The organism is Rhodopseudomonas sp. (genome assembly GCF_013377015.1).
Taxonomy (GTDB): Bacteria; Pseudomonadota; Alphaproteobacteria; order Rhizobiales; family Xanthobacteraceae; genus JARJEH01.
This window is the reverse complement of record NZ_JACABA010000002.1, coordinates 57,672-172,181: the sequence shown is the minus strand read 5'-3', so window position 1 is coordinate 172,181 and position 114,510 is coordinate 57,672. Positions and strand designations below refer to the sequence as shown.

Annotated in this window: 104 protein-coding genes, 5 tRNA genes and 1 other RNA gene (2 of these 110 running past the window's edge); 45 read left to right on the top strand and 65 right to left on the bottom strand. The window is 64.1% G+C overall.

Translation table 11 applies throughout. The features are described 5' to 3' along the window. Positions 1-68, top strand: a tRNA-Asn gene (locus tag HXX15_RS09085) (it extends 7 nt beyond the left edge of the window). Between the two features lie 230 nt (positions 69-298). On the opposite strand, the gene HXX15_RS09080 is transcribed toward HXX15_RS09085, so the two are convergent. Further along, entirely contained in the window at positions 299-559 is a 261-nt protein-coding gene (locus HXX15_RS09080; RefSeq protein WP_296515241.1) for a hypothetical protein, read from the bottom strand. A gap of 228 nt (positions 560-787) precedes the next feature. On the opposite strand from HXX15_RS09080, the gene HXX15_RS09075 reads away from it, so the two are divergent. Further along, positions 788-979, top strand: coding sequence for a hypothetical protein (locus tag HXX15_RS09075; RefSeq protein ID WP_296515240.1), 192 nt, complete (start codon positions 788-790; stop codon positions 977-979). A gap of 107 nt (positions 980-1,086) precedes the next feature. On the opposite strand, the gene HXX15_RS09070 is transcribed toward HXX15_RS09075, so the two are convergent. The 7 genes from HXX15_RS09070 to HXX15_RS09040 form a co-directional block, all read right to left on the bottom strand. Then, positions 1,087-1,233, bottom strand: coding sequence for a hypothetical protein (locus tag HXX15_RS09070; protein ID WP_296515237.1), 147 nt, complete (start codon positions 1,231-1,233; stop codon positions 1,087-1,089). 169 nt (positions 1,234-1,402) lie between these two features. Then, positions 1,403-1,476: transfer RNA gene (locus HXX15_RS09065), tRNA-Cys, on the bottom strand. Positions 1,477-1,529: 53 nt separating this feature from the next. Further along, positions 1,530-2,258, bottom strand: a complete 729-nt coding sequence (locus HXX15_RS09060; protein WP_296515235.1) for a tRNA-uridine aminocarboxypropyltransferase — start codon at positions 2,256-2,258, stop codon at positions 1,530-1,532. A gap of 57 nt (positions 2,259-2,315) precedes the next feature. Then, positions 2,316-5,420 carry an efflux RND transporter permease subunit gene (locus tag HXX15_RS09055; protein ID WP_296515233.1) on the bottom strand — a complete coding sequence of 1,035 codons (3,105 nt, stop codon included), beginning with the start codon at positions 5,418-5,420 and terminating at the stop codon, positions 2,316-2,318. Beyond that, a complete protein-coding gene (locus tag HXX15_RS09050; protein WP_296515231.1) occupies positions 5,420-8,545 on the bottom strand; it encodes an efflux RND transporter permease subunit in 3,126 nt (1,041 codons plus the stop codon). Before HXX15_RS09050 ends, HXX15_RS09055 begins: the two co-directional genes overlap by 1 nt. Before the next feature lie 9 nt (positions 8,546-8,554). Next, positions 8,555-9,874, bottom strand: a complete 1,320-nt coding sequence (locus HXX15_RS09045) for an efflux RND transporter periplasmic adaptor subunit (protein ID WP_296515229.1) — start codon at positions 9,872-9,874, stop codon at positions 8,555-8,557. Then, positions 9,864-11,312 (bottom strand): efflux transporter outer membrane subunit, encoded by a 1,449-nt coding sequence (locus tag HXX15_RS09040; protein ID WP_296515227.1) that lies wholly within the window; start codon positions 11,310-11,312, stop codon positions 9,864-9,866. The genes HXX15_RS09045 and HXX15_RS09040 overlap by 11 nt, the downstream gene beginning before the upstream one ends. A 429-nt stretch (positions 11,313-11,741) precedes the next feature. On the opposite strand from HXX15_RS09040, the gene HXX15_RS09035 reads away from it, so the two are divergent. The 7 genes from HXX15_RS09035 (at position 11,742) to HXX15_RS09005 (ending at position 19,585) form a co-directional block, all read left to right on the top strand. Further along, positions 11,742-13,055, top strand: coding sequence for an FAD-dependent oxidoreductase (locus tag HXX15_RS09035; RefSeq protein ID WP_296515225.1), 1,314 nt, complete (start codon positions 11,742-11,744; stop codon positions 13,053-13,055). Positions 13,056-13,057: 2 nt separating this feature from the next. After that, entirely contained in the window at positions 13,058-13,957 is a 900-nt protein-coding gene (locus tag HXX15_RS09030; RefSeq protein ID WP_296515223.1) for a DUF1365 domain-containing protein, read from the top strand. A 53-nt stretch (positions 13,958-14,010) separates the two neighbouring features. Beyond that, positions 14,011-15,261 (top strand): cyclopropane-fatty-acyl-phospholipid synthase family protein, encoded by a 1,251-nt coding sequence (locus HXX15_RS09025; protein ID WP_296516888.1) that lies wholly within the window; start codon positions 14,011-14,013, stop codon positions 15,259-15,261. Positions 15,262-15,359: 98 nt separating this feature from the next. Then, a complete protein-coding gene (locus tag HXX15_RS09020; RefSeq protein ID WP_296515221.1) occupies positions 15,360-16,397 on the top strand; it encodes a cysteine synthase A in 1,038 nt (345 codons plus the stop codon). A gap of 189 nt (positions 16,398-16,586) precedes the next feature. After that, positions 16,587-17,675 (top strand): alpha/beta fold hydrolase, encoded by a 1,089-nt coding sequence (locus HXX15_RS09015; protein ID WP_296515217.1) that lies wholly within the window; start codon positions 16,587-16,589, stop codon positions 17,673-17,675. Next, positions 17,654-19,012: a hypothetical protein gene (locus HXX15_RS09010; RefSeq protein WP_296515214.1), complete on the top strand. Its 1,359-nt coding sequence runs from the start codon at positions 17,654-17,656 to the stop codon at positions 19,010-19,012. Before HXX15_RS09015 ends, HXX15_RS09010 begins: the two co-directional genes overlap by 22 nt. 111 nt (positions 19,013-19,123) lie before the next feature. Further along, complete coding sequence (locus tag HXX15_RS09005) at positions 19,124-19,585, top strand: hypothetical protein (RefSeq protein WP_296515212.1); 462 nt, start codon at positions 19,124-19,126, stop codon at positions 19,583-19,585. Positions 19,586-19,817: 232 nt separating this feature from the next. Here HXX15_RS09005 and HXX15_RS09000 read toward each other — a convergent pair whose 3' ends face one another. The 4 genes from HXX15_RS09000 to HXX15_RS08985 are packed head-to-tail and all read right to left on the bottom strand — an operon-like array spanning position 19,818 to position 24,309. After that, entirely contained in the window at positions 19,818-20,555 is a 738-nt protein-coding gene (locus HXX15_RS09000) for an amino acid ABC transporter ATP-binding protein (RefSeq protein WP_296515210.1), read from the bottom strand. Positions 20,556-20,567: 12 nt separating this feature from the next. Further along, positions 20,568-22,070, bottom strand: coding sequence for an amino acid ABC transporter permease (locus HXX15_RS08995; protein ID WP_296515208.1), 1,503 nt, complete (start codon positions 22,068-22,070; stop codon positions 20,568-20,570). After that, entirely contained in the window at positions 22,067-23,272 is a 1,206-nt protein-coding gene (locus HXX15_RS08990) for an amino acid ABC transporter permease (protein ID WP_296515206.1), read from the bottom strand. The genes HXX15_RS08995 and HXX15_RS08990 overlap by 4 nt, the downstream gene beginning before the upstream one ends. Before the next feature lie 20 nt (positions 23,273-23,292). Beyond that, positions 23,293-24,309 carry an amino acid ABC transporter substrate-binding protein gene (locus tag HXX15_RS08985; protein ID WP_296515204.1) on the bottom strand — a complete coding sequence of 339 codons (1,017 nt, stop codon included), beginning with the start codon at positions 24,307-24,309 and terminating at the stop codon, positions 23,293-23,295. Between the two features lie 346 nt (positions 24,310-24,655). On the opposite strand from HXX15_RS08985, the gene metC reads away from it, so the two are divergent. Beyond that, entirely contained in the window at positions 24,656-25,855 is a 1,200-nt protein-coding gene (gene metC / locus HXX15_RS08980; protein ID WP_296515201.1) for a cystathionine beta-lyase, read from the top strand. 12 nt (positions 25,856-25,867) lie between these two features. Here the strand turns inward: metC and HXX15_RS08975 are convergent, their stop codons facing one another. The 4 genes from HXX15_RS08975 to HXX15_RS08960 are packed head-to-tail and all read right to left on the bottom strand — an operon-like array spanning position 25,868 to position 29,608. Continuing rightward, positions 25,868-26,206, bottom strand: a complete 339-nt coding sequence (locus HXX15_RS08975; RefSeq protein WP_296515199.1) for a lipid-A-disaccharide synthase N-terminal domain-containing protein — start codon at positions 26,204-26,206, stop codon at positions 25,868-25,870. Continuing rightward, on the bottom strand, positions 26,203-26,958 hold the full coding sequence (locus HXX15_RS08970; RefSeq protein ID WP_296515197.1) for a glycosyltransferase family 2 protein: 756 nt from the start codon (positions 26,956-26,958) through the stop codon (positions 26,203-26,205). Before HXX15_RS08970 ends, HXX15_RS08975 begins: the two co-directional genes overlap by 4 nt. A 57-nt stretch (positions 26,959-27,015) precedes the next feature. Then, positions 27,016-27,861 (bottom strand): phosphatase PAP2 family protein, encoded by an 846-nt coding sequence (locus HXX15_RS08965; protein WP_296515195.1) that lies wholly within the window; start codon positions 27,859-27,861, stop codon positions 27,016-27,018. Between the two features lies 1 nt (position 27,862). Then, the gene (locus HXX15_RS08960; RefSeq protein WP_296515192.1) at positions 27,863-29,608 is read right to left on the bottom strand and encodes a glycosyltransferase family 39 protein; all 1,746 of its coding nucleotides are present in this window, start codon (positions 29,606-29,608) and stop codon (positions 27,863-27,865) included. Positions 29,609-29,847: 239 nt separating this feature from the next. Here HXX15_RS08960 and HXX15_RS08955 point away from each other — a divergent pair, with 239 nt between their 5' ends. Then, complete coding sequence (locus tag HXX15_RS08955) at positions 29,848-30,645, top strand: aspartyl/asparaginyl beta-hydroxylase domain-containing protein (protein ID WP_296515189.1); 798 nt, start codon at positions 29,848-29,850, stop codon at positions 30,643-30,645. 30 nt (positions 30,646-30,675) lie between these two features. Here HXX15_RS08955 and pbpC read toward each other — a convergent pair whose 3' ends face one another. Together pbpC and HXX15_RS08945 are read right to left on the bottom strand one after the other, a co-directional pair. After that, a complete protein-coding gene (pbpC, locus tag HXX15_RS08950; RefSeq protein WP_296515188.1) occupies positions 30,676-32,868 on the bottom strand; it encodes a penicillin-binding protein 1C in 2,193 nt (730 codons plus the stop codon). Beyond that, on the bottom strand, positions 32,865-38,078 hold the full coding sequence (locus HXX15_RS08945; protein WP_296515186.1) for an alpha-2-macroglobulin: 5,214 nt from the start codon (positions 38,076-38,078) through the stop codon (positions 32,865-32,867). The genes pbpC and HXX15_RS08945 overlap by 4 nt, the downstream gene beginning before the upstream one ends. 276 nt (positions 38,079-38,354) lie before the next feature. Between HXX15_RS08945 and HXX15_RS08940 the strand changes: the two genes are divergently transcribed. After that, positions 38,355-38,431 (top strand) — tRNA-Arg (locus tag HXX15_RS08940). Positions 38,432-38,999: 568 nt separating this feature from the next. On the opposite strand, the gene HXX15_RS08935 is transcribed toward HXX15_RS08940, so the two are convergent. Beyond that, a complete protein-coding gene (locus HXX15_RS08935; RefSeq protein WP_296515185.1) occupies positions 39,000-40,334 on the bottom strand; it encodes a methyl-accepting chemotaxis protein in 1,335 nt (444 codons plus the stop codon). Between the two features lie 375 nt (positions 40,335-40,709). Between HXX15_RS08935 and HXX15_RS08930 the strand changes: the two genes are divergently transcribed. Then, positions 40,710-40,925, top strand: a complete 216-nt coding sequence (locus tag HXX15_RS08930; protein ID WP_366558572.1) for a hypothetical protein — start codon at positions 40,710-40,712, stop codon at positions 40,923-40,925. Between the two features lie 173 nt (positions 40,926-41,098). On the opposite strand, the gene HXX15_RS08925 is transcribed toward HXX15_RS08930, so the two are convergent. Continuing rightward, positions 41,099-41,293, bottom strand: a complete 195-nt coding sequence (locus HXX15_RS08925) for a hypothetical protein (protein ID WP_296515181.1) — start codon at positions 41,291-41,293, stop codon at positions 41,099-41,101. Positions 41,294-41,589: 296 nt separating this feature from the next. Between HXX15_RS08925 and HXX15_RS08920 the strand changes: the two genes are divergently transcribed. Further along, the gene (locus HXX15_RS08920) at positions 41,590-41,778 is read left to right on the top strand and encodes a hypothetical protein (protein WP_296515179.1); all 189 of its coding nucleotides are present in this window, start codon (positions 41,590-41,592) and stop codon (positions 41,776-41,778) included. A gap of 129 nt (positions 41,779-41,907) precedes the next feature. Here HXX15_RS08920 and HXX15_RS08915 read toward each other — a convergent pair whose 3' ends face one another. Next, the gene (locus HXX15_RS08915) at positions 41,908-42,345 is read right to left on the bottom strand and encodes an FKBP-type peptidyl-prolyl cis-trans isomerase (protein WP_296516887.1); all 438 of its coding nucleotides are present in this window, start codon (positions 42,343-42,345) and stop codon (positions 41,908-41,910) included. Positions 42,346-42,760: 415 nt separating this feature from the next. Between HXX15_RS08915 and HXX15_RS08910 the strand changes: the two genes are divergently transcribed. Beyond that, positions 42,761-43,105, top strand: coding sequence for a DUF6481 family protein (locus HXX15_RS08910; RefSeq protein WP_296515177.1), 345 nt, complete (start codon positions 42,761-42,763; stop codon positions 43,103-43,105). 72 nt (positions 43,106-43,177) lie between these two features. On the opposite strand, the gene HXX15_RS08905 is transcribed toward HXX15_RS08910, so the two are convergent. Continuing rightward, positions 43,178-43,411 (bottom strand): pentapeptide MXKDX repeat protein, encoded by a 234-nt coding sequence (locus HXX15_RS08905; protein ID WP_296515175.1) that lies wholly within the window; start codon positions 43,409-43,411, stop codon positions 43,178-43,180. Between the two features lie 291 nt (positions 43,412-43,702). Here HXX15_RS08905 and dctP point away from each other — a divergent pair, with 291 nt between their 5' ends. From dctP to HXX15_RS08890, 3 genes are read left to right on the top strand one after another with little or no spacing between them, the layout of a single operon-like run. After that, positions 43,703-44,719, top strand: coding sequence for a TRAP transporter substrate-binding protein DctP (gene dctP / locus HXX15_RS08900; protein WP_296515173.1), 1,017 nt, complete (start codon positions 43,703-43,705; stop codon positions 44,717-44,719). Next, entirely contained in the window at positions 44,716-45,270 is a 555-nt protein-coding gene (locus HXX15_RS08895; RefSeq protein WP_296515171.1) for a TRAP transporter small permease, read from the top strand. The genes dctP and HXX15_RS08895 overlap by 4 nt, the downstream gene beginning before the upstream one ends. Beyond that, positions 45,267-46,625, top strand: coding sequence for a TRAP transporter large permease (locus HXX15_RS08890; protein WP_296515168.1), 1,359 nt, complete (start codon positions 45,267-45,269; stop codon positions 46,623-46,625). The genes HXX15_RS08895 and HXX15_RS08890 overlap by 4 nt, the downstream gene beginning before the upstream one ends. Positions 46,626-46,645: 20 nt before the next feature. On the opposite strand, the gene HXX15_RS08885 is transcribed toward HXX15_RS08890, so the two are convergent. The 4 genes from HXX15_RS08885 to HXX15_RS08870 all read right to left on the bottom strand — a co-directional run bounded on the left by HXX15_RS08885 (position 46,646) and on the right by HXX15_RS08870 (position 51,696). Continuing rightward, entirely contained in the window at positions 46,646-47,551 is a 906-nt protein-coding gene (locus HXX15_RS08885) for a hydroxymethylglutaryl-CoA lyase (protein ID WP_296515166.1), read from the bottom strand. A gap of 6 nt (positions 47,552-47,557) precedes the next feature. Continuing rightward, positions 47,558-49,570 carry an acetyl/propionyl/methylcrotonyl-CoA carboxylase subunit alpha gene (locus HXX15_RS08880; RefSeq protein WP_296515163.1) on the bottom strand — a complete coding sequence of 671 codons (2,013 nt, stop codon included), beginning with the start codon at positions 49,568-49,570 and terminating at the stop codon, positions 47,558-47,560. Positions 49,571-49,572: 2 nt separating this feature from the next. After that, positions 49,573-51,177, bottom strand: coding sequence for a carboxyl transferase domain-containing protein (locus HXX15_RS08875; protein ID WP_296515162.1), 1,605 nt, complete (start codon positions 51,175-51,177; stop codon positions 49,573-49,575). A gap of 213 nt (positions 51,178-51,390) precedes the next feature. After that, positions 51,391-51,696 carry an ETC complex I subunit gene (locus tag HXX15_RS08870; protein WP_296515160.1) on the bottom strand — a complete coding sequence of 102 codons (306 nt, stop codon included), beginning with the start codon at positions 51,694-51,696 and terminating at the stop codon, positions 51,391-51,393. 211 nt (positions 51,697-51,907) lie between these two features. On the opposite strand from HXX15_RS08870, the gene HXX15_RS08865 reads away from it, so the two are divergent. Beyond that, on the top strand, positions 51,908-53,086 hold the full coding sequence (locus HXX15_RS08865; RefSeq protein WP_296515158.1) for an OpgC domain-containing protein: 1,179 nt from the start codon (positions 51,908-51,910) through the stop codon (positions 53,084-53,086). Positions 53,087-53,133: 47 nt separating this feature from the next. Here HXX15_RS08865 and HXX15_RS08860 read toward each other — a convergent pair. From HXX15_RS08860 to HXX15_RS08840, 5 genes are all read right to left on the bottom strand, one after another. Next, positions 53,134-53,210 (bottom strand) — tRNA-Pro (locus HXX15_RS08860). 81 nt (positions 53,211-53,291) lie between these two features. Further along, positions 53,292-53,714 (bottom strand): DUF192 domain-containing protein, encoded by a 423-nt coding sequence (locus tag HXX15_RS08855; protein ID WP_296515156.1) that lies wholly within the window; start codon positions 53,712-53,714, stop codon positions 53,292-53,294. 258 nt (positions 53,715-53,972) lie between these two features. After that, complete coding sequence (locus HXX15_RS08850) at positions 53,973-54,638, bottom strand: cold-shock protein (RefSeq protein WP_296515154.1); 666 nt, start codon at positions 54,636-54,638, stop codon at positions 53,973-53,975. A 199-nt stretch (positions 54,639-54,837) separates the two neighbouring features. Continuing rightward, positions 54,838-55,599, bottom strand: coding sequence for a Sir2 family NAD-dependent protein deacetylase (locus HXX15_RS08845; RefSeq protein ID WP_296515153.1), 762 nt, complete (start codon positions 55,597-55,599; stop codon positions 54,838-54,840). Between the two features lie 382 nt (positions 55,600-55,981). After that, positions 55,982-56,311, bottom strand: coding sequence for a hypothetical protein (locus HXX15_RS08840; protein WP_296515150.1), 330 nt, complete (start codon positions 56,309-56,311; stop codon positions 55,982-55,984). A gap of 98 nt (positions 56,312-56,409) precedes the next feature. On the opposite strand from HXX15_RS08840, the gene HXX15_RS08835 reads away from it, so the two are divergent. After that, a complete protein-coding gene (locus tag HXX15_RS08835) occupies positions 56,410-56,859 on the top strand; it encodes a VOC family protein (protein ID WP_296515148.1) in 450 nt (149 codons plus the stop codon). 286 nt (positions 56,860-57,145) lie between these two features. Here the strand turns inward: HXX15_RS08835 and HXX15_RS08830 are convergent, their stop codons facing one another. Beyond that, positions 57,146-57,403, bottom strand: coding sequence for a PilZ domain-containing protein (locus HXX15_RS08830; protein WP_296515147.1), 258 nt, complete (start codon positions 57,401-57,403; stop codon positions 57,146-57,148). A 295-nt stretch (positions 57,404-57,698) separates the two neighbouring features. Between HXX15_RS08830 and HXX15_RS08825 the strand changes: the two genes are divergently transcribed. The 6 genes from HXX15_RS08825 to HXX15_RS08800 all read left to right on the top strand — a co-directional run bounded on the left by HXX15_RS08825 (position 57,699) and on the right by HXX15_RS08800 (position 61,433). Further along, positions 57,699-57,773 (top strand) — tRNA-Glu (locus HXX15_RS08825). A gap of 159 nt (positions 57,774-57,932) precedes the next feature. Beyond that, entirely contained in the window at positions 57,933-58,430 is a 498-nt protein-coding gene (locus tag HXX15_RS08820) for a hypothetical protein (RefSeq protein WP_296515145.1), read from the top strand. A 270-nt stretch (positions 58,431-58,700) separates the two neighbouring features. After that, a complete protein-coding gene (locus tag HXX15_RS08815) occupies positions 58,701-59,699 on the top strand; it encodes a hypothetical protein (RefSeq protein ID WP_296515143.1) in 999 nt (332 codons plus the stop codon). Between the two features lie 11 nt (positions 59,700-59,710). After that, positions 59,711-59,875, top strand: coding sequence for a hypothetical protein (locus HXX15_RS08810; RefSeq protein ID WP_296515140.1), 165 nt, complete (start codon positions 59,711-59,713; stop codon positions 59,873-59,875). Positions 59,876-59,911: 36 nt separating this feature from the next. After that, the gene (locus HXX15_RS08805; protein WP_366558588.1) at positions 59,912-60,532 is read left to right on the top strand and encodes a tyrosine-type recombinase/integrase; all 621 of its coding nucleotides are present in this window, start codon (positions 59,912-59,914) and stop codon (positions 60,530-60,532) included. Positions 60,533-60,860: 328 nt separating this feature from the next. Beyond that, positions 60,861-61,433 (top strand): HdeD family acid-resistance protein, encoded by a 573-nt coding sequence (locus HXX15_RS08800; protein ID WP_296515136.1) that lies wholly within the window; start codon positions 60,861-60,863, stop codon positions 61,431-61,433. Between the two features lie 26 nt (positions 61,434-61,459). Here the strand turns inward: HXX15_RS08800 and HXX15_RS08795 are convergent, their stop codons facing one another. From HXX15_RS08795 to HXX15_RS08770, 6 genes are all read right to left on the bottom strand, one after another. Then, complete coding sequence (locus HXX15_RS08795; protein ID WP_296515134.1) at positions 61,460-61,741, bottom strand: hypothetical protein; 282 nt, start codon at positions 61,739-61,741, stop codon at positions 61,460-61,462. A 137-nt stretch (positions 61,742-61,878) separates the two neighbouring features. Then, positions 61,879-62,076 carry a hypothetical protein gene (locus HXX15_RS08790; protein ID WP_296515133.1) on the bottom strand — a complete coding sequence of 66 codons (198 nt, stop codon included), beginning with the start codon at positions 62,074-62,076 and terminating at the stop codon, positions 61,879-61,881. Positions 62,077-62,083: 7 nt separating this feature from the next. Further along, complete coding sequence (locus tag HXX15_RS08785; protein ID WP_296515131.1) at positions 62,084-63,172, bottom strand: lysine-2,3-aminomutase-like protein; 1,089 nt, start codon at positions 63,170-63,172, stop codon at positions 62,084-62,086. Further along, complete coding sequence (epmA, locus tag HXX15_RS08780) at positions 63,169-64,215, bottom strand: EF-P lysine aminoacylase EpmA (RefSeq protein WP_296515129.1); 1,047 nt, start codon at positions 64,213-64,215, stop codon at positions 63,169-63,171. Before epmA ends, HXX15_RS08785 begins: the two co-directional genes overlap by 4 nt. Before the next feature lie 31 nt (positions 64,216-64,246). After that, positions 64,247-64,594 (bottom strand): hypothetical protein, encoded by a 348-nt coding sequence (locus HXX15_RS08775; RefSeq protein ID WP_296515126.1) that lies wholly within the window; start codon positions 64,592-64,594, stop codon positions 64,247-64,249. Further along, complete coding sequence (locus HXX15_RS08770; RefSeq protein ID WP_296515124.1) at positions 64,591-64,824, bottom strand: AbrB/MazE/SpoVT family DNA-binding domain-containing protein; 234 nt, start codon at positions 64,822-64,824, stop codon at positions 64,591-64,593. The genes HXX15_RS08775 and HXX15_RS08770 overlap by 4 nt, the downstream gene beginning before the upstream one ends. Before the next feature lie 384 nt (positions 64,825-65,208). On the opposite strand from HXX15_RS08770, the gene efp reads away from it, so the two are divergent. The 5 genes from efp to HXX15_RS08745 all read left to right on the top strand — a co-directional run bounded on the left by efp (position 65,209) and on the right by HXX15_RS08745 (position 70,324). Next, on the top strand, positions 65,209-65,775 hold the full coding sequence (efp, locus tag HXX15_RS08765) for an elongation factor P (protein WP_296515121.1): 567 nt from the start codon (positions 65,209-65,211) through the stop codon (positions 65,773-65,775). A 217-nt stretch (positions 65,776-65,992) separates the two neighbouring features. Next, entirely contained in the window at positions 65,993-67,579 is a 1,587-nt protein-coding gene (locus HXX15_RS08760) for a M23 family peptidase (RefSeq protein WP_296516886.1), read from the top strand. A gap of 73 nt (positions 67,580-67,652) precedes the next feature. Further along, a complete protein-coding gene (locus HXX15_RS08755) occupies positions 67,653-68,636 on the top strand; it encodes an ABC transporter substrate-binding protein (protein ID WP_296515120.1) in 984 nt (327 codons plus the stop codon). Between the two features lie 75 nt (positions 68,637-68,711). Beyond that, on the top strand, positions 68,712-69,941 hold the full coding sequence (locus HXX15_RS08750; protein ID WP_296515117.1) for a lytic murein transglycosylase: 1,230 nt from the start codon (positions 68,712-68,714) through the stop codon (positions 69,939-69,941). A gap of 92 nt (positions 69,942-70,033) precedes the next feature. After that, the gene (locus HXX15_RS08745) at positions 70,034-70,324 is read left to right on the top strand and encodes a hypothetical protein (protein WP_296515115.1); all 291 of its coding nucleotides are present in this window, start codon (positions 70,034-70,036) and stop codon (positions 70,322-70,324) included. A gap of 118 nt (positions 70,325-70,442) precedes the next feature. On the opposite strand, the gene HXX15_RS08740 is transcribed toward HXX15_RS08745, so the two are convergent. Together HXX15_RS08740 and HXX15_RS08735 are read right to left on the bottom strand one after the other, a co-directional pair. Next, complete coding sequence (locus tag HXX15_RS08740; RefSeq protein WP_296515112.1) at positions 70,443-71,216, bottom strand: acetoacetate decarboxylase; 774 nt, start codon at positions 71,214-71,216, stop codon at positions 70,443-70,445. 12 nt (positions 71,217-71,228) lie between these two features. Continuing rightward, positions 71,229-72,011 carry a 3-hydroxybutyrate dehydrogenase gene (locus HXX15_RS08735; RefSeq protein ID WP_296515109.1) on the bottom strand — a complete coding sequence of 261 codons (783 nt, stop codon included), beginning with the start codon at positions 72,009-72,011 and terminating at the stop codon, positions 71,229-71,231. A 254-nt stretch (positions 72,012-72,265) separates the two neighbouring features. Here HXX15_RS08735 and HXX15_RS08730 point away from each other — a divergent pair, with 254 nt between their 5' ends. After that, positions 72,266-73,426, top strand: a complete 1,161-nt coding sequence (locus HXX15_RS08730; protein ID WP_296515106.1) for a patatin-like phospholipase family protein — start codon at positions 72,266-72,268, stop codon at positions 73,424-73,426. Between the two features lie 132 nt (positions 73,427-73,558). Here HXX15_RS08730 and HXX15_RS08725 read toward each other — a convergent pair whose 3' ends face one another. From HXX15_RS08725 to HXX15_RS08690, 8 genes are all read right to left on the bottom strand, one after another. Beyond that, positions 73,559-75,187 carry an inorganic phosphate transporter gene (locus HXX15_RS08725; protein WP_296515104.1) on the bottom strand — a complete coding sequence of 543 codons (1,629 nt, stop codon included), beginning with the start codon at positions 75,185-75,187 and terminating at the stop codon, positions 73,559-73,561. Between the two features lie 141 nt (positions 75,188-75,328). Then, positions 75,329-77,170 (bottom strand): single-stranded-DNA-specific exonuclease RecJ, encoded by a 1,842-nt coding sequence (gene recJ / locus HXX15_RS08720; protein WP_296515101.1) that lies wholly within the window; start codon positions 77,168-77,170, stop codon positions 75,329-75,331. A 53-nt stretch (positions 77,171-77,223) separates the two neighbouring features. Beyond that, positions 77,224-77,937, bottom strand: a complete 714-nt coding sequence (locus tag HXX15_RS08715; protein WP_296516885.1) for a haloacid dehalogenase type II — start codon at positions 77,935-77,937, stop codon at positions 77,224-77,226. A gap of 169 nt (positions 77,938-78,106) precedes the next feature. Next, a complete protein-coding gene (locus HXX15_RS08710) occupies positions 78,107-78,556 on the bottom strand; it encodes a GNAT family N-acetyltransferase (RefSeq protein ID WP_296515098.1) in 450 nt (149 codons plus the stop codon). Positions 78,557-78,564: 8 nt separating this feature from the next. Then, on the bottom strand, positions 78,565-79,566 hold the full coding sequence (gene glpX, locus HXX15_RS08705; protein ID WP_296515096.1) for a class II fructose-bisphosphatase: 1,002 nt from the start codon (positions 79,564-79,566) through the stop codon (positions 78,565-78,567). 49 nt (positions 79,567-79,615) lie between these two features. Further along, entirely contained in the window at positions 79,616-80,938 is a 1,323-nt protein-coding gene (locus HXX15_RS08700; protein WP_296515094.1) for a homoserine dehydrogenase, read from the bottom strand. Between the two features lie 26 nt (positions 80,939-80,964). Continuing rightward, positions 80,965-82,185 carry an LL-diaminopimelate aminotransferase gene (locus tag HXX15_RS08695; RefSeq protein WP_296515091.1) on the bottom strand — a complete coding sequence of 407 codons (1,221 nt, stop codon included), beginning with the start codon at positions 82,183-82,185 and terminating at the stop codon, positions 80,965-80,967. Positions 82,186-82,379: 194 nt separating this feature from the next. Continuing rightward, entirely contained in the window at positions 82,380-82,694 is a 315-nt protein-coding gene (locus tag HXX15_RS08690; protein ID WP_296515089.1) for a hypothetical protein, read from the bottom strand. Positions 82,695-82,932: 238 nt separating this feature from the next. Between HXX15_RS08690 and phaC the strand changes: the two genes are divergently transcribed. The 3 genes from phaC to HXX15_RS08675 all read left to right on the top strand — a co-directional run bounded on the left by phaC (position 82,933) and on the right by HXX15_RS08675 (position 86,728). Beyond that, positions 82,933-84,738 (top strand): class I poly(R)-hydroxyalkanoic acid synthase, encoded by a 1,806-nt coding sequence (gene phaC / locus HXX15_RS08685; protein WP_296515087.1) that lies wholly within the window; start codon positions 82,933-82,935, stop codon positions 84,736-84,738. Between the two features lie 130 nt (positions 84,739-84,868). Then, positions 84,869-85,267 carry an MAPEG family protein gene (locus HXX15_RS08680; RefSeq protein ID WP_296515084.1) on the top strand — a complete coding sequence of 133 codons (399 nt, stop codon included), beginning with the start codon at positions 84,869-84,871 and terminating at the stop codon, positions 85,265-85,267. A 147-nt stretch (positions 85,268-85,414) separates the two neighbouring features. Continuing rightward, positions 85,415-86,728 (top strand): diguanylate cyclase, encoded by a 1,314-nt coding sequence (locus HXX15_RS08675; RefSeq protein WP_296515082.1) that lies wholly within the window; start codon positions 85,415-85,417, stop codon positions 86,726-86,728. 40 nt (positions 86,729-86,768) lie between these two features. On the opposite strand, the gene HXX15_RS08670 is transcribed toward HXX15_RS08675, so the two are convergent. From HXX15_RS08670 to HXX15_RS08655, 4 genes are all read right to left on the bottom strand, one after another. Further along, entirely contained in the window at positions 86,769-87,131 is a 363-nt protein-coding gene (locus HXX15_RS08670; RefSeq protein WP_296515080.1) for a hypothetical protein, read from the bottom strand. A 156-nt stretch (positions 87,132-87,287) separates the two neighbouring features. Further along, positions 87,288-87,899 (bottom strand): class I SAM-dependent methyltransferase, encoded by a 612-nt coding sequence (locus HXX15_RS08665; RefSeq protein ID WP_296515077.1) that lies wholly within the window; start codon positions 87,897-87,899, stop codon positions 87,288-87,290. 28 nt (positions 87,900-87,927) lie between these two features. Beyond that, entirely contained in the window at positions 87,928-88,929 is a 1,002-nt protein-coding gene (argC, locus tag HXX15_RS08660) for an N-acetyl-gamma-glutamyl-phosphate reductase (RefSeq protein ID WP_296515075.1), read from the bottom strand. A gap of 10 nt (positions 88,930-88,939) precedes the next feature. After that, on the bottom strand, positions 88,940-89,605 hold the full coding sequence (locus HXX15_RS08655) for an FMN-binding negative transcriptional regulator (RefSeq protein WP_296515074.1): 666 nt from the start codon (positions 89,603-89,605) through the stop codon (positions 88,940-88,942). A 306-nt stretch (positions 89,606-89,911) separates the two neighbouring features. Here HXX15_RS08655 and HXX15_RS08650 point away from each other — a divergent pair, with 306 nt between their 5' ends. Continuing rightward, entirely contained in the window at positions 89,912-90,736 is an 825-nt protein-coding gene (locus HXX15_RS08650; protein WP_296515071.1) for an N-acyl homoserine lactonase family protein, read from the top strand. A 20-nt stretch (positions 90,737-90,756) separates the two neighbouring features. Here the strand turns inward: HXX15_RS08650 and HXX15_RS08645 are convergent, their stop codons facing one another. After that, on the bottom strand, positions 90,757-91,287 hold the full coding sequence (locus tag HXX15_RS08645) for a DedA family protein (RefSeq protein WP_296515069.1): 531 nt from the start codon (positions 91,285-91,287) through the stop codon (positions 90,757-90,759). A 270-nt stretch (positions 91,288-91,557) separates the two neighbouring features. Here HXX15_RS08645 and parE point away from each other — a divergent pair, with 270 nt between their 5' ends. Then, positions 91,558-93,618 (top strand): DNA topoisomerase IV subunit B, encoded by a 2,061-nt coding sequence (gene parE / locus HXX15_RS08640; protein WP_296515066.1) that lies wholly within the window; start codon positions 91,558-91,560, stop codon positions 93,616-93,618. A 77-nt stretch (positions 93,619-93,695) separates the two neighbouring features. Then, the gene (locus HXX15_RS08635) at positions 93,696-93,881 is read left to right on the top strand and encodes a hypothetical protein (RefSeq protein ID WP_296515064.1); all 186 of its coding nucleotides are present in this window, start codon (positions 93,696-93,698) and stop codon (positions 93,879-93,881) included. A 5-nt stretch (positions 93,882-93,886) separates the two neighbouring features. Here the strand turns inward: HXX15_RS08635 and HXX15_RS08630 are convergent, their stop codons facing one another. Continuing rightward, positions 93,887-95,404 carry a caspase family protein gene (locus tag HXX15_RS08630; protein ID WP_296515061.1) on the bottom strand — a complete coding sequence of 506 codons (1,518 nt, stop codon included), beginning with the start codon at positions 95,402-95,404 and terminating at the stop codon, positions 93,887-93,889. 156 nt (positions 95,405-95,560) lie between these two features. After that, positions 95,561-95,873, bottom strand: a transfer-messenger RNA (tmRNA) gene (gene ssrA / locus HXX15_RS08625). A gap of 414 nt (positions 95,874-96,287) precedes the next feature. On the opposite strand from ssrA, the gene HXX15_RS08620 reads away from it, so the two are divergent. Together HXX15_RS08620 and HXX15_RS08615 are read left to right on the top strand one after the other, a co-directional pair. Next, positions 96,288-97,817 carry a DEAD/DEAH box helicase gene (locus tag HXX15_RS08620; RefSeq protein WP_296515059.1) on the top strand — a complete coding sequence of 510 codons (1,530 nt, stop codon included), beginning with the start codon at positions 96,288-96,290 and terminating at the stop codon, positions 97,815-97,817. 160 nt (positions 97,818-97,977) lie between these two features. Continuing rightward, positions 97,978-99,012 carry a GGDEF domain-containing protein gene (locus HXX15_RS08615; RefSeq protein WP_296516884.1) on the top strand — a complete coding sequence of 345 codons (1,035 nt, stop codon included), beginning with the start codon at positions 97,978-97,980 and terminating at the stop codon, positions 99,010-99,012. Here the strand turns inward: HXX15_RS08615 and HXX15_RS08610 are convergent. The 8 genes from HXX15_RS08610 to HXX15_RS08575 form a co-directional block, all read right to left on the bottom strand. Further along, a complete protein-coding gene (locus tag HXX15_RS08610) occupies positions 99,000-99,398 on the bottom strand; it encodes a TfoX/Sxy family protein (RefSeq protein ID WP_296516883.1) in 399 nt (132 codons plus the stop codon). The genes HXX15_RS08615 and HXX15_RS08610 overlap by 13 nt on opposite strands. A gap of 63 nt (positions 99,399-99,461) precedes the next feature. Then, positions 99,462-99,872, bottom strand: a complete 411-nt coding sequence (locus HXX15_RS08605) for an iron-sulfur cluster assembly accessory protein (RefSeq protein WP_296515056.1) — start codon at positions 99,870-99,872, stop codon at positions 99,462-99,464. An 81-nt stretch (positions 99,873-99,953) separates the two neighbouring features. Then, positions 99,954-100,346 (bottom strand): SUF system Fe-S cluster assembly protein, encoded by a 393-nt coding sequence (locus HXX15_RS08600; RefSeq protein WP_296515054.1) that lies wholly within the window; start codon positions 100,344-100,346, stop codon positions 99,954-99,956. Continuing rightward, entirely contained in the window at positions 100,343-101,590 is a 1,248-nt protein-coding gene (locus HXX15_RS08595) for a cysteine desulfurase (RefSeq protein WP_296515052.1), read from the bottom strand. Before HXX15_RS08595 ends, HXX15_RS08600 begins: the two co-directional genes overlap by 4 nt. Continuing rightward, complete coding sequence (sufD, locus tag HXX15_RS08590; RefSeq protein WP_296515049.1) at positions 101,587-102,915, bottom strand: Fe-S cluster assembly protein SufD; 1,329 nt, start codon at positions 102,913-102,915, stop codon at positions 101,587-101,589. The genes HXX15_RS08595 and sufD overlap by 4 nt, the downstream gene beginning before the upstream one ends. 26 nt (positions 102,916-102,941) lie before the next feature. Then, complete coding sequence (sufC, locus tag HXX15_RS08585; RefSeq protein WP_296515048.1) at positions 102,942-103,700, bottom strand: Fe-S cluster assembly ATPase SufC; 759 nt, start codon at positions 103,698-103,700, stop codon at positions 102,942-102,944. A 140-nt stretch (positions 103,701-103,840) separates the two neighbouring features. After that, positions 103,841-105,322, bottom strand: a complete 1,482-nt coding sequence (gene sufB / locus HXX15_RS08580) for a Fe-S cluster assembly protein SufB (protein ID WP_296515046.1) — start codon at positions 105,320-105,322, stop codon at positions 103,841-103,843. Positions 105,323-105,405: 83 nt separating this feature from the next. Further along, entirely contained in the window at positions 105,406-106,569 is a 1,164-nt protein-coding gene (locus HXX15_RS08575) for a cysteine desulfurase family protein (RefSeq protein WP_296515043.1), read from the bottom strand. 272 nt (positions 106,570-106,841) lie between these two features. On the opposite strand from HXX15_RS08575, the gene HXX15_RS08570 reads away from it, so the two are divergent. After that, a complete protein-coding gene (locus tag HXX15_RS08570) occupies positions 106,842-107,489 on the top strand; it encodes an alpha/beta hydrolase (RefSeq protein ID WP_011473287.1) in 648 nt (215 codons plus the stop codon). A 3-nt stretch (positions 107,490-107,492) separates the two neighbouring features. Here the strand turns inward: HXX15_RS08570 and HXX15_RS08565 are convergent, their stop codons facing one another. After that, complete coding sequence (locus tag HXX15_RS08565; RefSeq protein WP_296515036.1) at positions 107,493-108,194, bottom strand: glutathione S-transferase family protein; 702 nt, start codon at positions 108,192-108,194, stop codon at positions 107,493-107,495. Between the two features lie 212 nt (positions 108,195-108,406). Beyond that, positions 108,407-109,510, bottom strand: coding sequence for an anhydro-N-acetylmuramic acid kinase (locus tag HXX15_RS08560; RefSeq protein ID WP_296515034.1), 1,104 nt, complete (start codon positions 109,508-109,510; stop codon positions 108,407-108,409). A 164-nt stretch (positions 109,511-109,674) separates the two neighbouring features. Here HXX15_RS08560 and tyrS point away from each other — a divergent pair, with 164 nt between their 5' ends. From tyrS to HXX15_RS08540, 4 genes are all read left to right on the top strand, one after another. Beyond that, positions 109,675-110,931, top strand: coding sequence for a tyrosine--tRNA ligase (tyrS, locus tag HXX15_RS08555; protein WP_296515032.1), 1,257 nt, complete (start codon positions 109,675-109,677; stop codon positions 110,929-110,931). 78 nt (positions 110,932-111,009) lie between these two features. Continuing rightward, complete coding sequence (locus HXX15_RS08550) at positions 111,010-112,227, top strand: MFS transporter (protein WP_296515029.1); 1,218 nt, start codon at positions 111,010-111,012, stop codon at positions 112,225-112,227. Between the two features lie 84 nt (positions 112,228-112,311). Then, positions 112,312-114,009 carry a methyl-accepting chemotaxis protein gene (locus tag HXX15_RS08545; protein WP_296515026.1) on the top strand — a complete coding sequence of 566 codons (1,698 nt, stop codon included), beginning with the start codon at positions 112,312-112,314 and terminating at the stop codon, positions 114,007-114,009. Between the two features lie 291 nt (positions 114,010-114,300). Continuing rightward, positions 114,301-114,510: the 5' end (the start) of a cytochrome b/b6 domain-containing protein gene (locus tag HXX15_RS08540; RefSeq protein ID WP_296515024.1), read on the top strand. The gene runs 357 nt beyond the window's last position; only the first 210 of its 567 coding nucleotides appear in the window; the start codon lies at positions 114,301-114,303; the stop codon falls past the right edge of the window.

Sequence of the window (114,510 nt, the reverse complement as noted above, 5' to 3'; positions counted from 1 at the left end):
TAGCTCAGTGGTAGAGCAACCGGCTGTTAACCGGTTGGTCGCTGGTTCGAATCCGGCCCGGGGAGCCAACATTTCCAAGCCTATACTGCAAGCCTGCATTGATTGAGCCACCGCGCTCGCCTGGTTTGGCGGGTCGGGCGCTCGCCTTGTGCCAGCCGCGTGATTCGTCGTCGAGCACGCCATGCCACCCCAATCGGACCCGATCGCCTCCAAGCCCGCGATTCTGCAGCCGTGGTCGACCATCGTCGCGCCGATTCGGTTAACCGCGCAGCGACCATGATCGCAACGCGGCGCAGACTTATTGTTCGAACACGACGCGGCAGGCATCGCTGAGGCTGTCGCGCTTACGGCGCAGGCAGGCGGTGATCGCGGCGCGGTTCGGGATTTCGCCTGCGCACAATCGGTAGACGTCGGGGGTACACGCGCGCTTCTGTTCTGCGGTGGCGATCGGCTGCGCTTCGGCCAGGCCGACCAGCAGCGTCGCCAGCAAACCGCCCAGCAACGCGGCGCGATGGCCTCGCCGCGATGCGCCGCTAGACCGCAGGATCTTGGTTGTCATACCGCCGCCTCCTCCGCTCGATTGTCGTCCGCCTGAGGTCGAAGACTAGCCGACAGTGTGCGTGATTTCTGTGATTTGTCTCACAGAGTCAGGTGCGGGATTTCGTCTCATCCAGCGTTGCGCGACCGCGGCCGCCGCACCGCAGCCGCGATCGATAAAATTTTAGCGACCAATTCAACCGGCCCACAAAGTGTTTCTGGGACAGTCCCTGACAACAGGGAGCGGGCCATGACAGAAGCCGAATACGATCAGTTGCTGGACCTCGTCGCGGAAGCGATCGAGACCGGCCCACAGGACAATTTCCTGATCGGCGACCGGGGCGGCCAGAACGTCTTGAGATTCGTGCGGCGGGCAGCCAACGACAATCAACTCGAATGGCCCTTGGTGCCGTTTCCGGCGGGCTGGCACGCCTCGTGCTGAATCCGAGCGCGCAAGCGTCGTACTGAAGATCGACGAGGCGCCCGTCGCATTGCGGCCCGCGCTCGAACCATTAGGGCAAACAATCCACGCAGAGGTTTGCTGATCGGTCAGTCGAGCGGCTTGTCGTCGTCGGTTGAGGGCTCTGCTTCCAACGAGCAAATGTCGCCACCGCCCAAGTCTTCCTCCGGCGGCGGTTCGGAACGCTTGGGGGGTGGGGCCGGCTTATCGTGCGGCCGCTTTTTGCGGTTGGCCATGCTGCTCTCCGGTGTCGAACGCCTGTCAGCCATGGATGACGGCCTCGTGGCGGACGATGTTGATCTGCCCCATGACGGCTCGCCGCCCTGCCCTGACACTCAGCCGATGCTATGGAACCGGGATCGACCTCTCCACGAAGATCGCAACACAAGTTGTTGATTGTGTTGTTGGAGGCCACGTCGGGACTCGAACCCGAGTAAACGGTTTTGCAGACCGGCGCGTAACCACTCCGCCACGTGGCCCCATGAGTGGTTTCTATACGCCCGTCGGGCGATAGGCAACCGGAGCCGCCCGGTCAGGCCTTCTTGCGGCGGCGGTAGTCGCGCTTCTTCGGCTTCGGCGCCAGTTCGGGCATCTCGGCCTGGACCTCGCGATAGCGCGCCAGCATCCGGTCGAAGGCGCCCATCAGGGTGGCCTCGATATCCGGCCGCTTTTCCAGGCTGCCGAGCAGCATAGCGGCGGCCTCGATGGTCGACAGCCCGTCGCTGCGCGGCTCTTTCCGCAGCTTGCCGTAGCGCGACGGCGCCTTGGGGCCGAGAACCACCCGCTGGCATTTCAGCATCCAGGCGTTGCGCCACCAAAGGGCCTTGGCCTGGCTCCAAGTGCCGTCGAGCAGCACGATGCCCTGGATGTCCTTCAGAATGGCGCGCTGGTTCTCCAGCACTTCGCCCTTGCGGCCGATCGCCACGATGTCGCGGTCGGTGTCGAGATCGGCAACCTTCGCGGAGCCGAGATACAGCACCGCCCAGCGCGACGGATCGTCGACCTGGCGCCCCAGCGCCTTCGACAGGCTCGGCCAGGACAGCCCGATTCGCACCACCGCGTCTGGAAAATGCAGCGCGGCCAGCCGCGCGGTGCCGAGCGCGCGGTCCTGCTCCTGCGGATGCTGCAGGATCAGCAGATCGATCCGGTTTTCGATCGGTTCGATACTGTCGCAGATGCACAGCGGCAGCGGCTTGCCGCAATGCGGACATTCCGGGATCGGCTCTGGGGCCCCGGCTTCAGGTTGCGAAATCTTGGACATTGCTCGCTATACGCCGCGCCGCATTGGGCTTCAACCACGGCGATCAGCGGCCGGCTTCTATTCGGCCGGAACGGCGGCCGGCGCCCGCCGCCATTTCTGCCGCAGCCGGTCGATCAGCAGGTAGATCACCGGGGTCGTGTACAGCGTCAGGATCTGCGACACCACCAGCCCGCCGATGATGGTGATGCCGAGCGGCCGCCGCAGCTCGGTGCCCGGGCCGATCGCCACAACCAGCGGAATCCCGGCGAACAGCGCCGCCAGCGTCGTCATCAGGATCGGGCGAAACCGCACGATACAGGCCTCGAAGATCGCGTCGGCCGACGACAGGCCGCGGCTGCGTTCCGCCTCCAGCGCGAAATCCACCATCATGATGCCGTTCTTCTTGACGATGCCGATCAGCAGGATGATCCCCACAAAGGCGATCACCGTCAGCGGCGTGCCGGTGATCTGCAGCGCCAGCAACGCGCCGAGTCCGGCCGACGGCAGCGTCGAGATGATGGTCAAAGGATGCGCCAGGCTCTCGTACAGCACGCCGAGCACGATATACATCGCGATGAAGGCGGCGAGGATCAGCACCGGCTGCTTGCTGCTGGTCTTGCCGAGATCGCCGGCATTGCCGTCGAACGAGCCACGGATGCCTTCGGGCATGTGGAGTTCGTCGACCGCGCGCTGGATGTTGGCGGTCGCGATCTGCAATGGTAGGTCCGGAAGGGTGTTGAACGACACCGTGACCGAAGGCACCGATTGCGAGTGATACACCGCCAGCGCCGACAGGCCGCGTTGCGCCTGCACCACCGCCGACAGCGGAACCTGGGCGCCGCCCGCGCCGGCGACGAAGATCCGCTCCAGATCCGACGGATCGCTCTGGAATTTCGGATCAGTCTCCAGCACCACCTGGTACTGATTGCGCTGGGTGTAGATCGTCGAAATCTGCCGCTGCGAGAACGCATTGTTGAGCGCGTTGTCAATGTCCTGGACCCGGACCCCGAGCCGCGACGCGGTCTTGCGGTCGATCGACAGCGTCAGTTCCAACCCGCCCGGATCGCGGTCGCTGGAGACATCGGTGATACCCTCGACACTCTCCATCCGCTTGCTGACCAGCGGCGCCCATTTTTGCAATAGATCGAGATCGGTGCTGGCCAGGGTGTATTGGTAATTGGAATCGCTCTGCCGTCCGCCGGCGCGCAGATCTTGGGCTGCAAACATGAACAGCCTGATCCCCGCCACCGTACCGAGATTCTTGCGCATGCGGTCGATCACCTGCTCGGTGGTGACGCCGCCGCGCTGTTCCAGCGACTTCAGGTTGATGAACATGGTGCCGCGGTTGGAGCCGCCGCCGCCGGGACCGCCGCTGCCGCCCAGCACTGAGCCGACGCCGTCGACCGCGGGATCGACCATCACGATATCGGCTAGCTGCTCCTGCAATTGCCGCATTGCCTGGAACGAAATGTCCGCCGAGGCCCGCGTCGCTCCGATCACGAAGCCAGAATCGTCGGTCGGAAAATAGCCTTTCGGAATCTTCACGAACATCGTCACGGTGAGCGCGATGGTGGCGAAGAACACCACCATGGTCAGGCCCGGATAGCCCAGCACGGCGCGCAGCGTCCATTCGTAGAACCCGACGATGCGCGCCAGCCCGCCTTCGACGCCGCGGTCGAACCAGGTCTCCTTCGCCGAGACCGGCGCGCGGATGTAGTGCGCGCAGATCATCGGCGTCACTGTCAGCGACACCACGGTCGACACCGCGATGGCGAAGGTCAGCGTCAGCGAGAACTCCCGCAACAGCCGGCCGACGATGCCGTCCATGAAGATCAACGGCGCGAACGCCGCCACCAGCGACAGGCTGATCGACAGCACGGTGAAGCCGATCTGCTTGGCACCGTCGAGCGCGGCCTGCATCGGCGCCATGCCGCGTTCGAGGTTGCGGTACATGTTCTCGATCATGACGATGGCGTCGTCGACCACGAAGCCGACCGCGATCGCCAAGGCCATCAGCGACAAGTTGTTGATCGAAAATCCGGACAGCCACATCCCGGCGCAGGTTCCCGCCAGCGCCAGCGGCACCGACACCCCCGCCGCGATGGTTGGCGTCAGCCGCCGCAGAAACACGAACACCACCAGCATCACCAGGATCGCGGTCGCTAGCAGCGTCCACTGCATGTCGGCGACGCTGGCGCGGATGGTGCCGGTGCGGTCGGTCACCACCGAGATCTCCACCCCGGCGGGAATCCACTGCTTCAGTTCCGGCAGCAGCGCCTTGACCCGGTCGACGGTGTCGATGACGTTGGCGTCGCCCTGCTTGGTAATCTGGATCAGCACCGCCGGCTGTTTGTTGAACCAGGCGATGGTGCGGCTGCTCCGGGTCGCGTCCGATACTACGGCGACGTCGGACAACCGGACCGAATTGCCATTGATGCTCTTGATCACGATGTCGCGGAATTCAGCCGCGGTCCGCATCTGGCGGTTGGTCGACAGCGTCTCGCTCTGCTGCGCGCCGTTGAAGATCCCGACCGGACCCAGCGGGTTGGCGTTGACGATCGCGGTCCGAACAGCATCGGTTGAAATTCCGGCGGTCGACAGCGCCACCGGATTGAGCGCGATCCGCACCGCCGGCTGGTCGGCGCCGCTGACAGTGACGTCGCCGACGCCCGGCACCTGCGAGATGCGCTGCGCCAGCACGGTGTCGGCAACATCATAGACCGCGCTCGCCGCCATCGTCTTCGAGGTCAGCGCCAGGATGAACACCGGAGCTGCGGCGGAATTGAATTTTCGGAACTTGGGCAAGGTCGGCAGATCGCTCGGCAGGTCGCTGAGCGAGGCGTTGATCGCCGCCTGGACGTCGCGCGCGGCACGATCAAGTTGGCGGCCCATCGCAAATTGAAGCTGAATGTTGGTCGTGCCCAGCGAACTCGTCGATGTGATCTTGTCGATACCGGCGATTTCGCCGAGCCGCCGCTCCAGCGGCGCCGCCACCGTCGCCGCCATCACCGAGGGGTCTGCGCCCGGGCGCGACGCCGAGACCATGATCATCGGAAAATCGACATTCGGCAGCGCCGCCACCGGCAGAAACCCGTAGGCGACGAAGCCAAGTAGCAATAGCCCGATGGCCAGCAACGTGGTGCCAATCGGCCGCCGGATGAACGGCGCGGACAACGAGGCCATTACGGCGCCTCCCCGGCCGCGCCGCCGAGCGGCGGCGCCGGCTCGACCGGCGGCAGCGCCCTCTCGACCCGGCGATTGATGCGGTCGAGCGCCAGATAGATCACCGGCGTGGTGTACAGCGTCAACAGTTGGCTGAGCAACAGGCCGCCGACGATCGAGATGCCCAGCGGAAACCGCAATTCGGCGCCGGTGCCGCTTTCGACCGCCAGCGGCAGCGCGCCGAACAGCGCCGCCAGCGTCGTCATCATGATCGGGCGAAACCGCAGCAGGCAGGCCTGCACGATGGCGTCGTAGGGCGACAGCCCTTTGTGGCGCTCGGCCTCGAGCGCGAAGTCGATCATCATGATCGCGTTCTTCTTGACGATCCCCATCAACAGGATGATGCCGATCAGCCCGATCACCGACAGATCCTGCCCGAACAGCATCAGCGCCAGGATCGCGCCGACGCCAGCCGAAGGCAGCGTCGACAAGATCGTGATCGGATGGATGTAGCTCTCATACAGCACGCCGAGCACGATGTAGATCGTCACCAATGCGGCGAGGATCAGCCAGGGCTGGCCGGCCAGCGATTTGGCGAATTCGGCGGCGTCGCCGCTGTACTGGCCGACGATGCTGCCCGGCATGCCGATCCGTTGCTCGATCGCCGTTACCGCCTTTACAGCGTCGCCGAGCGCGGCGTCCGGCGCCAGATTGAAGCTCAGCGAAACCGAGGGAAACTGCGCCTGATGCGAGATCGCCAGCGGCGCGGTGGTCCGGGTCATCGTCGCCACCGCGGAGATCGGCACCTGCGCGCCGCCGGTACCGGGGACATAGAGCTTCGACAGCACCGACGGGTCGCGCTGATATTCCGGCATCGCCTCCAGCACCACGCGGTATTGGTTGGCCTGGCCGTAGATGGTCGAGATCTGCCGCTGCGCAAAGGCGTCGTTCAGCGTGTCGTTGACCGCCTGGATGCTGACGCCGAGTTGACCGGCACGCTGACGATTGATGTCCAGCGCGGCGCGCAGGCCGCCGTCCTGGGCTTCCGACGACACGTCGCGGAACAACGGATCGCGGCGCAATTCGCCGACCAGGCGGCTCGCCCACAGCCCCACTTGCGCGGTATCGGTGCCGGTCAGCGTGTATTGATACTGCGAGCGGCTGGACTGCGTGCTGATTTGGACGTCCTGCACCGCCTGGAAGTAAACTGTCATACCGGGGATCGCCGCGACCCGCTGTTTCAGCCGCGTGATCACCTCGGAGACATCTGCCTTGCGTTCGCCGCGCGGCTTTAAATTCATCACCAGCCGGCCGACATTGGTGGTGGGATTGACCGAGCCGGCGCCGATCACCGAGACCACGCCGGTGACGTCGGGGTCGGCCTTGATGGTGTCGGCGGTTTCGGTCTGCCGCGCCTGCATCTCGGCGAACGAGACGCCGGGGCCTGCCTCCGTCACCGCGGTGATCGAGGCGGTGTCCTGCAGCGGCAGAAAGCCCTTCGGCGCGACCACATAAAGGACCAGCGTCGCCGCGACGGTGACGAAGGTCAGCACCAGTGTGGCGCGCTGGCGCTGCAACACCCACAGCAGCGAGCGGTGATAGAATTCGGCGCCGCGGTCGATCCAGCCGCTCACCGTCGCGAGCCCCGGCAGCTGTCGCTCCTCGCCGGCGTGTTTCAGAAGCCGCGAGCACATCATCGGCGTCAGCGTCAGCGACACGATCGCCGAGGTCACCACCGCGATGGTCAGCGTCAGCGCGAATTCGCGAAACATCCGGCCGACCAGTCCGGACATGAAAAGCAGCGGGATGAACACCGCAATCAGCGACACCGTCAGCGAGATCACGGTGAAACCGATCTCGCTGGCGCCGGACAGCGCTGCCTGCATCGGGCTTTCGCCGTCCTCCATATGTCGAACGATGTTCTCGATCATCACGATGGCGTCGTCGACCACGAAGCCGGTGCCGATCGTGAGCGCCATCAGCGACAGATTGTCGAGGCTGAAGCCGGCGAAATACATGATGCCGAACGAGGTGATTAGCGACAGCGGCAGCGCCACGCCGGCGATGATGGTGGCGCGCAATGAGCGCAGGAACAGCAGCACCACCAGCGTCACCAGGACCACGCTCAAAATTAGCGTGAACTGCACGTCGCGGACCGAGGCCCGGATTGTAACGGTGCGGTCGCTAACCACGGTGAGCTTGACCCCGGCAGGGATCGCGCGCTGCACCTTGGGGATCTCGTCGCGGATCTGGCGCACCACCTCGATCACATTGGCGCCGGGCTGGCGCTGGATGTCGAGGATCACCGCCGGCGTGCCGTTGTACCAGCCTCCGGTGCGGTCGTTCTCCAGCCCGTCGACGATCACCGCGACGTCGCCGATCGTGACCGGCGCGCCATTGCGATAGGCGATAATGATTGGCTGGTAGGCCTCGGCCGCCGCGATCTGGTCGTTGGCGGCGATGGTGTAAGCCTGCTGGCTGCCGTCGAGCGATCCCTTTGGTCCGGAGACATTGGCGCCGGCGATCGCGGTGCGCAGATCCTCCATCGAGATGCCGTAGGCGGCCAGCCGCGACAGATCGGCCTGCACCCGCACCGCGGGCTTCAGCCCGCCGAGCACCGTCACCTTGCCGACTCCGGAGATCTGGCTCAGCCGCTGCGCCAGCAACGTATCGGCGATGTCGCTCATCGCCCGCAGCGAACTGGTTTCCGACGTCAGCGCCAGCGTCAGCACCGGCGCATCGGCCGGGTTTACCTTTGCGTAGGTCGGCGGGTACGGCAGATTCCTCGGCAGAATGCCGGCGGCGGCGTTGATCGCGGCCTGCACGTCCTGGGTGGCGCCGTCGATGTCGCGGTTGAGGTCGAATTGCAGCGAGACCTGGCTGACGCCGAACGAACTGGTCGAGGTCATCCCGCTCAGTGACGGGATCTGGCCGAGCTGGCGCTCCAGCGGCGCAGTGATCAAGGATGCGACCACGTCGGGGCTGGCGCCGGGCAGCTGGGTCGTGACCTGAACGGTGGGAAAGTCGACCTGCGGCAGCGCCGAGACCGGCAGCCCCCAATAGCCGAGCAGGCCGCCGAGCAGCAGCGCGATTCCCAGCAGCGAGGTCGCGACCGGGCGGCGAATGAACGGTTCCGAGACGCTCATGGTGGCGTCCTATCCGACGCTTGGAGGCGTCATTGCGGCGGCGCCTTCGCGCCACGGTCCTTCGTCGCCCTCGCCCTGGCCGGTATCGCCCTCGCCGCGCTTGGTTCGCTTGCGCGGCGCGAGATCCGGGGTCGGCGTCTGATCATTGTTGCCGATCGCCACCCTGGCGCCATCCGACAGATTGGCGAAGCCGGTGGTGACGACGCGATCGGTGGCCGCGAGACCGCTGGCGATCACCGCGTCGGTCTCATTCTGCTGCGTCACCTTGACGGCGCGCGCCGTCACCACGTCGCCCTCGCCGATCACGTAGCTGAAGGTGCCGGCGGGACCGCGCTGCACCGCCGAGGTCGGAACCACCAGCGCCTGCGGCAGCGTTTCCACTTTCAGCCGCACATTGACGAACTGCCCCGGCCAGAGCTGAAAGCTGGCGTTAGGGAACTCGGCCTTCAGCTTGACGGTGCCGGTGGTTTGATCGACCTGGTTGTCGATGCCCTTCAGGGTCCCGCGATCGACCACGGTGACGCCGTCATTGCCGAACACGTCGACGCTGAGCGGGCCTTTCGCCGCGGCGGCGTTGACCCGGACGATCTGCTGCTGCGGCAGGCTGAACTGGACGGCGATCGGCTGCAACTGGGTGATCACGACAAGGCCGGTGGCATCCGAGGCGCGGATGATGTTGCCCTGATCGACCTGCCGCAACCCGGCACGGCCCGAGATCGGCGCCACCACCTTGGTGTAGCCGAGCGTTGCGGCGGCGTTGTCGATCGCGGCCTGATCGGAGCGGACCTGCGCCTCGAGTTGCGCCACGCTCGCCCGCTGGGTATCGGCCTGCTGCTTGGAGCCGGCGTTGGACGCCGCGAGCTGCTGATAGCGCGTCAGATCGATCCGCGCATTGGCGAGTTGGGCTTCGTCCTGCGCCTTCTTGGCCATCGCCTGGTCGTATTGCGCCTTGTAGATCGCCGGATCGATCTCGGCGAGCACGTCGCCGGCCTTGACGTCCTGGCCCTCGATGAAATTGATCGCCGTCAGCTTGCCGTCGACCTGGGCGCGCACCGTGACGTTGTTCAAGGCGCGCACCGAGCCGACGCCATCGAGATAAACCGGCACGTCGGCGACCTTCGGGATCGCGGCGAGCACCGGCACCGTCAGATTCGGGCGCTCCCGGCTGGCGGTCTGCTTGTTCTGGAATGCCTGCCAGCCGAGATAGCCGAGGCCGCCGAGGATCACCGCCGTCACCGCCAGCGACACCGTCCTTCGCCGCACACGCGAAGCGACGCGGGCGACGCCGCCGGTGTTCGCGGCTTCATTCTTATCCGGCTTAAAGAGCATTGACCGGCTTCTCCATCCTCGGCTCCCAACCGCCCCCCAGCGCCTGATACAAACTAACGATCGCCAGAAGCCGCGACAGCTGGGTCTGGATCAACGAATCTTCGGCCTGAAACAGCGTCAATTGGGTGTTTAGCACAGTTACGATGTCGGCCGTTCCGGCGCGTAATTTCTGTTCGGCAAGATCGAACGCGCGCCGCGAGGACGACACCACGTCACGCTGCAGCCGCAGCCGCTCGGTGTTCTGGCGGATCGACTCCAGTGCGGTGTCGACGTCGGCAAAGGCGGACACCACCGTCTTGCGGTAGGTCTGCAGCAATTCGTCCTGCCGGGCCTTGTTGTATTCGAAGTTGCCGAGAATCCGGCCGCCGTCGAAAATCGGCTGGGTCAGGCCAGCGGCAAGGCTGTAAAACGCCGCATGCGGGGTAAACAGCGCGGCCAGTGCCGCGCTTTGATAGCCGCCCTGCCCGGTCAACTGGATGCTCGGAAAGAACTGTGCCCGGGCGCTGCCGACATTCGCCGTGGCGAGTGCAAGCTGTGCTTCCTGACGCCTGATGTCGGGACGCTGCGTCAACAGTTCCGACGGCAGCCCCGGGGTGACGCGCGGCGATGCGATCCGGTTCAGCGAACCGCCGAGAACGCGGACGCGCTCCGGCGGCCGCGCCACCAGCGTCGCCAGCGCGTTGAGGTTCTGCGCCAGCGTCTGGCGCAGCGGCGGCACCGCGGCGCGCTGATTGGCCAGCACGCTTTCCTGCTGCGCGACGTCGAGATCGCTGCCGGTGCCGGCGGCGAGCCGCTGCTTGATGGCGTCGAGGATCCGCCGCGCGCTGGCGATGTTGCGCTCCGCGGTCCGGATCCGGTCCTGCGCGGCCAGCACCTGGAAATAGGCGTTGGCGACGCTGGCCATGGCCGTCAGCGCCACGACGTCACGGTCGAACCGGTTGGCGGTAGACAGTTCCTCCGCGGCCTGCGCGGCGTCGCGATTCTTGCCCCAGAAGTCGATTTCATAGCTGGCGCTGAGCGACGACGAATAGGTGGTGAATTCGCGGCCGGAGCTGCTGGTGAGGCTACCGCTCGACCCAGAGCTTTTCGAGCGCGTCACCTGGTCGCCAGTGCTGAGACTGGGCAGCAACGCCGCGCCCGCGATCCGCGCCTGGGCGTCGGCCTGGATGATTCGCGCGGTCGCCGCCGCGATGTCGAGATTGACGGTCTGCGCCTCTTCCATCAGCGCAGTCAGCTCGGGGGAGCGGAAGCCGCGCCACCAGTCCAGCGTCGGCGGCGCCTCGGCCGCGGTCAGGCGCGCCGCCTTGTAGCCATCCGGGACATCGAGCGCGGGGTTTGGCAGGTCGCTGGTCAGAATGCAGCCGCCGGTCGCGGCGGCAACCGCGAGGGCAGCCACGATCCTGACCGAAGCTCCAAGGTAACGAAGTGTGGCGCTCATGCCCGCGGCATTCCGGCGCACCGCGCGACCAACCGCCGCACGGCTCTCGCCCCCGAGTTCCATGCCGCACGATATATTCCGCGAGTCAGTTGCGACACGTCCACAGCAGAGCGCTTTCTTGCAATCAGGCCCCTATTGTAGCGGCCGGAATGAGCGGCGCACAGGGGCATGTCGGGTTTGACAGCCTCCGCGGCCCCGCGTCAGAATTACCGAAGGTGCGCCGCGGACGGTGCGGATCGCCTTATTTGACAGGCGTTTCTCTGACTTGACGCGATCGGCGAATGCGACGAATCTTACCAAGATTTCATGTCGATTTTCGCCAACAGCGGATCGGCTTGGCCCGTTGTTCCGAAAAGCGCTGCTAGCCGTGCTGAAACTTCTCCGGCGGCGCCGCGTAACTCGGGAACCAATGGGGTACGGGGGCTGGGAATGCGCGTCGCAGTGATCGGAACGGGAATCGCAGGCAATGCCGCCGCTTGGGCTTTGTCGAAGCGTTATTCCGTAACGATCTATGAGCGCGAGCTGCGGCCCGGCGGCCACAGCCATACCGTCACAGTCGACTACGACGGCACCGCGGTCGCGGTCGATATCGGGTTTATCGTCTACAATGAGCACAATTATCCCGACCTGACCGCGCTGTTCGCGCATCTCGGCGTCGAAACCATCGAAAGCTGCATGAGCTTCGCAGTGTCCGCCGATGCCGGGCGATTCGAGTGGAAGGGCGGCGGATCGAACTGGTTCGAGACCGCGAGGGGGCTGTTTGCGCAGCCGCGCAACCTGTTCTCGCTGTCCTATCTGCGGATGCTGCGGGACATCCTCACCTTCAACGAGCGCAGCGTGGAGGACTTTGCCGCCGGGCGACTTGCCGGGCTGACGCTGGGCGACTATTTCGCCCAGCGCAAATTCGCCCCACGACTGCTGACCGACTATCTGGCGCCGATGGGCGCTGCGATCTGGTCGGCGCCTGCGGACCGGATTCTGGACTTTCCGGCCGAAAACTTCATCGCCTTCTTCAACAACCATCGCCTGCTGCATTACGAGCGCCCGGTGTGGCGGTCGGTCAAAGGTGGCAGTCAACGCTATGTCGAGAAGCTGATCGCCGACAACAAGGACCGGCTCCGGCTGGGTTGCGCGGTGACCGCGGTCGCGCGCTCCGCCGAGGGCGTGACGGTAAGCGACAGCCAGGGCCACCGCGACACTTACGATCACGTGGTGATCGCCGCGCACAGCGATCAGGCGCTGGCGATGCTGGCCGACCCCAGCGACACCGAACGCGCCATCCTTGGCGATATCGGCTACGCGCCGAACCTGGTCTATCTGCATCGCGATCCGCGCCTGATGCCGAAGCGCAAGCATGCCTGGGCGTCGTGGAATTTCCTGCGTTGGCGCCGCGACGGCGCGCCTATCAACGATGTCGCGGTCACCTATTGGATGAACCGGCTGCAGGGTATCGACAACGCCAAGCCGCTGTTCGTCAGCCTGAACCCGCCGTTTGCGCCGAACCCGGCGCTGACCTTCGGCCGCTATCACTTCGAGCATCCGCATTACACCGCCGCCGCCTTCGCCGCGCAGAAACGGCTCGGCGAGATCCAGGGCCAGCGCAACACCTGGTTCTGCGGCGCCTGGACCGGCTACGGCTTCCACGAGGACGGTTTGCGATCCGGACTGGCGGTCGCTGAATCGCTTGGCGCCCCGGTGCCGTGGCGCGGACCGCCGCCCGCCTTCGCTGAGGCCGCGGAGTAGCCATGCCACATCCCGTCGACATCGCGTCCGCGACGGCCGGCAACCCGGCCGCCGCCGCTTTGTATTTCGGCGACGTCATGCATGCGCGGCTCAAACCGATGGGCCATCGCTTCAGCTACCGGGTGATGAGCCTGCTGATCGATCTCGGCCGGCTCGACGACGCCGATCGGCTGTCGCCGCTGTTCGGCGTCGACCGCGCGGCGCTGTACAGCTTCCGCCAATCCGACCACGGACCGCGCGACGGCTCGTCGCTGCGCGACTACGCTCAGCGCTGCGCCGCCGCGCATGGCATCGATCTCGCCGGCGGCCGCGTACTGCTGCTGTGTTACCCACGACTGCTCGGCTACACCTTCAACCCGCTGTCGGCCTATTTCTGCTACATCGCCAACGGCGAACTGGCGTTGGTGATCTACGAGGTGCGCAACACCTTCGGCGATATCCACGCTTACGTGCTGCCGGTGCGACCGGATGAGAGCAGCGCTGCCGGCATCCGCCAGCAGCAGGACAAGCTGTTCTACGTGTCACCCTTCATCGAGATGGCAATGCGCTATCACTTCCGCGTTTCGCCGCCCGGCGATCACGTCAAGCTGCGGATTCTCGAAACCGACCGCGACGGCCCGCTGCTCGCCGCGACCTTCCACGGCCGCCGCGAAGCCCTGACCACCGCGGCGCTGTTGCGGTCGTTCCTGTCGCTGCCGCTGGTGACGCTGAAGATCATGGCGGCGATCCACTGGGAGGCGCTGCGGCTGTGGATCAAGGGCGCACGACTGGTGCCGCGCCCGCCGCCAAACTCCATGACCGATCGACAAGATGAGTATGCTAAGACTGAGCAGTCGAGTGAGACGACATTGTCGGCGGCGGGGCCGAAACCTGGTTCTCGGAAAGGTGTTCTAGTCCAATGAAGTTCGAACAACAGGCCATTCGACCGGCCTACCAACACGCCGCACAGGGAGACATGTTGTTCGACGGCTCAGTGAACCCGGCGCTCGTCGCATTGACGCCTGAAAACGTCGACGCCGAACTGGCGGATCTGCCGCGCATCGTGCGGCTGGCGTTCTCATTCGGCTCGCGGCTGCGCCGCGGCACGCTCGACGTCACTTTGCCCGATGGCCGCAGGGTCAGGCTCGGCGGTCAGGAGCCCGGCCCGTCGGCGGCGATGACGCTGTACGGCTACGGCTTCGCCTCGCGCCTGCTCAATGGCGGCGATATCGGCATCGCCGAGGCCTATCTGCACGGCGAATGGGACACGCCCAACCTGACCCAGTTCCTCTATCTTTTCTGCGTCAATCACGAACTGATCCAGGCGATGCTCGGCGACAATCCGCTGATGCGCTTCGTCCAGATCGTGCGGCACTGGTTCAACCGCAACACCAAGAGTCAGGCTCGTCGCAACATCTACGCGCATTACGACATCGGCAATGCGTTCTATTCGGCCTGGCTCGACCCGAGCATGACCTATTCCTCCGCGCTGTTCGAGGATCACACCAACGACCTCACGGCTGCGCAGACCAACAAGTATCGGCGATTGGCCGAAGCGATCGACCTGCGTCCGGGGCACAAGCTGCTGGAGATCGGCTGCGGCTGGGGCGGCTTCGCCGAATACGCCGCCACGCATTGCGGCGCCAGCGTGGTCGGCCTCACCATCAGCACCGAGCAGCGCGACTTCGCGCAGAAGCGCGTGCAGGAGGCCGGTCTCGCCGACAGGGTCCAGATCAAGTTTCAGGACTACCGCGACGAGCGCGGGCAATACGACCGCATCGCCTCGATCGAGATGATCGAGGCGGTCGGAGAGGAGTTCTGGCCGACCTATTTCTCACAGCTGCGCGACCGGCTGCTGCCCGGCGGGCTGGTGGGAATTCAGGCCATCACCATCCAGGACAAGTTCTTTCAGGCCTATCGCCGCGAGGTCGATTTCATCCAGCGCTACGTGTTCCCGGGCGGCATGCTGCCTTCGCCGACGGTGTTGAAATCGCTCGGCGCGAAATTCGGCGTTCCTGTCATTCGCGAGCACATTTTCGGACAAGATTATGCCAAGACGCTGGCAACCTGGAGAGATAATTTCCGCGCCGCCTGGCCGACGCTGACGCCGCTCGGCTTCGACGATCGCTTCCGGCGACTGTGGGAATATTACCTGGCCTATTGCGAGGCGGGATTCCTGTCCGGCAACATCGACGTCCGCCAGGTGGTGTTCGCCAAGGTCGGATGAGACGGCTTGGCGTGCGCCGGTCGCGCTGCCTTGTGCGGTCAAACGCCCTCCACTAGGGTCCGGCTTGCATTCCGCAACAAGCCGGCAGAACCCACAGCATGACCATCCATCACGACGTCGTCGCGGCCATCGGCAATACCCCTCTGATCAAATTGCGGCACGCTTCCGAGGCGACCGGCTGCAGCATTCTCGGCAAGGCCGAGTTCATGAATCCCGGCCAATCGGTGAAGGATCGCGCGGCGCTGTTCATCATTCGTGATGCGGTCAAGCGCGGCGCGTTGCGGCCCGGCGGCGTGGTGGTCGAAGGCACCGCCGGCAATACCGGGATTGGCCTCGCGCTGGTCGCCAACGCGCTAGGCTTTCGCACCGTGATCGTGATTCCGAATACCCAGAGCCAAGAAAAGAAAGACATGCTGCGGCTGTGCGGCGCCGAGCTGATCGAAGTGCCGGCGGTGCCCTATTCCAATCCCAACAACTACGTCAAGCTGTCGGGCCGGCTTGCCGCGCAACTGGCGCAAAGCGACCCGAACGGCGCGATCTGGGCCAACCAGTTCGACAACGTCGCCAACCGCCAGGCTCACATCGACACCACGGCGCCGGAAATTCTGGCGCAGACCGGCGGCAAGCTCGACGGCTTCGTCTGCGCGGTCGGCACTGGCGGCACGCTGGCGGGGGTTTCGCTCGGCCTTAAGGCCAAGAACAACAAGATCCGCGTCGCGCTGTCCGACCCGATGGGATCGGCGCTCTACAACTACTACAAGAACGGCGCGCTGAAGGCTGAAGGCTCCTCGATCACCGAGGGCATCGGCCAGGGCCGCATCACCGCCAACCTCGAGGGCGCGGTGATCGATGACGCCTATCAGATCCAGGACGATGAAGCGGTGCCGATCATCTACGACCTGCTGCTGCACGAAGGCCTTTGCCTCGGCGGCTCCAGCGGCATCAACGTCGCCGGCGCAATCCGCATGGCCAAGGACCTCGGCCCCGGCGCCACCATCGTGACCATCCTGTGCGACTATGGCAGCCGCTACCAGTCGAAACTGTTCAACCCGGACTTCATGCGCAGCAAGAACCTGCCGGTGCCGGATTGGCTGGAAGCGAAAAGCGCCATCAGCGTGCCGTTCGAAGCGGTGTGAGACGGTGTGAAACGCTGCGATGCGCCCGACCACATGCACTGACCTCATCCTGAGGAGCTCGACGACGCCCGCAGGGCGGCGACGGGCGTCTCGAAGGATGAGCGCCGAACAGCTCATGGTTCGAGACGCGCGCAAGATGCGCGCTCCTCACCATGAGGTCGCCCTGCGCGGAGCGAGGTTGCTCTCGCCATGACCACGCCCTGGACCTATCGCGCGCCGGTTTGGCTACCCGGCGGCAATCTGCAGACGATCTGGGCGGCGATCGGCTGTCGTCCCTATCGCTCCGAGTCCCCGGCCTATCAGCGTGAACGCTGGCGCGCGCCGGACGGCGACTTCATCGACGTCGATCATTTTTCCGGCGCGCCAGGCGCGCCGTGGCTGGTGCTATTCCACGGCCTCGAAGGCAGTTCGCTGAGCCACTATGCGGTGGCCTTCGCGCTGGCGGCGCAGGCGCGTGGCTGGTCGTTCAGCGTGCCGCATTTCCGCGGTTGCTCCGGCGAGCCAAATCTGGCGCCGCGCTCCTATCACTCCGGCGATTTCGAGGAGATCGGCTGGATACTAGGCCGCATTCGCGAGCGCGCCAACGCCCCGGTGTTGGCCGCCGGCATTTCGCTCGGTGGCAACGGACTGCTGCGTTGGGCCGAGGAAGCGGGCAGCACCGCGGCATCCAGGGTGCGCGCCGTGGCGGCGATCTCCGCGCCACTCGATCTCGCCGCCTGCGGCGCCGCGATCGATCGCGGCTTTAACTGGCTCGTCTACACCCAGCGCTTTCTGCGCACCATGAAGCCAAACGCGCTGGCGAAGTGGCAACTGCATCCCGGCCTGTTCGACCTCGACCGGCTGCTTGCTGCCCATACGCTGCGCGATTTCGACGATTGTTTCACCGCGCCTTTGCACGGCTTCGCCGGTGTCGACGATTACTGGCGCCGCGCCTCCGCCAAGCCGCACCTCGCCGCGATCCGCGTGCCAGCGTTGGTACTTAACGCCCGCAACGATCCGTTCGTGCCCGGCTCGTCGCTGCCGGGGCCGCAGGAGGCCGGCTCCCACGTCACGCTGTGGCAGCCCGACGACGGCGGCCACGCCGGCTTTCCGGCGGGACGCTTTCCGGGTCATGTCCATGCGATGCCGAACGCGGTGTGCGACTGGCTCGGCGCGGGGGGTAAGCACAGCGCGAGGTATCTCTATCCTCCCGCAAGCCTTCGCCACGTAATTCCCCGACGTTGCAAAATCGGCGTGCCTCACCCACTTGATAACCGATGGAAGCTCTGCCGAGCCTAGCGAAGACGCTCCTCGCCGCGTTTGATCGTGGCGGCTTCGCAGCGCTCAGCTCGGGCGCGCGATCGATGGCGCTGGTTTGGGGATTGTGCTGTTTGCTCATCAGCGGAAGTGTCGCTGCCGAGCCTCAGGACCTCAGCTTTGCGAGTCTGCGCGAGATCCTGTTGCACGACCAGCCGACGTCGATTGCCGCCACGCTGCAACTGATCAGCCAGCAGTTCCCGTCCTATCTGGCGCATCACACGCTGGCGTATCACAGCATCAGCCTGCACGCATCGAGCGCCGCCAATCCCCGGGCCATTGTGTTCGGTCGCCAAGCCGAATTTATCATCAGCTTCAACGGAGATCCGGCGCAGCGAGGTTTTGGCGCCCTCGAGGTGATGGAGTTCTCGCCCGAGCGCGGATATGCGTTCCGCGAGATCTCCTTTCTGCGAGAGGCGAAGAATGGCGCAGATCTGATCGATGGCGACGAGATCGAATTGAAGACCGCCGATCTTCTCATCTCGAAACCGAACCCGAGCATCTGCACCGGCTGTCATGGCATAGCCGGACCGCGACCGATCTGGGAACCGTTCGCCATCTGGCCCGGCCTCTACGGCAGCGTCGACGACCGGTTGTACCGCTACGTCTTCGACCAGCAAGGGCGAGCGCAACCCGGCGATCAAACGTCGGTCCCTGACCTTGACGGAATCGATTTCGAGAAGGACGGATACGCCAAATATCTTATCAACAGGCAGCGACATCCCCGCTACAGCCTTCTGCCGCTGCCGCTGGGCCTCGATCGCGTCGCCTTCGAGAGCAAGCCGGCCCCCGATGGCAGGCGCCGGCCCAATCTGGCGCTGACAAGGCTGTTCTCAATTCAAGCGGCGAAGCTGCTCGCGCGCGACGCCGGTGCGGGCCCGAACGGTCCAGCCAACCTGCTGGCGCTGGCGGCGGTCGAATGCGTGCGCGGCAATTCGAGTGAAGCGGTGCCTGCGGCCCTGATGCCGATCATCGAGAAGGCAACGGCCTGGAGGGACCGGTTCAAGCTCGAAATCGCCGGAATGACCCGGCGCGACATCGATCGCATGCAAGACTATTTCGAACGCAACCTTCGACTGGGGACCGACGATTCCGAACTCGCAAGGCAGGCTGCGTCGCAGCCGTATCTGCTTGCAACGGCGCTTGATCGAATCGGGATGAATATTCGGAATTACGCTTTCAACGCAAACAGGGTAGCCAGTCTTCAGGACGGGGCGAACGGACTTTTTGCCCTCAACGAGCTGTTGCGCGACGCCTTGCAAAGGCAATGGCGGTGGGACCACCCGCCGACCTGCGCGGAAATCTACGCGGCGCTCTAATCGCGACGTGACGCGCGGGTTGGCGGGGGGCGAACCCATAAGTTCACGGCTCGACGCATCGTCGCCTGCCGTGATAATGTCAACCCGCGGCAGCACGGCGGATCAGTTGCGATGTGGAAGCAGCTTTGGAGGGAGTGGACAATCGATAGGCCAGCGGCCTTTGGTGATTGGCTCTGGCAGGTTTGCGTCGTCGAGTTCGCTGCTTTTCTGAGTCGGCTGACTCTCAGACAGATCATCGCGTTCATCCCCGTCGTCATTCTCATCGTCGCCTACGCGCACAGAATCCCGATTCCACCCGAGTTGATCCTGGTCGGCGACGTGCTGGCCTACATCGACATTTTTTCGATGATCCTGCTGCTCAGCCTCGTCGGGCGGGCATCAACAATTCTTTATGTCGTGCGGCAGGCCACCGGCCATCTGCTCAAGCTCGTCAACGACGCGCGCGTTCGTTTCCGCCGGCCGCATTCCCGTCAGCCGCGCGCCAGAGGCGCGAGCCATCGACGGCGCTTGACCGGCAGAGCGAGCAACGAGGACGACGGGCCTGTGCCGATCTACGGCATCGCCTGGGCGTGAGGGATTGACAGACTTTCCAGACTGGACCCAATTCCTACGATCCTGTCCGTGCGAGCGCTTCTCGATGACGCTTTTGAAGCGGGACAGAGCGGAGACCTGGGCAACCAAGTCTCTCGCTGAAAGCGAAGCAATCCAGGGGCGCCAGGCAAAGACTGGTTTGCTTCGTCGCAAGAGCTCCTCGCGAGGCGCGCAGCTTCGCTGCGCTCATCACCATGAAGCGTCTCGCCTGGCACTAACGTAGAATTTGCCCCAGAAACAGCTTGGTCCGCGCGTGCTGCGGATTGGAGAAGAACTCTTCCGGCTCGTTGGCCTCGATGATCTGGCCGGCGTCCATGAACACCACGCGATTGGCGACCTGCTTGGCGAAGCCCATTTCGTGGGTCACCACCAGCATGGTCATGCCCTCATGGGCGAGATCGACCATGGTGTCGAGCACCTCCTTGACCATTTCCGGGTCGAGCGCCGAGGTCGGCTCGTCGAACAGCATCACCTTCGGACTCATCGTCAGCGCGCGCGCGATCGCGACGCGCTGCTGCTGGCCGCCGGAGATCTGCCCCGGATATTTGCCGGCCTTGTCGGGAATCCGCACCCGCTCCAGATATTTCATCGCCTGGGCCTCGGCGTCTTTCTTCGGGATGTTGCGGACCCAGATCGGCGCCAGCGTGCAGTTCTCCAGCACGGTGAGATGCGGAAACAGGTTGAAGCTCTGGAACACCATGCCGACTTCGCGGCGGATCTGGTCGACATGTTTCAGGCTCGGCCCGAGCTCGATGCCGTCGACCACGATCTCGCCTTCCTGGAATTCCTCCAGCGCATTGACGCAGCGGATCAGCGTCGACTTGCCGGAGCCCGACGGGCCGCAGATCACGATCCGCTCGCCCTTGGCGACGTTCAGGCTGATGTCGCGCAGCACGTGGAAATCGCCATACCACTTGTTCAGTCCAGCGACGGAGACGATCGGATTTGCCATCAACTCATTCTCTCAGCTGCGCCGGTGGGCATTGAGCCGGTGCTCGACGAACAACGAATATCGCGACATGCCGAAGCAGAACACGAAGTAGATGATCCCGGTGAAGGCGAAGCCGGTGAACAGCGTGGTCGGGGTCGACCACACCGGATCGGCGAAGGCGGCGCGGAGCTGGCCGAGCAGATCGAACAGCGCCACGATCGATACCAGCGAGGTGTCCTTGAACAGCGCGATGAAGCTGTTGACCAGCCCCGGAATGACGTGGCGCAACGCCTGCGGCATCACCACCAGACCGGTGGTCTTCCAGTACGACAGCCCGAGCGCGCTGGCCGCTTCCGCCTGCCCGCGCGGAATTGCCTGCAGCCCGCCGCGGATCACCTCGGCATTGTAGGCGCCGGCGAACAGCGCGATGCCGATCAGCACCCGCACCAGTCCGTCGACGGTGAAATTGCCGGGCAGGAACAGCGGCAGCATATAGGTGGCGAAGAACAGCACGGTGATCAGCGGCACGCCGCGCCAGAATTCGATGAAGCCGACCGAGAACACCCGGATCAGCGGAATCGTCGAGCGCCGCCCCAGCGCCAGCGCGATCCCGACCGGCATCGAACTGACGATGCCGGTGACCGACACCACGAGAGTCACCAACAGGCCGCCCCACAGCCTTGTGTCGACGATCGGCAGGCCACCGCGATCAAGCCGCAGCAACGCCGCCACGACCGCGATGCCGGCGAACATTGCCAGCGACAGCATCAGCGCCCGCCAGCCGTTGCGGAACGCGCCGTTGATGACGAACAGCAGCAGCGAGACGATTGCCGCGGTGGCAGCGAGATCGGCCCACAGCGGTGCGCCGGAGGCATGGAGCAGATCGCGCAGCGCGGTCAACGGCCAGATCAGCAACGCGAGCATGGTCGCCAACCAGACAATCGTCTTGCCGGCGATGGCCGCGGCGGCGCCGTGTGCGGCGAGCTTGCGGCCGGCGGCACCGATACTGCTGACCAGGCCCGACAGCAGATCGGCAATCCAGCTCACCGCAAAACTATCCAGGCCGCCACCATGCAGCAGGAAATAGGCAACAACCGGAAACGCGATGAAAAACAGTCCCGCGTTGAGACCCTTGGCCGGCGCCGGCGGAATCAGCAATGGCAGCAGCAGCAGCGCCGCCAGACCGAACGTCAGGTTGACCCGCCAGCGCTCCGGCTCGGGGTAGAACCCATAGATGAATTGCGAGAATTTCGCCTGCACAAATGGCCAGCAGGCGCCAACCTCATGGCCGCCGCTGCCGACCAGGCAGGCGTCGCGGCTACTGCCGGTCCACACCGCGTCGATCAGCAGGAACTTCACCGTCGGGACCACGGTGAAGTACAGCAGCAGGATACCGAGGATGGTCAGGATGATGTTGGTCGGCGAATTCAACAGCCGGGTCCGCACCAGTCCGACAAAGCCGGTAGTCTTGACCGGCGCCTGGCGCTGCGGGACCAGTTCGGCGCGAACGAAGGACGATGTGGCGAACTCGCTCATGCGCCCATGCTCCGGCCGATCCGCCATCCGTAGAAGCTCATCAGCGCGCTGGTGACCAGTGAGATCAGCAGATACACCCCCATGGTGATGGCGATGATCTCGATCGCCTGCCCGGTCTGGCTCAGCGTGGTGCCGGCAAACACCGAGAACAGATCCGGATAGCCGATCGCCACCGCCAGCGAGGAGTTCTTGGTCAGGTTCAGATATTGATTGGTCAGCGGCGGCAGGATCACCCGCAGCGCCTGCGGTACCACCACGAGCCGCAACGTCGACCCGCGCGACAGCCCAAGCGAGGCGCCGGCTTCCATCTGTCCCTTGTGCACCGATTGAATGCCGGCGCGCACGATCTCGGCAATGAAGGCGGCGGTGTAGGTCGACAGTGCCAGCGTCAGCGCGACGAACTCCGGCGCGACCCGCGAGCCACCGGCGAAGTTAAAGCCCTTCAGTACCGGGATCTCGAAATGCACCGGCTTGCCGAAGATCAGCACCGCGATCAGCGGCAGCCCGATCAGCAGACCAACCACATAGGGCCACACCGTCAGAGGTTTTCCGGTCTGAAACAATCTGCGGCGGGCATAGGCCGGAAGCAACAGCGATGCGATCACGGCGACCACCACGGCGATCAGGAACGCGCCCAATCCCGCTTGACCAATCGGACTGGGCACCACGATGCCGCGATTGCTGAGAAAAAAACTGTCGAACAGCGACACGCTTTGCCGTGGATTCGGCAAGCTGCCGAGCACCGCCAGGTACCAAAACAGGATCTGGAACAACAGCGGCAGATTGCGCACCAGTTCGACATAGCCGCCGGCGATCCGCGACAGCAGCCAGTTTGGTGACAGCCGCCCCAGCGCAACCATAAACCCGATCACGGTGGCGAAGAAGATGCCGATGACCGACACCACCAGCGTGTTGACCAGGCCGACCAGAAACACCCGGGTATAGCTGTCCGACTCCGAATACGGGATCAGCGTCTGGCTTACGCCGAAGCCTGCGGTCTGCGACATGAAGCCGAAGCCCGAGGCAATGCGCTGGTTCTGCAGATTGTCGCGGGCGTTGTCGACGATTGCATAACTGATCCAGGCCAGCGCGGCCACGAACAGCAGCTGGACAATAAGCCCTTTCCATCCGGACTGCCCGCCCAGCATCCGGCGCAGTCTTGCGACAAACTGCGCTGGCGGTGGGCGGGCCTCAATTGCCATTTGCGCTTTCGATCAGCGCGTCAGCGAATCGGCGGGGCGTACTGGATGCCGCCCTTGTTCCAGAGCTGGTTGAGCCCGCGCGCGATGCCGAGCTTGGAGCCGGCGCCAACATTGCGGTCGAACGATTCGCCGTAATTGCCGACCGCCTTGACGATGCGCGTCACCCAATCCTTGGTCAGGCCAAGTTGCTCACCGAGATTACCATCGGTGCCGAACACGCGCTTGAGTTCCGGCTTGTCGGACTTGCCCATCTCCAGCACGTTGCTCTGGTTGATGCCGAGTTCCTCGGCATTGAGCATCGCGAACAGCGTCCACTTCACGATGTCGAACCATTGGTCGTCGCCGTGCCTAACCAACGGGCCGAGCGGCTCCTTGGAGATCACTTCCGGCAGCACGCCGTGATCGGCCGGCGTCGCCAGCTTCAGGCGCTGCGCATAGAGCTGCGAGACGTCTGAGGTGAACACATCGCAACGGCCGGATTCATAGGCCTTGATCGCCTCGTCGGCGGTGCCGAATGCGATCACTTCGTACTTCATGTTGTTGCCCTTGAAGTAGTCTGCAACATTCTGTTCGTTGGTGGTTCCAGTCTGGACGCAGATCGAGGCGCTGTTCAGTTCCAGTGCGGAATTGACCTTCAGTGATTTCTTAACAAGAAAGCCCTGCCCATCATAATACGTCACGCCGGTAAAATTTGCGCCGAGCGAGGTGTCCCGCGATACCGTCCAGGTGGTGTTGCGCGACAACACATCGATTTCGCCAGATTGCAGCGCGGTGAACCGATCCTTGGCCGACAGCGGCACGAACTTCACCTTGGTTGCATCGTCGAACACTGCGGCCGCGATCGCGCGGCAAATATCGACGTCGAGGCCGGTCCAGTTGCCCTTGTCGTCTGGCGCCGAGAAGCCGGGAAGGCCCTGGCTCACGCCGCAGGACAGGATTCCCCGGTCTTTGACTGTCTTTAGGGTCTGCGCGTTCACAGCCTGGGTCGTAAACCCGGCAACGATGGCGAGAGAAAGAACGAGAGATACGCGTTTCATGGCGAAGCCTTTCAAGGGATATCCTGGCCGCTTACATCGGCATTCGCTGTCGTGGCGCTTCCGATACGAGACTGGCCGGTCGATCGCACTCGCGGGCTCGCCCCGTCAGCCTCAAAGGCGGTCCGGGTCGCGCAGACGTTCGATCGAGATTCGCGACAAGCCCCTCAACGCACGGCAACAAGACAGCTGCCATGCATCACAGAACGAGTTGAGGGCCGGGTCAAGGGGTTGACGAGCGTGTTCTGTGACCTGCTATTGGGCAGCCCGCCGGGCAGCCGCCTTGCGCGGCATTTCTCCAGGCTCGCCGCGCAAACCGGCGGACCGCCTTTTGGCTAGCGACGAACCCATGAATTCTTCCGACGAAAACCGGACGCATCAGCAACTCAGCACCCAGACCACCCTCGTCACCGCCGGCCGCGACACCAAGGCGCAGAAGGGTTTTGTCAATCCGCCGGTGGTCCGTGGCTCGACCGTGCTGTATCCGACCGCCGACGACCTGCACGCCCATCGCGGTGAGTATCAATATGGCCGTCACGGTACCCCAACCACACGTGCGCTGCAGCAGGCCCTGATCGCGCTGGAAGGACCGATGTGCGCCGGCGTCGGACTGGCACCGTCGGGCGTTGCCGCGATTTCGACCACGCTGCTGGCTATATTGAAGGCAGGCGACCATCTGCTGGTCTGCGACAACGCCTACCGGCCGACGCGAATCTTCTGTGACACGCTGCTGACGCGGTTCGGTGTCGAGACCAGCTATTTCGATCCATTGATCGGCTCGGGCATCGCGGCGCTGTTGCGGCCCAATACCCGCGCCGTCGTGGTCGAGGCGCCCGGCTCGCAATCGTTCGAAATGCCCGATATCCCGGCGATCGCCGCCGTCGCTCATGCCCACGACGCGCTGGTGATCGACGACAACACCTGGGCCACCCCGCTGTTTCACCGCTCGCTGGACCAGGGCGTCGATATCAGTATCCAGGCCGCGACCAAATATATCGGCGGCCATTCCGACATCATGTTCGGCACCATCTCGGCCAACGCCAAAGCGTGGCCGCAGGTCGCCGAGGCGATCCGGCTTCTCGGGGTCTGCGCCGGTCCGGACGACGTGTTCCTGGCGCTGCGCGGGCTGCGCACGCTGGCCGTGCGACTGGCGCATCATCAGCAATCCGCGATCGAGATGGCGCGCTGGCTGCAGGCCAGGCCCGAAGTACTTCGGGTGCTGCACCCGGCGCTCGAGACCGATCCCGGCCACGCGATCTGGAAACGCGACTTCACCGGCGCGTCGGGCCTGTTCAGCATCGTGCTGAAACCGGCCCCGCAACAGGCGGTCGACGCGCTGCTCGACACCGTGCAGCTGTTCGGGATGGGCTATTCCTGGGGCGGTTTTGAAAGCCTGGTGATCCCGTTCGATTGCACCACCTATCGTACGGTCACCAAATGGGAGCCCGGCGGGCCAGCACTGCGATTCCATATCGGGCTCGAAAGCGTCGATGACCTCAAGGCCGATCTGGAACGCGGCTTCGCAGCTCTCAACGCCGCATCGCTCTGACGCGGCGCCTGTTCAACTGTCCAGGGTCTTCGATCCGCTGGCGTGATTCTTCACGATCAGCATGATGTTGCGGACATAAATCAACGTCGCCGCCGCCTGGCCGACGATGATCACCGGCTCGCGTTTCACGATGCCGTAGACCAGTGTCATCAGGCCGCCCGCGATCGAGAAGAACCAGAACGCCATCGGCACCACGCTCTGACCGGCGCGTTCGCTGGAAATCCACTGCACCAGAAATCGTGCGGTGAACAACAACTGCGCCACCAGGCCGAAGGCGAGCCAGAAATCGAACTTGGCGACGAACACCTCGTAGACGTAGTCGCCGAGTGCTTGGCCGTATTGAATGATCATGATGCAATCTCGGTCGCGACGGGCGTCGACTTCTTGCGACGGATCAGCCACCACACCCCGGCGAGATCCATCAGACCGATCCATAGCCGATCGAAGAAGCCATAATTCGAAACGCCGGAGTGGCGCGGCCGGTCGGTGACGTCGACATAGGCGATCTCGAAGCCCTCGCGCCGCACCAGCGCCGGCAGGAACCGGTGCAACCCGTCGAAATAGGGCAACAACAGGAACACGTCGCGGCGAAACGCTTTGAGGCCGCAACCGGAGTCGCGGGTGCCGTCGCGCAGGATCGCGTTGCGCACCCGATTGGCGACGCGCGATTGAAACTTCTTGAAGCCGGTATCCTTGCGCCCGACCCGTTGCCCGGCTGCTAGGCCGACCCGGTCGCCGCCGGTCTCGATCGCCGCGATCAATAGCGGCAGGAATGCCGGATTGTTCTGGCCGTCGCCGTCGAGCGTGGCCACGATCGCGCCGCGCGCGGCGCGCACGCCCGAGCGCACCGCAGCTGACTGGCCGGCGGATCTGGCGTGCCGGATCTGGCGCAGATTGTCCCGCTGCTTCATGATTGCGGAAAGCCGCTGCGGCGTGGCGTCGGACGAACCGTCGTCGACATAGACGATCTCGTAAGCCCAGCGGCCCTCGAGCGCGGCGGTGATCTCCGCAATCAAGGGCGTCAGATTGTCGGCTTCGTTGCGCACCGGCACCACGATCGACACTGCGGGCGTTGTGCCGGAGTTCGTCAAAGCATCATCCATATTGGAACAAACCGCCGCCATCGGGAACTCGCGGAGCGCGTTCACAGCGTCCGCTTCTTATGGGGCGATCGCCTTGCCGGCAACCTTTTTGAGCTGGTCCCAGGACGCGCCCGGCAGCGGATCGATGTGGCCGTCGCGGCGGATACTGAAGGCCAGACGGCGGGCGGCGAACCAGTAGCGCACCGCCATCGCGCCGATCACCCCCATCAACGCTCCCGCCACCACGTCGCTGGGGTGGTGCGCCAGCAGAACCAGGCGGCTGCCGGCGATCAGCAGCGCATAGACGATCATCGCGGTTCGGGCGCGCGGCCAGACCACCGAGACCGCGAAAGCCAGAGCAAAAGCGGTCGTGGCGTGGCCCGACGGAAAGCTGGAATAGGCTTCCTTCCAGGAAAACAGCGAAAAGTTGAACGGATCGGCGACGCCGCCGACGAACGGCCGACCGCGTCCGATCATCCCCTTGATGACTTCGCCCGCGAGGACCGGCAGCAGCACCGCGAGGAACACGAACTGCACGCGGGTGCCGAGGCCGATCAGGACGGATCGCCGGACGCCACGCAGACGCGGCAGCATCAATGCGAACGCAATCAGGATCGCCGCCAATGTCCACAACACATAGGTCGATTTTCCAAAATCCGTCAGGATCCGAACCGGCCACAGACCGGCGGTGCCGCGCGGCGGCATCAGGCCGATTTCGAACGCGTCCAGCACATACATCAGCGCGACGATCGCGGCCGCCAGGATCGCGGTCAGCAACAACGAGCGCCGCGCCCAGTGGCGCGACGCCTCGGCACGGCGCGAATGCGATGGCCGACGCACGATCCGCAGCAGCGAATGCCAGACCAACGAGATCACTTCAAACGGATAGCTGTGTGGCGCGACGGCGCCTTCGCGTGACGCCATTCTATTCGGTGCCCTCGGAGCGGAACACCGCCACCGAAATTGCCCGGCCTTGCGAGAAATTATAGCCGTCGATCCGCGTCGCTACATTGTAGCGCAGCCCGATCGCCTGAGCACGCGCCGCGAAGGCCCGCTCGGTGCGGCTCTCGATCAGCGCGAACCGGCAACTGCCCTGCCCGAGAAAATCCGCGGCGCCGGAGCCGTCCGTCAACAGTGTCGAAGTTCCGGTCATGAAAACCAGACTCGCCTCCTGAAATCCGGCGGCGGCGGCCTTTGGCCCGACGCAGATGACGTTTCGCAATGCTCGGGCGATTTCGACGCTGGGAAACAGCGGCTTCAGCGTCGGTAGGACAATGCCGTAAACCGCGGCGCCGAGGAACAGCGACGCCGCCACCGCATTCAGCACCGAGCCCTCGGCGCGGTTGTCATCGAACAGCCGCCACGCAAACAGACCGAAGATCAAAGAGGCAGCCGCGAACGGCCAGGCCAGAAACACCGGCTGGCGTGTCAGCGCAATGGCGCCGATGATGACCACCGTGAGCATGATGGTGGGGATCGCAAACCACCACGCGGCGCCGCGGGTCAGCCAGGAGCGCGACAGCACCCGGCGCTCCAGCGCGCCCGCGGTCAGGATCGCGATCGCCGGATACAGCGGCAGCACGTAATTGGGAAGTTTGGTAACGACCAGCTCGAACACGATCCACGAGGGAACTAGCCACGCCAGCAGATATTGCGCGCCCGGCTCACGTCGCGCCCGCCAAACCGCGGGCGCGGCCATCGCCGCGAGAGGCGCACCCGGCCAGAATGCGACCCAGAACAGCAGGAAATAAACGCCCGGCGGCGCGCCGTGGGACTCCTGCCCGCTCGTAATCTTGCTCAGCATATCGCCGCCGATCGAGTCCACGAAGAACGCGTTCCCTGCGCGCTGGAAGATCGCCACGAACCACGGCAGCACCAATAGCAACAGCCATGGTACGCCCACGAGCGGCCGCAATTTCCACAGCCAAGCCGCCGACCGGTCGACAATAACCAGCGTAACGACCGTCAGCCCCACCAACATCAGAATCAGCGGCCCCTTGAGCAGAATGCCGGCGGCCAGCGCGGTCCAGAAGATCGCCGGTATTGTCCAGGATGGGGTCTGCGGATCTTCGCCGCGTTGCCAGGTCAGATAGGTCCGCGCCATTGCCCCCATCGCTGCAACCACGGTCAGCAGCAGCATCGCGTCGGTCTTTGCGAGCCGGGCTTCAGCGCCGAGCAGAACCGAGCTGCAAAGGATCAGTCCGGCCAGCACCGCGCCGCGCCGCGTGACGAACGCCAGCGCCGTCCAATAGGTCAATAGCACCGCGCCGATCGCACCGAGCGTCGAGGGAACCCGGTAAAGCCAGATTCGAACCTCGGCATGCGGCAGTCCCAGACCGGACGCGGTTTCGACCACGAGGGCCTGAAGCCAGTAGATCCCGACCGGCTTTTTGTAGCGCACCTCGTCCTGGAAACGGATGTCGACAAAATCACCAGTTTCGACCATCTGCTTGGTCGCCTGGGCGAACCGCGCTTCGTCGCGATCGATCGGCGGAATGGTGAAAAAGCCCGGAAGAAAGAACAAAGTACCGCAAAGCAGCAAGAAAGCGATCGCCCGGGCGTGGCTATGGGTGACCGCGTCGAGGACCGCTACAAGGCCACGACCCGCCATGGCACGGCGCGGCGGCTCGCGGCCGCTCCCAAATTTGCGTTGTTCCAAGGCATCCATCATGGGTTCGCATACGATGAAACCGGCACCGGGACAACCATTGCGGCGCACAACTTGGCCGAAAAGGTGATGCTGCGTCTGCCTCCTGGAACAAGGGATTTTTGCTAGCCGGCAAGTCGGGAACTTCGCCAATTCGGCTTGATGGGTCGTTGTAAATGAGACATCAAGGTGGCTCCGAAAAAGACGGCGCTCGCCCGACATAGAAAAGGCCACCAGATCATGATGTCGATATGAACCGGATCATGATCAAGCGTGCGCGCCGTATCATACTCTTGAGTCTGGTAGCGGCGATCGGACTGTATTTCGTACCCTATATCATGCTGTTCTATTTCATCTGCGGGGCAATCGACGTCGGCCGTCACCATAAGATTAGCTATCAGCTGATCGAAAAATACTTCATGGGCAACGGCATCCTGACCTGGTTTTTATCACCGCTGAATCTGCTGGCCGACCTGCTGGCGCAACGAAACAAAGGGATATACCGGCTTGAGGATTTGCCCCCTCAACATCGCGCGGAAATCGAGGAATGCGTCAATGCGTTCCGCCGGAACGGCGACCTGATCAAGGATCGCGTCGCCAAGACGCTGGGCAAGAGCACCCGCGGAATGCTGACCTTCAAATGGTTCAACGCGCAGCAAGCGACCGAATTGAAAATCCCGGAATTCGAGCGCGACTATCGCTATATCAAGACCATCGCCGTATCGGTCTTCAACACCCGTGAGCAAACATCGTGGCACTTCGGCCCGCTACGCCTGACGTTCCGCGTGCTCTGCAATCTCGAACCGGTCAACAGTCGCGACGTCAATATTGAGGTCGACGACAAGGTCCATTACTGGATCGACGATCCGCTGTTCATTTTCGACGATACGTTTTTTCATCGCTCGACCAACGCCGTCGATGCGGTCCGATGCTGTCTGTTCATGGACATCGTGCGGCCAAATCACGCCCAGCTCGCATTCGACCGCGCGCTCGATTGCGTGTCGTTCATATCGGGTTCGATGAAGACGCTGTTCTACAAGAACTGGTCGTTCATCCGCTGAGACATCGCCGGGCTCGCCATCCGGGCGGCTCTACTGGATTCTGACGACGACGGTGTCGGCGGCGCCCGACGCATCCATGACGGTCAGCCTGACAAAGCCCAGTCCGGGCGGTTCGACCAGCCGCTGGCGGCGGCTGCCGATTTCGCCGACCGACACGCCGTTGACCAGCATTGTCAGCGGCAATACCCCGCCGGCTACCTTGACCGGAAGCGCACCGGCCGCAGCCGGGCCGGTCGCATCGATGCGCGCGCCGTTCGGCGGAAACTGGATGTGCAGCGCCTGTTCGCCGCCGCTGCGGACCAGCTCCCCCGCCGACCGGAACCGCCGCAGCGGCAACGGCAATTTGGCATTGCTGGCGATCAGGGCGCCGCGCGGCGCGCGGGGCAGCGCCGTCGGCAATTTACCGGTGCGGGCGAAGGCATCGAACAGAATCGGCGCCGCTGCGGTGCGCCCGACCAACCCCGGCACCGGGGCACCGTCAGGACGGCCAACCCAGACACCGATCGTCATCCGCCCGTCGAACCCTACCGACCAGGCGTCGCGATAGCCGTAGCTGGTGCCGGTCTTGAACGCGATGCGGTTATGCGCGGCGTTCTCCGGCGGCGGAGTGCCGATCAGCACGTTGCCGACTTGCCAGGCAGCAACCTGATCCATTAGGCGCAGAGACTCCCGCTTGGCGTTGTTTTCACTCGCAATTTCACGAATCGGCACCGCCGTGCCAAGACGCGCCATTGCGGTGTAGAGCTGCACCAGATCGGTCAGCCGAATACCGACGCCGCCAAGCCCCATCGCCAGCCCCGGCGCCTCTTGCTTCGGCAGCACCGGATCGGCGCCGGCCTGCTTCAACCGCGACGCCAGCCGACTGGCGCCGACCCGGTCCAGCAACTCGATCGCCGGCACGTTGAGCGACAATTGCAGCGCGCGGCGGATCGACACCGTGCCCTGGAACGTCATGTCGAAATTTTCCGGCGCGTAAGTGCCGAACCGGATCGGCCGATCCTCGATCAGGCTTTCCGGGTGGACGAAGCCGTCCTCGAAGGCGAGGCCATAGATGAACGGCTTCAGCGTTGAGCCGGGAGAGCGGATCGCCCTTGTCATGTCGACCTGCCCGGCGCGGCGGTCGTCGAAATAGTTAGGCGAGCCGACATGGGCCAGCACCTCGCCGCTGGCATTGTCGACCGCGATCACCGCGACCGAAATGTCGGGCCCGAGTGCTGCGGCGCGATCGCGTGCCAGCGCTTCGAGCGCGCGCTGAATACCGGCATCCAGCGTCAGCCGGATCACCGCTGAATCCTTCACCGTGGCGATGGCCTGGTCTGAGGAATGCGGCGCCAGGATCGGCATCGGCTTGCGTTGACCCACCACCGGCGCCGCCCTCGCCTGCGTCGCGTCCTCGGCGCTGACCTGGCCATCCTGCACCATCCGGTCGAGCACGCGGTCGCGCGCCGCAGCGGCGGCTTCCGGATGGCGATCGAGCCGCCGTGTTTCCGGCGATTGCGGCAATGCCACCAGCAATGCCGCCTCCGCCAGCGACAACCGCTTCGGCTCCTTGCCGAAATAGGCGATCGAGGCGGCGCGGACGCCTTCCAGATTGCCGCCGAACGGCGCCAGCGCAAGATAGAGATCGAGGATCTCGTCCTTGCTGAGCTGCCGCTCCAGTTCGATGGCGCGGACCATTTGCCGCAATTTCGCGGCCACCGACCGCTCCCGCCGCGGCTCCAGCAGCCGGGCCAATTGCATGGTGATGGTGGAGCCGCCGGAGACGATATGCCCCTGCGTCACCAGTTGCAGCGCGGCGCGTCCGATCGCCAGCGGGTCGACGCCGTGGTGAGCGCGGAAGCGCTTGTCCTCATAGACCAGCAGCAGCTTGAGGTAGCCGGGATCAACATCGGTCTTCGAATCCACAGGCAACCGCCAGCGCCCGTCGGTCATCGCATAGGCCCGCAGCAGCTTGCCGTTGCGGTCGACCACAGTGGTCGAGACCTGCCGCGCCTCGGCCAGCGGCAGCGGCCCGAGCGAGGCCACCCAGGCGGCAAAGCCGCCGATCAGGGCGACCACCAACACCGCAACGGAGAGCGCTGCGATTGTCCACCAGCGCCTGCCCCGCGGGTCATGGCCGGGCTTGTCCCGGCCATCCACGGCCTTGTCTGGGAGACCGTCAGCCGTGGATGCCCGGGACAAGCCCGGGCATGACGGCACTGGCGTGATCGGCTTGTCGCTCATTTCGCCGGACGCACCTCGATCGCGCCGGTACCAGTGCGGCCATATCGCGAGGGGTTATACATGTCCTCGACATAGGCCTGCGGCAGCACGTATTTGCCCGGCGACACCGCGCGCACCACATAGGCCACCGTGAACACTGCCTTGTCGTTGCTGGCGCGGTCGATCGCGGCGGTGAAGCGGTCGTCACGGAACTCAGTGTTGGCGGCGTCCTTGCCGTCCTCGATCCAGTCCAGCTTCCCGGTATCGCCGGACGAGACCAGATGCGGATTGTCGATCTCCAGACCGGCCGGCAGATAGTCGGCCACCATGATGTGGCCGTATTCCGGGCTGGCCTCGGTGATCTTCAGCACCACCGCGAAGCGGTCGTTCTGCTTCGCCTTCGCCGGGTCGGCCGGCTCGCCGTCGAGCGTGAAGTAGTTGCGCTCGATCTTGAAGCCGTTCGAGGCCGCGGGCTCCGGGGTCACCGGCGCGCCGGTGACCGAGACCACCGCCTGCACCGGCGTATCGCCGGTGTTGGTGATCTTGATCGGTTGGCCCGCCATTTCGGCGGCCTTGTAGCTACGATACAAAGCGGTCTTCACCGCGCCGCCATTGACGTCGAGGGACATCGTCTCCTTCGCCAGCGCCCGTGACGCCAGCACCAACCAGGCGTTTTCCTGCGTCGAGGTGTAGGGCGTCAGACCGCGCGCCGCCTCGACCCGCTCGACTGCGTTGATCAGGGTCGCCTTCGGCGCGTTGCCTTCGCTGGCGAGCGAAACCAGCGCGGCGGCGTCGCGCAGCGCCGAGCCGTAGTCGACCCGCCCGAACTGCAGCACCGGCTTCGGCTTTAGGCTTTCGAGCGCGGCGGCATAGACCCGCTCTGCCCTGCTGCGATCGCCGACCAGCGCCAGCGCCGCCGCCAGTTGCGACTTGGCGATCGGCGTTGCCAGCTTGTCGAGCTTGGTATCGGCGAGATAGCGCAGATCGCCAATCGGCGCGCTGCCATTGCGGGCCAGCACATAGAGTCCATAGGCGAGATCGCGACCGCCGTCCTTTTCGGGTTCGTCGGCATTGACCACCGAATTGCGAATCCGGTCGAGCGCATTGCGGAACAGCAGGTCGGGCACCGCGAAACCCTTTTCGCGGGCGCGGGTCAGGAAGTCAGCCACATAGGCGTTGAGCCAGGCGTCATCGCCGCCGGCGGACCACAGGCCGAACGACCCGTTCGAGCCCTGCCGTGCCAGCAGCCGTTCGATCGCGTCCTTGATGCGCTGGTCGATCGCGGTATCCATCGCCAGATGCGCGCCGGCGGCGAGATCGTTGACATAAAGCAGCGGCATCGCGCGGCTGGTGATCTGTTCGGAGCAGCCGAACGGATAGCGATCCAGCGCCTTCAAGATGGTGGCGGCGTCGAGCGCGGTGGACATGCTGACCGACAGCGAGACACCGCCGGTGCCCGAGACCAGGTCGGAGAACATGTCCGAGGTCAGCGTCAGGCTTTCACCCTTCGCCAGCGTGCGGATCGAGCGGCGCGCCAGAATCTGCGTTGCCGGTTTGACCTCAAGCGCGTAGTGCCGCGCCAGCGTCAACCCGTTCGGCCCCTTGATGTCGACGTCGAGTTGCGCGCTGCCGGCGCCGCCGACCGCGTCGAGCGCCAGCGCGAGCGACACGCGCTGCTTGGCGGCGAGCTTCACCGTCGTGGTCGGATTGCCAGTGACTTTCACCGGACCGGAGGGTCTCACGCTGATGCTGTAATCGCCCGGTGCGCCTTCGACATTGTCGAGGTCGAAGCTCATGGTGCCGTGATCGCCGTTGAGCAGGAAGCGCGGCAACGTCGCGGTCAGCACCACCGGATCGCGCACCGTGACGTCGATATTGGCGCGGCCGACCTTGGTGGCGGTCCACGCCACCGCCATCACCCGCGCGGTGCCGGCGAATTCCGGAATCTCGAACGCGATCGTCGCGGTGCCATCGGCGGCCACGGTGACGATACCGGAATAGAGCGCCAGCGGCTTTTGCGTCGGCGGGCTGCCCTGCAGCTCGGCGCCGGCGGAATCGCCGCCCGAGCGGATCTGGCCACGGGTCCCCTGCATGCCGTCGATCAGCTGCCCATAGAGGTCGCGGATTTCCGAGGTCATGCGGCGCTGGCCGAGATAGTAGTCGTCTGGCGCCGGCGGCTTGTAATTGGTCAAATTGAGGATGCCGACATCGACCGCCGCGACCACGATCTTGGCGTCCTCGCCGGGATTGAGGCCGCCGAGTTTGACCGGCAGTCTGAGCGTGGTCGAGGGCCGGATCAAAGCCGGCGGCGACAGCTCGACCGACAGCGTGCGGGATTTCTTGTCGATACCGAACCACTTTAGGCCGATGGCGCGGCCGGGCATTCGAAGTGCTGCGGCATCGAGCGGCCGGCGTAGCGTCGCCACCATATAGGCGCCGCTGCCCCAATCCTTGCCGACCGGAATCCTGACCTGCGTGCTGCCTTCCTTGACGTCGCTGCTCTGGGTGGTGAGCAGCCGGTCGCCCAGCACGTTGATGGTCAGCTTGCCGGCGGAACGCGCATTGACCGTCACCACCATGGCATCGCCGGAGGCATATTCCGGCTTGTCGATCGAGGTTTCCAAAAGGTCGGGCGTGTCGGCGCTGCCGTCGGAATACCAGCCGACGTCGAATTGCACCGAGGTCAAGGGACCCGCCGCATCGGCGGTCTTAACGTCGAGCCGATAGCGGCCCGGCTGCGGGGTGAATTGAATTGGCGTCGGCTTGTCGGCGGCGACCGCGAGATCGCCGTCGGCAACACGCGAGGTGGATTTCACCGGCTCGTATTCCCACGACGAATTCTGCCGATACCACTGATAGCGGGATTCGATCTTCAGCAGCTCGTAGCGCAGCCCGTCGCGCGCCAGCTGCTTGCCGTCCGGCGCGACGAAAACTACGTCGAATTTGGCGTTGTCGCCCTCGCCGACATTGTTGCCCTTGAACAGCGGCTTGACGCCGATCATCGCAGCACCCGGCGCGACCGGCAGCACCAGCTTGCGCTCCACCGCGCGACCGCCGGCTTCCGCCATGCGGATGAAGATCTGGGCTTCCTGCGGCCGGGTGGAGGACGGCGGCTTGGCGAGGCTGACCGGGAAGGTGGCGACGCCATTGGCGTCGGCGTCGGGCAGATTCTCGATCGGGGTGCGTTCGTTGCTGGTGGTTTCCTCGTCGGCGACGCCGAACTGGTAGCCGTCGAATCCGGGCCGGCCCGCGGCCGGCGCGACCAGAAGGTCGCCTTCCAGCTTCAGGCCGGATGCCGGCGCGCCATAGAGGAAATGGCCGTCGACTTTCAGTTCCACTGGAACGTCAGCCTTGATCTGCTTGTCCTTGCTTGAAATGTCGAATTCGATCCGATCCGGGATGTAATCCTCGACCATGAAGGTGGTCTCGCCGACCGGCGCCGCCTTCGGGTCGGTGAAGGCCCGCGCCCGCCAGGTCCCTGTCGGGACCGCGGAATTCAGCGGCAAGGTCAGGCTGTGACCGCCGGCGCCCTGATCGGCGACCACGGCGCGGCGGTATTCGACCCCGTCGGGGCGTTCGACCACCAGCGTCAGCGGCGCGCCGGCGACGGCATTGCCCTGGCCGTCGCGCAACAGCGCGGTCAGGTAGACCGTCTCGCCGGAGCGGTAGACGCCGCGCTCGGCATAGACGAAGGCGTCCGCACCCGCCGGTACCGCCCGCCCGGCGACGCCGCGGTCGCTGAGGTCGAAGGCGTTGGATTTCAGGCTGAGAAAGGCGTAGTCGGCCTTCTCGCCGCTGACCGTCAGCAGCGCCGGCGACAACCCGCCCTCGCCGCGCGCTAGCCCGGCCTCGAACAGCACATGGCCGGACTCGTCGGTCTTGCGGGTGGCTAGGATCTCGTTATTGCGGGCGACCAGCCGCACCTCGGCCTTGCCGACCGCGTCGGTCGAGGCCAGCGAGTTGACGAAGACGTGGATGCCGTCATTGCCCGAGAAGGCGGTGAGCCCGAGGTCGGAGACGATGAACCATTGCGTCGCCAGCGAACCGGATTCGTCGCCGCCGGAGCCGGGGCCCTTGGCGGCGGCGGTCATCACATAGACGCCCGGCTGCAGATCGCCGAGTACCTGATCGACCGGGAACGCGGTGGTGACGTCGGCGTTCAGCGTGGCGGCGGTTTCCAATTCGCCCGACCACACCTTCATGCCACGCTCATCGCCGAGATCGGACAGTTCGTACGAGCTCAAGCTACGCTGAAAATCGCTGCCTATCACGGTGTTGATCAAATTGCGGTCGCCGATCCGGAACACCTGCACCGACACCGATTTGGTGTTGACGCTGACCAGCGGAATCCCGCGCTGGCCGGTGCGCGGCAGCACATAGGCCCGCCCGGTGAAACGCACGAAGGGCTTGCGGTCGCGGACATAGATGTTGAACTCAGCCGACTTCGGCAGGCTTTCCTTGACCGTCGACGGCAGCCCGGCGCGCAGATTGATGTTGTAGCGTTCGCCGTGCTTGAGGCCCTCGACGCAGAGCTGCTTGTCCTCCGAGGTCAGCGCCGGCTTGTCGCTGCCCGCCAGCGCCAGGAACGGGGCAAAATCGGTGCGCTTGGCAAGATCCTCGGAGAATTGGAAGCAGGCTCGCGGCGAGGCGGAATCCGAGTCGACGGTGTAATCCAGTAGTCGGAAGCCGTAGTCGTCGCGCAGCCTTTCATACTGTCCGCGCACCTCGGCGACCTCACGCAGGTCGAGCGACAGCCGCAACGCATCCAGCGCCGGACGCCACAGCTTGCGGTCGGACATCGCGCGGCCGAGTACCGCCAGCGCATCAGCTTCCTCGCCGGCATTGCCGGCGCGTTGGTAGGCCAGATAGGCCGCAGTCGAGGCCCGCTCCAGCAGGAAGGTATGCTCGGAGCTGGTCGGGGCGTGGATCTGGAAGATGGTCTTCGCCAGCCGCAGCCAATTGCCGGCGTCGTCGGGGGTTACCGCGACGATCTGCCCCATGATCTGCAGACCGCTACGGTAATCGCCGCGCTTGAATGCGGCGTCCGCATCGGTTCGCAGCGTCGCCGCCGACTTGTTGACCGCCCCGGCCTCGGTCTTGATCTGGGCTTCGAGCTTGATCGCCGAATCGGCGAGATCGTCGCGCTTGAACGCCTTGTCCGTCGCCTGCGCGCAAACCAGCCCGAATGCGAGCGTGGCGCAAAGCGTGACGGCGCGAACCAAACCGATCATGGTGAACTCCCTGCGCGGACGAATGCCGCTTGCCGAAAACAAATCCGCGAAAGATGACGGGCTGATGGCCTCTGCCGACCCAGACGGAAAAAGCCGTGCGCAGTTGACCGTGACGGTCACGCCAGTTGCCGACCCAGGCCTCAGCCATCTTCGCGTGCGGGCGCGCCGAACACAACGCCGCCCCTTCGGTTGGACGCCGGGTCATGCCAAATGGTTCGGAAAAGTTCGGACCGGGGGGCGGATTTTTTGTTTCGGCGATGATATGAAGGCGCCAACGGTCCCATAGCTCAACTGGATAGAGTAACGGATTTCTACTCCGTGGGTTGCAGGTTCGAATCCTGCTGGGATCGCCAATTATTTCAACGGCTTAAAAGAATCAATCAGAGCGGGGCCACGTCCCAGCAGGTCGCAATCGTTCCTGCGATGGTTCAATGGTTTAAAGACATGAGTGGCATCTCCATGCGACGCGAATGCGCAAGAAAGGACTTGCCGTCCTATTGCCGGCTCCGATCGAAGTTTTTAGGCACGAGTATTTGGCGATTGTGACGGGGTTGTCTTTCAGGTCGCGGCATGGTCGCGACGATTGCATTAAGCACCTGCATCCAACGTCAGCTTCCCCTCCCCGATAGCCTTCGACCGGGCATGCCGCCAGTGATGCCGCACGACCGAACCGGCAACTGGCGTTGCCAGCACAGCCGCTTCTTCCGGCTGCGCGAGAAACAACCACCCTGACCTGAGCCCCGCAAATTCCGCCAAGAATGGCTAGAATCTATCACCTCGGAAGGGATGGGCCCATGAAGCCAATCCGGTTCACGGAAGAGCCGCCAAAATGATGAGAGACCAAAGGCCATCCACATTGCATCCTGCGATCAGAATCATTCTGCTCGCAGACAGTTACCAGCCGGCCTTCTGCCAGCGGTATTAAGCCGCAAGTATCTTGGCAAGGAAATGGTCTACGTTGGCACGCAAGGTCTCCGCCTGCCCCCCCAGATCTTCGGCCAATGCCAGAACCTGACCCGCCGCCGTGCCCGCTTCGCCTGCCGCACGGGTGACCCCGAGGATAGAGCTTGACATCTGGCTGGTGCCTGATGCCGTCGCCTGGACGTTGCGGGCAATCTCCTGCGTCGCCGAACCTTGCTCCTCGACCGCGGAAGCAATCGTCGTCGCGATCTGATCCATTGCCCCGATCGTTCCGCCGATGTTCTTGATCGCATCGACGACCTCGCTGGTGGCCGTTTGCATCGCGGCGACTTGCGCCGAGATGTCCTCGGTTGCCTTTCCTGTCTGGCTGGCGAGCGACTTGACTTCACTTGCCACGACCGCAAAGCCCCTTCCGGCTTCGCCGGCGCGCGCCGCTTCAATCGTTGCATTCAAGGCCAGGAGATTGGTCTGGCTGGCGATGTCGCTGATCAGTTTGACGACGTCGCCGATCTTCTGCGCGGCAGCGGAAAGGCCCTCCACCGTCACATTGGTCCGGGTCGCCTCTTCGACCGCCTGGCCGGCGATCTGGGTCGACTGGTTCACCTGACGCCCGATTTCGGAGACCGAAGAGGACAGCTCTTCGGTTGCGGCGGCCACCAATTGAACATTGCCTGAAGCCTCCTCAACCGCGGCGAGAACACGGGTGGCCTGCGTGGTGGTATCCTCAGCGGTTATCGACATCCCGTGCGACGTGGTCCGCATCTCGGCGGCGGTGGAGGCCAGCGATTTCACGAGGCCGCCAATCGTGGTCTCGAAATCCCGGGCAATTTGCTGGGTTTGCTCCCGAGCTTCCGCAGAGATACGCATCCGATCGCTTACCTCTACGATATAGCAGAGGATCGCATCGCCGCCGCGATACTTCGCCGGTACCCAATATGCATCGATGTGGACCGGTCTTTTCGAATCGAGAGTCTTGCCCTCGAATCCTTGATAATGAAACATCTTGCCTTGCTTGAGTGTTTCTGCGCACTCCTTGAAGATATCAGTGGTCAAGCGGCCATTCTGCTGACGCTCAGCCACGACCTTGGCCGGTCCGGCTTCCAGCACCTGGCTTTTGTCCTTCACGCCCAGAATTTGAACAGAGGCATCGTTGCAATGGACATACACGCCATTCTGCCGAATGAGCATGGCAATCGGGCTTGAATCGAACGCCACCCGCCAGATCTCGACGAGGTCGGCGTCGGTTCGGTTCAATTTGTCGCGACGGAAAAGGATCACAACAAGCGTCGCCATTGCCACGAGCGCAACAAGTCCCGCTATTTCAAGAGCATTCATCTGAGAGGTTTCCATGACGCGAAAAGATCAGGAGGAATAGGCCGTTGAATGAGTTAAGAGTTCATTAGGTAAATTTATCCGCTGGTGATCGCACGAGGGCGGGAATGGTGCTCCGCAGCGCTGCATTGGCGCCTTGCCGGCATGTAAGAAATTCGCTGCGCAAACGGCGGACATCGTCGGCGAAACACGAGATCGTTGCGGCCGATCCAACTGATTGGACGGCTGACTGGATCTGAGCGTCAATTGACGTTGCCCCCGCGGCCTGGTCCAGGTTGAAGTTCGTTCTGGCCCAAGACGAGGACCAGAGCATGAAGCGCATTCGCTTTTCGGAAGAGCAGATCAGCGGGATGCAGGAAGCGAAGTTCGGCAGGATGGATGTCTTGGAGGCCAAACGGCCGCGCTCGCTGCAAGAGGTCGAGCTGGTCTCGATCAACAACAACTATGCGGTTCAGGCCAGCCTCAATCCCGCCACGGCTGAAGGCGGTCACCGGCGTTTCCGCCAAGATCACCGTTCTACCGCCCGACACCCTGCCCCGCGCCACTCATAAGGCCAAACGGGTGGAGGATCGCCGCACCAGTGTGTGGAACTGAGCTTGCCGTCACTGCTTACAGATCGGCAACCACGGCGTCCTGATCCCCGCGCAGATGCATCGTTGATTCGCTGCAATTACTTCGTATCCAGGTCGTGACCTCGGATCTCGACCACTTTTCGCCGCGCAGGTTCGAATCCTGCTGAGATCGCAACTCCGGTTTGGCCGCCAAACCTATTTCTTTTCGAGCGCGTCGCGCTGCGCGATCAGCTTGTCGAGTTCCTCGGTTTGCTGGGCGATCCTGTCGGCGGTGCGTTCCTCGTCCTGACCGCCCGACGAGCCGGTGGCCTGCTCCACCAACTGCCGGATGTTATTGCGCAGGATGGCAATGCGATCCTGAAGTTCTGGCAAGGAATAGTCTCCGGACATCGTCAAGGCTCCAATTGGGTTTGGTCAGAGGTATAAGAAACAACGATCCCAGATGCGGTGAAAAACCCTGCCACTCCACCCGCACAGCAGAGAATCGCTAATACGCGATTCCAAGCATGATGCAGCAATGCCAGCCCGCATCCGAGCTCAACTTCGGTTCTGGTGAAAGTAGGTAGACTTTCTGCCGCTTGGCTGGCCGTCCGGTAGCGACGACCGTGGGACGGTACCAGTAATAAGTCGTCGGTGCCGCCGGAATTGGACCGTCGAATCGCACCAGTCCGGGATGATTCTGACGAATGACCCTCATTCTGGCCCGGGTCTGCTTCACTGCCGCCTGCTTGATATCCGACCTCGCGAAACCACCGATCGCACCATCGGCCACCGGGGCGGCCGAGCTGTCTGTGCTGGGGATTAACAATGTGAAGGCCGTCGTTGCGGCCAACATGAACTGGACAATAGATCGACGTTTCATGACTGCTCCCTGAGCCTTTGGGACCTTGGCGCTTCGCCGAGGCCCCACAGATTTACCTTCAGTTGAAAACGGACGGTACAGGGCGCGCGGGACGCATTCTTGACCCTTGTCAAGGATGCGTGCCCCTCAAACCCCGCACTCATCACTTCACGCCAAGCAATTCGACCTCGAACATCAGCGTCGCGTTCGGCGGAATCACGCCGCCGGCGCCGCGCGCGCCATAGCCGAGCGCGGGTGGGATGATCAAGGTGCGCTTGCCGCCGACCTTCATCGTCGAGACGCCTTCGTCCCAGCCGGCGATCACCCTGCCCTGGCCGATCGGAAATTCGAACGGCTCGTTGCGGTCGACCGAAGAGTCGAATTTCTTGCCCTTGACGCCGTTCTCGTAGAGCCAGCCGGTATAATGCATCACGCAGGTCTGGCCCTTGGTCGGCGAAACGCCGGTGCCAACCGTGCTGTCTTCGATCTTGAGGCCTGAAGCTGTGGTCATGATCTTCTTTCCTGCGGCCTGAGCCATTGCGGTGGAGACCGGCGCGGTCACCGCGACGGCCGAACATGCGAAAACCAGGGCAAACACCATCACGGCGCCGGCACGGTGAACAACGGGCATTGAGTCTCCCTCGGGATGGTTGGCTTTGGGGATCGCAAGCGGCGTTGTTCTAGCGCATTGCGATGGGGCTCCACAACTGCGGCCCCGGGCCGACCAGGCCGCGATTTTGGCTGTCCGATCATGGGGATCGCCTTGCGCGACCGGTTCCCGGAGCTGCATTGGATGGGCTTGCCGCGGCAATCATGGGGCACGGATTCGGACCGCACCGGGGGCGGCCGCGGCGGGCGGTTTTCGCGCGGCATCGGCAAAACCGTGCAGATAATTGATGCGTTGCCGTGCAGTCGGCTGTAAACCGCTCTGCACGATCCAACTGTGCCAGCGCCCCCGATTTGCAGCGGCAGATGCGCGGCTCGCCACCAACAAAGAAAGCGACAAGGCCGGTAATATGAGCGGATTCAAGGAACCAAGCTTCGCGGACCGGCAGAAAGCGGCGATGGAAGCCCGCAAGAGCATTTTGGAGAAGTTCAAGGCGAAGCCCGGCCCCGACGATCCGTCGGTGCTGCAGCGGCAGGCCGAGCGCGAAGCTCAAGCCGCCACCCGCGCCGCGGCCAAGCTCGCGCGTGACGCCGCAAAGGCCGAGCAGATCCAGCGCGAAGCCGAACTGGCGGCAGCGGCCGCGGCCGAGAAAGTCCGACTCGAGGCCGAACAAGCCGCCCAGGAACTCGCGCTCCAGGCCGAACAAAAGGCAGCCCGCGACGCGCGCTATGCCGCGCGCAAGAAGCGCAAGTAGCGCAATCGCGCGTAATAGAGGCCGGAAACAGGCCCGTCCGATCCGGACGAGCCTGCGACCCGCTGGTGCCGCTTACTTCTTCATGCCGTCCTTGTGCATGCCGTCGTCCTTCTTCATGCCATCCTTCGACATGGTATCTTTCTTCATGCCGTCGTCCTTCTTCATGCCGTCCTTCGACATGGTGTCCTTCTTCATGCCGTCATCCTTGCCCATCTTGTCCTGAGCGAAGGCGGCGGGCGCCAGCGCGAGGCTGAGCGAGATCGCGACGGCGGAGATTCCGAGGGCGATGCGGGTGCTGATCGTCATAGCTATGTCATCCTGTTGGTGCGGTTGAAGTGCGGCGTCAGTCGCCATAGTGATGACGCAGGGAACCGCCGGATGTTACATCGCGCGGCAAACCTTTTTTAGACCACTGACTCGCCGAGCGTGTGCATCGCAACATGTGGGACCGGATCAGTTGCGGCCGGCGCGCATTCTTGCGACTTCATCCATCCGCAATTTCCCGCCGCGACAGGCGACCCTTCGGCTAATTGCACCGATAATGCATTTGGTCTAGCAACGAGCGCTATAAACAAGAACGGCCCCAGGGAGAGCTAGATGATCACACGTCGCCACCTTCTCGGGACGGCTCTTGCCGCCCCCGCCATTTTGCACTTCGGTCCCGCTCAGGCTGCGACCACCCTGAAAATCTCGCATCAGTTCCCCGGCGGTACGATCGACAAGGGCGATTTCCGCGACCGGCTGTGCCGCAAATTCGCCGAGGAGATCGGCAAGCGCAGCGGCGGCGAACTGGTCGGCGAGGTTTATCCGGGGTCGTCGCTGATCAAGACCACCGCGCAATTCTCCGCGATGCGCAAGGGCGCGCTCGATCTCAGCCTGTATCCGATGCCCTATGCCGGCGGCGAATTGCCCGAAACTAATATCGGCCTGATGCCCGGCCTGGTCTCGACCTATGAGCAGGGCCTGAGCTGGAAGACCAAGCCGGTCGGTAAGGCGCTCGCGGACTTCTTGGCCGACAAGGGTATCATGCTGATCACCTGGGTCTGGCAGGCCGGCGGCGTCGCCTCAAGGACGCGGCCGCTGGTCGCGCCGGAAGATGCCAAGGGCCTCAAGGTGCGCGGCGGATCGCGCGAGATGGACATGGTGCTGCAGACCGCCGGCGCCGCGGTGCTGTCGGTTCCCTCCAATGAAATCTACGCGGCGATGCAGACCGGCGCCTGCGACGCCGGCATCACCTCCTCCACCAGCCTGATCTCGTTCCGGCTCGAGGAAGTCGCCAAGCACCTGACCTCCGGCGCCGGAACCTCGTACTGGTTCATGCTGGAGCCGCTGATGATGTCGAAGGCGATCTTCGACAAGCTGCCGCAAAAGCATCAGGACATCATCCTCACCGTCGGCAGCGAGCTCGAAGCCTTCGGCAAGGAAGGCGCGCAGGCCGACGATATCGAAGTCACCAAAGTCTACGAGAAAGCCGGCGCTAAGATCAGCGTGCTCGACGAGCCGACCGTCGCCAAATGGCGTGACATCGCGCGCGATACCGCGTGGAAGGACTATGGCGCCAAGACCGAGATGACGGCCAAATTACTCAAGCTCGCTACCGACTCCGCCGCATGATGCATGGTCCGTTGCAGGATCATGGCGATGCCTCCGGCACCGCCGCCAGCCAAGGCATGGCGGCGGCGCTCGAGCGATCACTGGCGTTGCTGAACAACATCATCGTGGTGGTCGCGGCGATCGCGCTGGTCGCCGCCTGCGGCATTCTCAGTTACAGCGTGCTGACCCGGAGCCTGTTCCACACCGCTACCTACTGGCAGGACGAAGCGGCGGTATTCCTGCTGGTCGGCGCCACCTTCCTGACCGCCGCCTATGTGCAGGGCCAGCGCGGCCACATCGGCATCGAAGCCTTCGTCGGACTGCTGCCGCCGCTGGCGAACCGCATCCGGCTGTTGCTGGTCGATGTCGCGAGCCTGGCGTTCTGCGCGTTCTTCGCCTGGAAGTCCTGGACGCTGACCCACGAGGCCTTCGTCGACGGCCAGGTCTCCAATTCGATGTGGTCGCCGCCGCTGGCGATTCCCTACGGTCTGATGGCGGGCGGCATGACGCTGCTATGCCTGCAGATCCTGTTGCAGATTGCGATTTCGTTGAGCCGGACCCACCGCCCGTGACCGTCCTCGGAATCGGCATCAGCTATGGCGCAGCCACCCTGTTCGCGATGTTCTCCGGCATGCCGATCGCCTTTGCGCTCGGCGCGGTCGCCGTCGTGTTCATGGCGATCTTCATGCCGGCGGCCTCGCTCGATACCGTCACGCAGAACGTCTACGAAGAAATGGCCTCGATCACGCTGCTGTCGATCCCGCTGTTCATCCTGAAGGGCGCGGCGATCGGCAAGTCGCGCGCCGGCCAGGATCTGTATTCGGCGCTGCACGCCTGGCTGCACCGGGTGCCGGGCGGCCTCGGCGTCGCCAACGTGTTCGCCTGCGCGCTGTTCGCCGCGATGGCGGGATCGTCGCCCGCGACCTGTTCGGCGATCGGCTCGGCCGGGATTCCGGAAATGCGCAAGCGCGGCTATTCTGGCGGCTTTGCCGCCGGAATCATCGCCGCCGGCGGCACGCTCGGGATCCTGCTGCCGCCATCGATCACGATGATATTGTTTGCCGTCGCGGCGGAAAAATCGCTCGGCCGGCTGTTCCTCGCCGGGATCGGACCGGGCCTGCTGTTGGTGTCGCTGTTCGGCATCTACGCCGTGGTGCGATTCCGCAAGGAATACGCCACCGCCAAGGCGGTGTACGAGACGACCGGACAGGATTCGGCGATCCTCAAGCGCGACGACTTCACCATGGCGGAGCGCTTCGGCGTGCTGCCCCGGGTGCTGCCGTTCGTGATCCTGCTGACCGGGGTGATGATCGCGCTGTATGGCGGCTACGCCACGCCGTCGGAAACCGCCGGGCTCGGCGGGTTGTTGGCGCTGGTGCTGATCGCGCTGATCTACGGCGTGTGGCGGCCGGGCGATCTCGCTCCGATCCTGAAATCGACGATCCGGGAGTCCACCATGCTGATGATGATCATCGGCATGTCGCTGCTCTACTCCTACGTGATGAGCTATCTGCACATCTCGCAGTCGGCTGCGGAAGCGATCGTGGCGATGCAGCTGCCGCGCTGGGAATTGCTCGCTGCGATTCTGGTCATGGTGGTGATCCTCGGCTTCTTCCTGCCGCCGGTATCGATCATCCTGATGACCGCGCCGATCATCCTGCCGCCGCTGCGCGCCGCCGGCTTCGACATCATCTGGTTCGGCGTGGTGATGACCATCGTGATGGAAATGGGGCTGATCCATCCGCCAGTCGGCCTCAACATCTTCGTGATCCGCAACGTCGCGCCCGACATTCCGCTCAGCGACGTGATCTGGGGCACGCTGCCGTTCGTGCTGCTGATGATGGCCGCGGTGGTGCTGTTGTGCTTCGTGCCGGGGATCTCGACCTGGCTGCCGGATCTGGTGATGGGGCCGGACGGCGGACGATGAGCCGACGCCTGACGTGCGCGCTACTTTGCCGCCCGCCGCTTCGCATTGAGCGCCGACGCCACCCGGCTGACCGGCGGTCGGCCAAGCAGACCGGCGATGTCATTCGTCGCGGCCACCAGCTTTTGCATGTCAACGCCGGTTTTGATCCCCATGCCTTCCAGCATGTAGATCACGTCCTCGGTGGCGACATTTCCGGTGGCGCCGGGCGCATAGGGACAGCCGCCGAGCCCGCCGGCGGCGCTGTCGATCACGCGGGCGCCCTCTTCGAGGCCGGCATAAAGGTTGGCCAGCGCCTGGCCGTAGGTGTCGTGGAAATGCATCGCCAGCGACTGCATCGGCACCGCCTCGGCGCAGGCCCGGAGCAACGCCCGCACCTTATTCGGCGTGCCGACGCCGATGGTGTCGCCCAATGACACCTCGTAGCAGCCGAGGTCCCACAGCATGGTGGTGACGTCGACCACCGCCTGCGGATCGACCTCGCCGTCGAACGGGCAGCCGAGCACGCAGGAGACGTAGCCGCGGACCTTGATGCCGTCAGCAGTAGCGCGGGCGATCACCGGCTTGAAGCGCTCGATCGATTCCGCGACCGAGCAATTGATATTGGCGCGGGAAAACCCTTCCGACGCCGAGGCGAACACCGCGATGACTTGGGCCCCGGCGTCGCGCGCGGCCTCATAGCCCTTTTCGTTCGGCACCAGCACGTGGAATTCGCCATCGCGCCCGCCGACCGCGCGCAGCACCTCGGCGGAACCGACCATCTGCGGAATCGCCTTCGGCGACACGAAGGCGCCGACCTCGACGGTATGCAAGCCGGCGCCGAGCAGCGCTTCAATGAAGGCGATCCGGTCCGCGACGCTGACCGCGGTCTTTTCGTTCTGCAGCCCGTCGCGCGGGCCGACCTCGACGATGCGGACGGTCTCGCTCATGTGGCCTCACGCGGCGTCGGGTTCGATCTCGGCAAGTTCGACGCCTTCCTGGACGATGTCGCCGACCTTGCATTTCAACGCCTTCAGCACGCCGGCGAACGGCGCCCGCAGGGTCTGCTCCATCTTCATGACTTCGAGCGTCAGGATCGCCGCGCCCTTCGCCAGATGCGCGCCCTGCTCGGCCAGCAGCGCCACCACGGTGCCGGGCAGCGGCGCCACGATCTTGTCCTCGCCGACCTGCTCCTCGTCCTCGCCGCCGAACGGATCGACCCAATGCAGGTCGAAGCGGCCATTGCGGGTCCGCAGATAGAGTTCATGGCCCTCGATGACGGCCACCACATGCGAGCGCGCGCCGTCGAGCGTGATGTCGAGGCCTGCGCCGCTCGCGGCGGATTCGAATGCCAGTTCGCGCTCGCCGATGGTCAGCGTCGATGGCCCACCGCCATAATGCAGCGTCACCCGGGTGTCGACATGGTCGGCGCCCTGGCCGCGCCGGAACACGAATACGCGCTTGCGGCGGCCGACCGGCATCCAACCCGAGCTGCGCCACGGCGAATGCGCGTCCGCCCGCGCCGCCTCGGCTTCCGCCTGTAGGATCGCCGCGACCGCGCCGCACAGTTCGAGATCGCTGGCGATCGGCGCCGCCGGCGTCAGCGCCTTCAACTCGCGTTCAATGAAGCTGGTATCGATATTGTTGGCGCGCACCTGCGGATGGGTGATCAGCGCCGACAGAAACGGCAGATTGGTGGTGACGCCGCGAACGTCGGTGTCTTCCAACCCGCGGTTGAGCCGGTCGATCGCGGCGTCGCGGGTCGGCGCCCAGGCGATCACCTTGGCGAGCATCGCATCGTAATAGGGGGACACCGCGTCGCCGGTCCGGTAGCCGGCGTCGATCCGCAAGCCGTTGGTTTCCGGCGGCGTCCGCCAGGTCTTGATCGCGCCGACCGACGGCATGAAATTCTTGTGAGGATTTTCCGCATAGACCCTCGCTTCGATGGCGTGGCCATTCAGCGTGATCTGGTCCTGCTTCAGCGGTAGTTTCTCGCCGAATGCCACCCGCAACTGCCATTCGACCAGATCGATCCCGGTGATCAGTTCGGTGACCGGATGCTCGACCTGCAGCCGCGTGTTCATCTCGATGAAGAACACGTCCTTGCCGTCGGAGACAAATTCGATGGTGCCGGCGCCGACATAGTTCACCGCTCCGGCCGCCTTGCGCGCGGCGGCGCACACCGTCTCCCGCTGCGCCGCATTGAGTGTCGGCGACGGCGCTTCCTCGATCACCTTCTGGTGCCGGCGCTGCAGGGTGCATTCGCGCTCAAACAGCGACAGCAGATTGCCGTGGCTGTCGCCGACGATCTGCACCTCGATATGGCGCGGGTTCTGCACGAATTTCTCGATCAGCATGCGATCGTCGCCGAACGCCGCCTTGGCCTCGCGCTTGGCGCTGACGATCGCCGCAGCCAATTCGCCGGCCGAACGCACGATCCGCATGCCGCGGCCGCCGCCGCCGGCCGAGGCCTTCACCAGTACCGGAAAGCCGATCTTGTCGGCCGCTGCCGCCAGCGTCGTCTCGTCCTGCGCCTCGCCGTGGAAGCCCGGCACCAGCGGCACGCCGGCCTTCTCCATCAACTCCTTGGAGCCGGATTTCGAGCCCATCGCGGTGATCATCGCCGCGGTCGGACCGACGAACACGATGCCGGCGTCGGCGCAGGCCTGGGCGAATTCGGCGCTCTCCGACAGAAAGCCGTAGCCGGGATGGATCGCTTCGGCGCCGCTCTGCTTGGCCGCCGCGATGATGCGCTCGATGTTGAGATAGGAATCGCGGGCGCGCGCCGGGCCGATCAGCACCGCCTCGTCGGCCAGCCCGACATGCAGCGCGTCGCGGTCGGCCTCGGAATAGACCGCGACGGTGCGCAGCCCCATGGCGCGGGCGGAGCGGATCACCCGGCAGGCGATCTCGCCGCGGTTGGCGATCAGCAGGGTACGGAATCGCCGATAAAGTGCAGACGGTGCCATCATCACATCCTGAACAGGCCGAACTTCGTCGGCTCGATCGGCGCGTTGGCCGAGGCCGACAGGCCGAGGCCGAGCACCAGCCGCGTATCGGCGGGATCGATCACGCCGTCGTCCCACAGCCGCGCCGTGGCGTAATACGGACTGCCCTGGGTCTCGAACTGCTCGCGGGTGGGCGCGCGGAACGCCTCCTCCTCCTCGGTCGACCAGCTGCCGCCCTTGGCCTCGATATTGTCGCGCCGCAGGCTGCTCAGCACCATCGCGGCCTGCTCGCCGCCCATCACCGAGATCCGCGCATTCGGCCACATCCAGAGGAATCGCGGACTGTAGGCGCGGCCGCACATGCCGTAATTGCCGGCGCCATAGGAGCCGCCGATCACGATCGTGAATTTCGGCACGTTGGCGGTGGCCACCGCCGTCACCAGCTTGGCGCCGTCGCGGGCGATCCCGCCCGCTTCATACTTCTTGCCGACCATGAAGCCGGTGATGTTCTGCAGGAACACCAGCGGAATATTGCGCTGGCAGCACAGCTCGATGAAATGCGCGCCCTTCAGCGAGCTTTCGCTGAACAGGATGCCGTTGTTGGCGATGATCCCGACGGGGTAGCCCCAGATATGGGCGAAGCCGCAGATCAGGGTCTGGCCATACAGCTTCTTGAACTCGTCGAATTCCGAGCCGTCGACCACGCGGGCGATGATGTCGCGGACGTCGAACGGTTTGCGCGCCTCGGCCGGCACGATGCCGTAGAGCTGCTCGGCCGGATACAGCGGCTCGCGCGGCTCGCGCATGTTCAGCGCGGCGCGGGCCGGCTGCTTCAGCGTGGCGACGATCTTGCGGGCAATGCCGATGGCGTGGGCGTCGTTCTGCGCATAATGGTCGGTGACGCCGGATTGCCGCGAATGCACGTCGGCGCCGCCGAGTTCCTCGGCTGTCACCACCTCGCCGGTGGCGGCCTTTACCAGCGGCGGTCCGCCGAGGAAGATGGTGCCCTGATTGCGCACGATGATGCTCTCGTCCGACATCGCCGGCACATAGGCGCCGCCGGCGGTACAGGAGCCCATCACGATCGCGATCTGCGGAATCCCGAGTGCCGACATCTGCGCCTGGTTGTAGAAGATCCGGCCGAAATGCCGTTCGTCGGGAAAGATCTCGTCCTGCTGCGGCAGGAAGGCACCGCCCGAATCGACCATGTAGATGCAGGGCAGATTGTTCTGCCGTGCGATGTCCTGCGCCCGCAGATGCTTCTTCACCGTCATCGGATAATAGGTGCCGCCCTTGATGGTGGCATCGTTGGCGACGATCATGCACTCGCGGCCCGAGACCCGGCCGATCCCGGTGACGACGCTGGCCGAATGCACGTCACCGCCGTACAGGCCATGCGCCGCCAGCGGCGACAATTCCAGGAACGCGGTACCGGGATCGGTCAGCAGATCGACGCGATCGCGCGCCAGCATCTTGCCGCGCGAAGTATGTCGGGCGCGAGAGACCTCGCCGCCGGCGCCGGCGACGCTGCCGAGCTTGTCGCGCAATTCGGCGACCAGCCCGCGCATCGCCTCGGCGTTGCGGGCAAATTCGGTGGAGCCGGGATCGATGATGGAATGGAGCGACATGGCTGTCCGGTCTTTTGCGCTGCAGCGTTGCAGCAATTGGCCAATGGTGACACTGCGCGGCGGTCGGAGGCAACCTGACTTGGCGAAATCTCAGATTGCGGCTGCGAGACGGAAACCGGCTTGCGCTAAGGCGTCGACCGGATCAGGACGGCGGTCAGTCAGCCGACACCGACGAAGCCAGGACCGGTCGGACCAAGCCCAGCGGGTTCAAGCCTAGTGGGTCCACGGCTCGTCGCGACGGAACGCAAAATTGTCCGAATAGGCTGCTCGGCGACGCACCGGCACCTTTGGCTCAATCACCTGATAGGGAATGCCTTCGCGCTCGCAGTAGGCGACCGCATCTTCCCGCGTGTGGAAGCGCAGCGTCAGCTGCTGGCGCATGTCGCCGGACGAGGTCCAGCCCATCAGCGGCTCAATCACTCGTGGCTGCTCCGGCTCATAGTCGAGCTGCCATTCCCTGGTCTTGGCGGTGCCGGATTGCATGGCGTTCTTGGCGGGCTTGAAGATCCGTGCGGTCATGGAATGATGAGCCTGTTGACGATGCGACATTGCGGCGGTTTGGCGAAAACGGCAGGCATATTATATCGTGATCTGTCAGGATGTTTTTGTGATTCCGGCGCCGAGCAGTTTCGTTTCCGAGTTTGGTATATTCCGTCTATAGCGTCGTGACAATCGCGACCGAACGCCGGCCGACGCCGGTCTCCGGCCAACCCACGGACCAACGGATCCCATGGAAATTCAGGCCATCCTCCCCTCCAAGGGACGCGACCTCCGGCTCGACCTGTTTCGCGGGATCGCCAACTGGGCGATCTTTCTGGATCATATCCCGGACAATGTGGTGAACTGGATCACCACCCGAAACTACGGCTTTTCCGACGCCGCCGACCTGTTCGTCTTCATCTCCGGCTACACCGCGTCGTTCGTCTACGCCAAGATGATGCTGGAGCGCGGCTTCATCGTCGGCGCGACGAGGCTGACCAAGCGGGTCTGGCAGCTCTATGTCGCCCATATCATCCTGTTCGTGATCTACATTGTGTCGATCGGTTACGTCGCGCAACGCTACAGCGACCCGGACATCATCCATGAATTCAACGTCGCCGGTCTGGTCGACAATCCGATCGAAACGCTGCGCCAGGGATTGCTGCTGAAGTTCAAGCCGCTCAATCTCGACGTGCTGCCGCTCTATATCGTGCTGATGGGGCTGTTTCCGCCGGTGCTGTGGTTCATGCTGCGCCGGCCCGGCTTCACCATGCTGGCGTCGCTGGGACTGTATTTCGCCGCGCGGTTTTTCGACTGGAATCTCGCCGGCTATCCCTCCGGCAGCTGGTACTTCAATCCGTTCTGCTGGCAGCTGCTGTTCGTGTTCGGCGCCTGGTGCGCGCTCGGCGGCGCGGTGAAGTCGCGAGCGATCATCAATTCGCCGATCACCTTGTGGTTCTGCCTCTTCTATCTGGTGTTCGCCCTGATAATGACCATGGCGGGCCGGTTCCCGGCGTTCGGCGAGATGTTTCCGTCCTGGCTGTTCGACGTCTTCAATCCCAACGAAAAGACCAATCTGCCGCCGTACCGCTTCCTGCACTTCGCCGTGATCGTCGTGATGGTGATCCGGTTCGTGCCGAAGGAATGGCCGGGATTGGAGTGGCGAGGGTTCGATCCGGTGATCAAATGCGGCCAGCAATCGCTCGCGGTGTTCTGCGTCGGCGTGTTTCTGTCGTTCGTCGGCCATTTCGAACTGATGATGAGTTCGGGCTCGCTAGCGGCGCAGGTGTTCGTCAGCGTCACCGGAATCGCGATCATGACGCTGGTGGCCTACTACATCTCCTGGTCGAAGCGGCAGGACAAGCCGCCGCCGAAGCCGGTGAAGAAGCCCGAGCCGGCGCCAGAACGGATCGGGGTCAGGCAGTCCTGAGGCGATGCGATCGGGACCAGGCACGGCGGCAGCGCCACGGGCGGTGATGGTCGGGGCACAAGGATTCGAACCTTGGACCTGCAGTACCCAAAACTGCCGCGCTACCAGGCTGCGCTATACCCCGATGTCTTGACGTGTCGCTGGGAGCGTTGTCGATACACGCTTAAGTCTCCCCCAGCAAGCCGCGGTTTCGACACCCGTTCAATCAGCGGCCGTTGAACAAGGGATGCGCGACCCGGTCGCCAGGCACGATGCCGTATTTCCTGGCGGTGCCGGCGATCACCTCGAGCACGCCCTTAGCCGGCGGCCCCGACGGAATGGTTTTCAGCGATTGCGGGACGGTGTCCTCCGCGATCCGCGAGATCCGGCCATCGGCGCGGATGAAGATCATGTCGAGCGGGATGAAGGTGTTCTTCATCCACATCGTCACCGGCTGCTCCGGGCTGAAATCGAACAGCATGCCGTGACCGTCGGCAAGCTCCTTACGGTACATCAGACCGGTCTCTTTTTCCTGTTCGGTGGTCGCCATTTCGACCGAGAAGATCTGCACCCCGGACTTGGTGACGATCTCCAGCGTCTGGATATCGGCGGCGCGGGCACCGTTTCCGGCAATGGCGAGAACCAACATCGTCGCTGCCAGCGCTGCCCATAGAAGCCCCCGGCCGGCACGCAAAACTCCACGGCTCCGCATCAAATCAACCCGTCCGTTAGCCACAAACCATGCATAGTGAAATCTTTGCCTGAGGATCGTGGCAAAGGCCAGACCTTCGGCATGGGCTAATCCGGCGATTTCGAGCTGAGCGTTACGGCAGGATTCACAAAAACGCGATGAGCAAAATTGCTCACTCCAGCAACGATGGCCACGGCACCATCCCGCACGACGGGGCTAGTGCGACGACAACCCGGGCGCGCCGGCTTCCGGCTGAATCTCGGCCGCCATCATCCCCTTGGAGCCGGGTCCGAACCGGACCAGCACGAACTGGCCGGGCCGCAACTCGGTCATGCCGTAGCGGCGCAGCGTTTCCATGTGCACGAAGATGTCCGGCGTGCCCTCGCCGCAAGTCAGAAAGCCGAATCCGCGCAGACGGTTGAACCACTTCACCTGCGCCCGTTCGAGGCCGCTGGTCGGCGTGATGTTGACATGGGTGCGTGGCGGCAACATTTGCGCCGGGTGGATCGCGGTGGACTCATCCATCGAAACGATCCGGAAAGCCTGATAGCCCTTGGCGCGCTGAACGCACTCGACCACCAGCCGGGCGCCCTCATAGGCCGTCTGATAGCCGTCGCGCCGCAGCACCGTGACATGCAGCAAGACGTCGGGCCAGCCATTGTCCGGCACGATGAAGCCATAGCCCTTTGAGGCGTCGAACCATTTGATGATGCCGCTGATTTCCACCAGGTTGGCCGCAGCATCGCCGAGCCCGGCGAACGGGTCAGCCATGCTGTCGCGATCAGGGCTTCCCGAAAATTCGCCGGCCCCGTGCCTAGCTATACCGGTGCCGCTCAATGGCAGTGCGCCCGGCCTTTTGGACTCAAACCCGTCCGACCCCATGAACCCGGACCCCACACATCAATTACAACCCGCTGTCGGTGTGACAACGGCGTCTAGCGGGTCCTTCCCTAAACAACTCAGGATAGCGCCGCCGCGAATCTCATGTGCAAAGATAACACCGTCGTCCGCGTCGCAAAGACAAAAAACGAACACTTCTGTAACTATGAACAGACTTGAGTACCTGCGAATCATACGAGGATCAGTTGCCGACAAACGGCCCCAGCGTCTCGCCGATGTCGTAGCGGATCACCAGATCGGCGATCTCGTCCTGCTCGGTGGGCTCGTTGTTGATGATCACCAGCTTCGCACCGCACTCCTTGGCGAGCATCGGAAACCCGGCCGCGGGCCACACCACCAACGATGAGCCGATCGCCAGAAATAGATCGCATTGCTGCGCCAGTTCGGTGGCCCGCCGCATCGCATCCTGTGGCATCGCCTGCCCGAACGAAATTGTCGCGGTCTTCACCGGTTCGTCGCACGCTGTACAATGCGGCGCGTAGCCGGTCCGCGCGAGCCATTCTTTGACCCAGGCGAGTTCATGGCGTTTGCCGCAACCGATGCAGCGCGCGTAAGTGGTGTTACCATGTAGTTCGACCACATGGTCGCCGGCCACGCCGGAGGCCTGGTGCAGATTGTCGATGTTCTGGGTGACGATCGCCGGAATCTTGCCGGCCTTGTAGAGCGACGCCAGCGCGCGGTGGCCGCGTCCGGGGCGCGCTGCGGCGAAGGTCGGCTCCATCGCGAAGCGCCGTCGCCATGCCTCGTCGCGGGCATCCTGTCGGGCGACGAATTCGTCGAAGGGAATCGGCCGGTTGCGGGTCCACAGCCCGCCCGGCGAGCGAAAATCCGGGATTCCTGATTCGGTCGAGATCCCGGCCCCGGTGAAGGGAACGATCACCGATGCCTGCGCGATCATGTCACCGAGCAGATTCACCCCGCTGCGAAGATCCGGCGCGATCATTGATTCAAGACCCGAAACTGTACGCGAGCCATCGCAGTTTGAGGCGCGCGCCGCAAGACCGACCAAAGCATCACCGGTAACGGAATCCGCATGGCACCCGACGTGCCGACTTTGCGAGCGAAATTGTCTCGACCAAGGCGGATTGCATAAAAACGCAGCCACAGTTTCTTGAATTGCACGCGGCCGTCAACGCGACGATATTGGCCGCCTCTGCGGAAGACCTCCTCCCAAAAGAGCCCTTTGCCCTCCAAGGCGGGGCTCTTTTTCGTTGTCGGGGCTGTGGTCGATGCGGCGTGCCGTCGCGTCCCATGCAAGGCCAGCCGCAACGAAGCGGGCCTTCGTTCGGCCTGGAGCCCAATCCGCACCCGTTCGTTCGATTTCGTTAAGCATCATCGAGCGCGATCTCGAGCCACGCCGCAACGCAGCCGGAACCCTCGCGCCCTGAGATGCTTGATCCGTGCCTGCTGTCGCGGGCGAGGAACAGTTCATGAATCCATGGAGTGAATATCTCAGAGCTCAGGCCGTGCTGGCCGAGCGCATTTCGAAGACCATGTCCACACAGGACATGATGCGCGAGTTCGAGGGTTACGCCGAAAGTTTCCGGCGCGATGCCGATGCCGAAGACAAGATGCCCTGCCACCTTCGATCCAAGCCGATCGACTGAGCGGTTGCGCGCAACGCCACGGCAAGAGCCAAATTCCTTGCCTGCCATCCGCAGCCTCGCCCTGCCCCAAGCCCAATTTTCCTGCTATTCAGCGCGCCGGCACGTCTCGGAAAAATCAGATCGTGCCGGTCAGGGAGACAGGAAACATGCGTTATCTGCACACCATGCTGCGCGTCCGCAATCTCGACGCGGCGCTGAAATTCTACGCCGATGCGCTCGGCCTCAAGGAAGTTCGCCGCATCGACAACGACAAGGCGAAATTCACGCTGGTGTTTCTGTGCGCCGCCGAGGACGAGGCCCTGCTGAAGCAGGTCAAGGGACGCGGCGCGCCGCTGGTCGAACTGACCTACAATTGGGACGAGGAGAAATACGGCGAGGACCGCTATTTCGGCCACCTCGCCTATGAGGTCGACGACATTTACGCCACCTGCGACCGGCTGATGAAGCTCGGCATCACCATCAACCGCCCGCCGCGCGACGGCCAGATGGCGTTCGTCCGCTCGCCGGATCTGCATTCGATCGAATTGCTGCAGAAGGGCGATGCGCTGCCGCCGCAGGAGCCGTGGTCGTCGATGCCGAACACCGGTCACTGGTGAGCGTTTCGTTCCACAACCAATTTCGGTCGTCGCACTCACTCCAGAAACTGTCAGTCGCTATGGAACGACCCGCCAAACCTGGCGTTCCATTGCGATAAGGTCGTTGTGACCAGGTTATTGGAGGTGAAATATGGGACGCGGACTTCTGCTCTGGCTGCTAGGCGTGCCAATTCCGGTGATCATTCTGCTCTGGCTGTTCTTCGGCCGCTGATCAGAATTCGCCGTCCTGCAATGGGCTTCGCCGCGTGGCGGAGCCCGTTTGCATCTGTGCGCACAAGCGCGACAATTAGCGAACGAACTTGACGCCAAGCGTCTTGCCGCGTCGCCACACCACCTCGCAATTGCGCCCGGTCCGCGCGTCACGCGAGAACGCCAGTCGCAACTTAGGGCCAAGCGATTGCGCCTCATCGACGGTGACCTTGGCGCCGGCGGTCGACAGATCGACCACGACGCAGGGCCGGGCCGCGAATCCCCCCTCGAGGGTGATCCAGCCGCTCTGGCGCACCGACTTGCGCGCTTCACGCTTTTTGCCTGCGACTGCCATTGGATTCTCCGTTCCGTCCCTGTCCTATCGCCCCGGCATTGAAAAAGCGTTGCATCCGGCTGCGAAACAGCGAGAGCCGGCTCCGGCTTTTTGCCGTCGACCGGAATGGCCCAGATGACTTGCCCGGCCGGACAAACGCCACTATACGTTCGCGCGCTGTCGTCGGTTGGGATCGCAAGATTCCGCTTCGGCAGCCGTCGGATAAACGTAACACGTTGATTCGACTTGGATAGTTTGTACGGCCGTGCGAAACGCCGCCCGCGACCCGGTTTGGTCGCGCCTGGGCTGGCGTCTTGCTCCCTTCGTCTATCGGTTAGGACGCCACCCTTTCACGGTGGAGAGAGCGGTTCGATTCCGCTAGGGAGCGCCAAAAAATGCGCAAAATCAAATACTTGAGTGATAGTGGGCCACGGTAAGCGACCGCTGGAATACAGGCTTTTCCGCATGCCTGTGACCCACTCTTTCGATGATCGACCATTAATGCCAGTTGTGCATTGAGGCGGCGCAATGCTCAGTTGCGTTTCGTTCGTTGTACTACGTCATCAATCCAGCGGAGGGTCATGGGGTGGTTGGATTTGGTGCGCTTGGCGAGTATGCGCTTGGCGAAGCGCCTCCTCTTGATGAGCGTGATTTGCGCCCAAGGAAGGTTTTACTGTCCGCCGTTCTGGACGACGTTGCGGACCAGCTCACGCAGCTGACCGAATTCGGCCACAACGGGCCGCCTGTCGACAAGCCTCTGCCGCTTACGGTCGAGGAGATAGATGAACTCCGCGGCGCTATTGCAACGCTCAAAGCCCATTCGATCCAAGCTCCGCACGACCAAGCAGCGATCGCCAGTCTTGGACTGCTCAAAACAGTCGGAAAGAAGCTCGGAGACTATGTCGATTCCCTTCTCGGCAGCATGGCCAAGACGGCTGGCGAGGAGCTGGTCAAATGGGGGGTTAGGTGCGGAGCGTTCAAGCTGATGATCGATTGGGCTGCTCAACTGGCTCAAACCTGCCTGCAGTTGCCTGGGCCACCAAGCTAACGCTTTTGCAAACCGAAGGTCGGGAGTTAAATCCTCTCAACCGGCACCACAAAATCCCAAACAATCAAAGCGTTCTACGAGTTCTCCGATCTTATGTAGCTATCTCTCGTGCATTTGCTACCTAAGGCCGGAGTTTTCAGGGTAGGCAAAGTCGGCGAAATCGGCGGCAGAATACGGTTTCGCCAGGACCGAAAAAGATCATCTGTTCCCGTCGCGTTCCGGAAGGCTCTGCGGGCGACGCATAACAAGAGCCGGGGTTGGTTTTTGCAGATGACTGATTTCAACAAGATGGGGGAAACCTACGAGCTATACGCCGAAGCCCCACAGTGGGATGGCTATGGAGTGCTCAAGCCAGGGGCAGTCGCTTTGCTGAATGGACTCCGCGCGGAGATCCAGGAACGACAGAAACTCGGTTCGAACGATGCGAAGTTCAAGAGAATACTACGTTTGATAGCGCGGCTCGACGGGACACTTCACCATAGCAGACAAGCCCTAATTCATCTCCATGATATCGTCATCGCGCCGAGATCCGGACCCTACGCAAGGCCAGCGGTGACCCCTCCGGTGATGATGTGCTTGCGACCGCGCGAACTCGCGATAGAGCTCGAATCAATCCTGTTTCATGCCGCCGCGGCGCTGGACAGCGCAGCCAAAGTCATTGAAGCGACGATCGTCGGCTATCGCTTTGTTGACAGCAAGGGAAAGTCGAAGACGACCTATTTCTCCAACGTGCAGCATGGAGTTAAACAGGCTCTCAAGTCGGATGCCAGAGCTCAGCTTATTATTTCGCTCCTCGATGAGTGCTCGCCGCACCTCTCCGACGTCCTACTCTCTGTAGGGCGTAAGACGATGCGAAATTTCATTGCTCACGAAGGAAGCGCTCAGGAATTGATCGACACTGAATTCACCATCCACTGGCTGCAGAACGGAGCAATACTCCGCTTCGATCAGGAACTCTACGGAAGGCCGATGATGAGCGGCCTGAGATCGGTTGTTTGGACAGCCACCTATTTCGTGGCCAAGGCAAGTGCGATTCTTCTGACCTGGGATAAAGAAAAGCCCAGCGGCGCCAATTCGGAAGACTATTGGAAGGTTGGACGCGAAACGTTCGAGCCAACGTGGGCGAGTCCCTTCATCAATTGGCGTGACTATTTGTCGACCTCGCCCGAAGACCAAGTGTTTACTGTTACCAGTGCTAACGAGTCAGATGTCACGCTCAAGGAGGTTCGGCTAAATAAATCGGTACTTGAGAAGGCGACGTTTTTCTAACGGGATAGGAAATGCCCGAAGAGGCGATCGAGGTCATGAGAGATCGCAAGGCGGAAAACTCCATCGACGCTGCAAATATGCGCGTTAAGGCGATCCGCCAGCTGTACAAATGGGCAGTGTCCGTGAAGCCGGGCAAGCTCGTCGCGCGCAACACCGCCAAAAACGTCGAGCTGTAGCAGCGCGTCGATTCCGGCGGTCACCACACCTGGACAATCGAGAAGATTGAGCGCTTCAAGCTGCGCCACCGGATCGGCACCAAGGCGCATCTGGCGTTGATGCTGTTCCTGCTGCTAGGCCAGCGGATCTCGGACATCGCCAAGCTCGGCAAGCAGCATATCCGCAAGCCCGAGCACGTCAGCCCTGAACTGCGCCGGACCCACCCGGGCCGCTGGCTGGCCTTCCAACAGCACAAGAACCGCAACAAGAGCCCGGTCGACCTTGTAATCCTGATCCTACCTGAGTTGGAGGCGGTGCTGGCCGGGTCGCCGTGCGGCACCCTGACCTTCCTCGAAACCGAGTTCGGCCAGCCCTACACGACCAAGGGGCTTGGCAACTGGAGGGCCGACAGGTGTATCGAGGCGAAGGTGCCCGGCCGCGCCCACGGGCTCCGCAAGGCTGGCGCGACCATGGCTGCAGAACGTGGTGCAACCCCGCATCAGTTGGTGGCGACCTTCGGTTGGAAGACCCTGCAGCAGGCCGAGCTATACACCAAGAAGGCGAACCAGCAGCGCATGGCAGCCTGCGCCATGAACTTGGTCTCGTTGGGCCAGATCGTGAACGGATGTGACCCACTTTCCTCCCCGGTGGGAAAAGTTGGGTCACCCAGCAGCTAAAAGCGCAACGAAACCAACGCGCGTTTTTGCTGGTGTCGCTCCGCTAGGGAGCGCCACCACTCAACCGAAATTCAGAGCAGTTGGTTTCCGCCATTTTAGCACTCCGACCGGCTCGCCAATGCGCCCGATCGAAAGACCCTTGTTTGGATCGATGTCGATCGGATTCGCCGTGTCATGTTTTCCGGCTAAGATCGAATGTGGCTCTACCGGCTGGACCCGCTAGGTCGCCGTCATCGAGCGATATGGTTCCGATGCTGGCGAACAATTTGGACACTGCCGCGTTTGCGCAGATGATGCCGCGATCAATTGACGGCACAGGAGAATTTCGATGACGCTTCCCGACGATCCCGCAAAAATCCAGGCCCAATTGGACGCCGCCATTCAGGGCCATTGGAAGGCCTTCTTGTTCGAGGGCATTCTGCTGGTGGTTTTCGGCCTCGCCGCGATCGTGCTGCCGCTGCTGGCGAGCCTCGCCATCACCATCCTGCTGGGCTGGATGTTCCTGATCAGTGGCGTCGCCGGGCTAGCATTCAGCTATTGGGCGCGCCAGGCGCCGGGGTTCTGGTGGTCGCTGGCCTCCGCCGTGCTGGCGCTCGGTGCCGGCTTCGTGCTGCTGGCGCGGCCGCTGGAAGCCACGCTGACACTCACCATCGTGGTCGGTGCTTATTTCATCGCCGAAGGCATTGCCACCATCATGTACGCGCTGGATCATCGCCGCGAACTGTCGGAGCGCTGGGGCTGGATGCTCGTTGCCGGTTTGATGGACCTGGTGGTGGCATTCATCATCATCACCGGCCTGCCCGGATCGGCAGCCTGGGCGATCGGCCTGTTGGTCGGCATCAACCTGCTCTTCGGCGGCACCACGCTGATCGGCCTCGCGCTCGCCGCGCGCAAGGCCTGACCGACAAGCGCCGGACTGCCGTGGCGTCAGCAGCCACGGCAGATGCCTTTGATCTTGCGATCGAGCAAAGCGTCTTCCGCATCGAGCTTGTTCAGGGCCTTGGCATCCGCAGTCTCAGCCGCAGTCGGCCGCGGCTGCCGGTGACCGACCGGGGCGGCGGGAATCACCGTTCGGCCCTGGGTCGAAGACGGCTTGATTGGCGGATTCGAAGGCTCGCTGTTGGGCCAGTTCATGGTACCGCTCTGCGCGATCGCCGCGGCGCCGCCCAACAGGATCAAAACGCCCGCCGCTCCGATCAACCTCTTCATCTCATTCTCCCAGTCCAAAGATAACCTTGCCGCGCATTCCGTGGATTTGCGGCGGTCGGGACGATCGGAATCGGCTCAAGCTATCTTCTGCCGCACGTTGTTTCAACAAACCGGATCTCGGTTTGCAACCAAATCATCTATCGGGCGCGATCCGGCAGCTCGATCGTCGCGCAGTTGCGGCGGCCTTGCGCCGTGCAATCCTGCACCCTGCGCACCTCAGCCATGCTGCTCAGCAGCCAGATACCCGCCCCCACCAGCAGCACGAAGAATCCGAGCAACACTACATTCTCGGTGGTCCGGTTGCCGTCGTCCTGCGGTGGCTCTGAGTCGGACATCCGGTTGTCACGTCTGCGGCGGATAGAGATGAACATCGCCACAATAGTCCATCACACGATAGCGCGACTCCGTCGGCGATTCCTGGTCCCGCATCAAATAATTCGGACCCACCGGGGCCTTGCCGTAGCCGCCGGGAATGTCGAGCACATATTCCGGCTGGCACAGCCCAGACACCCGTCCGCGCAGTTCCCGCATTAGGGCCTGCCCCGCGGCCAGCGTGGTGCGCAGATGCGCGGTGCCGGGTGCCAAATCGCCATGGTGCAAATAGTAAGGTTTGATCCGGCATTCGACGAACGCCCGCATCAAAGCTTCCAGCGTCGCCGCGTCGTCATTGACGCCGCGCAGCAGCACCGACTGGCTGACCATCGGAATTCCGGCATCGATCAGAAGCGCGCAGGCGGCGCGCGCGGCAACCGTCAGTTCGCGCGGATGGTTGGCATGCAGGGCCACCCAAACAGTGGCGCCCTTGACCGACAGCGCGGCGACCATCGCGGCACTGATCCGCGCCGGATCGGCCACCGGAAGCCGTGTATGAATCCGGATGATCTTCACCTGCGGGATCGCCGCCAGTTCGACCATGATCTCGGCCAGCCGCCGCGGCGACAGCATTAACGGATCGCCGCCGGTCAGGATCACTTCCCAGATCTCCGGATGCGCGCGAATGTAGTCCAGCGCTCCCGCGGTCGCTTCGCCCGACAACGCGCTGTCCTTGCCCGGCCCGACCATTTCGCGGCGAAAGCAGAACCGGCAATACACCGCGCAGACATGCACCAGCTTGAACAGCACCCGGTCCGGGTGCCGGTGCACGATGCCCTCGACCGGCGAATGCGCGGCGTCGCCGATCGGATCGGCGCGCTCGATCGGTTCAGCCACCAATTCGGCGGCAGTCGGGATGTATTGCCGCGCGATCGGATCGGCGGGATCGTTCGGATCGATCAGGGCCGCGACGGCGGGCGTCACCGCCACCGCGTAGCGCGCCGCGACCAGCTCCAGCGCGGCGAGATCCTGCGCCGACACCAGGCCACGCGCGACCAGTTCCGCCGGCTGCCGCAACGTCGCTGCGGCGGCACTCTCCAGTTTCTTCACAATGCTCATGCGCGATCGCCCGCCGGCGGCGTCCACACCACCTGATCGATCCTTGTAGCACCCGCCGCCAGCATCACCAGCCGGTCGAAGCCGAGCGCCACGCCGCTGGCTTCGGGCATCGCCGCCACCGCGGCGAGAAATTCCTCGTCGAGCGGATAGCGCTCGCCGTAGCGGCGCTGCTTTTCGTCCATCGCCGCGGTGAAACGCGCGCGCTGTTCGACCGCGTCGGTGAGTTCGCCAAAGCCGTTGGCGAGTTCGACGCCGCACGCATAGACCTCGAAGCGCTCGGCGACGCGTGGATCGTCCGCTTTGGCGCGTGCCAGCGCCGCTTCCGGCGCCGGATAGTCGTGCAACACGGTGAGCCTGCCCTGCCCGAGATTGGGCTCGATATGCTCGACCAGAACCTTGCTGAAGATATCCGACCAGGTGTCGTCGTCGGTCACCCGGACCCAGCGCCGCGCCGCCGCCGCCAGCGCGGCGCGGTCGGGCTGGCTGCCGTCGATCGTGGCCAACAGATCGATCGCGGTGAAGCGATCGAACGCCGCCGCCACCGAGAGCATCTCGGGATCGGCGAGCGGATCGGCGATCCTGCCGCGAAACGAAAACGTCCGGGTCCCCGCGGTCCGCGCCGCCAGCGCGATCACGGCGATGCCATCGGCGATCACCGTCCGGTACGGCGTATGCGCGCGATACCATTCCAGCATGGTGAATTCCGGCAGATGCAGATCGCCGCGCTCGCGATCCCGGAACACCCTCGCGAATTCCACGATCCTGTCCTCTCCGGCGGCGAGTAGCTTCTTGCAGGCGAATTCCGGCGAGGTCCGCAGATAGCGGGTCAGGCGCTCGCCCTCGGCGCTGACGATTTCGGTGCGCGGCGCGTGCAGATGAGTCTCGTTGCCGGGGGAGACCTGCAGGATGCCGGTTTCCACCTCGCAAAACCCCTTGCTCTCGAACCACAGCCGGACGGCGCGGGTGATCCGGCCTCGGACCTGCAGGAATGGCTGCCGATCGAGGTGCTTCGAGGGGTCCCACCAGGGCCGTTGCGCGTTCACGGAGCACTTTCAAGAAACGGATTGCGGATTGTCAGCCCGCCGATGGCGCGGCCATGCGGCAGGTCCTCGCTGTAGAGCGTGTCGCAGCCGGCTTCAATCGCTGGAACGACAGGCTATGATATTCAGCAAGCGATCGCGCGGCGTTGTGCAGGTCGAGCGTAATCGGTTGCGGTGGGTCGACCAGCGATAGCGCGTCGGCAATCGCTTCGGCGATCTCGCGCCAATCCTTGCCGTGCTTGCGTCGCGATACGGAGGTGAATTCGTTAAGCACCTGGACGCTGAGTTTGCCCCCGGTCGCGAACAGCGCGCGCGCCCGGTCGGCCTTCTCGCCAGCCTGCTGGGCATAGACCAGGATGTTGGTGTCGAAGAACGCGCTCACCGTTCGTTAGCTTCGTCGCGATCGAACTTATAGCCCTCGGACAGCTTCCAGTTCCGCGCAGCCATATTGTCGAGCGCCCGCTGACGGCGCTGCTCCCTCGTCTCGACCTCGATGGCGCCGTTGCTCGCCGCAACGACGTTCAGCTCGTCGCCTTCCTTGAGGCCGAGTTGATCGACCAGCGCCTTGGGCAGCCGCACCGCGAGGCTGTTGCCCCATTTGGAAACCAGCATCGACGTCTCCATGATATCCTGAAATTGAATGTATATCATATTACGGATATCATGGCGATTCAACTCCGGCGATCCGGCAGAGTGTCGGCCGGACGACTCATTTGAGGCGCCGGAGGCGTTCCGACTTGGCAAGCGGGGCGTTCCCTTGGTATGTCGGGCCGGATGCCGGAACGGGTCGATGGATTCCACCACCCGTCCAGGCACGATGAGGCTGCGGAGGCGTTTTCATCTCCTGCAGACTGACCGAAAGAAACCTCAGTGGCTGCAACCAACGATATTTCCGGAATGATCCGGAAATGAGTATGTTGCGGCCCGAAACCGCTTCGCAGGCCTCGGGACATATGTCCGGATCGGGCCCGGGCCTGAACGCTAGGAAATCATCCGTTGAAAGTCATCGCCAGTTCTATCCGCAAGGGCAACGTCATCGAGCAGGACGGCAAGCTGTATGTGGTCCTCACCGCCGAGAACATCCATCCCGGCAAGGGCACCCCGGTCAGCCAGATCGAAATGCGCCGTATCAGCGACGGAGTGAAGATCTCCGAGCGCTACAAGACCACCGATCAGGTGGAAAAGGCGACCATCGAGGACCACAATTTCAACTACCTCTATGAGGACGCCGACGGCTTCCACTTCATGAACAACGACAATTACGACCAGGTCCAGGTGCCGAAGGACGTGGTCGGCAATGCCGCGCCGTATCTGCAGGAAAACATGACCGTGAAACTGTCGCTGCACGGCGTGATTCCGGTGGCGATCACGATGCCGCAGCGCGCGACCCTCGAAGTGGTCGAGACCGAGCCGGTGACCAAGGGCCAGACCGCGTCGTCCTCCTACAAGCCGGCGATTCTGTCCAACGGCGTGCGCACGCTGGTGCCGCCGCATATCAACGTCGGAACCCGGATCGTGATCATGACCGAGGACGGTTCCTACGTCGAACGCGCCAAGGACTGACACGACCCTGCTCTGTTGCTTGGCCCGGGCCGGTTGCACCGTCCCGGGCCAAGCCTTGTCAAGCCAAGCCTTGTCGAGAACCTGGCCTGAAGCGGCCTGACGAATGGGCTTGTCGCGCGCAGGAAAACCTCGGTACATTTTCACGCTGACCCTGAGAACGGAGGCGTGACGCAAATTGACCCCGACGACGATCCGCGCGTGGTGTTTTCGGGCCGTTCTGGGCGTTTCATGGATCGCCGGCCTGCTCATCGCCGGCACCGCGCGGCTTGCCGCCGATGAATTCCGCACCCCCGCGGTCTCGGTACTGCGCGTCGACTGGCGCGCCGCGCTCGACCAGCTTCGGAGCGAAATCAACACCCAGCCGGCGATCGCCTCCGCATTCACCTTCACCGGCAAGCGCCGGCTGCGACCGTTCGATCCGCGGCTGATGCCGGCGCTGGTGCAGCTCAACGCGATCACCTCGGCATTCTTCACCGGCATCGGACAAAGCGCGGTGCCGGTGCTGCTGCCGTTCGACACCGCAGCGTTGCTGGAGGCGCGCCGCAGCGGCGCACCGGAGAGCCTGACGCTGGCGCGCTATCAGGCCGGCTTTCGCCCCGCCGAGATGTTCGATGCCGGCCCGGCCGGTTACGACGCGGTGTTCGCGCTGGAGCCCGCAGCCGGCGACGGCATGCCGGCGCGGGTGTTCGCGCAGCCGGTCGAAGTACAGATCACCGGCTCGCTGCTCACTTACGACATCAAGGATCCGCTCGCAGACAAGAGCGAGCCGGCCAAGGCGCTGGCGTCGCAGTTCCCCGATCTGCGCCGCTTCATCCGCGAAGGCTATGTACGCTATGCCTTCACCCGCTTCGGTGCGGCCTATGTGCTCTCGATCCAGTGCCTGGATTCGACGCCGCGGCCGAAGCGAATGGCCTGCCGCGAGGCCTATCCGGTCGCCGAGCGGTTCCTCAAGGCGCTGCGCGTGACCGGCGGCCTGCCGACGCGGCCGCCGATGGATTTGCCCGCGACATTCGCCGAACGGCCGGAGGCGCCGTCGCCCGATTTCAGCTATCGGCCGAGCGGCGATATCATTGCCAATTCGGGCTTTCGCAAGCAGGGCGGCCGCCCCGATCCCACCGCCTATTCGCAGATCCGGTTTCCGCTGGCGAAAGCGCCGGCCTACGCCCATTCGCAGTCGAGCCGGCTGCGCCGCTCCGAACAACCGATGCCGGCCGCGGTCGATGCGGCGCGCGGTGCCGCCGCTTATCCGTGGCAGGACAATTTCTGCGAAAGCCGCAATTTCGGCGTCGGCCAATGCGCCGCCGGGTTCGGCCATCAGGGCCAGGATATCACCGGCTGCCTGCCGGGTAGCGACGGCTGCGACCCAAGCCGGCAGGCGGTGGTCGCGGTGCGCGACGGCGTGCTGATCCGCTCGCCCAAACAGCAGGCCGCGACCTTACAGGTCAACAGCCGGACCGAGCACATCCGGTTTCGCTATATGCACATGGATCCCCGCCGCATGGACGACGACGGCGTGCTCAACGGCCGCCGGGTGTTCGAGGGCGAACAGATCGGCGTGGTGTCGAACTATCTCGACCGCCCCAACGGCACCAGCCGGCATCTGCATTTCGACGTCCAAGTGTTCACGCCCGACGGCTGGCTCTGGGTCAACCCTTACGTCACGCTGGTGTCGGCCTATGAGCGATTGCTTGGCGGCCGCGGCCGCGAATTTGGACGGGCGGCGCCCGACCAGCCGGCGGTGGCTCATGCGGCGCCCACTGAGCCGCCGCCACCGGTCGATCCGGGCGAAGGCAGCGAGAATTAGGCGCGAGTCGATGCGGGCTGCCATCACACGCATCGCTCGGCATTCGCGGTAGGTTGAATGTCCCGGAGGCCGCATGCGACGACGAGACTTCATCATCCTGGTTGGTGGCGCGGCAATCGGCTGGCGGTCGGCCGCTGGTGCCCAACCGAGCGATAGGATCTATCGGATCGGGTATCTCAGTCTCGGCGATCCAGCCGCGGAGGCCACGCGCTTCGACGCGTTTCGGGCGGCACTGGCCGCTCAGGGCTACGCCGAAGGCAAGAACATCGTCATCGAGACGCGCTGGCTCCAGGGACGCAACTATGACCAGCTCGCAGCTCTGGCCATTCAGCTTGTCGATCAGAAGGCGGACGTGATCGTCACCTATTCGACACCCGGCGTTGCTGCCGCCAAGCGCGCGACCACCACTATCCCGATCGTGTTTGCATCGCTGGGCGATGCCGTGGCGGTCGGTCTGGTGTCAAGCCTGGCCCGACCGGGTGGCAATGTCACCGGAACGAGCTATTTCATTCCGGAGCTTGTCGCGAAAAGGCTGGAGTTGCTGAAGGAGGCGATGCCCACGCTGACCAAGGCAGGGGTGCTGTTCAATCCGGCGAACGCCGCAACCGAACCCGTGCTCTCGGCGATGCGCTCGACGGCCCGGTCGCTCGGCATCGAACTGGCGGAATTCGGTGCGCGCGACGTGAACGAATTGGAGCCGGTGATCGCGGCGATGACTGCCGGCTCGGTGCGCGCCTTCGTGGTCGCGGAAGATCCGATGCTGATCTACAATTCGAAACCGATCGCCAAATTGGCGCTGGCCAATCGGCTCGCTTGTTGCGGCTTTCCGGAACTCGCGCAGGCCGGAGGCTTTGCCGCCTACGGCATTGACTTCGTCGAATTGTGGCGTCGCGCGGCGACCTTTGTGGGCAAGCTTCTCAAGGGTGCGAGAGCCGAAGACCTGCCGGTCGAACGGGCCACGAAGTTTATCACCATGATCAACGCGAACGCCGCGAAGACAATAGGCATCGAGGTGCCGACGTCGCTGCTGCTTCGCGCCGACGACGTGGTCGACTGAGGGCATCGCCCATTCCAGGTTCCCACGACGCATTGACCTTTGCCGCCACCCTGCCCTGCCCGCTACACTGCGGCCATGACCGAGATTGATTCCCACTTCCTTCCGACCCGCCGTGCCGTGCTGCAATCCGCGCTCGGCGCCGCACTGCTGCTGCCGTCGGCCGCACTCGCCGCGCCGCCCGGTTTCGACCAATGGCGCGATCAGTTTCGCGCCCGCGCGCTGGCCAAGGGCATCTCGGACGCCACCTACACACGCGTGATGGGCCGGATCGAGCCGGACATGTCCGTGTTCAAACAGATGCAGAAGCAGCCGGAGTTTCACGAGCAGATCTGGCAATACATCAACCGCCGGGTCTCGGACTGGCGCATCATCGCCGGCCGCGAAGCGCTGCGGAACAACGAAGCTTTGTTCACCCGGATCGAGCGCGATTTCGGCGTCGAGCGCGGCACGCTGCTGGCGCTGTGGGGCGTCGAATCCGCATTCGGCGATCCGCTGGTGCAGCAGAATCATATGCGGCCGGTGTTTCCCTCACTCGCCGCGCTGGCCTGGAACGAGCCGCGCCGCCGCGCCTACTGGGAAACCGAACTGATCAATGCGCTGAAGATCGTCGATCGCGGCTGGAGCACGCCGGAAGAGATGCGCGGCTCCTGGGCCGGCGCGATGGGCCATACCCAATGGATGCCGGAAGTCTGGCTCAATGTCGGGATCGACTACGACCGCGACGGCAAGGTGTCGCCGTTCGGCAGGCCCGACGACGCGCTCGGCTCCAGTGCGAAATTCCTGCTCAACCGCGGCAAGTATCCGCGCGGCGAACATTGGGGCTATGAGGTCCGCCCCGCTGGCGCCGCCTCTTCTAGTGGCGGCAAGACCTACGCGGCGTGGTCCGCCGCCGGCGTCAGTCGCGCCGACGGCCAGCCGTTTCCGCAGCCGAACGCCAGCGCCAAATTGTGGGTGCCGGTGCCGGGTGGCCCGGTCTTCCTGATCGGTCAGGCGTTCTACGCGGTGAAGAGCTACAACCCGTCAATGAACTACGCGCTCGCGATCTGCCATCTCGGCGACCGGATTCTCGGCGCGCCGCCATTCCTGCAGCCGTTCCCTGGCTCGGAGCGCGCGCTGACGCTGGCTGAAGTGCAGGAGATGCAGACCCGCCTGACCCGGGCCGGGTTCGATACCGGCGGCACCGATGGCCGGGTCGGCAATGACACCATGAAGGCGGTGAAGGACTATCAGACCAAAATGGGCCTGTTGCCGGCAGACGGCTATGGCGGGCTGACGGTGCTGGCGCGGCTGCGGCAGGGGTCATAATACCGACGAAAAGTCAGGATGCGGAGCACGGGGCCGCGTGGGATAATGCCCCGCCTTGTCGCCGTCCCATCGCCATCGCGGGAATCGAAATCGTGACCGACGTCCCCAAACAAGCCGAGACCTTCGAGGCACCGCTCGACGAGATCGTCTGGAACGCCGCGTTCCGCCGCGGCTTCGCCGAGGTCCGCTCCGGACGCCATCCGCGCTTCGACGACGAAGTCGTGTTCCAGGACGGGCTGGCCTGGGTCTATGAATGGGGTCGGCAATTCGCGATCCTGGCGCCGCCCGATCTGCCGCTGGTGCTGCCCGACGAAGGCGCGCTCAATCCGCAGGCGGTCGAACTGTTCAAGAGCTTCGTCAACCAGGGTGAGATCTGCCGATAGCATAATCTCATGGTGCCGCGCTCGCCGACCACGTCGCCGGGCGGCGACGTCATGCCGGTGAACAGCCGGTTGTGGCATCGCCGATGCCACCGCATCAGATCGCAAATCGCGCCGTCCGTTATTCGGCGGCCTCGGCCACGTCCTTGCCCTGCTTGTTGTAATCGAACACGACGCGGCCATAGGGCAAGGTCAGATCGGCGAGGAAATGGTGGGCGCTGATCATGCGACGGACCGGGAAATCCGCCACCGGCGCATTGACGTGGGGCACGAGATGGAGCCGGCCGGGTCCGATCCAAGATCCCTTGACGACGATGTCTGTGACGTTGATGGCCACCAGTTGGCAAACCTCGGCCCGGCCGTCGACGCCGGGAATCAATTTCAGGTTGACCTGGGTTTTCGACAGTATCGCGCGGGTCAGATCGCCATTGCCGGCCATCGAGGCGTGTTTGTAACCCATCGTTCCCATCGCGACCTGCTGGCCGGAATATTCCAGCGTGCCGATCAGCGTGTCCTTCACGACCTCGAGCTTCGGGTGGGCGTATTTCTTCGGAAAACCCCAGATCTCCCGGCCGGCCGCGATCGGCGGATCGTCGTCGAGATACATTTGTGAAACGAAATTGACCTCTTCGCCCTGAAAACGGGCTGGAATCACAAGTCCGGATTCCGTGTAGCTACCAAAGCCGGAACTGTCCGGCATATTGATCCACTCATAATGCACGATCGGATTTTCGGAGGGTTCGAGCGGTTCCGGCAGGCCGGCGCGGATCAGGTCCGAATCGGTCTCGTAGGTGAGCACCAGGAATTCGCGATCGACGAAATGATACGGGCCCGCCGGATAGCTCGGCCCGGCCATCGGCATCGACGGAATCTTCAAGACCTCGCTTTGGCGCACCAGGAAATCCTTTCAGTGAGCGGTCCAGCCGCCATCGACAGGCAACGTGGTTCCGGTGATCGATCGCGCATTGTCGGTGCAGAGGAAGTTCACCAGCGCGGAGAGTTCCTCGACGGTGACGAAGTGCTTGGTCGGCTGCGCCGCGAGCAGCACGTCGGAGATCACCTGCTGCTCGGTGATGCCGCGGGCCTTCGCCTGTTCGGGGATCTGCTTCTCGACCAGCGGGGTCATGACATAGCCGGGGCACACCGCATTGACGGTGATGCCGTGTTCGGCGAATTCCAGCGCCGCGGTCTTGGTCAGGCCGGCGATTCCGTGTTTCGCGGCGACATAGGCCGATTTGAAAGGCGATGCGACCAGCGCGTGGGCGGATGCGACGTTGACGATGCGGCCCCAGTTGCGCGATTTCATCCCGCTCGCCGCGGCCCGCATGGTGTGGAAGGCGCTGGACAGGTTGATCGCCAGAATGGCGTCCCATTTTTCGACCGGGAATTCCTCGATCGGGGCCACGTACTGAATTCCGGCATTGTTGATCAGGATGTCGACCGCGCCGAATTCGGCCTCGGCCTCGGTCACCATCGCGGCGATCTGGTTGCCGTCGGCCATGTTGGAGCCGTTGTAGAGCACCTTGATATTGTGACCGTCGGCGATTTCCTGCCGGATCGCCTCGATCTCGTTTGGGTCGCCAAAGCCATTGAGCATGACGTTGGCGCCGCTGGCGGCGAGACCGCGCGCAATGCCAAGACCGATGCCGCTGGTCGAGCCAGTGACGATGGCGGATTTTCCGGACAACATGCTCGCACTCTCCCGCGATGGTCGACCGCCATGCTTGAAGCATGGTCGGCGACTGATCCGCCGCGCATCCGCGACCGTTTCGCAATTGCTAACGGCCGCACTTGACGGAGGTGTGAGCTATTTTCGTCAGCGGCGTGACAGCAGCGAAATATCAACATGCTACACGATGGTATTAATCAGCGAGGCGTCACAACGGCGTCACTCCCGGATTGAATGTTACTCGCAGCATTCAGAGCAGGAGAGGAGCCGAAGCGATGGACACGCGAACGCCGGGGTCGGACACGATCGTTGAACCGAAATGGTGGCCGGACCGCTGCGACCGCGTCGCGCTGGTGCTGCAGGGCGGTGGTGCGCTCGGCGCCTATCAGGCCGGCGTCTATCAGGCCCTGCACGAAGAAGGGATGGAGCCGAACTGGGTTTGCGGCGTCTCGATCGGCGCGATCAATTCGGCGATCATCGCCGGCAATCCGCCGGAGCGCCGGCTCGAACGGCTTCAAATCTTCTGGGACCGGATCACGTCCCGCAAGATCTGGCACTACACGCCGGATGGCGACGTCTATCGAAAGGCACGCAATTTCGCCAGCACCATGATGACGACGGCGCTGGGGCAGCCCGGCTTCTTCAAGCCGCACGATATGAATCCTTGGCTCAGCCCGGCCGGCGCCCGCTCGGCGACCAGCTACTACGACACCGGTCCATTGCGGGAAACCCTTCTGGAACTGGTGGATTTCGACCTGATCAATCAGCACAAGATGCATTTCGCGGTCGGCGCCGTGAACGTGCTGACCGGCAACTTCCTGTATTTCGACAATAAGAAGGAAGTGATCGGCCCCGAGCATGTGATGGCGAGCGGCGCGCTGCCGCCGGCGCTTCCGATGGTAAAGATCGGCACCGACCATTTCTGGGACGGCGGCATTGTCTCGAATACGCCGCTACAGCATCTGCTCGACCAGGAGGACAAGCTGAATTCGCTGGTGTTCCAGGTCGATCTGTTCAGCGCCCGGGGCGTGCTGCCACGCGACATCCAGGAGGTCCAGGCGCGCTACAAGGACATCGTCTATTCGTCGCGCACCCGGCACAACACCGACGTGTACAAGCGGATGAACAATCTGAAGGCCGATCTCTACAAGGCATTGCGGAAATTGCCGGACGATCAGTTGAGCGATGCCGAGCGCGCGACACGCGACAACCTGGCCGATCTGCCCGAGATCACCATCCTGCAGATGATCTATCAGCAAAAGGCCTATGAGGGCGACGCCAAGGATCACGAATTCTCAGCCACCTCGATGCGCGAACACTGGCTGAGCGGACTGGAGGATACCCGCCGGACCCTGAAGCGCCGCGACTGGCTGGCGTTGCCGGAGCAGGGCATGGGAATCGTGGTCCATGACGTGCATCGCGAGCGCGACTACTGATCGTCGGTCGCGGCGACAGCCGGTCGAGACCGCGTCACGAGGCCGTTCAAACAGGAAGCCCGCGCAGCGACTGCGCGGGCTTCTCTTTGTCGTCGGCCGCCGCGATTGACGCGGCGGCCTCGTCGATTTCGATCAGAACAGATGCGAGAACACAACGTACAACCCGGCCGACAACAGGATCGCCGCCGGTAACGTCAGCACCCAGGCCATCAGCAGGTTGCGGATCGTTGACATCTGCAGCCCCGAGCCGTTGGCCGCCATCGTGCCAGCGACGCCGCTCGACAGCACGTGGGTGGTCGAGACCGGCAGGCCGAACATGTCGGCGGCGCCGATGGTGACCGCGGCGACCAGTTCGGCGGAGGCGCCCTGGGCGTAGGTCAGATGCGTCTTGCCGATCTTCTCACCGACCGTCACCACGATGCGCTTCCAGCCGATCATGGTGCCGAGCCCGAGCGCGATCGCCACCGCGATCTTGACCCAGGTCGGAATGAACTTGGTGGCGCTGTCGAGCGAGCCCTTATAGGCGTTGAGGGTGCCGATCTCCTCCTTGTTGAGATCGTTTTCCTTGTCCTTCATCAGGAAGCGGATCGCTTCGGAAGTCAGGTACATATCGTTACGGGTGTTGCCGACCGCTTCGGCCGGCACCTTGTTGAGCGACCCATACTTCGTCACCTGATCGCCGACATCTTTGACCAGCACTGCCAGTGACGGATAGGTGCCTTCGGTGATCTTGTGCTGCGACACATAGAGAGTCACGGCCGGGCGCGGATCACCGATGATGCTATGGCCGGCGCCTTTCGCGGCGATCACCGTCGCCGCCGCAGTCGAGGTCTTCTGGAACTGCACGACCTGGGATTCCGGCAGCGCGCGGTTCAGCGCATAGGCGGTCGGCACCGTGCCAATCAGGATCAGCATGATCAGACCCATGCCCTTCTGACCGTCATTGGAGCCGTGCGCGAAGCTGACGCCGGTGCAGGTGGCGATCAGAATGCCGCGAATCCACAGCGGCGGCGCCTTGTTGCCCTCGGGTGCTGCGTACAGTGCCGGGTTGCGGATCACGAACTTCAGCATCAGCAGCAGGATCGCGGCGCAGCAGAAACCGACCAGCGGCGACAGCAGCAGCGCATAGCCGATCTCGGTGGCCTTGCCCCAGTCGACGCCCGAGGTGCCGTCGCGGCCGCGCATGATCGCATTGGCCACGCCGACGCCGATGATCGAACCGATCAAAGTATGCGAGCTCGAGGCGGGCAGTCCGAAATACCAGGTGCCGAGATTCCAGATGATCGCGGCGATCAACAACGCGAACACCATCGCGAAGCCGGCGCTAGAGCCGACCTGCAGGATCAGTTCGACCGGCAGCAGCGAGACGATGCCGAACGCCACCGCGCCGGTCGAGAACAGCACGCCGAGGAAGTTGAAGAAGCCGGACCACATCACGGCGAATTCCGGCTGCAACGAATGGGTGTAGATCACGGTCGCCACCGCGTTGGCGGTGTCGTGGAAGCCGTTGACGAATTCGAAGCCGAGCGCGATCAACAGCGCCACCAGCAGCAGCAGATAGGGCAGATAGGTGGTCACCTTGACGCCGGTCGCATCGACATCGACATAGATGCTGTAGGCGACGAACAGCAGGCCGGCACCGAGAATGCCGAAGAACAGGATCATGGTCAGGGGGTTGAAACCCTTGTCCAAATTGGGCCGCGACGCCGGTTGAACCGGTCCCCCCGGATCCAGCGTCTGATTGATCGTGAAGTCGGTCATGCCTGCAGCCCCTTCGGAATGAGAATGGCGCGATCCTGACGGAGGGGTTTGAAAGTTAGATGACGCCGGACACCAAAGTCGCGGTTCGCGACGCCGGGACGTCCGCGCTCAGTTGCTCGCAGTGACGAACAAATCGTCGAGCTAGCGGATCATCGCCGGCCCGGGGTCCGGCACTGCGACGTCGATCACCCGTAGCTGCACCCGCTCGGCGCCCTGCCAGCGATCCACCGCGAGCGAGCCGGCGACGTGCAGCGGCTGACCGCGATTTTGCATGAGGGCGTCGCCGAGCTTCTGGCCGACGCTGCGGAACGCGATGCCGTTGACGATCGCGCCGTCGCCGGACTTGAAGCGCAGCCGCAGATGCGCCTGCCCGACTTCGTCGGCATAGACCAGCTGATGCGACGGCAGCGCGATCACCGGCTCCGGATTGCCGCTGCCGAACGGACCGGCGCGATTCAGCGTCGCCACCAGATCGGTGGTGACGCCGCGCGCCGACACCGCGCCGTCGATCAACAATTCGTTGAGATGCCGCGACTTGCCGACGTCGGCGGACAGCGCGGTCTCGAGGTAAGCCCGGAATTCGCCGAGCCGTTCCTTGCGCAGCGTCACGCCGGCGGCCATCGCGTGGCCGCCGCCTTTGATCAACAGCCCATCATGAACCGCCTGCCGCACCACCTTGCCGATATCGACGCCGGAAATCGACCGCCCGGATCCGGTGCCGATGCCGCCGGGCTCCAACGCGATCGCGAAAGCCGGCCGCCCAAATTTTTCCTTCAGCCGCGACGCGACCAGGCCGACCACGCCGGGGTGCCAACCTTCCGACGCGGTGACGATCACCGCGCCCTTGTCCTCCAGCCCGAGCGAGGCCAGCGCCTCGGCCTCGGCCTGCGCTTCGGCCATCTGTTCGATCACCCGGCGCTCGGTGTTGAGCCGGTCAAGCTCGGCGGCGATTCTTGCAGCTTCGGAGATGTCGCCCTCCAGCAGCAGCCGCACCCCGAGATCGGCGCGGCCGATCCGGCCGCCGGCATTGATCCGTGGCCCCAGCATGAAGCCGAGATGCCAGGCCTCCGGCGGCCCGTTGAGGCGTGACACGTCCATCAGCGCGGTGTGGCCGACATGATCGCGGCGCCGCAGCGCGATCAGTCCCTTGGCGACAAAGGCACGGTTCAGCCCGGTCAACGGTGCCACGTCGGCGACGGTGCCGAGGGCGACGTGATGCAGCATGCTCAGCAGATCGGGCTCCGGCAGTTCCGCGCTCCAGAATCCGCGCTGCCGCAGCTCGCGATTGACCGCGACCAGCGTGATCAGCACCAGCCCGACCGCGGCGAGATGGCCGAGCCCAGACAAATCGTCGGGACGATTCGGATTGACCAGCGCATCCACCTCCGGCAGTTCGTCGCCACATTGATGATGATCGATTACCACCGCGGACATGCCGAGCCGCCGTGCTTCGGCAAGCGGCTCGAGACTTGTGGTGCCGCAATCCACCGTCACCAGCAGCGTGGCGCCCTTCTCCGCCAGCATCCGGATCGCTTCGACATTGGGGCCGTAACCCTCGAAGATGCGGTCGGGGATGTGGATCAGCGGATCGAGCCCGCAATGCCGCAGATGCCAGGCCAGCAAGGCGGCCGAGGTCGCGCCGTCGACGTCGTAGTCGCCAAAGATCGCGACCTTCTCGGCCTTCACGGCGGCGTCAGCGATGCGCTTCGCCGCGGCCTCCATCTGGGTCACCGTGTAGGGATCGGGCATCAGCTTGCGGATCGTCGGATCGAGAAAATCCGCCACCGCGTCGATCTCGATGCCGCGCCCGGCGATCACCCGCGCCAGCATTTCGGGCAGCTGATAGCGCTGCGCGATCGCCAGCGCCCGCGCCGCGCCGCGCGGATCGAGCCGGTCGCGCCACAGCTTGCCGGTAGCAGACCGCGTCACGCCGAGAAACGCCGGCGGCGGGTCGATCGGCAATGCGGATGCGGGAAGCGTCATGATGGTTCAGATAAGCACGAAGCGTCGGAGCAACAAAGGCGCCTTGCCCGACTTCAGCACCCCATCCGATCGGCGAGCGCATTGAAGTCCGCCGCGACGACATCCCAGTCGCCCTCGGCCTTGAAGTCACGGCTCTGCAGCGGGCCGTATTCGGTGATCCGCGGCACGAAAGCGGTCTTCAGCCCGAGCGCCTGCGCCGCGGCGAGATCGTTGTTGTGGGCGGCGACCATCATCACCTGCTCCGGCACCAGGCCCAGCAGCCGGGCCGCGCCCAGATAGGTCTCGGGATCGGGCTTATAATGCGCGAAAATCTCGGCGCTCAGCACCAGATCCCACGGCAGGCCCGCGAACTTCGCCATGTTGGTGAGTAGCGCGACGTTGCCGTTCGACAACGGCGCGATGATGTATCTGGACTTCAGCCGGGTCAGGCCGGCCACGCTGTCGGGCCAGGGCTTCAGCCGGTGCCAGCCGGTGGTGAGATAGCGCAGTTCGGGTTCGCTGGCGCCGACGATGCCGAACCGAGGGGCCAGTTGCTCCAGCGTTTCGCGGTGCAGCGTATCCAGCATCTTGTAGCCGCACTCGGGATGTTTGCGCACCTCGTCCATCGACGGCGCATAGGCCTGTCGCCAGGCATCCACCAGCCCGGCCCAGTCGACCTGAAGATCGCGTTCGGCGCCCCATGCGGTGAAATCCGCGATCAGGCTGGAGCGCCAGTCCACCACGGTGCCGAACACATCGAACACCAGCGCCTTCGGCGCATCGGCCATCACGCTCATCGTTTCAATCCCTTGTTCTCGTTTCTTGCATTGCTTCAGTTCGTCATTGCGAGGAGCACTTGCGACGAAGCAATCCAGTGCTGGATCGGAAAGAGCTGGATTGGTTCGCTCACCGGACGGCGCTTCGCGCCGACCGGTGGCTCGCAATGACGGCTGGGGCTCAAAAGATCTTCCGGTACTGCATGAAGCCCGAATTCTCCGCGACCTGGTCGTACAGGATCCGCGCCTGCGCGTTGTGGGTCTGAGTCAGCCAATGCACCCGGCTGCAGCCGGCCGCTTTGGCGTTGGTGTACACCGCCTCGATCAACGCCCGCCCGACGCCAAGTCCTCGCGCGCTGGAATCGACAAACAGATCCTGCAAGTAACAGTAGTCACCGACGGTCCAACACGAGCGGTGATAGAGGTAGTGCACGATCCCGGTCAGTTTGCCGTCCACATAGGCGCCGAGAACGAACATCGGCTCGGCCGGATCGTGAAACCGCGCCCAGGTGACGTCAGACACCTCGGGCGCGATTGTCGCCTTGTAGAAGGTGAGATAGCCCGCCCACAACGGCTCCCACGCGGCGCGCTCGTCGGCGTGCAGCGGCCGGATCAGGATGTCGGCGGGCATCGTGCCTCTCAATCGAGATGGAATTTTTCGAGCTGGCGGTGATCGGCCTTGATGTACCGCACCGTGCCGGTGACCGAGCGCATCACCACGGTGTCGGTCTGGATCACATTGTCCTTGCGGAACTTGACGCCGGACAGCATCGAGCCGTCGGTGACGCCGGTGGCGGCGAACAGGCAGTCGCCCTTCACCATGTCCTCGACCGCGTAGACGAAATTCGGATCGGACACGCCCATCGATTCGGCGCGGTTGCGCTTCTCGTGGCTGTCGAGGATCAGCCGTGTGTACATCTGGCCGCCGATGCAGCGCAACGCAGCCGCCGCCAGCACGCCTTCCGGCGCGCCGCCGGTGCCGAGATAGATATCGACGCCGGTGTTGTCGGGATCGGCAGTGTGAATCACGCCGGCGACGTCGCCATCGGAGATCAGCCGCAACGCGGCGCCGGTGGCGCGGATCGCGGCGATCAGGGCGGCGTGGCGCGGACGGTCCAGCACCAGCGCGGTGATCGCCGTCATCGGCACGCCCTTGGCCTTGGCGAGACGGGCAATGTTCTCAGCCGGCGGCGCATCGAGATCGACGAGGTGTTTCGGGTAGCCCGGTCCGATCGCGATCTTGTCCATGTAGACGTCGGGGGCGTGCAGCAGCGTGCCGCCGTCGGCCATCGCCATGGTGGCGATCGAGCCCGGCATGTCCTTGGCGCACAACGTGGTGCCTTCCAGCGGATCGACCGCAATGTCGACCTTCGGCCCGGCATTGATGCCGACCTTCTCGCCGATGAACAACATCGGCGCCTCGTCGCGCTCGCCCTCGCCGATCACGATGGTGCCCTCGATCGGCATCTTGTTGAGTTCGCGGCGCATCGCGTCGACGGCGGCCTGATCGGCGCCCTTTTCATTGCCATGGCCACGCAACCGCGCCGCCGACACCGCCGCGCGCTCGGTGACCCGCACGATCTCGAGAGTCAGGATGCGCTCCAGCAATTGCTGCGGCGGGACGGAGATAACTGTCGACATTGGTGGTACTCCCCAAATTCACAGCGGGCGGTTCGGCCCGAATAAGGCTCTAGTTTTTCTCGATCCGTATCAACTGCGGACGGCCGCTGATCACCTTGTCGCGCTGCACCGCCGCCAGCGCGCGGCGCACCGCGTCCTCGGTGGTCGCGTAGGTGACCAGAATCACCGGCACCGGCTGCGACTTGCGCGCGCCGCCATTGCCGCCGACCTTGCCGTCGGGGTGGCGCTGCATGATCGATTCGATCGAAATGTCCTGTTCGGCGAGCCTGGTGGCGATCTTGCCGGCGGTGCCGGGCAGATCGCGCGCCATCAGCCGCAGATAGTAGCCGCCCTCGTGGCGCTCCATCGGCGCCTTCTTGGTTAGCTTCAGCTTCGCCACCGGCCGGCCGAACGGCATCGCCCGGATGCCGCGCGCGACATCGGCAATATCGGCGACCACGGCGGAAGCGGTCGCCGCGGCGCCAGCGCCGGCGCCAACCAACGTGATCGGCGGAATCCCGACGCCGTCGATCGTCACCGCGTTGGTGACATCCATCACCTGCGCGATCGAGGAGGTCCGCGGCACCATGGTCGGATGCACCCGCTGCTCGATGCCGGTCGCGGTCCGCACCGCGACGCCGAGCAGCTTGACGCGGTAGCCGAGATCGGCGGCGGCGCGCAGGTCTTCCGGCGCGATCGTCGAGATGCCTTCGACCGAGACCGCGCTCTGCGCCACCTTGGTGCCGAAGGCGAGGCTGGCCAGGATAGAGAGCTTCTGCGCGGTATCGTGGCCGTCGACGTCGAATGACGGGTTGGCCTCGGCATAGCCGAGCCGTTGCGCGTCGGCGAGACACTCGGCGAATGACAGCCCCTCCTGCTCCATTCGGGTCAGGATGTAATTGCAGGTGCCGTTGAGAATGCCGTAGATCCGCGCGATGTCGGTGCCGGCGAGGCCTTCGCGCAGCGTCTTGATCACCGGAATCGCAGCGCAGACGGCAGCCTCATAGTTCAGCGCGCCACCGTGCTGTTCGGCGAGGCTGGCGAGGCGCAGCCCGTGCTTGGCGATCAGCGCCTTGTTGGCGGTGACCACCGATTTTCCGGACGAAAGCGCGGCCTCGATCGCCGGTCCCGCCGGCTCATCGACGCCGCCGATCAATTCGACAAAGCAGTCGATCTCGGGATCGGCCGCGATCGCCATCGGGCTCTTCGCCCATTCGATGCCGCGCAGGTCGAGCCCGCGCTTCTTCGCCTTCGAGCGCGCGGTCACCGCCACCACCTTGATGGCACGGCCGCAGCGCGCCGACAGCGTGCGTTCCTGCCGTTCGATGACGCGGACAACCTCGGCACCAACGGTGCCGAGCCCCGCGATACCCACTCTCAGTGGTGCGATCATGACGCGATGTAACCTGTCGGAAAGAGCTATCGCCGGGTGGCGAGAGGAACCACGTTGTGCAACGTTTCGACGCCGCTTTCAAGGAAGCGGCGGACGCCGCGAGCGGCCTGCCTGATCCGCTGCTCGTTTTCCACCATGGCGATGCGGACGAAGCCCTCACCGTGCTCGCCGAACGCCACGCCCGGTGACACCACGACGCCGGATTTCTCCACCATCAGGGTGGCGAACTGCATGCTGCCGACATCCCTGAAGGCGGGCGGCAGCGGCGCCCAGGCGAACATCGAGGCGGACGGCGGCGGAATCTCCCAACCTGCCCTGCCGAACGATTCGACCAGCGCGTCGCGGCGCTTGCGATAGATTTCGCGCATCTCGCGGATGCAATCGTCCGGGCCGTTCAGCGCGGCCGTCGCCGCCACCTGCACCGGGGTGAAGGCGCCGTAGTCGAGATAGGATTTCACCCGCGCCAGGGCTGCGATGATGCGCTCGTTACCGACCGCGAATCCCATCCGCCAGCCGGCCATCGAGAACGTCTTCGACATTGAGGTGAATTCGACGGTGACGTCCATCGCGCCCGGCACCTGCAGCACCGACGGTGGCGGATTGGCGTCGTCGAAATAGACTTCCGCATAGGCCAAATCCGACAGGATATAGATCTCGTGCTTCTTCGCGAACGCCACCAAATCCTTGTAGAAATCCAGGCTGGCCACATAGGCGGTCGGATTCGACGGATAGCACACGATCATCGCGATCGGCTTCGGGATCGAATGGATGATTGCCCGCTCCGCCGCGGCGAAGAATTCCGGCGTCGGCTCCGACGGCACCGAGCGGATCACGCCGCCGGCCATCAGGAAGCCGAAGGCGTGGATCGGATAGCTCGGGTTCGGGCACAGCACCACGTCGCCGGGCGCGGTGATCGCCTGCGCCACGTTTGCGAAACCTTCCTTGGAGCCGAGCGTCGCCACCACCTGGGTATCGGGGTTGAGCTTCACCCCGAAGCGGCGGTCGTAATAGGCCGCCTGCGCCCGGCGCAGGCCGGTGATGCCGCGCGACGCCGAATAACGGTCAGTGCGCGGCCGGCCAAGCGTTTCCTTCATCTTCTCGATGACATGGGCGGGGGCCGGCAGGTCCGGATTGCCCATGCCGAGATCGATGATGTCGGCCCCGGCATTGCGCGCGGCCGCCTTGGCCCGGTTGACCTGCTCGAACACGTAAGGCGGCAAACGGCGTATGCGGTAGAATTCTTCCATGGTCCTCGACTCCCGACCGAACGGCTGGATGGTTACCGCGTTCTGAACCGGAGGGGAATCCGATTCACACGCGGAATCGCTTTGATTACGAGATTTTGCGCCAATCTGCGGCAAGGCTGGCATGCGTCCCTGCCGGACGCCTCATCTCCTGGTCCTGGCCCGGGCGATTTTACCGGACGGCGGACGCTTTGAGGCTATTTCTTGGCAGGTGGCGGCGGTGCGGCGGCGACTGCGGCCTGGCGTTCGCGCGCGGCAATCAACTCGCTCTCGATCTTGGTGCGTTCGGCCGGCGCCATTGCGGTTTCCTCCCGCCCGGTAGGAAGATCGTTGACCGCCGGGAACGCGTCGGGCTCCTTCGCCCGGGTCTCGTCGCTGGAGCCCAGCGGCAGATCCGACAGCGAGATCGAGCATCCGCCGAGCCCGATGCCGGCCAGCAACAGCACCGCCGCGACCGCCGCGCGCGCGCCGCCGCCCCATCCGTCCGAGCCTGCCGGTTGCAAAATCTTCACGCCCCTCGCCTCACCACGCCTGCCGCTTCCACCGCCTGAACTCGCGGAGAACCATCTTGCCGCCAAACCATTAACTTCTACAGAGCCGCGCGCCTCACTGGAACGGCAATGTGACCAAATGACGCCCTTTGTCGCAGTGCAGCACATCGAATTCAGCGACATCCATCGAACTATGCCATCATCGGGCCGCGACGAAAAACCGATCCTTGAAATTCCACAAAACCAGTAGTGTCCGATAATGGCCGAAGTGTTAGCAGAAACCGCCCCTGTCAAGAAGTTCGACCCTGAGGTGTTTGCCCTGAATCTGGCGCGCGCGATGGAATCCAGCGGCCAGGCGCTGGCGGCCTATCTCAAGCCGCGCGACAATGGCGAGGCCAAGGACAAGCCGCCGGCCGAGATCACCGAGATCGTCAAGACCTTCAGCACGGTGGCCGACTACTGGATGTCGGACCAGACCCGCGCCACCGAGCTGCAGACTAAACTCGGCCAAGCCTATCTCGACCTGTGGGGCAATTCGGCGCGCCGCCTGATCGGCGAGCAAGTCGCGCCGACGATCGAGCCGCCGCCGCGCGACAAGCGGTTCAGCGATCCGGAATGGAAATCCAACCAATTCTTCGAGTTCTTGCTGCAGGCCTATCTGCTCACCACGCAATGGGCGCATGAACTCGTGACCAAGGCCGAGGGCCTCGATCCGCACACCAGGAAGAAGGCCGAATTCTACGTCCAGCAGATCACCAATGCGCTGGCGCCGTCGAATTTCGTACTGACCAATCCGGAATTGCTGCGCACGACGCTGGCGTCGAACGGCGACAATCTGGTGCGCGGCATGAAGATGCTGGCGGAAGACATCGAGGCCGGCGGCGGCCAGCTCCGGATCCGGCAATCCGACCCGGCCAATCTCGCGGTCGGCGTCAACATGGCGACTACGCCCGGCAAGGTGATCTACCAGAACGAGATCATGCAGCTGATCCAGTATACGCCCACCACCGAGAACGTGCTGCGCACCCCGCTGCTGATCGTGCCGCCGTGGATCAACAAGTTCTACATCCTCGACCTCAAGCCGGAAAAATCCTTCGTCAAATGGTGCGTCGATCAGGGACTCACGGTGTTCGTGATCTCCTGGGTCAACCCGGACAAGAGCCTCGCCGCCAAGGGCTTCGACGACTACATGAAACAGGGGCCGCTGACCGCGATGGACATCATCGAGCAGGTCACTGGCGAGATGAAGGTTCACACCCTGGGCTATTGCGTCGGCGGCACCCTGCTCGCGGCGACCTTGGCGTGGCTGGCCGACAAGCGCCGGGTCCGCGTCACCTCCGCGACTTTCCTCACCACCCAGGTCGATTTCACCCACGCCGGCGACCTCATGGTGTTCGTCGACGAGGACCAAATCTGCGCGCTAGAGCGCGACATGAAGACCACCGGCGTGCTCGAGGGCGCGCGGATGGCGATGGCCTTCAACATGCTGCGCTCCAACGATCTGATCTGGTCCTATGTGGTTAGCAACTATCTGAAGGGCCAGCCGCCCTCGGCATTCGACCTGCTGCACTGGAATTCCGACGCCACGCGGATGCCGGCGGCGAACCATTCCTACTACCTGCGCAACTGCTATCTCGACAACCGGCTGTCGGCCGGCACCATGGTGCTCGACAACACCCTGCTCGACCTCTCCAAGGTCAAGGTGCCGGTCTACAACCTCGCCACCCGCGAGGACCACATCGCGCCGGCGGAGTCGGTGCTGTACGGCTCGCAATTTTTCGGCGGCCCGGTGAAATACGTGCTGTCAGGATCGGGCCATATCGCTGGGGTGGTCAATCCGCCGGCCGCCGGCAAGTATCAATACTGGACCAACGACGCCAGCAAGGCCACCAGCGTGGTCGACTGGATGAAGACCGCGCAGGAGCACAAGGGCTCGTGGTGGCCCGACTGGCGGGAATGGCTGGGCACGTTTGATCCCGAACAGGTTCCGGCGCGCGCGGTCGGCACCGCGGCGTTCCCCGGGATCGAGGATGCGCCCGGAAGCTACGTCCGTGTGCGCGCCTGATCGCCGCGCGCCCCGCATTGGCGTTGCTGCGCTGATCGGCTATGGTCCGACGCAACGCCGTCGCTGAGCGTCCGCCAGGCGCGAGTCGCTTGTCGGCTAGATCCATCCTGACATCGAAAGGACCGTGTCGATGACGCGCGAATTGTTCTGGCTGACGCTGACGGTGATTTTGACCGGCTTATTGTGGCTGCCTTATGTGCTCAATCGCGTCGCGGTGCGCGGCCTGGGCGGTGCGATGGCCAATCCCTCGCGCAACGACAAGCCGCATGCGTCCTGGGCCAACCGTCTGATGTTCGCGCACGACAATGCGGTTGAAAACCTGATCATCTTCGCGCCTTTGGTGTTGATCCTTAACGCGATCGATTATTCCAGCAAATGGACCGTGCTCGCCTGCGCGGTATATTTTTGGTCGCGCCTCGCGCATGCGATCGTCTATGGGTTCGGCGTGCCGGTGCTGCGCACGCTGACCTTCACCGTCGGATTCTGCGCGCAGGCGGTGCTCGCGCTGGCGATCTTCAAAATCCTGTAAAACCGTACGCGGCTACTCATTGAAGGTACGCAGACTGAGCCGATCAAGTCGTTGTTAGCCATTCACGCAGTGATTGGCCATGGATTCACCGACCGTTACGTGTTCGCGTGACAAATCGCAGGGCAAGCGAACAAGTCGGACCCTGCGATGCCACAAGTCTTTCTTTCCACTGAACATGACCCACGGCTGGTCGCGCTCGCGATCGCGACCAGCCTGTGGGCCGCGATCGTCTCGATCGCCCTGTTCAAGCGCTGTCTGGCGACGCAGGGGCGTCCACGGCTAATCTGGCTGGGATTGAGTGCGGTGTCCGGCGGCTATGGCATTTGGACGACCCACGTCATCGCGTTGCTGGCGTCCGATTCCCCCGCCGCCGCGGCTGACGATCTCGGCCTGATGCTGCTGACGCTAGCCGTCGCCGTCCTTGCAACCGGAGCGGGTCTCTGGATCGCGCTGAGCAACGGCCGCACGCAAATCCAGTTGAGGCAGCAGAAGCTGTTGCTCGACACCGCGATCGAGAACATGCCGCAGGCGCTGTGCATGTTCGACGCCGAGGGTTGCATCACGTTGTTCAATGCACGCTACGCCGCGATGATCGGCATTCCGGCGACGACGCTGCTTGGCATGTCGTTGCGCGATCAACTCAAGCGCCTTCAGGGCCTCGGTGAATTCGCCGAGGACCCCGATCAATTCTCCGCAACCGTCATGGCCGAAATGCGTGGCGGTCATCCGGCGATCAGGGAGATTACCGCCGCCGGCAGGGTGCTCCGGGTCACCGAACAGCCATTGCCGGGGCACGGCTGGGTCGCGACGCTGGAAGACGTCACCGAATGGCGCGAGGCGCAGGAGCAGATCGCCCATCTGGCGCTTCACGACCCGCTCACCCAATTGCCGAACCGGGCCAAATTTCGCCACGACCTCGAGCGCGTGCTGAACAACGCCCTGCCCGTCTCCCGTATCGCGGTGCTTTATCTCGACCTCGATCACTTCAAGGACATCAACGACACCTTTGGACATTCGATCGGCGACGCGCTTCTGAACGAGGTTTCGCAGCGGCTGGTTCACTGCGTCCGCAGCGGCGATACGGTGGCTCGACTGGGCGGCGATGAGTTCGCAATCGTCCAGGTTTCAACCGATGCGCATGCGCCCGCTGCGCTGGCGGCCCGGATCGTTCGCGTCATCGCTGCGCCCTACACCATCCAGGGCAATCACGTCGTGGTCGGTGCCAGCGTCGGGATCGCGCTGTCGCCGGGCGACGGCACCGCGCCGGACGAACTGCTCATGAAGGCCGACACCGCGTTGTACAGCGCCAAGGCCGAAGGCCGCGGCACCTATCGCTTCTACGAGGCAGGCATGAAGGCGCACACCCTGACGCGCCGCGTGACCGACAAGGAGTTGCGTAAGGCACTGCTCCAGGTGGGGATCGCGCAGAACCAATCGATCCATGACGATATGGTCGCATAGCTGGGACTGAAGCAGGTTGCCGGCGCCGGGTACGCTCGCGTTACAGCGTCGACACCCAGGCGAGAAACAGCGCAAAACCGGCCAGCCCGACCGTGACATGGGTGCCGAGCACCACATTTGCGGCGACCGGCGACCGCCGAGCCAAGGCGGCGACAAAGCCGGAAAATGCCGAGACGCCGAACAGCCCCGCCGCCGTATAGCCGAACGTCCCGGTGGTCGCCCCGGCCGCACCGTTCGGGGTGCCGTGCAGCAGCATCACCAGCGTTTCCAGTCCGCCGAAGCCGAGCAGCAAGTGGAAGGCGATCAGCCCCGGCTTGCGCTCGCCGCGCAGGTACAACAGCCCGAGATAGAGCCCGATCGCCGTCGCCGCGGAGAGGATCACCAGAACGGGAATTGCCGTCATCGCTTCACCTTCGCTCAATGCGTCGGGAAAGCGACATTTCGCTGCGACCAGCGCAGCTTAGCCCCGACGATGTCAGGCGACATTAGCGCCATTCAGCCAAAATCCGTCAAGCTCACATGACGATCAAGATCACGAGACCGATGTCACCATCGTCAGTCAGATTTTGGCGGCGGCGTCTCCCAGCGCTTTGCGCGCCAGTACGTGCAGGATGGTGGCCGGCTCGCCATCGAAGCCCTTGTCTTCGCTGGTCTCGATCACGACCGAATCCCAGCTTCCGGCATCGGCATATTGCGCACGTAACCAGTCGGGCGACGGATAGTTGTAGTAGCGTGCGAGCTTGTCGCGGCCCTCGGCGTCACCGGCCTTGAAGCTGGCGTAGAAAAATCCGCCCGGCTGCAACGCACGCCAGATCCGCGCCAAAACATCGCCGAGCTCATTTCTCGGCACATGCAGCAGGCAGGCGCTGGCCCAGACGCCGCGATACGCCGCGACCGCGCTCAGTTCGTGGAACAGCATGGTCTCGACCGGATGCTTGAGCCGGCGCGCCGCTTCGGCCGCCATCTCGGGCGATCCGTCGGTGGCGCGCACGTCAAAACCGTTCGCCAGCATATGCGCGGTATCGCCACCGGCGCCGCAGCCGAGCTCGAGGATCGAAGCCGCGGGCGGCAGCAATGCCAGGAAGTCAGCCAGTCGTCGGTGCCGGCGTTTGCTCCATCCGGCGTACTCCTGTGCGTTGCGCCGGTAGAAGGTCAGCGTCGCGTCGTCCACGCTGCTCCCGGCGCGAGGGTCGGCGCCGCTAGACATTGGCCGCGTCATCGGCGACGCCGAGCATCAGCCGCATGTTCTGCACCGCCGCGCCCGAGGCGCCTTTGCCCAGGTTGTCCAGCCGCGCCACCAGCACAACCTGTCGATGCTCGTCACTGGCAAAGACATAAAGCTCCAGACGATTGGTCTCGTTGAGCGCCTCCGGCTCGATCCGTCCGCTGCGGTTGGTCGCGCTATCGAGCGGCACCACCGAGACATAGCGACTGCCGGCGTAGCGCTGCGCCAACGCCGCATGCAGATCGGCGGCACTGGGCTTGCCGGGCAGCATGTCGAGATGCAGCGGCACCGAGACCAGCATGCCCTGGCGGAAATTGCCGACCGAGGGCACGAAGATCGGCCGCCGCGTCAAATGCGAATATTGCTGCGTCTCCGCCAGATGCTTGTGCGCGAAGCCGAGGCCGTACAGCTCGAAAGCCGGCGCGGTGCCGCTCTCGTAGCTCTCGATCATTGCCTTGCCGCCACCCGAATAGCCGCTCACGGCGTTGATGCTGACCGGATGGTCGGCCGACAGCAGGCCGGCATCGACCAGCGGCCGCAGCAACGCCACCGCGCCGGTCGGATAGCAGCCCGGATTGGAGACTTTTCGAGCAGTGCGGATTTTGTCGGCCTGATCCGCGGCAAGCTCCGGAAAGCCGTAGGCCCAGCCGGGCGCGACCCGAAACGCGGTCGACGCATCGAGCACCTTGGGTCCGGCGGCGCCCATGCCGTCGATCAGCGCCACGGTCTCTTTCGCCGCATCGTCCGGCAGGCAGAGGATGACGAGGTCGACCTCCTGCATCAGCGCGCGCTTGGCGCTGGCGTCCTTGCGCTTGGCGTCGTCGATCTGTTTGACGATGATTTCGTTCTGCCGGGCGAGGCGCTCGCGAATGCCGAGACCCGTGGTTCCGGCGGCGCCGTCGACGAACACGCTGGGCCTGACGCCGCGGCTGCTTGCGGTTGCGGCTTCCGTCCGCGTCGAGTCCGAGAGGGTCATCTCAATTCCTTCACAATGCGGCTTCGCCGACCGGCGCGTTCAATCTGTAGTCCAACTGCGGCCGCAGCGCGATCATCTGCGACGCGATCGCTTGCGCCGCGGGATCGCCCTGCCGCGCCAGCGCCACCGCGACCGCCTCGTGATCGGCATCGGACTTGTGCTGGTTCAGCTTGAAGCTGCCCTCAACCACATCCACCCGCAACATCACCCCGACGATCGCCTGCTTCATCGCCTCGCGCCGCCCCGCCGGCATCTTCGCCAGGGTCCAGTGCGGCTTCGGCAAACAGCTTTCGAACGTTGCGCTCAAACCGTCAAGATGCGCGGCGAGTTCGACGTCGGACATCACGGCCGCCGCCCCGGTCAGATGCACGCTCTGATACAGCCAGGTCGGCACCTGGTTGGGCGAGGCGTACCAGTCGGGCGAGACATAGGCGTCGTCGCCGTTCACCGCCATCAGCCATCTGGCGCGGCCGTTGCCGAGCCGAGTCAGCGGATTGCCGCGCGCGACATGGAACGACAGCAGCGGCGTGCCGTTGGAGGAAAAATCCATACAGAACGGCACCGGCGCGGCCACCGGTTTGTCGCCGTCCCAGGCGCAGACGGTGCCGAAACCGCGCGCGGCAGCGAACGCGAGACAGGTGGACCGGTCAGGCTGGAATTGCGGCGGGACATACATGGCATAGGCTCCTGCTTCGAAAAAAGGAGCCGCCGAATTCAGATCGCGAGGTTTGGAACAACGATGCCGCGGACTGGATCCGGCGGCAGGGGCGACAATCTCAGACGCAGACGTCCGCCCATACCGCGAGAATGCGGCGGCGGTGAGCTTTGAGAATGGTCACGGGGTTGATCATGGGCGAGCTGATAGGGCCGAGCCCAGCGCACGTCAACATTTTTCCGGCCGCAGCGGACTTCCCTGCGACCCGGTCTGGCCATAGGCTGACGAGGAGCCGGACTCGAACCGGGCCAACCGGGGAGAGAAACTTTGAAGACAAACGCCATCGTGATTGCCGCCGTTGCGCTGTCGTTGCAGGCCACTGCGGTGCTGGCGCAGACCAAACCCGGCGTCGACAAGCTCTACATCCTCAATTGCGGCGAAGGCTCCACCACCGACATTTCGCGCTGGTCGCCCGGCGTCGATGTCGGAAAGCCGATGGACTTCGTCGACACCTGCTACCTGATCCATCATGCCCAGGGCTGGCTACTGTGGGACACCGGCGTCACCGACGCGATCGCCGCGATGCCCGAAGGTCTGGCGCCGACCGATCCGAAGGCGGTGCACTGGCGACGGCCGAAAACACTGGCGAGCCAGCTCGATCAACTCTCCGTCAAGCCGGCCGATCTCAAATTCGTCGCCATCTCCCACACCCACCCGGATCATATCGGCAATGTCGAGTTGTTCCCGACCACGATGCTGCTGGTGCAGAAAGTGGAATACGACTGGCCGCTGCCACTCGGCGTCGGCCGCTTCAAGCCGGAGCATCCGGTGACCAAGCTTGACGGCGACCACGACGTGTTTGGCGACGGCAGCGTGACCCTGATCGCGACGCCGGGTCACACCCCCGGCCATCAGTCGCTGCTGGTCCGGCTACCGAACACCGGCGCGGTTCTGCTATCGGGCGACGCGGTCCACTTCCAGAGCAACTGGGACAATCGCCGCGTTCCGGCAATCAATGTCGACAAGGACAAGACCGCGGCGTCGATGCAGCGCATCGCCGAGGTGCTGGCGAAGGAAAAGGCCACGCTGTGGATCAACCACGACAAGGCGCAGCGTGACAGCCTGAAAATGGCGCCGGCCTATTACGATTGAGAAATCGTCGACAAGCCCGCCTAGACCGTCCGCCAGATCCATTCGATGATCAGCGAGATCACGTCGCCGAACAGCAGCAAGGCCGCCGCCCACACCAGCGCCGAAACCACGTTGGCGATCTGGAAGGTCCAATAATCCATCTCGAAGATGCCGGCCGCCAGCGGCACTGAGGCGCGCAGCGGGCCGAAGAAGCGGCCGATGAAGATGCTCGGCACGCCCCATTTCTGCACGAAATCCTCGCCGCGCAGCAGCAGCCCCGGAAAGCTCGACAGCGGCCAGATCTGCGCGACGTTTTCCTTGTACTTGTAGCCGAACCAGTACGACAGCCAGTCGCCGAGCGCCGCGCCGACGCCACCGGCAAGCCATACGGGCCAGAAGCTGATGCCGCTGGCGCCGATCAGCGCCCCGATCGCCACCAGCGCGCCCCAGGCGGGGATCAGCAGCGAAATGAACGCCAGCGATTCGCCGAACGCCAGCAGCAGCACGATCGGCGCGGCCCATGCCTCGTGAGCGCGCACGAACTCGATCAGGCCCTGAATCGCGCCTTCCATCGTCAAATCGCCCTTCCCTGACCACAAATTGCTGCGGCGCCGCGCGGCTGTCGGACGGTGCGATGACAAATCGATCTTCTTTTCATGACTGACAGGTACGCCGTCGGACCCGAGCGCAGCAAGTCACAACAGCGATTGCAATCGCGCGGGAGTTGGGTCAGCCCGGCACCGCCGCGCGGTCACAATTGCAGCCCTATCCATGGCATAGTCAGGGCATCGATTCGCCCGCTTCGGGCGCGCCCATGCGTTAGAGAACCGAATTCAAGAACGATGGCCAAAGCACTGAAAATCAACAAAAAAAACTCGGATGATGACCTCTTCGGCGGTGCCAAGGCGATGCCGAAGCCGACGACGGTCAGCAAATCCGCGCCGCGCGCCCAGAGCGCCGAGGCCGACTATACCGCCGCCGACATCGAGGTGCTGGAAGGCCTGGAGCCGGTCCGGCGCCGGCCTGGCATGTATATCGGCGGCACCGACGAGAAGGCGCTGCACCATCTATTCGCCGAGGTGATCGACAATTCGATGGATGAGGCGCTCGCCGGGCACGCCACCTTCATCGAGGTGGAACTTAAGGCCGACGGCTTCCTCACCGTCTCCGACAACGGCCGCGGCATCCCTGTTGATCCGCATCCAAAATTCCCGAAGAAATCCGCACTCGAAGTCATCATGTGCACGCTGCATTCCGGCGGCAAGTTCGACTCCAAGGTCTACGAGACCTCGGGCGGTCTGCATGGCGTCGGCGTCAGCGTGGTCAACGCGCTGTCCTCGCTGCTCGAGGTCGAGGTGGCGCGCAGCCAGCAGCTCTACAAGATGACGTTCGAGCGCGGCCACCCCAAGGGCAAGCTGGAAAGCCTCGGCAAGGTCAACAATCGCCGCGGCACCCGGATTCGCTTCAAGCCCGACACCGAGATCTTCGGGCCCAAGGCCGCGTTCAAGCCGCAGCGGCTGTTCAAGATGGCGCGGTCGAAGGCCTATCTGTTCGGTGGCGTCGAGATCCGCTGGCACTGCGATCCGGAACTGCTGAAGGGCCTCGACGACGTCCCGGCCGAGGACACCTTCCACTTCCCCGGCGGGCTGAAGGATTTTCTCGGCGCGGCGATCCACGCCGACACGCTGGTGCATCCCGAGATCTTCTCCGGCAAGTCCGGCCGCAACGGCGCCCACGGCGCCTGCGAATGGGCGGTCGCCTGGACCGCCGACGCCGACGGCTTTTTGTCGTCCTACTGCAACACGGTGCCGACGCCGGACGGCGGTACCCATGAATCCGGCATGCGCTCTGCGCTGCTGCGCGGGTTGAAGGATCACGCCGAGCGCGCCGGGCAAGGCAAGCGCGCCACGTCGATTACCTCGGAAGACGTCATGGTCGGCGCCGCCGTGATGCTCAGCGTGTTCGTGCGCGAGCCGGAATTCCAGGGCCAGACCAAGGACCGCCTCGCCACCGCCGAAGCCCAGCGCATCGTCGAACAGGCGATCAAGGACCCGTTCGACCATTGGCTGTCCGGCAATCCGCTGCAGGCCAACAAGTTGCTGGAATTCGTGCTCGAGCGCGCCGACGAACGGCTGCGCCGCCGCGCCGAGAAGGAAATCTCGCGCAAAACCGCGGTGAAGAAACTCCGCCTCCCCGGCAAGCTCGCCGACTGCACCAACACCGCGACCGAGGGCTCCGAGCTGTTCATCGTCGAGGGCGACTCGGCCGGCGGCAGCGCCAAGCAGGCGCGCGACCGCAAGACGCAGGCGATCCTGCCGTTGCGCGGCAAGATCCTCAACGTCGCCTCGGCGACGCGCGACAAGCTCACCGCCAATGCCCAGCTCTCCGACCTGATGCAGGCGATCGGCTGCGGCGTCGGGATCAACTACCGCGAAGAGGATCTGCGCTATTCGCGCATCATCATCATGACCGACGCCGACGTCGACGGCGCACATATCGCATCATTGCTGATCACCTTCTTCTATCGGCAAACCCCGAAGCTGATCGACGAGGGCCACCTCTACATCGCGGTGCCGCCGCTGTATCGCCTGACCCACGGCGCCAAGACGGTCTACGCCCGCGACGACGCCCACAAGGACCAGCTGCTGAAGACCGAATTCAACGCCAACGCCAAGGTCGATGTCGGCCGCTTCAAGGGCCTCGGCGAAATGATGCCGGCGCAATTGAAAGAGACCACGATGGACCCGGCCAAGCGCACCATGCTGCGCGTGGTGCTGCTGGCGGAAGACCGCGAAGGCACCGCCGACTCCGTTGAACGTCTGATGGGCACCAAGGCCGAAGCGCGCTTCGCCTTCATCAGCGACAAGGCCGAGTTCGCCAGCGAGGATCTGCTGGACGTTTGAGTCTTAGCCGTTTAGCGAATTGTGATTGCCGAGCTGTGCTATCAGGCTTGCACGGCCAGTCACGAACGGAGCACAGCATGCGTATTCTGCTCACCGTCATCGGTACCCTCGCCCTGCTGATAGGCCTGATCTGGACCGGCCAGGGCGCAGGCTACATCAACTGGCCGGCGTCGAGCTTGATGCTGAAGCAGACCCAGTGGATCTATTATGGCGCCGCCACCGCGCTCGGCGGGTTGATCCTGATCTGGTTCGGGCGGCGCTGACCCCCTCACCGCCGAAAACTCTTGATCTCCGACACGCTGCCGTCGCGATAGGTCAGTTCCACCGAGACCGACTTGGTCGCCGGCGCGAGCTTCAGATAGGTCTGCGCCTCATAGGGAATCGATGACGGATCCTTGAGATCGCAGGGCGGCATCTTCAGCACCTTGTCGGGCACCGCGCTGTCGATCCCGACTCTCACCTCACGGATCGCGCAGCGATACGACACCAGATGGGTGTAGTAGACCAACAGGCCGTTGAATTCGCGAAACGACAGCCACGAGGTCGCGGTCATGTCGAGGATCTTGCGCTGGTCGCGGATCAGCGCCGCCTCCGGATCGAATTTGATCGGAAACGGTCCCTGTAGTTCGCCGGCGGCGTCGACGTAGCGCACCTGGATGGTGGCGGCCGGCGCGTCGGAGGCGAGCTCGATCGACGGATTCGGCATCCGCTTGCGGGTGCGCGGATCGAGCGTGTCGAGAAAGCCGGTCTCGCGGAAATCGCCGGCTTCGCCGATCCGCCAGGAGATTCCCAGCGTCGGATCGGCGATCGAGAACACCACAGTCCAGCCGCCATTGTGGCGCGAGAACAGCGCGATCGGCGCGTTGACGCTGTCGTTGGCGGGCGGTGCTAACCGCTGCACCGGCGGCAGCGCCGCGACTTGCTGGCGCGGTGGCTCGGCCGGCGCGACCGGCACGGCCGGCGCCGTCCCCGCCTTGGTCTGCGCCGCGCCGTTGAGAAACACGTCATCGACCATCTGGTCGAAATACACCGGGACCTGCTTGTGGCTGACATTGCCGGCCAGTTCGCTGACGATGCGCCGGGTGCGCTGCGCCACCTGCACCAGGTTCTCGCCGGGCTCCAGCAGCTGCTTGGAAAAGATCCGGGTGAACACCGAATTCGGATTGGTGTCGGTGTCGGACAGCCGATCCAGTGCGGTCTGCCGCGGGCCGGCCGAGAAGATCGAAAACACCCCTTCGGGCAGCGAGGTCATCGGCGCTAGCCCGCCCCTGCCCGCCACCGCGCGGGTGCCGGCGCGCTCGAACGGATTGTTGCGGCAGGCGTCGAACACCAGGATCGCGGTGCGCGCGCCCTTGTTCTGCAACCGCTCGATGATGCGGTCGGCCAGCACCGAGGCGTCGCGCACCAGTTCCTCCTGGCCCTCGGTGGCGGCCGGAACGTCGACCGGCAGCAGGAAGTTCTGCCCCGCGATCTCGAAGCCGTGGCCGGCGAAGAAGAAGAACGCGGTGTCTCCCGGCTCGACAGTGGCGTCGAAAGCCAGCAGGCTCTGGCTGAAACCCTGGCGGTTCTGGTTCTCCGCCACCATCACGCTGAAACCGAGTTGCTTCAGGGTGTCGCCCATGGTGCGGGCGTCGTTGACCGCCTTCTGCAGCTTCGGCACGTTGCGGTAGTCGTTGTTGCCGATCACCAGCGCCACCCGCTTGGCGGCCTGCGCGGGTGCGGCGACCGCCAGCAGCGCGACCGCCACTGCGAGCGCCCATCCGGTCCTGATCGAAAGCCCGCTCATCTTGTCCCCGCCTGCACGCGATCGCCCCGGTTCTTGCACTCGCACTCCAGGCAATAGTCTTCCGTCGTTGAAAGACGGTTCAATCGGCCGCGGCGCGGGCCAATGCCACAATGCAAGGGGCCCAAATAAAAGCCGCGCCAACCCGAAGGTTGACGCGGCCATGGCCGTTCTGTTGCAAGGTGGACCTACCCCGAACGGTTACGCCGCGAGGCGCACTTCGTTCATGCGAACGTTATCGTTTGCATTTAGGTTTTGACCCGATAACGGCGGTATCATGCCGAGCACAGCTCAGAGCTTCTTCGCGACCATCGATCCTATTTCGCCCCCGCCGCAACAGCCCGGAAATGTGGCTGTTGGGGTGGAGGCGCCGGGTACTGCCCCCGGGTCTGTCCGCAGTCCGCTCTAAGGTTCAGCGCCATCGTCTTGCGACCTGCCCAATATATGCGCGATCGGGCGTCAACGCTAGGGTCCGCTTGCACCTCGCGTGGACCCCGGTCGACCGCCCGGCTGACGGTTCCGCAGCTGCCGTGGGCGATGGCGCGCCCCGGGCTCCGGGCGGATCAAACCACCCTGGCGCCGCCAGCGCCGCACGGCGAACTGTGCCGAAACATTAAGCTGATTCAGTCATTTCATGCGCCGCCGCATTGACTTTAGCCGATTCCTCCCTATGTTCCGGCTTGACGCGGCCCGGTATCGAAACGCGATGCCTTGACTAAGCCGCCTGTCAGCGATCTAGGATCCCCGTGCAAATTTGCGTGCCGCTCCGGGGTTGAGCGCGACAGTCTTTTCCAAGAATCCAAGCGGCGGTTTCGACCAGAGGCGTGATCCCGAAAAGTGGTCTTCCGGTTTTCGGCGAAGATCATGCCCCGATAACAGAGGCTCAATGTCTTTTTCCCATCTCGGCTTGTCCGACAAGGTTCTCGCAGCCGTCGAGGCGAGCGGTTACACTACCCCCACCCCAATTCAGGAACAGGCGATTCCTTTCGTTCTCGCCCGCCGCGACGTGCTCGGCATCGCCCAGACCGGCACCGGCAAGACCGCGGCCTTCGTGCTGCCGATGCTGACCATGCTGGAAAAGGGCCGCGCCCGCGCCCGGATGCCACGCACTCTCATTCTCGAACCGACCCGCGAACTCGCCGCCCAGGTCAAGGAACAGTTCGACAAATACGGCGCCGGCCAGAAGCTCAACGTCGCCCTGTTGATCGGCGGCGTCTCGTTCGGCGACCAGGACCTCAAGCTGACCCGCGGCGTCGACGTCTTGATCGCGACCCCCGGCCGGCTGCTCGATCATACTGAACGCGGCGGGCTGTTGCTCACCGGCGTCGAGCTTCTGGTGATCGACGAAGCCGACCGCATGCTCGACATGGGCTTCATTCCGGACATCGAGCGGATTTGCAAGCTGGTGCCGTTCACCCGGCAGACGCTGTTCTTCACCGCAACGATGCCGACCGAAATCCGCCGCATCACCGAGACCTTCCTGCACAATCCGGAAAAGATCGAGGTCTCCAAGCCCGCCTCTACCGCTGTCACCGTGACGCAATCGCAGGTGCCGACCGGACGCGAGCCGCACGAGAAGCGCGACACGCTGCGCCGTCTGCTGCGCGATGCCACCGATCTGAAGAACGCGATCATCTTCTGCAATCGCAAGCGCGAAGTGGCGCTGCTGGCGAAGTCGCTGCAGAAGCACGGTTTCAGCGTCGGTGCCCTGCATGGCGACATGGAGCAGTCCGCGCGTACCGCAGCGCTCGAGGCGTTCCGCAAGGGCGAGTTGCCGATCCTGGTGGCGTCCGACGTCGCCGCACGCGGCCTCGATATTCCCGAAGTCAGCCACGTCTTCAATTTCGACGTGCCGCATCACCCCGACGATTACGTGCATCGGATCGGCCGCACCGGCCGCGCCGGCCGCGCCGGCACCGCGATTTCAATCGTGGCGCCCGCCGACGGCAAATCGATCGCCGCGATCGAAAAGCTGATCGGCCAGGAGATTCCGCGCGCCGAAGCCGGTCCGCAGGGCGATCTGATCGCCGAGCCGGAAACCGAGCGCCCGGCACGCACGCACCGGCGCTCCAGCGAGCCGCGTCATCGCGGCGAGTCCCGCGCGCCGCGCGGCGAACCGCGCGAACCCCGCGCCGCCGAATCCCGTGAGCCGCGCGCCGCCGAATCCCGCGAACCGCGCAGCGAGCCCCATGAACCGCGCAAGCCACGCCGCGAGCGCGAGCCGCGTCGTTCCAGTCCTCCGCCGCACCCCTCGCATGCAACGCTCGCCCCCGTGATCGCGGCCGCTCCGGCCTCCCAGGCGCCGTCGATCGGTCGCGCCGCGGCGCCGCAAGCACCCCGCGAGGCGGAATCGGAGCCCGCCGACCATTCGCATCTGCCTGCGTTCCTGCTGCGTCCCGTCCGAGTCCGGGGCTGACGCCCCGGAATATTACTCAGTCGTTTACCGGGCATTCATCGTCTTCTCCTATCGTGCCCGTGATTGTGAACTAATTTTTTTGCGGTCAGAAAAGTGGGCAACGTTGCTTGCACTGGGGATGTCTGTGGCAGTCGGAATCCAGGACGAACACGAACGCACGATGGCATTCGCCGAGGTCGCGCTCGCCCAGATCAAATCGTTGCGGCAAGGCGCGATGCCTCGCAATTATGAAATCTGGTACGTCTATGCCACCGGCTACAACGCCGCCCTCAACCAGGTGATCAATGAGACCCTGGCGCGCAACGGCAAGTTGTCCGACTCCGATCTTGAGCAAATCTACGACAGCTATCTCTCCCACGGCAGAACCACCGACCGGATCGACAAGATCGGCGCTCGGGTCGTCAACGAGATCGACGACGTGATGACGCTGATCACCGATACGCTGGGGGTAACCGCGAGTTTCGGCGACAATCTGCAGGGCGCAAGCCACAAGCTGTCGCTGTCCGACGATCGCGACCAGGTCAAGGCGATCGTCGAGCGGCTGGTTACCTCGACCCGCGAGATGCAGAGCGCCAACAGCGCGCTGGAAGAACGGCTGAGCAAATCCAAGCTGGAAATCAACAATCTGCAGGTCAGCCTCGAGGCAATCCGGGCCGAGAGCCTGACCGACCCGCTGACCGGCCTAGGCAACCGTAAGCATTTCGACCGCGCGATCGGCGAGGCGGTGCGTCACGCCGCGACCACCAGCGAGCCACTGTCGTTGTTGATGCTCGATATCGATCACTTCAAGTCGTTCAACGACAATTACGGTCACCTCACCGGCGACCAGGTGCTGCGGCTGGTCGGGTTGTCGCTGAAGCAGAGCATCAAGGGCCAGGACATCACCGCCCGCTACGGCGGCGAGGAATTCGCGGTGGTGCTGCCGAACACCCCGCTGCGGCAAGCCATCATCGTCGCCGACAATATCCGCCGCATGGTGATGTCGAAGGAACTGAAGAAGAAATCGACCGGCGAAATTCTCGGCCGGGTGACGCTGTCGGCCGGCGTTTCGGCGCTGCGGCCTAACGAGGATTGCGATGCGCTGATCGATCGCGCCGACGGTTGCCTCTACGCGGCCAAACGCAACGGCCGCAATCGGGTAATTTGCGAGACCGATCCGGAATTTCTCGGCATCGATCAGATTCAGGTGGCCTGAGCCGCCTTGGTTCTGCGCTTGGTCGCGGCCTTTTTAATCGTCCGCTTGCCCGCCTTGCCGCGCTTCTTGAGCGCCGCGCGCTGCGCGGCCTGCAGCGCCGCCCGCGCCCACTCCGCCAGTTCGTCGGGATCGTCGTAGAGCCGCTCCGGCAACTGCCAATACGACGCCACCGTCACCGTTTTCGCCCGGGTTTGATACTGGAACGGCGTCGCGCCCTCGGCCTCGAACCGGGCCAGGCTGTCCGGATCGGCGCGGAGATAGATCGTGCCGCGCAGCACCAGCGCGAAATTGACGCCGTCCGCGGACACGCCGAAGCCCGAGAACATCCGCCGGATGGTCACCGGGCCGAACGGCGCGAACAGGTCGATCAGGAAATCGCGGTCCACGGGCATGACGCTTCGATCAAGGCTGCGTCGTACCGCGGAGCCTGCGAAGCCGGCTGCCGTTTGTCAGCCGTCCACCTTCGCGGGCGTCAGCTGCACCGATTCGCCGCAGCCGCAGGCGCCGGTCTGGTTCGGATTGTTGAAGACGAAGGTCGCCGACATCTTGTCGGCCTTGTAGTCCATCTCGGTGCCGAGCAGGAACAGCACGGCTTTCGGATCGACCAGGATCTTGACGCCCTTGTCCTCGACCACCTCGTCGTTCGGCCGCACGTCATGGGCGTATTCGACGGTGTAGGATTGGCCGGCGCAGCCGCCGTTCTTGATCCCGACCCGCAGGCCGACGATCTCGCTGTCAGCGCGGCCGGTGAGTTCCCGAACCCGCGCCGCGGCGGCGTCGGTGAGCCGCATCACCTGCGGCCGCGGGCGCGGCTTCGGCTTGGCTGCGGGCGTCGTGGAAGCTGGAATCATATCCGTCATCTGTGCAGTCCTCGGAGCGGTTCAAGGCCGCCCGTTGTTACTTCGGCGCAAGGTCGCCCCGACAAATTGTACGCCGACGCCTCACCACATATTCAGCACGAGGCGCGCCTCGTCGGTCATCCGCTCCGGCGTCCATGGCGGCTCCCAGACGATGTTGACATTGACGACGCCGACGCCCGGTACGGTGGCGACCGCGTTCTCGACCATCATCGGCATTTCCGCCGCCGCCGGACAATTCGGCGTCGTCAGCGTCATGTCGACGTCGACGGTGCGGTCGTCCTTGATGTCGACCTTGTAGATCAGGCCGAGTTCGTAGATGTCGGCCGGAATTTCCGGATCGAACACCGTCTTCAGCGCCGCGACGATTTCGCTGCCCAGCCGCTCGGTTTCCTCCGGCGGCAGCGCCGACACGGTCTGCATGTTGGCCTTGGCATCGGCGGCCGGTTCGGTCTTGGCTTCGACGGTGTCGGTCATGAAAACAGTTCCCGCGCCTTGATCAGCGCCTGTGCGAGATGGTCGACTTCCTCACGTGTATTATACATGCCGAATGAGGCCCGGCACGTGGCTGTGACCTGGAAACGTTCCAAAAGCGGCATCACGCAATGGGTTCCCGCACGCACCGCGATGCCCTGGCGGTCGATCACGGTGGCGACGTCATGCGGGTGCGCGCCCTTGATCTCGAACGAAATTACCGGACCCTTGCCCTTGGCGTTGCCGATGATCCGCAGCGAATTAATCTCGTGCAGCCGGTCCTGGGCGTAGATCAACAGATCGTGCTCATGCGCGGCGATCCGCTCCTTGCCGACCGAATTGACGTAGTCGATCGCAGCTCCAAGGCCCACCGCTTCGACGATCGCCGGCGTGCCGGCCTCGAACCGATGCGGAGGATCGCCATAGGTGACCCAGTCCTGCGCCACTTCGCGGATCATCTCGCCACCGCCGTTGAACGGCCGCATCGCCGCGAGACGGTCGTACTTGCCGTACAGCACGCCGATCCCGGTCGGGCCGTACAGCTTGTGGCCGGTCATGATGTAGAAGTCGCAGTCGATGTCCTGGACGTCGATGGTCAGATGCACCGCGGCCTGGCTGCCGTCGACCAGCACCGGAATGCCGCGGTCATGCGCCAGCTTCACCACGTCCTTGACCGGCACGATGGTGCCGAGCGCGTTCGACATCTGGGTGATCGCCACCAGCTTGGTGCGCGACGTCAGCAGCTTTTCGAACTCCTCGATCAGGAAATTGCCGTCGTCGTCGACCGGCGCCCATTTGATCACCGCGCCCTGGCGTTCGCGCAGGAAGTGCCACGGCACGATGTTGGAATGGTGCTCCATGATCGAGAGCACGATCTCGTCGCCCTCGCCGATATTCGGCGCGCCCCAGGACGACGCCACCAGGTTGATCGCCTCGGTGGCGTTGCGGGTGAAAATGATCTCTTCCGGCCGCCGCGCATTGAGGAAGTGCTGCACTTTGGTGCGGCCGCCCTCATAGGCCTCGGTCGCCGCATTGGCGAGATAGTGCAGCCCGCGATGCACATTGGCGTATTCGGTCTCGTAGGCCCGGGTCATGCGCTCGAGCACCTGTCTGGGCTTCTGCGCCGAGGCGGCGTTGTCGAGATAGACCAGCGGCTTGCCGTAGATCTCCAGCGCCAGAGCGGGAAAGTCCTCGCGCACGCGGGCGACGTCGTAGGAACCGTTCGACACTGCAGGATGCATGGTCATGCCCGTGCCTCCAGCCAGCGCGCGGCGGCGCCGATCGCGAGATCGCGCAGCGAATCGTCGGCGATCGATTCGATCGCCTCGCCGACAAACGCCTGAATCAGCAGCGACTGGGCGTCCTTCTCGGGAAGGCCGCGGGCGCGCAAATAGAACAGCAGCGACTCGTCCAGCGCCCCGGTGGTGGCGCCGTGGCCGCAGGTGACGTCATCGGCGAAAATTTCCAGCTCCGGCTTGTTGTCGGCCTCGGCGTCGTCGGACAATAGCAGCGCGCGGGTCATCATCTTGGCGTCGGTGTGCTGCGCCGGCTGCCGGACGTTGATGCGGCCCTGAAACACCGAATGACCGCGGTCGTCGACCACGGCGCGGAACACCTCGCGGCTCGCGCAATGCGGCACGTCGTGATTCATCACCAGCGTGGTGTCGGCGTGCTGCTTGCCGTTGAGTAGATTGACGCCGTTGGTCTCGACCCGCGAATGCTCGCCTGCGACGTTGATCACCGCCTGATAGCGGCTGACAAGCGCGCCGGTAGCCATGCCGAAAGTGTTGAAATGAGCGTGGGAGCCGACATCGATCGCCGACGACGTGATGTTGAACGCCTCGCGGCCGTCCTCCACCAGCCGGACGTGGTCGAGCCGCGCGCGATCGCCGATCGCGATGACCAGCGAATCATGGACCTGATAGGCCGCGGCGCCCTCGCCGGCGATGTAGCTTTCGACCAGCGTGGCCGAAGAATCGTTGCCGAGCTTCAGCATCGAGCGGGTGAACACCGCGGCCGGTGCGCCACCGCTGGCGATGTGAACCACATGCAGCGGCTGCGTCAGCTTGGCGCCATCGGCGACCGCGATCACCACGCCGTCGGTCATCATCGCGCTGTTCAGCGCGATCATCGGATTGTTGGAGTCGAGCCCGAACAGTTCTTTCTGCAACGCGGCGTCGCCGCCGGCCAGAATGTCGCGCAAGCTGCGCAGGCTGAGCTTCGGCTCGAGATCGCCGAACTCGGACAGGCTCGGCGCCAAGACGCCGTCGACCAGCACCAGCCGGCGGACGCCGTCGATCGCATGCAGCTTCAGTGCCGCCGCGGCGCGCGCCAGCGCCTCCGCATCGGGCGCCGCTGCCAACGGCAGCACCTCGCGCATCAGCGCGCGCAGATCGGTGTATTTCCAGTCCTCGATGCGGCGATGCGGCAGTCCGATCCGCTGAAAGGCATCATAGGCCTCGCGGCGCAGATCTGCGACCGCGCCCGATCCGGGCAGTCGCGACCGCGCCAGCGCGAACGGGGTTTCGTCCGCCGCTTCAACCCTATCCGTCTTCGCCACAGCAACGTTCATCGTGTTATCCGATCGATCGGCCGAGATCAGGCCGCCTTGTCCTCATACTGCGCGTAACCGGTGGCCTCGAGTTCGAGCGCCAGTTCCTTGCCGCCGCTCTTCACCACCTTGCCCTTCGACATCACATGGACGACGTCGGGCACGATGTAGTCCAACAGCCGCTGATAATGCGTGATCACCACCATCGCCCGATCCGGCGAGCGCAGCGCGTTGACGCCGTCGGCGGCGATCCGCAGCGCGTCGATGTCGAGCCCGGAATCCATTTCGTCGAGAATGCACAGGCTGGGCTGGAACAGCGCCATCTGCAGCACTTCGTTGCGCTTCTTCTCGCCGCCGGAGAACCCGACATTGACGCCGCGCCGCAGCATCTCCTGCGGAATCCCGAGCGATCCTGCGACCTCCCGCACCTTCTTCAGAAAGTCCGGGGTCGAGAACTCGGCCTCGCCGCGCGCCTTGCGCTGCGCGTTGAGCGCGGTGCGCAGGAACGTCATGGTGGCGACGCCGGGAATTTCCACCGGATACTGGAACGCCAGGAACACGCCCTTGGCGGCGCGCACGTCCGGCGCCATTGCCAACAGATCCTCGCCCTTGAACAGGATCTCGCCGCCGGTCACTTCATAGCCCGGCTTGCCGGCGATGACGTGGCTGAGCGTCGACTTGCCGGAACCGTTCGGCCCCATGATCGCATGGACCTCGCCGGCGTTCACCGTGAGCGTCAGCCCGTGCAGGATCTCGCGCTCGGCGACGCTGACTTGGAGATTCTTGACTTCGAGCAGTGCGGTCATCGTCAGCCTTCCTTCTGTAGCCCTCGTCCGGTGGAGCGCGCCCTTGCGCGCGTCTCGAAAGACGAGTTGGTCGTTCAATTTGCCATCTCATCTTCTGAGACGGCCGTTTCGCAGCCGCCTCAAGATGAGGGCTTCCGGCGTTACCCGACCGAGCCTTCGAGGCTGATCGAAATCAGCTTCTGCGCTTCCACCGCAAATTCCATCGGCAGTTGCTGCAGCACGTCTTTGACGAAACCGTTGACCACCAGGCCGACCGCTTCCTCCTGCGATAGTCCGCGCTGCACGCAGTAGAACAGCACGTCCTCGGAGATCTTCGAGGTGGTGGCTTCGTGCTCGAACAGCGCCGAGGAATTCTTCGCCTCGATGTAGGGCACGGTGTGGGCGCCGCATTGATCGCCGATCAGCAGCGAGTCGCAGGCGGTGAAGTTTCGCGCGCCGGTGGCCTTGCGATGCGCGGTGACGAGGCCCCGATAAGTGTTCTGCGAGCGACCGGCGGCGATGCCCTTGGAGATGATCCGGCTGGTGGTGTTCTTGCCCAGATGAATCATCTTGGTGCCGGAATCGACCTGCTGATAGCCGTTCGAGATCGCGATCGAGTAGAACTCGCCGCGCGAATTGTCGCCACGCAAGATGCAGCTCGGATATTTCCAGGTGATCGCCGAGCCGGTTTCGACCTGGGTCCAGGAAATCTTCGAATTGTTGCCGCGGCAATCGCCACGCTTGGTGACGAAATTGTAGATGCCGCCCTTGCCCTCGGAATTGCCGGGGTACCAGTTCTGCACCGTCGAATATTTGATCTCGGCGTCGTCGTGCGTCACCAGTTCGACCACGGCGGCGTGCAGCTGGTTCTCGTCGCGCTGCGGCGCGGTGCAGCCTTCGAGGTAGCTGACGTAAGAGCCCTTGTCGGCGATGATCAGCGTGCGCTCGAACTGCCCGGTATTGCGCTCATTGATGCGGAAATAGGTCGACAATTCCATCGGGCAACGCACGCCCGGCGGCACGTAGACGAACGAGCCGTCCGAGAACACCGCCGAATTCAGCGTCGCGTAGTAATTGTCGGTGGTCGGCACCACGGTGCCGAGATATTTCTTCACCAACTCTGGATGTTCGCGGATCGCTTCCGAGATCGGCATGAAGATCACGCCGGCCTTCTTCAGCTCGGCCTGGAAGGTGGTCGCCACCGACACCGAATCGAACACCGCATCGACCGCGATGCGCCGCTCGCCTTCGGGGCGAATCACGCCCTCGAGCGCCTCGACCTCGCGTAAGGGAATGCCGAGCTTCTTGTAGGTCTCCAGAATCTCCGGATCGATCTCGTCCAGCGACCCGATCGTCTTCTTCGGCTTCGGCGCCGAATAGTAATACAGATCCTGGAAGTCGATCTTGGGATAGCTCACCCGCGCCCAGACCGGTTCGGTCATGGTCAGCCAGCGCCGATAGGCCTCAAGGCGCCACTCCAGCATCCAGGCCGGTTCGTTCTTTTTCGCGGAGATGAACCTGACGATATCTTCCGACAGCCCCTTGGGGGCCTTGTCGGACTCGATCAGCGTCTCGAATCCATATCGATATTGATCGACGTCGATCTGGCGAACCCGATCGACGGTTTCTTGGACGGCAGCCATTTTAACCTCCGCTCGCGGTTTCAAGGACCGCGGTGGATCAACTCACATGTGCTTACACGATCCTGCGAATGAAACCACCCGTGTTAGAATCGTTCAAGCACTGTTTCATGATCCCTTTTAACTAGTGTCCCGGCAAGCTTTCGCCAAGCCTCGATGCAGCGATCGATGTCGGCTTCGCGACTGGACCAGCCCAAACTGAGCCTTATGGCTGCTTGAGCAAGTTCCGGACCAAACCCCATCGCTGCCAGCACATGGGATGGCGCCACCTTGCCGGAGGAGCAGGCGGACCCCGACGAAACCGCGATTCCCGCGAGGTCGAAGCCGATCACGGCGGTCTCGGCGCGCAGTCCGGGAACGGCAAACAGCGTCGTATTCGGCAGCCGGGGCACAGAATCGGCGATCACAATCAGGCCTTGAGTTTGCCGCAAGCCGGTCTCAAGCCGGTTGCGCAGCGTTTCGACCCGCGCCATCTCCGCGGGCAACGCGGCCATCGCGGCCTGCACCGCCGCGCCAAAACCGGCGATTCCGGCGACGTTCTCGGTTCCTGCTCGCCGTCCGAGTTCCTGACCACCGCCGCGCAGCATTGGTGCGAGATTCGACACTCCTTCGCCAATGACGAGCGTGCCGACGCCCTGGGGGCCGCCCAGCTTATGCGCCGACAGCGACACCAGATCGGCATTCAAACCTTTGAGGTTGAACGGAGTTTTTCCGAGCGCCTGGATCGCATCGACGTGCAGAATGCCGCCGGCCTGATGCACCAGCTCGGCGGCCTCGGCGATCGGCTGCAGCGCGCCGGTCTCGTTGTTGGCAAGCATCACCGACACCAGCGCCGGCGCCCCCTGCGCCAGCAGCGTCCGCAGCTGATCAAGATCGATCACGCCTGACGGGGTGACCTCAAGGATGCTCGTCCGCTCGGGGGAGAACCGCCCGCCGGCCAGCACCGAGGCGTGTTCGATCGCGGAAACAATAAGATGTTCAGCGGGTTGCGATGAACCCCGGAGACCCGAGGTCAGCGCCAGGGCGTTGGCTTCGGTTCCGCCCGAGGTGAAGACGATCTGGCGCGGCTCCGCGCCGATCGCCTTGGCAACGTATCCTCGCGCCTCCTCCACCAGCCGCCGCGCCGCGCGACCCTCGGCATGAACCGACGACGGGTTTCCGACCAGGTCCCATGCATCCACCATCGCCGCCTTGGCCTCGGGCCGCAGCGGCGTTGTCGCATTCCAGTCAAGATAGACCCGATCAACCATTTGAATTGTTGTACCCTTGTTCGACGACCAGGAACCTCGGGACAAAGTTACCGCACATCGGTTCGCACTGTCGCGCCGCCAATGCGTCCCGCAAAAGGCCCCGTGCTCAAAAACCTTGCTTTTGGCCCCTCGCTGTATGCTAGAACGCGGCTTCCCGTTCCCCCGCCGTTACGCCTCGTTCGCCGGACGGCGCCTGATCGGCCTTTAATTGCAAGGCTTGATGTGCGCCCGCGCCGAGCCCGCACAAGCCGGTTGCTTACCAAGGATCGCTGATGCCCGAAGTCATTTTCACCGGTCCCGCAGGCCGCCTCGAAGGCCGTTACCATCCCGCCAAGCAGAAGAACGCGCCGATCGCTATGGTGCTGCACCCGCATCCGCAGTTCCACGGCACGATGAATCACCAGATCATCTACCAGTGCTATTACGCCTTCGTGCATCGCGGCTTCTCGGTGCTGCGCTTCAATTTCCGCGGCGTCGGCCGCAGCCAGGGCTCGTTCGACCACGGCACCGGCGAATTGTCCGATGCGGCCTCGGCGCTGGACTGGGCGCAGACCATCAATCCCGAAGCACGCGCCTGCTGGGTAGCCGGCTTCTCGTTCGGCGCCTGGATCGGCATGCAGCTGTTGATGCGCCGGCCCGAAGTCGAGGGCTTCATCTCGATCGCGCCGCCGGCCAATCTCTACGACTTCTCGTTCCTGGCGCCCTGCCCGTCGTCGGGCCTGATCGTGCATGGCGAGAAGGACGCGGTGGTGCCGCCGAAGGACGTCAACACCCTGGTCGAAAAGCTCAAGACCCAGAAGGGCATCGTGATCGACCAGCACATCATCCCCGGCGCCAACCATTTCTTCGACGGCAAATTGCAGCCGCTGATGGAATCGGTAACCGGATATCTCGACATGCGGCTCGCCAACGTCCGTTAAACGTCAGGCTGCGGCTTGGAGCTGCAGCCTTGAGATCCAGGAATTGCGCCGGATCAGGAAGTCGCGCAGCAGCGCCGGATAGTCGGCGCTGACGGCCCCGCGTACGGACGGCCGCTCCGCGAGATGTTTGCGCCAGCGCGCCAGCTTCGGTTTGCCGTCAAGGATGCTGAAGTCGCCGATCTGGTCGAACACGTCGAAATAGCGGAACACCGGTCCGAACGCGGCGTCGACCAGCGAGAATTTTTCGCCGTCGAACCAAGGTGAAGCCGCGAGGCGGGCCTCGAGCCGGGCAAATCGCGCCTCAAGCTGCACGGCCTTGGCCTGGAACGCGGCTTGATCCGGCGCCGCGTAAAGCCCGGCAATGTCGGCAAGCACCGCTGAGCCGAACTCGATCCAGCCGCGATGCTCCGCGCGCGCCAGCGGATCGGCCGGATGCAGCGGGTGCTGCTGGGTCTCTTCCAGATATTCGAGAATCACCGCCGATTCGAAGATCGCCGTATCGCCGACCTTCAGCACCGGGGTCTTGCCGAGCGGCGAGATCGCCAGAAACCAGTCCGGCTTGTTGGCAAGATCGATGTCGATCCGCTCGAACGGCACGCCCTTCTCGGTCAACGCGATCACCGCGCGTTGCACATAGGGGCACAGCCGATGGCTGATCAGGGTCAGCACGGGCGCGCCGCTGTCGGCGCGGTCAGCACTGGCCATGGCAGGACCCGTCCCAACGCCTGCACACGATCATTTGGCGCAACCGCAACCGGGCGATGCCGATCAGGCCCCGCGCGTTGCGGAGCAGGACCAGGGCGAATTCAATGTTATCTGTCGACGGCATTTGACGTGTCCACTTCATGCAACTGCATCAAATTAAATGCATCTGCATGAAGCGTCAAGATCAATGCACCTGCATCAATCAGACGTGATCAGGGCCGCGCGATCAGCCCGCCGGTCATCGGCAGCGGCACGCCGGTGGTCGCCGGATAGCTCAGCGGCAGTCCCTTCAGGCCGCGCGCGGCGAGAAAGCCGAACGCCTGCGCCTCCATCGCGTCGGCCGACCAGCCCAGCGCATCGGCGGTCTCGACGCTGGCCGGCGCCAAGCCCTCGCGCAACATCCGCAGCATCGTCAGGTTGCGGGCGCCGCCGCCGGTGACGATCCAGCTCCGCGGCGGTTTCGGCAGCAACGGCGCGATCGCCGCGATCGCCGCCACGGTGAACGCGGTCAGCGTCGCGGCGCCGTCGTCGGGCGCGATCTGCCCCAGCCGAAGTGCGGCGAAATCGTTGCGGTCGAGCGATTTCGGCGGCGGCAGTGCGAAGAACGGATGCGCCAGCGACCGCGCGATCCAGTCCTGATCGGGCTCGCCCTGCGCCGCCAATTTGCCCTGGGCGTCGAACGGCTGGCCGGTCACGGCGAATACAAAATCGTCTAACAGGGCATTGCCGGGCCCGGTATCGCAGGCGATCAGGCTGTCAGTGCCGTCGATATAGGTGATGTTGGAAACCCCGCCGATATTGACCACGACGATCGGGCCGTCGCGGTCGAGCGACTGCGCCAGCGCGCGGTGATAGACCGGCACCAACGGCGCGCCCTGCCCGCCCGCCGCGACGTCGGCGGCGCGGAAATCATGCATCACCGGGATATGGATCGCCTTCGCCAGCGCCAGCGCGTCGCCGATCTGCACCGTCAGCTTCTGCGCCGGGCGATGCAGCACGGTCTGGCCGTGAAACCCGACGATGTCGATCTCCTCGCGCGCGATCCGGTTCTGCGCGGTGAAGGCCGCGACCGCCTCGGCGTGGGCGATGGTCACCGCCCGCTCCGCCTCGCCGAGGATTCCCGGACGGGCGTCGCGCTGCGTTAACTGCGCTGCCTCGGCCAGCGCCTGGCGCAGCAGGCCGCGCTCGCCCTCGCTGTAGGGCCGATAGCCAGAGGGGCCGAGCGCAGTCACCCGCTTGCCGTCGGTCTTGATCAAGGCGACGTCGACCCCGTCGAGCGAGGTTCCGCTCATCAGTCCGATCGCCGTCATTATCATGACATGGACCCCTTCAGGCCGCCGAAGTCGGAAAACGTCCAACTTGTGTCGAACATCCAGTTCTTATAATGCCACATCGCACCGAAACGCGTCAGCCAGCATTCACGATGTTCGGCAACTCCGTTGCGATACCGTGAAATAACAATGATCAGAGTCGCACACCAATGACCGCATTTAAGTCTGATTTTCTCAATGTGCTGCAAGGCCGCGGCTTCGTTCATCAGATTTCCGATCCGGACTCGCTGGACGCCCTGGCGTCGCGCGGCGAGGCGGTCGCCTATGTCGGCTATGACTGCACCGCGGCGTCGCTGCATGTCGGACACCTGCTCTCGATCATGATGCTGCACTGGCTGCAGGCGACCGGCAACAGGCCGATCGCGCTGATGGGCGGCGGCACCACGCGGGTCGGCGATCCCTCCGGCCGAGACGAGACCCGCAAGATCCTGACCTACGAGCAGATCGACGCCAACAAGGATTCGATCAAGGGCACCTTCGCCAAGCTGATCAAATTCGGCGACGGCAAGTCCGACGCCGTGATGGCCGACAATGCCGAGTGGCTGACCAAGCTGAACTACATCGAAATGCTGCGCGACGTCGGTCGGCACTTCTCGATCAACCGCATGCTCACCATGGATTCGGTGAAGATGCGGCTCGACCGCGAGCAGGAACTATCTTTCATCGAATTCAACTACATGATCCTGCAATCCTACGACTTCGTCGAGCTGGCGCGGCGCTACGGCTGCAATTTGCAGATGGGCGGCTCCGACCAGTGGGGCAATATCGTCAACGGCGTCGATCTCGGCCGCCGCATGGGCACGCATCAGCTGCACGCCCTCACCTGCCCGCTGCTGACGACCTCGTCCGGCGCCAAGATGGGCAAGACCGCCGCCGGCGCGGTCTGGCTCAACGCCGACATGCTGTCGCCCTACGATTACTGGCAATACTGGCGCAACACCGAGGACGCCGACGTCGAGCGGTTCCTGAAACTGTTCACGCTGCTGCCGATGGAAGAGATCGCCCGGCTCGCCGCGCTGAAAGGCCAGGAACTCAACGAGGCCAAGAAGGTGCTGGCGACCGAGACCACCGCGCTGATCCACGGCCGCGACGCTGCCACGCGCGCCGAGGCCACCGCGCGCACCACTTTCGAGCAGGGCGGCACCGCGACCGACCTGCCGAGCGTGGAAATCGCGGCGGCCGAACTCGAGGCCGGGCTCGGCGTGCTGGCGGCGTTCGCCGAGAAGACCGGTCTGGTCGGCTCCAATGGCGAAGCGCGGCGCCAGATCAAGGGCGGCGGGTTGCGCGTCAACGACGTTGCCGTGACCGACGAGAAGATGGTGCTGACGGCGGCGGACCTGACGGCGGACGGCGTGATCAAGCTGTCGATGGGCCGGAAGAAGCACGTGCTGCTCAGGCCCGCATAGCCCCATTCGCTGAGCCCCCTGTTCTTTCCCGCCAAAACGCGTTCCATACCGGAAAGCCTGTTCGGGAAGGAACGTCTGTTGGACCATAGGTTATCGCAGCGCACCGGCCTGTCGGTTCTCGGCGTCTGCTTTCTGCTCTCGGTGCTCGGCCGCGGGCTCGGCGAGAGCTTTACCGTTTTCCTGCTGCCGATCTCGCAATCTTTCGGCTGGGACCGCGCCGAGGCGGTGTCGATCTATTCGCTGACCGCTCTGTGCGGCGGGCTGGCCTCGCCGCTGATTGGCCGGCTGTTCGATCGCTCCGGTCCGCGTGCGGTCTACGCCCTCGGCATGGTGCTGCTCGGCGGCGCGTTCCTGGCTGCGTCCTACGCCCAGCAACTCTGGCAGTTCCAGCTCAGCGTCGGCCTCAGCGTCGGGCTCGGCATCGCCTGCATCGGCAATGTGCCGAACTCGATCCTGCTCGGCCGCTGGTTCGGCCCGCGGCTGCCGACCGCGATGGCGGTTGTGTATTCGGCGACCGGCGCCGGCGTGCTGATCATGTTGCCGGTGGCGCAGCTGCTGATCGACCATTTTGGCTGGCGCGGCGCCTATCTGTGGTTCGGCGCGGCAGTCTTGCTGCTGCTGCTGCCCCTGCTGGTGCTGCCATGGCGCCGCTACGCGGGCGGCTCCGAGAGCCTGGCCCGAGCGGCGTCGCACCATCTCGTCGACGAAGGCTGGACCCTGCACAGCGCCATCCGACACCACGCGTTCTGGGCGCTGTTCTGCACCTTCTTCTTCACCGCGATTGGGATGTACGCGATCGCCGCGCAGGTCGTCGCCTATCTGATCGATGTCGGCTTTCCCCCGCTGCAGGCGGCGACGGCCTGGGGATTTTCCGGTGTGGTGCTGTTGTTCGGCATGATGGGCGTCAGCTGGCTCGACGGCATCATCGGACGGCGCCCCTCGATCCTGTTCAGCTACGCGTTTTCGATCATCGGCATCATCATGCTGTGGCTGCTGAAATGGCATCCAAACATCTGGATGCTGACCGGATTCGTGATCTGCTTCGGCAGCATGATCGGCTCGCGCGGACCGCTGATCACCGCAACCGCGATGAAGATCTTTCGCGGCGAACGGGTCGGCACCATCTACGGCACGATCTCGATCGGCAGCGGATTGGGATCGGCGTTCGGCTCGTGGTGCGGAGGCCTGATCCACGACTTCACTAACAGCTACGATCTGGTGATCGCCTTCGCGCTGGTCGCCGTGCTGCTGGGCATGATCCCCTTTATGGTGGTGCCGGCGCTTCGGGGCCGGTAGTTTTACTGTTCGGTTCTGATCTTCACGATTGGGTAGTGCGGTTCTGCGTAACTGTCGGCGCCGCAGTTCCAGCCAAGGGTCAAAATGAGCGTCCTCAGCCGATTCACGATTCGCACCAAGCTTGCCAGCATGGTCGCCCTCTCAGCGATCGCGGTCTGCGCGGTCGTGATGGTGTCGGCCGCGCTCAGCCAGAGCCGCATGCTGAAGGACCGGACCGCTCAGCTGCGCGGCGCGGTCGAGATGGTGATCGGCACGGCGCAAGCGTTGCAAAATCAGGTTGCCGCCGGCAAGATCACCCGTGAGGAAGCGGAACTGCAGTTTCGCGCGCGCGCCAGCGTCATGAAGTTCGACAATGGCCAGGGCTACGCAGCCGCCTATCGAACCGCCGATACCGGCGTGATGATGAATGCCGGCAATCCGGCGCTCGAAGGCAAGGTGACTGGCGCAAAGGATTCCAACGGCCTCGAGATTGCGCGCGCCATCATCGAAGCTGCCACGAAGCAGCCGGAGGGCGGCACCACCTATTATCTCTATCCGCGGCCGGGCCAGACCGTTCCGCTGCAGAAGATGGTTTTTGCGCGTGCGTTCGAGCCATGGAACATCGTCGTCGCCGTCGGCCTCTATGTCGATGATCTCGATGCCGACATTCGTGCGCTGACGCTGCGGCTGACCGCGATCGGCATCGGCGTCTTGGTGCTGATGGCGCTGTTGTCCTGGCTGATCGCCCGCGACGTGCTGGGCGCGCTGAAGCGTCAGCAGAACCGGATGCAGTCGATCGCCACCGGATCGCTCGACGAGAAGGTCGGCGAGACCGATCGCGGCGACGAGATCGGACGGATGGCTGAGACCCTGGAGATGCTGCGGCAGACCGCCTTGACCGCCCGCACCCTGGAGGCCGACCAGGCGACCTCGAAACAGCGCGGCGAAGCCGAAAAGCGCGATGCCCTGATCGCCCTGGCCGACAAATTCGATACCTCGGTCGGACAGCTGGTCGGATTGATGGCATCGGGATCATCTGCGCTTGAAGCCACCGCACAGTCGATGAGCGGCACCGCCGAGCGCACCAATCAGCAGGCCACCGTGGTGGCCACGGCCGCGAACGAGGCCAGCACCCGCGTGCAGACGGTCGCCTCGGCCGCCGAGGAGCTGACCTCTTCGATCGCCGAAATCAGCCGCCAGGTGGCGCAATCCGCCAAGATCAGCGACCACGCCGTCGAAAGCGCGCGCCGCACCGACACCATCGTTCGCGCGCTGGCCGATGGTGCGCAGCAGATCGAGCATGTCGCCGAATTGATTTCGAACATCGCCGGCCAGACCAATCTGCTGGCGCTCAATGCGACGATCGAAGCCGCCCGCGCCGGCGAAGCCGGCCGCGGCTTTGCGGTGGTCGCTTCCGAAGTCAAAAGTCTCGCCGGCCAGACCGCCGAAGCCACCAAGGAAATCGGCACCCGCATCGCCCAGATCCAGACAGCGACCCGCGAAGCTGTGGAGGCAATCAAGGGCATTACCGTCACCATCGAGGAAGTCAGCGCCATCGCCAGCACGATCGCCACGGCGATCGAGGAGCAAGGCGCAGCCACGTCGGAGATCGCCCGCAACGTCACCCAGACCGCCCAGGCCACCCAGGAGGTGACCACCAACATCGGCGGGGTCAGTGCCGCGGCCAACGAGACCGGTGGCGCCGCCAATCTGGTGCTGAGTTCGGCGTCCAACCTGTCGAAGCAGGCCGAACAACTCGCCGGCGAAGTCACCACCTTCCTGGCCAGCGTCCGCGCCGCCTGACGAAGCCGGGGTCAGCCCGGCTCTTTTCAACCACGATCCGCAATGTGAACCGCTCCTGCGGGCCGCAGGTCACACCGACCTGCTCCACGCTCTTGCTAAGCATTGGCGACCATCCGTCATGCCGCCGAGGTGCGCCCAAGTCACAGAGAGGCGTCGGCGCGCGCGATCAGCAAAATGTGTAGTCGGGATTTGCGCTCGATCACAGGCCGGCGGTTTTCGACGGCGCATGATTTCTCCGCTTGGCTGCTGTCGCGGCGGCCGATCGCGCACTCAATTGCTTGCGGAGACACCATGACGACGACCAATATCGAAACTGCCAACAAACGGCCCAGCGAGTACGGCGCCTTCGCGGTCACGCTGCACTGGGTGATCTTCTTTGCCATCATCGCGCTGGTCGCTCTGGTGAACTACGCCGGAAGTCTGGACAAGACCGATCCGATGCGCGGCACAGTGATGGACTGGCACAAGGCGATCGGCGTGATCGTGCTGGGCCTCGCGGCA

Bases quoted from the DNA above. Each gene is read 5' to 3' on its own strand.
- pbpC (WP_296515188.1), bottom strand. From the start codon at position 32,868: ATGAGCGACAAGCCGATCACGCCAGTGCCGTCATGCCCGGGCTTGTCC.
- HXX15_RS08715 (WP_296516885.1), bottom strand. From the start codon at position 77,937: ATGGCCGATGCGCCGAAGGCGCTGGTGTTCGATGTGTTCGGCACCGTG.
- HXX15_RS08870 (WP_296515160.1), bottom strand. From the start codon at position 51,696: ATGACCGCACGGATCTTCAAGCCCGCCAAGAACGCCATGCAATCCGGC.
- HXX15_RS08850 (WP_296515154.1), bottom strand. From the start codon at position 54,638: ATGGGGTCGGACGGGTTTGAGTCCAAAAGGCCGGGCGCACTGCCATTG.
- HXX15_RS08675 (WP_296515082.1), top strand. From the start codon at position 85,415: ATGCCACAAGTCTTTCTTTCCACTGAACATGACCCACGGCTGGTCGCG.
- HXX15_RS08730 (WP_296515106.1), top strand. From the start codon at position 72,266: ATGGACACGCGAACGCCGGGGTCGGACACGATCGTTGAACCGAAATGG.
- HXX15_RS08995 (WP_296515208.1), bottom strand. From the start codon at position 22,070: ATGAGCGAGTTCGCCACATCGTCCTTCGTTCGCGCCGAACTGGTCCCG.
- HXX15_RS08565 (WP_296515036.1), bottom strand. From the start codon at position 108,194: ATGGCCAGTGCTGACCGCGCCGACAGCGGCGCGCCCGTGCTGACCCTG.
- HXX15_RS08920 (WP_296515179.1), top strand. From the start codon at position 41,590: ATGACCCTCATTCTGGCCCGGGTCTGCTTCACTGCCGCCTGCTTGATA.
- HXX15_RS08985 (WP_296515204.1), bottom strand. From the start codon at position 24,309: ATGAAACGCGTATCTCTCGTTCTTTCTCTCGCCATCGTTGCCGGGTTT.
- HXX15_RS08790 (WP_296515133.1), bottom strand. From the start codon at position 62,076: ATGTCCGACTCAGAGCCACCGCAGGACGACGGCAACCGGACCACCGAG.
- HXX15_RS08615 (WP_296516884.1), top strand. From the start codon at position 97,978: ATGGCATTCGCCGAGGTCGCGCTCGCCCAGATCAAATCGTTGCGGCAA.
- HXX15_RS08630 (WP_296515061.1), bottom strand. From the start codon at position 95,404: ATGAGCGGGCTTTCGATCAGGACCGGATGGGCGCTCGCAGTGGCGGTC.
- HXX15_RS08925 (WP_296515181.1), bottom strand. From the start codon at position 41,293: ATGTCCGGAGACTATTCCTTGCCAGAACTTCAGGATCGCATTGCCATC.
- HXX15_RS08945 (WP_296515186.1), bottom strand. From the start codon at position 38,078: ATGATCGGTTTGGTTCGCGCCGTCACGCTTTGCGCCACGCTCGCATTC.
- sufD (WP_296515049.1), bottom strand. From the start codon at position 102,915: ATGAACGTTGCTGTGGCGAAGACGGATAGGGTTGAAGCGGCGGACGAA.
- HXX15_RS09040 (WP_296515227.1), bottom strand. From the start codon at position 11,312: ATGAGCGCCACACTTCGTTACCTTGGAGCTTCGGTCAGGATCGTGGCT.
- HXX15_RS08725 (WP_296515104.1), bottom strand. From the start codon at position 75,187: ATGACCGACTTCACGATCAATCAGACGCTGGATCCGGGGGGACCGGTT.
- phaC (WP_296515087.1), top strand. From the start codon at position 82,933: ATGGCCGAAGTGTTAGCAGAAACCGCCCCTGTCAAGAAGTTCGACCCT.
- HXX15_RS08815 (WP_296515143.1), top strand. From the start codon at position 58,701: ATGACTGATTTCAACAAGATGGGGGAAACCTACGAGCTATACGCCGAA.
- HXX15_RS08755 (WP_296515120.1), top strand. From the start codon at position 67,653: ATGCGACGACGAGACTTCATCATCCTGGTTGGTGGCGCGGCAATCGGC.
- HXX15_RS08965 (WP_296515195.1), bottom strand. From the start codon at position 27,861: ATGGCGTCACGCGAAGGCGCCGTCGCGCCACACAGCTATCCGTTTGAA.
- HXX15_RS09075 (WP_296515240.1), top strand. From the start codon at position 788: ATGACAGAAGCCGAATACGATCAGTTGCTGGACCTCGTCGCGGAAGCG.
- tyrS (WP_296515032.1), top strand. From the start codon at position 109,675: ATGACCGCATTTAAGTCTGATTTTCTCAATGTGCTGCAAGGCCGCGGC.
- dctP (WP_296515173.1), top strand. From the start codon at position 43,703: ATGATCACACGTCGCCACCTTCTCGGGACGGCTCTTGCCGCCCCCGCC.
- HXX15_RS09020 (WP_296515221.1), top strand. From the start codon at position 15,360: ATGACCATCCATCACGACGTCGTCGCGGCCATCGGCAATACCCCTCTG.
- HXX15_RS08700 (WP_296515094.1), bottom strand. From the start codon at position 80,938: ATGATCGCACCACTGAGAGTGGGTATCGCGGGGCTCGGCACCGTTGGT.
- recJ (WP_296515101.1), bottom strand. From the start codon at position 77,170: ATGACGCTTCCCGCATCCGCATTGCCGATCGACCCGCCGCCGGCGTTT.
- HXX15_RS08935 (WP_296515185.1), bottom strand. From the start codon at position 40,334: ATGAATGCTCTTGAAATAGCGGGACTTGTTGCGCTCGTGGCAATGGCG.
- HXX15_RS08635 (WP_296515064.1), top strand. From the start codon at position 93,696: ATGCGTATTCTGCTCACCGTCATCGGTACCCTCGCCCTGCTGATAGGC.
- HXX15_RS09015 (WP_296515217.1), top strand. From the start codon at position 16,587: ATGACCACGCCCTGGACCTATCGCGCGCCGGTTTGGCTACCCGGCGGC.
- HXX15_RS08560 (WP_296515034.1), bottom strand. From the start codon at position 109,510: ATGATAATGACGGCGATCGGACTGATGAGCGGAACCTCGCTCGACGGG.
- HXX15_RS09055 (WP_296515233.1), bottom strand. From the start codon at position 5,420: ATGGCCTCGTTGTCCGCGCCGTTCATCCGGCGGCCGATTGGCACCACG.
- HXX15_RS08770 (WP_296515124.1), bottom strand. From the start codon at position 64,824: ATGCTGGTTTCCAAATGGGGCAACAGCCTCGCGGTGCGGCTGCCCAAG.
- sufC (WP_296515048.1), bottom strand. From the start codon at position 103,700: ATGACCGCACTGCTCGAAGTCAAGAATCTCCAAGTCAGCGTCGCCGAG.
- HXX15_RS08855 (WP_296515156.1), bottom strand. From the start codon at position 53,714: ATGTTGGTTCTCGCCATTGCCGGAAACGGTGCCCGCGCCGCCGATATC.
- HXX15_RS08710 (WP_296515098.1), bottom strand. From the start codon at position 78,556: ATGCCCGCCGACATCCTGATCCGGCCGCTGCACGCCGACGAGCGCGCC.
- HXX15_RS08785 (WP_296515131.1), bottom strand. From the start codon at position 63,172: ATGAGCATTGTGAAGAAACTGGAGAGTGCCGCCGCAGCGACGTTGCGG.
- argC (WP_296515075.1), bottom strand. From the start codon at position 88,929: ATGACCCTCTCGGACTCGACGCGGACGGAAGCCGCAACCGCAAGCAGC.
- HXX15_RS08880 (WP_296515163.1), bottom strand. From the start codon at position 49,570: ATGGCACCGTCTGCACTTTATCGGCGATTCCGTACCCTGCTGATCGCC.
- metC (WP_296515201.1), top strand. From the start codon at position 24,656: ATGAATTCTTCCGACGAAAACCGGACGCATCAGCAACTCAGCACCCAG.
- HXX15_RS08680 (WP_296515084.1), top strand. From the start codon at position 84,869: ATGACGCGCGAATTGTTCTGGCTGACGCTGACGGTGATTTTGACCGGC.
- HXX15_RS09070 (WP_296515237.1), bottom strand. From the start codon at position 1,233: ATGGCCAACCGCAAAAAGCGGCCGCACGATAAGCCGGCCCCACCCCCC.
- HXX15_RS08905 (WP_296515175.1), bottom strand. From the start codon at position 43,411: ATGACGATCAGCACCCGCATCGCCCTCGGAATCTCCGCCGTCGCGATC.
- sufB (WP_296515046.1), bottom strand. From the start codon at position 105,322: ATGGCTGCCGTCCAAGAAACCGTCGATCGGGTTCGCCAGATCGACGTC.
- HXX15_RS09000 (WP_296515210.1), bottom strand. From the start codon at position 20,555: ATGGCAAATCCGATCGTCTCCGTCGCTGGACTGAACAAGTGGTATGGC.
- HXX15_RS08605 (WP_296515056.1), bottom strand. From the start codon at position 99,872: ATGACGGATATGATTCCAGCTTCCACGACGCCCGCAGCCAAGCCGAAG.
- HXX15_RS09060 (WP_296515235.1), bottom strand. From the start codon at position 2,258: ATGTCCAAGATTTCGCAACCTGAAGCCGGGGCCCCAGAGCCGATCCCG.
- HXX15_RS09010 (WP_296515214.1), top strand. From the start codon at position 17,654: ATGGAAGCTCTGCCGAGCCTAGCGAAGACGCTCCTCGCCGCGTTTGAT.
- HXX15_RS09025 (WP_296516888.1), top strand. From the start codon at position 14,011: ATGTTGTTCGACGGCTCAGTGAACCCGGCGCTCGTCGCATTGACGCCT.
- glpX (WP_296515096.1), bottom strand. From the start codon at position 79,566: ATGTCGACAGTTATCTCCGTCCCGCCGCAGCAATTGCTGGAGCGCATC.
- HXX15_RS08620 (WP_296515059.1), top strand. From the start codon at position 96,288: ATGTCTTTTTCCCATCTCGGCTTGTCCGACAAGGTTCTCGCAGCCGTC.
- HXX15_RS09035 (WP_296515225.1), top strand. From the start codon at position 11,742: ATGCGCGTCGCAGTGATCGGAACGGGAATCGCAGGCAATGCCGCCGCT.
- HXX15_RS08670 (WP_296515080.1), bottom strand. From the start codon at position 87,131: ATGACGGCAATTCCCGTTCTGGTGATCCTCTCCGCGGCGACGGCGATC.
- HXX15_RS08885 (WP_296515166.1), bottom strand. From the start codon at position 47,551: ATGAGCGAGACCGTCCGCATCGTCGAGGTCGGCCCGCGCGACGGGCTG.
- HXX15_RS08800 (WP_296515136.1), top strand. From the start codon at position 60,861: ATGACGCTTCCCGACGATCCCGCAAAAATCCAGGCCCAATTGGACGCC.
- parE (WP_296515066.1), top strand. From the start codon at position 91,558: ATGGCCAAAGCACTGAAAATCAACAAAAAAAACTCGGATGATGACCTC.
- HXX15_RS09045 (WP_296515229.1), bottom strand. From the start codon at position 9,874: ATGCTCTTTAAGCCGGATAAGAATGAAGCCGCGAACACCGGCGGCGTC.
- HXX15_RS08955 (WP_296515189.1), top strand. From the start codon at position 29,848: ATGATCAAGCGTGCGCGCCGTATCATACTCTTGAGTCTGGTAGCGGCG.
- HXX15_RS08575 (WP_296515043.1), bottom strand. From the start codon at position 106,569: ATGGTTGATCGGGTCTATCTTGACTGGAATGCGACAACGCCGCTGCGG.
- HXX15_RS08830 (WP_296515147.1), bottom strand. From the start codon at position 57,403: ATGGCAGTCGCAGGCAAAAAGCGTGAAGCGCGCAAGTCGGTGCGCCAG.
- HXX15_RS08960 (WP_296515192.1), bottom strand. From the start codon at position 29,608: ATGATGGATGCCTTGGAACAACGCAAATTTGGGAGCGGCCGCGAGCCG.
- HXX15_RS08545 (WP_296515026.1), top strand. From the start codon at position 112,312: ATGAGCGTCCTCAGCCGATTCACGATTCGCACCAAGCTTGCCAGCATG.
- HXX15_RS08810 (WP_296515140.1), top strand. From the start codon at position 59,711: ATGCCCGAAGAGGCGATCGAGGTCATGAGAGATCGCAAGGCGGAAAAC.
- HXX15_RS08750 (WP_296515117.1), top strand. From the start codon at position 68,712: ATGACCGAGATTGATTCCCACTTCCTTCCGACCCGCCGTGCCGTGCTG.
- HXX15_RS09080 (WP_296515241.1), bottom strand. From the start codon at position 559: ATGACAACCAAGATCCTGCGGTCTAGCGGCGCATCGCGGCGAGGCCAT.
- HXX15_RS08570 (WP_011473287.1), top strand. From the start codon at position 106,842: ATGCCCGAAGTCATTTTCACCGGTCCCGCAGGCCGCCTCGAAGGCCGT.
- HXX15_RS08910 (WP_296515177.1), top strand. From the start codon at position 42,761: ATGAGCGGATTCAAGGAACCAAGCTTCGCGGACCGGCAGAAAGCGGCG.
- HXX15_RS08895 (WP_296515171.1), top strand. From the start codon at position 44,716: ATGATGCATGGTCCGTTGCAGGATCATGGCGATGCCTCCGGCACCGCC.
- HXX15_RS08735 (WP_296515109.1), bottom strand. From the start codon at position 72,011: ATGTTGTCCGGAAAATCCGCCATCGTCACTGGCTCGACCAGCGGCATC.
- HXX15_RS08990 (WP_296515206.1), bottom strand. From the start codon at position 23,272: ATGGCAATTGAGGCCCGCCCACCGCCAGCGCAGTTTGTCGCAAGACTG.
- HXX15_RS08695 (WP_296515091.1), bottom strand. From the start codon at position 82,185: ATGGAAGAATTCTACCGCATACGCCGTTTGCCGCCTTACGTGTTCGAG.
- HXX15_RS08915 (WP_296516887.1), bottom strand. From the start codon at position 42,345: ATGGTGTTTGCCCTGGTTTTCGCATGTTCGGCCGTCGCGGTGACCGCG.
- HXX15_RS08655 (WP_296515074.1), bottom strand. From the start codon at position 89,605: ATGTATGTCCCGCCGCAATTCCAGCCTGACCGGTCCACCTGTCTCGCG.
- HXX15_RS08875 (WP_296515162.1), bottom strand. From the start codon at position 51,177: ATGTCGCTCCATTCCATCATCGATCCCGGCTCCACCGAATTTGCCCGC.
- HXX15_RS08845 (WP_296515153.1), bottom strand. From the start codon at position 55,599: ATGATCGCGCCGGATCTTCGCAGCGGGGTGAATCTGCTCGGTGACATG.
- HXX15_RS08970 (WP_296515197.1), bottom strand. From the start codon at position 26,958: ATGGATGATGCTTTGACGAACTCCGGCACAACGCCCGCAGTGTCGATC.
- HXX15_RS09050 (WP_296515231.1), bottom strand. From the start codon at position 8,545: ATGAGCGTCTCGGAACCGTTCATTCGCCGCCCGGTCGCGACCTCGCTG.
- HXX15_RS09005 (WP_296515212.1), top strand. From the start codon at position 19,124: ATGTGGAAGCAGCTTTGGAGGGAGTGGACAATCGATAGGCCAGCGGCC.
- HXX15_RS08645 (WP_296515069.1), bottom strand. From the start codon at position 91,287: ATGGAAGGCGCGATTCAGGGCCTGATCGAGTTCGTGCGCGCTCACGAG.
- HXX15_RS08975 (WP_296515199.1), bottom strand. From the start codon at position 26,206: ATGATCATTCAATACGGCCAAGCACTCGGCGACTACGTCTACGAGGTG.
- HXX15_RS08865 (WP_296515158.1), top strand. From the start codon at position 51,908: ATGGAAATTCAGGCCATCCTCCCCTCCAAGGGACGCGACCTCCGGCTC.
- HXX15_RS08600 (WP_296515054.1), bottom strand. From the start codon at position 100,346: ATGACCGACACCGTCGAAGCCAAGACCGAACCGGCCGCCGATGCCAAG.
- HXX15_RS08930 (WP_366558572.1), top strand. From the start codon at position 40,710: ATGTCTTGGAGGCCAAACGGCCGCGCTCGCTGCAAGAGGTCGAGCTGG.
- HXX15_RS08835 (WP_296515148.1), top strand. From the start codon at position 56,410: ATGCGTTATCTGCACACCATGCTGCGCGTCCGCAATCTCGACGCGGCG.
- HXX15_RS08795 (WP_296515134.1), bottom strand. From the start codon at position 61,741: ATGAAGAGGTTGATCGGAGCGGCGGGCGTTTTGATCCTGTTGGGCGGC.
- HXX15_RS09030 (WP_296515223.1), top strand. From the start codon at position 13,058: ATGCCACATCCCGTCGACATCGCGTCCGCGACGGCCGGCAACCCGGCC.
- HXX15_RS08595 (WP_296515052.1), bottom strand. From the start codon at position 101,590: ATGACCATGCATCCTGCAGTGTCGAACGGTTCCTACGACGTCGCCCGC.
- HXX15_RS08840 (WP_296515150.1), bottom strand. From the start codon at position 56,311: ATGGCAGGCAAGGAATTTGGCTCTTGCCGTGGCGTTGCGCGCAACCGC.